Genomic DNA, 86,330 nt, shown 5'->3' with positions numbered 1-86,330 from the left:
GAGCCGGGAGCCTGGGCTGAGCCGGGAGTCTGGGCCGAGCGGGGAGCCTGGGCTGAGCGGGGAGCCTGGGCTGAGCCGGACGCCTGGGCTGAGCCGGGACTCTGGGTCGAGCCGAGAGCCTGGGCTGAGCCGGACACCTGGGCTGAGCCGGGAGTCTGGGTCGAGCCGGGAGTCTGGGTCGAGCGCGGAGCCGGGGTCGAGCGGGGAGCCGGGGTTGAGCCCGGTGCCTGGGTGGAGCCGAACGTCGGCGCCGGGGCGGAAGCGTGCGCCGGGCCGGAGGTCTGGTTCGGCGCGGAGGCGTGGGCCGGGCCGGAGCTGTGGGCCGGGCCGGAAGCGCGGGCCGGTGAGGTCGGCGCGACCGGAGTGGCCGGCGACATCGGCGCGAGGGACGAGGCGCCCGGGAACGCGGGGCTCTGCGGAGTCGTCGGCGAGGCGCTGCCGCGCGGCGCCGGCATCCCGGACACCGGGCCGCTGGCCGGGTCGGGCAGGGCGGGCACATAGGACGACGGCTGGCCGTAGGACGGCGGGTGGAAACCGGGCGAGATCGGCGCCGGCGAGATCGGCGCGCCGGAGGTCGGGGTCACCACCGGGTGGGTCGAGGTGGGCACCGATGCCCAGCCGGTCGCCTGGCGGCGGGCTTCCGGCGCCTGCCCGGCGGGGCCGTCGCTCTCCTCGGCGGGTACGGACTCGCCGGGTGCCGTGAAACCGGGAACGCCGGCCCGTCCGTTCATGTCATCACGCCTGTTCTCATCGGAGGCTTTCGCCGGGACGGTGTCGTCGGCCGGCTCGCCCGGCACCGGGCCATCCACAGTAGACGGCTCGTCGCCCGGCTTGGTGGCCCGTCCGTTCAGTGCCGGGCCACTGTGGCCGTTCAGGCCGGGGCGCGGCTCGTCGCCGGTGGTCCGCCCGCCGAACAGGAACCGGCCGTTGCGTCCGCTCAGGCCGAACCCACCGAACGCTCCGGTGTCCCGGTCCCACGGGTTAGCTCGGCGAGACTCTACGTCCTGAGCTGCGTCTTCGCCGGAGTCCGACGCGCCGGAGTGATCCGTGTCGCCCTCCGGCGCCTCGTGCTGACCACCGGGCACGGCGCCGCGCCGGCCACCGGTCCCGGGGTTCGGCCCGTCTCCGGCGGCGGCGTTCCCGCTCGTACCCCCGCCGGGTTTTCCGCCTGCCGCTCCGGCCGCGCCCGCGGCACCGGGAGTGCCGTTTCCGCCGGCCGCGTTCGACGGGATCGATCCACCGTTCGGCCCGGATCCCTCCGGCGAGGGCGAAGGCGAAGGGCCACCGACCGGCGGCCGGGCCGATCCGAACGGCGACGGGGAAGCGAGCCCGCCCGGCTGACCCGGGGAGAGTGGAATGGGATTGCCGTGCACCGGGCCGGAGCGGGGTCCGCCGGGCGGCGGGCCGAACAGATCGGTGTCGCCGAGGTCGGCCCGGCGTGATCCGAGGGCGACCATCTGAGTTTCACTCGGACGGGTTACCGAGATCTCCGGCTGTTCGGCGGTGTCGGCGGGGTCGCCGGCGTCCCGGTGGACCGGCCAGAAGCGGGACAGCCCGCGTGACGACCGGTTGTTGTCGGGGCTGGACGTCGGCTCCATCGGTGTATGACTCCCGTCGCGAGGCTGCCCCACCCGCGCCCGTGAGCTGCGCAGACCCATGTCAGGCGGGTGAGCGCCCGCGCCCTGGGCCGGGCGCGGCGCAGGACGACGGTACCTTCCTGGGCCGTCCGGCACATCCCCCGTGCCCGGATCGTGGGCCGCGCCGCGGGGTGGATCGGGCCCCGGCCCGGCCGCGGTGGACAATCGGTGACGTGGCAGTCAAGACCGACCTCGATCCCGCCATCGCGGCGCGCCTCAAGCGCAACCCCGACGGCCTGGTGGCCGCGATCGTGCGTGCGCACGACAGCGGCGACGTGCTGATGCTCGCGTGGATGGACGACGAGGCGTTGCATCGCACGCTGACCTCGGGCCGGGCCACCTACTGGTCGCGCAGCCGCCAGGAATACTGGGTGAAGGGCGCGACCTCCGGCCACTTCCAGTACGTGAAGTCGGTCGCCCTCGACTGCGACGGCGACGCCCTGCTGGTGACCGTGGAGCAGGTCGGCGCGGCCTGCCACACCGGCGCGCCCAACTGCTTCTTCGACGAGCTTCCGGTCTCCACGCCGGCGGCGTTCAAGCCGGCGGAGGAACTATGACCAGCGGTGCGGTGCGGCCGGACGAGGCGGAGTTCCTGACCCAGCGGCGCCGGGTGGTCCCGGTGACCCGCCGGCTGCTCGCCGACGGGGAGACCCCGGTCGGTGTCTACACGAAACTGGCCGGCGGCCCCGGCACGTTTCTTCTCGAGTCGGCCGAGCAGGGCGCCGGCCCGTCCGGCGCGGCCTGGTCGCGCTATTCGTTCATCGGTGTGCGCAGCGCCGCCACCCTGGTCGAGCGGGACGGCGAGGCGGCCTGGCTGGGCACGCCCCCGGCCGGCGTGCCCACCGGCGGCGACCCGGTCACGGTGCTGCGCGAGACGGTCGCGGCGCTGGCCGACGGCCCGGTCGAGGACGGCCTGCCCCCGCTGACCGGCGGCATGGTGGGTTACCTGAGCTACGACCTGGTGCGGCGGTTCGAGCGGCTGCCGGCCACCGCCACCGACGACCTGGGCCTGCCCGAGCTGGGCATGATGCTCGCCACCGACCTGGTGGTGCTCGACCATTACGACGGCTCGGCGATCCTGGTGGCGAACGCGGTGATGGCCGGCGACGCCGGCGACGCGGCCCGGTCGGCGGCCTATCACAACGCGGTCGGCCGGCTCGACGCGATGACCACCGCGCTGTCCCGCCCGACCCCGCCGATGATCTCCACGGTGGAGCGCCGCCCGGCCGGCGAGCCGGTCAGCCGCACCGCCCCGGGTGAATATCAGAAGGCGGTCGAGGAGGCCAAGGAGGCGATCCGGGCCGGCGAGTGCTTCCAGATCGTGGTGGCGCAGCGGTTCGAGCGGCCCACCGATGCCAATCCGCTCGACGTCTATCGCGTGCTGCGGGCCACCAATCCCAGCCCGTACATGTATCTGCTCCGGTTCGATGATTTTGACATCGTCGGGTCGTCGCCGGAGGCGCACCTGAAGGTGAACGCCGACGAGGAGGGCGCCCGCCGCGCGCTGCTGCACCCGATCGCCGGCACCCGCTGGCGCGGCGCGACCCCCGAGCAGGACAACGCGCTCGCCGCCGAGCTGCTGGCCGACCCGAAGGAACGCGCCGAGCACGTCATGCTGGTCGACCTGGGCCGCAACGACCTGGGCCGGGTGTGCAAGCCGGGCACGGTCGAGGTGCCGGAGTTCGCCCGGATCGAGCGGTACAGCCACGTCATGCACATCGTCTCGACGGTGATCGGCGAGCTGCGCGACGACCAGACCGCGTTCGACGCGCTCGCCGCCACGTTCCCGGCCGGCACGCTCTCCGGCGCCCCGAAGGTCCGCGCCATGGAGATCATCGAGGCGCTCGAGCCGACCCGGCGCGGCCTGCACGGCGGCACGGTCGGCTACTTCGGCTTCGCCGGCGACATGGACATGGCGATCGCGATCCGCACCGCCCTGCTCAAGGACGGGGTGGCCTATGTGGGCGCCGGGGCCGGCATCGTGGCCGACTCGGACCCGGCCGCCGAGGAGACCGAGACCCGCAACAAGGCAGCCGCGGTGCTGGCCGCGATCGCCTCGGCGGAGACCTTGCGCGCCGCGCGATGAGCGAGAGCGGGGAGGCTACGGACTCGGCCACGACGGCGAACGATCGCCGAGTCGCGGAGCGCGGGGCGGCACAGCGCGAGAGCGGGGAGGCTACGGACTCGGCCGCGACGGCGAACGATCGCCGAGTCGCGGAGCGCGGGCAGGCACAGCGGAATCGTCGTTCGTACGTCTTGACCCTGCTCGCCGCGCTGGCCGGCTCGGGTCTGGCGCTCTACGCGATCACCCGCACCTGGTCGGTGCACCTCACCCCGCGGACCGGCCTCTCCGACCTGCGCGAGGCCCGCACCGGCACCGACACCGAGCCGTGGGTGACCGCCCTGGCCGTGGTCGCCCTGGCCGGCACGGGCGCGCTGCTGGCCACGTCGGGCTGGGTCCGGCGGGCGCTGGGCGTGCTGCTGGTCCTGGCCGGTGCGGGCGTGACGATCGGCGCGATCATCGGCCGGGCCGGTCTGGACCCGGGCGACGCGGGCGCCGCCGGCACGGCCTGGCCGGTCGCCTGCGCGATCGGCGGCGTGATCATTGCGCTGGGCGGACTGACCGCCCTGACCCAGGGCCATCGCTGGCCGGGGATGTCCGCTCGTTACGAGCGGAAGCCGGAGCCGGTCGCGACAACGGCGGCCGCGGACAACCGGGCCACGTGGGACGCGCTCGACCGCGGCGACGACCCGACTGCCGGCTGAGTCACGGCACTGCGGGTCGCTCAGAAGTGGGTTTTGGCGAGCTTGCGAGGAGATGCGGCCAGCAGCGCCGCCACCTCGCGGGTGAGGTCGTCGCGGGCCTGGTTGCGGGCCCGGTCGGCCAGCATGGCGAAATAGGCGTTGTCGCGGGCCGTCGGCACTTTTTCGGGGCCCACCATCGCGCGCTGGACGTTGACCACCAGGGTGGCCGCCACGGAGACGAGCGCCCGGGACGCCTCGGCCAGGGTTGGGGCCGGAGCTTGCGGTGAATCGGACACGGTCACTCCACCTCGATCATTTCCGCTGGTCGTATCGGGGAACCGAGACAAGTCTGCCTCGAAGTCAGCATGAACGATTCGTATTTCTGCGGCATGACGTTGCCGTCAACGTGCCGGGGGATCCACCGATCAGATGAGGTGCCCCAGTACAGGGCGATGTGGCTCTTGGTGAGCGTGTGACTGACATGACAGCATCCGCGGGCAGGCGGCATTATGCCCCAGCCCAACTGGTGAGGCTCGCCATACCCCGGCCGGTCGCGGATGACCACCACCTCCTAGCATCGGGCGGAGGACACCCGGAGAGGGGAGTCATTTCGTGACATCCGATCAGCAGGCGGCAGCGGGCACTGGCGGACCGCAGAACGTGCTGGAGGAGATCCTCGCCGGTGTGCGCGAGGACGTGGCGGCCCGGCAGGACAAGGTGCCGCTGGAGCAGGTTCGGGAGCAGGCCGCGGCAGCGCCGCCGGCCATCGACGCGTACGCGGCTTTACGTAAGGCCGGCGTCGCGGTCATCGCCGAGGTGAAGCGGTCGTCGCCCTCCAAGGGCGCGATCGCCGACATCCCCGACCCGGCCGAGTTGGCCGGGGAGTACGCGGCGGGCGGCGCCCGCTGCATCAGCGTGCTCACCGAGGGACGCTGGTTCGGCGGATCGCTGGCCGATCTGGCGGCTGTCCGGCAGTCGGTCAGCATCCCGGTGCTCCGCAAGGACTTCGTGATCTCCAGCTATCAGGTGCACGAGGCGCGGGCCCACGGCGCCGACCTCGTGCTGCTCATCGTGGCTGCGCTCGAGCAGAACGTTCTGGTCGGCCTGCTCGAGCGGATCGAGTCGCTCGGCATGACCGCCCTCGTCGAAGTGCACAACGAGGAGGAAGCCGACCGGGCGCTGGAGGCGAACGCGAAGGTCATCGGGGTCAACGCCCGCGACCTGCGCACGCTCGAGGTGGACCGGGCGGTGTTCGAGCGGATCGCGCCCGGACTGCCGAACAACGTCGTGAAGATCGCCGAGTCGGGGGTGCGGGGTCCGCACGACCTGATCCGGTACGCATCGGCCGGCGCGGACGCGGTGCTGGTGGGTGAGGGCCTGGTGACCCAGAAGTCGCCGCGTGACGCGGTGGCCGAGCTGGTCAACGCGGGCAACCACCCGGCGACCCCGCGGCCGGTCCGGTGACCGCGCCGGCACTGCCCGACCTGGCCGGGCATTTCGGGCGATACGGCGGGCGTTTCGTTCCGGAGGCGCTCGTCCGGGCGCTCGACGAGCTCGACGCCGCCTATCGCTCGGCCAAGACCGACCCGGAATTCCAGGCCGAGTTCGAGGACCTGCTCCTCAACTACGCCGGTGTGCCGTCCCTGCTCTACCCGGCCAAGCGGCTGTCCGCCAAGGCCGGCGCGGAGATTCTGCTCAAGCGGGAGGACCTCAACCACACCGGCGCCCACAAGGTGCGCAACGTGCTCGGTCAGGCGCTGCTCGCCAAGCGGATGGGCAAGCCGCGGGTGATCGCCGAGACCGGCGCCGGCCAGCACGGCGTGGCCAGCGCGACCGCGGCCGCCCTGCTCGACCTCGAGTGCGTGGTCTACATGGGCGAGACCGACACCGAGCGGCAGGCTCTGAACGTCGCCCGGATGCGCATGCTGGGCGCCACCGTGATCCCGGTGACGAACGGCTCGCGCACCCTCAAGGACGCGCTCAACGAGGCCCTGCGCGACTGGGTGGCCAGCGTGGATACCACACACTACCTGCTCGGCACGGCGGCCGGCCCGCACCCGTTCCCGGAGATCGTCCGCGACTTCGTGGGCGGCATCGGGACCGAGGCGCGCGCCCAGTGCCTCACCCAGATCGGCCGGCTCCCGGACGCGGTGGCCGCGTGCGTCGGCGGCGGCTCGAACGCGATCGGCATCTTCCACGCCTTCGTGGCCGACGAGGACGTCGCGCTCTACGGCTTCGAGGCGGGCGGCGACGGCATCGAGACCGGCCGGCACGCCGCGTCGATCACCGGCGGCTCGTCGGGGGTGCTGCACGGCGCCCGGACGTACGTGTTGCAGGACGACGACGGCCAGACGATCGAGTCGCACTCGATCTCGGCCGGCCTGGACTACCCCGGGGTCGGTCCCGAGCACGCCTGGCTGCACGACACCGGCCGGGCGGAGTACGAGCCGGTGACCGACGCCGAGGCGATGGCGGCGTTCCAGCTGCTCTGCCGCACCGAGGGGATCATCCCGGCGATCGAGAGCGCGCACGCGGTGGCGGGCGCCCTGCGGATCGTCCCGGCGCTGACCGCGGAGCTGGGCCGCACCCCGACCATCGTGATCAACCTGTCTGGCCGCGGTGACAAGGACGTGCACACCGCGGGTGCCTACTTCGGCATCCTCGATCCCGTCGAGACGCTGGTCCCGGGAGAGGTGGCATGATCGCCTGCACCGAGCGGCACTTGCGCGAGTTGCCCACTCAGGCCGCAGGCGAGGGCCAGAAGAGCATGCCCAAGGAGAACCCGGAGTGAGCATTTCCGACACCTTCCACAAGGCGAAGGCGGAGGACCGGGCGGTTCTCGTCGGCTGCATGCCGGCCGGTTTCCCGACCGTCGACGACAGCATCGCCTCGATGATCGCGATGCACGAGGCCGGCTGCGACGTCATCGAGGTCGAGCTGCCCTACTCCGACCCGGTGATGGACGGCCCGGTCATCCAGAAGGCCAGCGACATCGCCCTCGCCGCCGGCGTGCGCACCCGCGACACGCTGCGGATCATCGAGGCCGTCGCGAACGCCGGCGCCACCGTCGTGCTGATGACCTATTGGAACCCCATCGAGAAGTACGGCGTGAACGCGTTCGCCCGGGACCTGGCCGCGGCCGGCGCCACCGGCATGATCACGCCCGACCTGATCCCGGACGAGGCGGAAGAGTGGATCGCCGCGTCCGACGAGCACCGGATCGACCGCACGTTCCTGGTCTCTCCCTCGTCGACCGACGAGCGGATCGCGATGACCGTGGCGAACTGCCGGGGCTTCGTCTACGCCACCGCGCTGATGGGCGTCACCGGCGCCCGCACCTCGGTGTCGAGCCAGGCCCCCGAACTGGTCGACCGGATCCGGCACGCCGACCGCGACATGGCGGTCGGGGTCGGCCTTGGCGTCGGCAACGGCAAGCAGGCCGCCGAGGTGGCGGCCTTCGCCGACGGCGTGATCGTCGGCAGCGCGCTGATCCGCTGCGTCCTCGATGCCCCCGACCGGCCGACCGGGCTGTCCCGGCTGCGTGCGCTCAGCGCGGAGTTGGCCGAGGGAGTGCGTAACCCGCAAAAGTAGAGCCGCCCTGGGCGACCACGGCGAGCGTCGCGACGGTAGCGTGTGCACCCGTGAACTTTGCCGCGATCCCGAGTCCGACAACGTCCGTCTGGCACCTGCTGGGCCTGCCCATCCGGGCATACGCGCTCTGCATCGTTCTGGGCATCGTCGTCGCCGTTCTGCTCATGGAGCAGAGGCTCCGGCACCGCGGAGTGGCGCCCTGGGCGTCGCTCGACATGGCGGTGTGGGCCGTGCCGTTCGGCATCATCGGAGCCCGTGTCTACCACCTGATCACCTCGCCGGGTGACTATTTCGGCGCCGGCGGCGACCCGATCCGGGCCCTCTACATCTGGGAGGGCGGCCTCGGCATCTGGGGCGCGGTGGCCGGCGGCGCGCTGGGCGCCTGGATCGCCGCCCGCCAGCTCGGCCTGCCGTTCGCCATCTTCGCCGACACGCTCGCCCCGGCACTGCCGGTCGCGCAGGCCATCGGCCGGTTCGGCAACTGGTTCAACAACGAGCTGTACGGCAAGGCCACCACCCTGCCGTGGGGTCTGCGCGTGCACGACATGGACACGTCCAACCCCGGTCATGCCACCGTGATCGACGGCGAGGCGGTGACCAAGGCGGGCCTCTACCATCCGACGTTCCTCTACGAGGCGATCTGGGACCTCGGCGCGGCCGGGCTGGTCTGGGCGCTCGACCGGAAGTACAAGTTCGGCCGGGGCCGGGCCTTCGCGCTGTACGTGATGGCCTACACGGCCGGCCGCTTCTGGATCGAGATGCTGCGCATCGACGAGGCCACCAAGGTCTTCGGGGTCCGGCTCAACGTGTTCACCGCGGTCGTGGTGTTCGTGTGCGCGCTGGTCTACTTCCTGGTCGTCCGCGGTCCGCGGGCCTATGTGGTGCCGGACGACGCGCCCGAGACGGCGCTGCCGGCCGAGTCCGGCTCCGATGTGTCGTCGGTCGACGTCACCGAGGCGGGCACCGAGCCGCAGCGGGCGCCGAAGAGCTACCAGGTGGTCAGCGAGAGCCGGTTCGAGGCCTATCGGAGCACCGGGGTGCTTCCGCCGGACAGCGAGGCCGACGTGGCGCTGGAGGTGGCCGCGGGCGCCCATCCGCACGACGCCGCCGATCCGGCCGGGCCGGCCGGCGTGGGCGAGGCGGTGCTGGCGACCGGGGCCGCTGCCGGCTCCGAGCCCAAGAACAGCGGGGACGCCGAGACACCCGCGTCGCGCCCCGCCACCGACGAGAAATAACGCGGCCGGCCGGCGTGCGCACGGCGGTGGTTGTGGGCGCGGGGATGGCCGGGCTGGCTGCCGCCGGAGCCCTGTCGCGGGCCGGCTGGCAGGTGGTGCTGCTGGAACGCCGGGAGCGGGTCGCCGCTTCGCCCACGGCCCTGGTGCTGTGGGCCAACGGCCGGCGCGCCCTGGAATCGCTGGACCCGGACGGCGGGTGGGCCGGGATCGCCTCGCCGCTGCCCGACGGCGGCGTCCGCCGGCCGGACGGCCAGTGGCTGATCGCGCCGCGCGGCCGCGTCGGGGCCGGGCCCGCCCCGGCCGTGGTGCACCTGGAAGATCTTTACGACACGCTGGTCGCGGGTCTGGGTGACCGCGTCGAGATCCGCACCGGGTTCGACGTGACGACGGTCCGGGTCGGCCGCCGGCTGAAACCGGCCGTCGGCGACGGCCGTACCGTCCTCGAGGCCGATCTGGTCGTCGCCGCGGACGGCATCGACAGCCCGATCCGCCGTGCCCTGGCCCCGGAATCGGTGGCCGTCCGCTCCGGGTTCGCGGCCTGGCAGGCGGTGATCCCGGGTTACCGGGTGCCGCGCCTCACGCCGGAGCAGGCGGCCGGCGGCGAGACCCTCGGGGCCGGTTATCGCTTCGTCTCCTTCCCGCTGGGCGAGCGGGCGGCCGGCAAGGGCGGGATCTACTGGGTCGCCACCGCGGCCGGCGCGCCCCGCCCGGAATCCCCGGCGACCCAGCTGGCTCTGCTCCGGCGGTGGTTCGCGTCGTGGCACGCGCCGGTGGGCGACCTGCTGGCTGCCACCCACGCCGAGGACCTCGTGCCGCAGGAGGTCCGGGAGTTGCGCCCGCTGCCCCGGGCCTACGGCTTCGGATCCGGGCCGGGCGGCGTGGTCCTGCTCGGCGACGCGGCCCATGCGATGCCCCATCACCTCGGGCAGGGCGCCTGCCTGGCGTTCGAGGACGCGGCCATGCTGCGGGCGCTGGTCGCCGACGTGGCGCCCGGGCCCGATCTGGTCACCGCCATCGAGGCCTACAGCCGGGACCGGCGGCCCCGGACCACCAGCGTCGTCCGGCAGACCCGGCGGATGTCGGCCGTCGTCCAGGCCCGGGGGCGGCTGGCGCTGCGGGCCCGGGACGCGGCGCTGAACCACATGCGGCCCCGGATAATCGGCAACCACTCGCACATCCAGGCGGACTGGGTCCCGCCCGAATAGCGGCAGCCCTACAGCTGAGCGGTGGCCGGTTCGGCGATGCAGGCCGTGCCGGCCCGGCGAAACCCGACCTTCGTGTAGAGGCGGGCCACGTCGTCGTCACCGGCCGACAGGAACACCAGGTGTACGCCGTCGTTCAGCGCCTGCCGGGCCAGCTTGGCCGTGAGCTGGGAGGCATAACCCCGGCCGCGGGCCGAGGGCAGCGTGCCGACGCCGGCGATCTCGGCCACGTCGCCGTCGCGCATCACCGCGCCGGTGGCCAGGATTCCCTCGGTCGGGGAGGTGACCACCGCGGTGTGGTAGGCGCCGGAGCTCGCGCGCCGGCGGAACCCCTCCACCAGGTCAGGGCTCAGCTGCTCGGTGGCGACGTCGCGTTCGGCCGGCCCGGCCGCGCCGGTGGTCAGCGCCTGGTCGGTGGGGCCGAGGTTCTCGGCGGCCACCGCGGCCACCTCCTCCAGCGGAGTGTGGTGGGGCGGGTTGCCGAAGGCCAACTGGGCCACCGCCCGGGTGGCGGCCAGCTCGGCGGGGTATTCGGCGGATCTCGGGTCCAGGATCCGGATCTCGGCGCCGGGCACCGGCAGATCGGGGACCAGGGCCGCCGGATCCAGCGTGAGCAGGGGCGCCAGCAGCACGTCCAGGCCCGCCGAGCGGGCCGTCGCCAGCAGGTCGGGGGTGGTCTCGTGCACCCACTCGAACGCCTCGGGTGCGCCCAGCTCTCGTTGCCGGCGCCGGGCGGCAGTAATATCGGCAGCGGAAGGCGTCTCCGCCCCTATCCGGGGCCGGGCGTAGTAGGGCCACCCCTCGCCCTCGCGGACGAAGAGCACCAGCCCCCCGAACTCCTCCACACGTGCGTAGGGTCGGGGGAGAGCGTCATAGAAACGCTCGAGCCTGACGAAGACGTCGGTATCCGGAAGCGCCACCGCGCGAGACTACCCAATTCAGCGCAGCGTTGCGCTTTACGACTATTGGGCCGCCTGTTTAATCCGCTTCGTCATGGTGCAAGTGTGATCCATCCGAACTGGCGGAGATCGGTGCCCCTTAACGTAGACTCTAGAGACTTTGCAGGGCCGACGTCGTCCCGACCTTGATACGAAACACCAGTGACGACAGGAGGCCCGGTGGCATTTCCGCACCCCCAGGGGCTTTACGACCCATCCTCCGAGCGCGACGCCTGCGGTGTGGCATTCGTTGCCGACATACACGGACGCCGGTCGCACGATGTGGTCGCCAAGGGCCTGTCGGCGCTGATCCGTCTCGACCACCGGGGCGCGCGCGGCGCTGAGTACAACACCGGCGACGGCGCGGGAATCATGATCCAGGTCCCGGACGCGTTCTACCGTTCGGCCACCGGCATCGAGCTGCCCGAGGCGGGCTTCTACGCCACCGGTCTGGTCTTCCTGCCCAACGACACGGACGCGCAGGCGCGCGCCGTCAAGGTCTTCGAGAAGTACGCGCTCGTCGAGGGCGGCGAGATTCTCGGCTGGCGGGACGTCCCGGTGCGACCGGACGGGCTCGGCGCCACGGCGGAGGACGCCCGGCCGTACATCAAGCAGGTCTTTCTTGCTGCTCATCGGCTGACCGACACCGCCGCCGGGCCCAAGGACGAGCCGCTGCACGGCATCGAGCTGGACCGGGTCGCGTTCACCATCCGCAAGCAGGCCGAGCGGGAGTCCACGCAGCGCGGCGTCGGCGCCTACTTCCCCTCGTTGTCCTCGCGGACCATCACCTACAAGGGCATGCTCACGCCGGACCAGCTGCCCGAGTTCTTCCCGGACCTGACCGACGAGCGGGTCGCCAGCGCGATCGCCCTGGTGCACTCCCGGTTCTCGACGAACACATTCCCGTCCTGGCCGCTCGCCCACCCGTACCGTTTCATCGCGCACAACGGCGAGATCAACACGATTCGCGGCAACAAGAACTGGATGGCCGCCCGCGAGGCGCTGCTTCAGTCCTCCGTGCTGCCGGGCAGCATCAAGCGGCTGTTCCCGATCAACACGCCGGAGGCGTCCGACTCGGCCAGCTTCGACGAGGTGCTGGAGCTGCTGCACCTGGCCGGCCGGTCGCTGCCGCACGCGATGATGATGATGATCCCCGAGGCGTGGGAGAACGACCCGGGGATGGAGCCGAAGCGGCGCGCGTTCTACCGCTTCCACGCCTCGCTGATGGAGCCGTGGGACGGCCCCGCCGCGGTCGCGTTCACCGACGGCTCGTCGATCGGCGCCGTGCTCGACCGCAACGGCCTGCGCCCCGGTCGCTGGTGGCACACCGCCGACGGCCTGGTCGTGCTCGGCTCCGAGGCGGGCGTGCTCGACCTCGACCCGGCCACCGTCGTCGCCAAGGGCCGGCTGCAGCCGGGCAAGATGTTCCTGGTCGACACCGAGGCCGGCCGGATCGTGCACGACGACGAGATCAAGGCCGGGCTGGCCGCCGCCCAGCCGTACGACGAGTGGCTGCACGCCGGGCTGATCAACTTGGCCGACCTGCCGCCGCGCGAGCACGTCATCTACACGCACGACTCGGTGATGCGCCGCCAGCAGGTGTTCGGCTACTCCGAGGAGGAGCTCAAGATCCTGGTGGGGCCGATGGCGCGCACCGGGGCCGAGCCGCTCGGCTCGATGGGCACCGACACCCCGATCTCACCGCTCTCCACCCGGCCGCGGCTGCTGTTCGACTACTTCCACCAGATGTTCGCGCAGGTCACCAACCCGCCGCTGGACGCGATCCGGGAAGAGCTGGTCACCAGCCTGTCAGCCACGATCGGGCCGGAGAGCAACCTGCTCGACCCGGGCCCGGCGTCCTGCCGGCAGATCGTGCTGCCCTACCCGGTGATCGACAACGACGAGCTGGCCAAGCTGCTCTCCATCGACGAGGACGGCGACCTGCCGGGCTTCAAGGCGGTCCGGGTCTCCGGCCTCTACCCGTTGCGCGACGGCGGGAAGGGCATCAAGGCGCGGCTCACCCAGATCTGCCGGCACGTGTCGGAGGCGATCGAGGACGGCGTACGCATCCTGGTGCTCTCCGACCGCGACTCCAACGCCGACCTGGCGCCCATCCCGTCGCTGCTGCTCACCGCGGCCGTGCACCAGCACCTGGTGCGCGAGCAGACCCGCACGCAGGTGGCGCTGGTCGTCGAGGCCGGCGACTGCCGCGAGGTGCACCACGCGGCCACGCTGATCGGTTTCGGCGCCGCCGCGGTCAACCCCTACCTCGCGTTCGAGTCGGTCGACGACCTGATCGCCACCGGCCCGCTCGCCGGGATGGACCCGCGGGCGGCGGTGCGCAACTACGTGAAGGCGCTCGGCAAGGGCGTCCTGAAGATCATGTCGAAGATGGGCATCTCGACCGTCTCGTCGTACTGCGGCGCCCAGGTCTTCGAGGCCGTCGGCCTGGACAACCGGCTGCTCCAGCGCTATTTCGCCGGCACCAGCGGGCGGATCGGCGGCTCCGGGCTGGCCGAGATCCACGCCGAGGTCAAGGCGCGGCACGAGAAGGCGTACCCGGCGAACCCGGCCGAGCGGTCGCACCGCCGACTCGAAGTGGGCGGGGAATACCAGTGGCGCCGCGAAGGCGAGGTGCATCTCTTCAACCCGGAGACGGTGTTCCTGCTCCAGCACGCGACGCGCTCGAAGCAGTACGACGTCTTCCGCAAATACACCTCAAAGGTCGACGCGCTCGCCGCCGAAGCGGGCTCGCTTCGCGGGCTGTTCGAGTTCGCCGACCGCACGCCGATCCCGATCGACGAGGTCGAACCGGCCAGCGAGATCGTCAAGCGGTTCGCGACCGGCGCCATGTCGTACGGGTCGATCTCGGCCGAGTCGCACGAGACCCTCGCGATCGCCATGAACCGGCTCGGCGCCAAGTCGAACACCGGTGAGGGCGGCGAGGACGCCGACCGCCTCTACGACCCGCAGCGCCGCTCCGCGGTCAAGCAGATCGCCTCCGGCCGCTTCGGCGTGACCAGCGAATACCTGGTCAACGCGGACGACCTGCAGATCAAGATGGCGCAGGGCGCGAAGCCCGGCGAGGGTGGTCAGCTGGCCGGCAACAAGGTGTGGCCGTGGATCGCCAAGACCCGGCACTCCACCCCGGGCGTCGGCCTGATCTCGCCGCCGCCGCACCACGACATCTACTCGATCGAGGACCTCGCGCAGCTGGTCCACGACCTGAAAAACGTCAACCCGGCCGCCCGCGTGCACGTCAAGCTGGTCAGCGAGATCGGCGTGGGCACGGTCGCGGCCGGCGTCGCGAAGCTCAAGGCCGACGTCATCCTGATCTCCGGGCACGACGGCGGCACCGGCGCATCCCCGCTCAACTCGCTCAAGCATGCCGGCTCCCCGTGGGAGCTGGGCCTGGCCGAGGCACAGCAGACGCTGCTGCTCAACAAGCTGCGCGACCGGGTCACCGTGCAGGTCGACGGTCAGCTCAAGACCGGCCGGGACGTGGTCGTCGCGGCTCTGCTGGGCGCCGAGGAGTTCGGCTTCGCCACCGCGCCGCTGATCGTCTCCGGCTGCATCATGATGCGGGTCTGCCACCTGGACACCTGTCCGGTCGGCATCGCCACGCAGAACCCGGTGCTGCGCGAGCGCTTCAGCGGCAAGCCGGAGTTCGTCGAGAACTTCTTCATGTTCCTCGCCCAGGAGACCCGGGAGATCCTGGCCTCGCTCGGGTTCCGCAGCATCGACGAGGCCATCGGCCACGCCGAGGTGCTCAACATCCGGCCGGCGATCAACCACTGGAAGGCCAAGGGCCTCGACCTGGCCCCGATCCTGTTCGTGCCGGAACTGCCCGAGGGCGCCGCCCGGCGCGGTGTCGTCGCCCAGGACCACGGTCTCGACAAGGCGCTCGACAACAAGCTGATCGAGCTGGCCCAGCCGGCCCTCAACGGCGGCGCCAAGGTCGCCGAAGAGGTCACGGTCCGCAACGAGAACCGCAGCGTGGGCGCCATGCTGGGCGGCGAGGTGACTCGCCGCTTCGGTGGCGACGGCCTGCCCGACGACACCATCGCGTTCACCCTGCGCGGCACCGGCGGGCAGTCGTTCGGCGCGTTCCTGCCGCGCGGCGTCACCCTGCGGCTGGTCGGCGACACCAACGACTACGTCGCGAAGGGCCTCTCCGGCGGCCGGGTGGTCGTGCGGCCGGCCGAGAGCGCGCCGTTCATCGCCGAGGACAACATCATCGCGGGCAACACGATCCTGTACGGCGCGACCTCCGGCGAGCTGTTCCTGCGTGGCCGGGTCGGCGAGCGGTTCGCGGTGCGCAACTCCGGCGCCTCGACCGTCGTCGAGGGCGTCGGCGACCACGGCTGCGAGTACATGACCGGCGGCACCGTGGTGGTGCTCGGCCCGACCGGGCGCAACTTCGCGGCCGGCATGAGCGGCGGCACCGCGTTCGTGCTCGACCTGTCGCCGGCCCGGGTCAACCCGGAGCAGGTCGACCTCACCCCGCTCACCGAGGACGAGCAGGTCGTGCTGCGCGGCCTGGTGGAGAAGCACCTGACCGAGACCGGTTCGGCGGTGGCCGAGAAGCTGCTGGCCGACTGGCCGGCCGCGGTCGAGCGGTTCACCGCGGTGGTGCCGCGCGACTACAAGCGCGTGATGGAACTGATCAGGACCGCCGAAGCCGCCGGTCGGAACGTCGACGAAGCGGTCATGGGGGTCAAGAGTGCCTGATCCGAACGGTTTCCTCCGCTACGAACGGCAGCTGCCCAAGCGGCGGCCGGTGCCGGTGCGCATCCGCGACTGGCGGGAGGTCTACCCGCCAGCGGGCGAGGAGCTCATCCGCGACCAGGCCACCCGCTGCATGGACTGCGGCATCCCGTTCTGCCACGAGGGCTGCCCGCTGGGCAACCGCATCCCGGACTGGAACGACCTGGTCCGTACCGGGGCGTGGCAGGCGGCGTCCGAGGCGCTGCACGCCACCAACAACTTTCCCGAGTTCACCGGCCGGCTCTGCCCGGCGCCGTGCGAGGCCGCCTGCGTGCTGGGCATCTCCGACGACCCGGTGACGATCAAGCAGGTCGAGGTGGAGATCGCGAACCACGCGTTCGACCTCGGCTACGTCACGCCGCAGCCGGCGCCGGCCGCGTCCGGTTTCAAGGTCGCGGTGGTCGGTTCCGGCCCGGCCGGCCTCGCGGCCGCGCAACAACTGGCGCGAGCCGGGCACGCGGTCACGGTCTTCGAGCGCGACGATCGCATCGGCGGCCTTCTGCGGTACGGCATCCCCGACTTCAAGATCGAGAAGTCGGTGGTGGACGCCCGTCTGGACCAGCTCCGGGCCGAGGGCGTCGAGTTCCAGACCGGCGTGAACGTGGGCGTCGACATCACCGCCGACGACCTGCGCGAGCGGTTCGACGCGGTGCTGCTCGCGGCGGGCGCGCTCGCCGGCCGGGACACCCCGGAGACCCGCGGGCGCCGGCTCAACGGCGTGCACCTGGCGATGGAACACCTGGTGCCGTCCAACCGGGTCGTCGCCGGGCTGCAGGAGACCACGCCGATCGACGCGGCCGGCAAGCACGTCGTGATCATCGGCGGCGGCGACACCGGCGCCGACTGCCTCGGCGTCGCACACCGGCAGGGCGCGGCCGGCGTCATCCAGCTCGACCAGTACCCGTTGCCGCCCGAGGCCCGCGCGGCCGACCTGCACCCGTGGCCGACCTGGCCGGTCATCCTGCGCAACTACCCGGCCCACGAGGAGGGCGGCGACCGGGTCTTCGGCGTAGCGGTCCAGGAGTTCGTGGACGACGGCGCCGGCAACGTCAAGGCGATCCGCGTAGCCGAGGTAATGGTCGAACGAGTAGACGGCGTACGCACGGTGACGATCGTCGAAGGCACGGAGCGCGACCTCCCGGCCGACCTGGTGCTACTGGCAATCGGCTTCGAGGGAACCGAGCAACAGCCCTTGCTAGACCAGTTCGCCATAACCCGAAACCGCCGAGGTGTCCTGGACGCCGACGCCACCTGGCAAACCTCAGCCGAGGGCGTCTTCGTAGCGGGCGACATGCACAAGGGCGCCTCCCTGATCGTCTGGGCAATAGCCGAGGGCCGCTCCGCCGCCGCCGCCATCCACTCCTACCTAGGCGCCAAGGGCGACCTACCAGCCCCAGTGCTGTCAAACGCCCAGCCCCTAACCGCATAGCCACCCGCCGCCCGACGCCGGCCCGTTCCCCGGGCCGGCGTCAGCCGCATCCAGGGCCCCCAAGGTCTTGGGCCGCCCTGGTATCTACGTTGCCGGGCCACCCGATGCAGGGAACCGCCCCCAGATCTTGGGCCGCCCTGGTATCTACGTTGCCGGGGCACCCGATGCAGGGAACTGCCCCCAGATCTTGGGCCGCCCTGGTGTCTACGTTTTCCAGAGGCCCCGACTCACGGAACTACCTGCGATTGCCCCGTTGATGAGGAGGAAGCCGATTTCCCGACGCCGCGGGGTGTGCGGCGTCGGGAAATCGGCTTCCTCCTCATCAACTCCCCAGGGGCAATCGCCCGCTGAGCGCAGCGAAGCCATCAAGCTCAGCAGCCGTGCGCACCCACCCCAGCCCCGCACCCAGTGAGTGACGCACCCACCCCAGCCCCGCACCCAGTGAGTACACCGCCAAGCCCAGCCCCCCACGCCGCATGATCACTAACGCGAGAGACGCGTTCACGGCGTCTCCCCGCCCCGAGGTCGCGCCCGCGTAGCCCGGCACGCCCCCAATCCGGCGGAAACAACCCACCCCCGTACAAGATGAAATTGAATCTCAGCAAATACGGTTCGAAAGACCCGAAATATCGGAACGGAGGGGTTGTCGTCCCGCCTGGCGGGAGGGGAAGGCTAGGCTGTTGCGCGCGGTCGTCGAAGCCCGCCACGACGGCGTTGCGCGCCCTCCAGACACCCAGGAGAGTCTGTCCCGAGGACCCACGCCGCCCACAGAGTTCACCCTGTTGACGGGGGTCGGCCGCCGGGCCGATCCGAAAGAGAGACTAGCCTGATGGCTGTGACACGTCGCGTAAAAATCGTCTGCACCATGGGTCCCGCCACCGCGTCTCCCGAGCGCATGCTCGGGTTGGTCGAGGCGGGCATGGACGTGGCTCGAATGAACTTCAGCCACGGCAGCCACGAAGATCATCAGAAGGTGTACGACCTGGTCCGTGAGGCCGCTCGGCAGACCGGCCGTGCGGTGGCCGTCCTCGCCGACCTGCAGGGGCCGAAGATCCGGCTCGGCAAGTTCGCCAACGGGCCGCACGTGTGGAGCACCGGTGACCTGGTCACCATCACCAGCGACGACGTGCTCGGCACGCCCGACCGGGTCTCCTGCACCTACAAGAAGCTTCCGCAGGAGGTCAAGGTCGGCGACCGCCTCCTGATCGACGACGGCAAGGTGGCCGTCGAGGTCGCCGCCGTCGAGGGCAACGACATCCGCTGCCTGGTCATCGAGGGTGGCCCGGTCAGCAACAACAAGGGCGTCTCGCTGCCCAACGTCGCGGTCAGCGTGCCGGCGATGAGCGACAAGGACGAGGCAGACCTGCGTTTCGCGCTGTCGCTCGGCGTCGACCTGATCGCGCTGTCGTTCGTGCGCTCGCCCGACGACATCAAGCTGGTGCACAACATCATGATCGAAGAGGGCCGGATGCTTCCGGTCATCGCCAAGGTCGAGAAGCCCGAGGCGGTCGACCACCTCGAGCAGATCGTGCTCGCCTTCGACGGTGTCATGGTCGCCCGCGGTGACCTGGGCGTCGAGCTGCCGCTCGACCAGGTGCCGCTGGTGCAGAAGCGCGCCGTGCAGCTGTGCCGGGAGAACGCGAAGCCGGTCATCGTGGCGACCCAGATGCTCGACTCGATGATCGAGAATTCGCGCCCGACCCGCGCCGAGGCCTCCGACGTCGCCAACGCCGTGCTCGACGGCACCGACGCGGTGATGCTGTCCGGCGAGACGTCGGTCGGTAAATACCCGGTGCTCACGGTCAGCACGATGGCGAAGATCGTCACGACCACCGAGGGTGGTTCGATCCCGGTCCCGCGGCTGCAGCACGACCCGCGCACGCACGGTGGCGCTCTCGCCGTGGCCGCGTCGCAGATCGCCCGCAACATCGGCGCCAAGGCGCTGGTCGCGTTCTCGCAGACCGGTGACACCGTGCGCCGGCTGGCCCGGCTGCACTGCGAGCTCCCGCTGTTCGCCTTCACGCCGGTCGCCGAGGTGCGCGACCAGCTGGCGCTGAGCTGGGGCGTCGAGACGTTCCTGACCGACTTCGTGCAGCATACCGACGACATGTTCCGGCAGGTCGACGCGAAGATGCTCGGCCTCGGCCTGGCCAAGCCCGGCGACTACGTGGTCGTCGTGGCCGGCTCCCCGCCGAACGCCCCGGGCTCGACCAACACGCTGCGTGTGCACCAGCTCGGCTCGCTCGTCGACCCGGCCACGGTGGTGTGACCTTGCCGTTGCACGGACAGGCCGCCGTCGACCAGCTTCTGGAGATCCTCGACCTGAAGCAGGTCGAGGCGGCCACGTTCGTGGGCGAGAGCCCGCAGACCGGCGCCCAGCGCGTCTTCGGCGGCCAGGTCGCCGGCCAGGCGCTGGTCGCGGCGGGTCGCACGGTCGCGCCCGACCGGTTCGTGCACTCGCTGCACGGATATTTCGTGCGTCCCGGTGACCCGACCGAGCCGATCGAGTTCCACGTCGAGACGATCCGGGACGGGCGCTCCTTCTCGGTGCGGCGGTCCACCGCCCAGCAGCACGGCCGGACGATCTTCTTCATGTCGGCGTCGTTCCAGGTGCGCGAGGAAGGCCTCGACCACTACCTTCCCGCTCCGGTCGGCGTGCCGAGGCCGGACGAGGTGCCGACCATGGCCGACTGGGTGCGCAAATACCCGTCCCGGGCCGGCATCTTCGCGACCTCGCCGCAGGCCATCGACGTGCGCTATGTGGGTGTGCCCGGCTGGGTGCCGCCCGGCGACCGGGTCGCGAGCGAGGAGCAGCGGGTCTGGATGCGGATCGACGGCACGCTGCCGGACGACCCGCTGATCCACGCGTGCGCGCTGGCCTACGCCTCCGACCTCTCGCTGCTCGACTCGGTGCTGTCGGCGCACGGCGAGGTGTGGGGGCCGGGCGGCGTGATCGGCGCCAGCCTCGACCACGCGCTCTGGCTGCACCGGCCGTTCCGTGCCGACGAGTGGTTCCTGTACGACTGCACCAGCCCGTCCGCCTCGGGCAGCCGGGGCCTGGCCACCGGCCGGATGTTCACCGAGGACGGGCGGCACATCGCCAGCGCGATGCAGGAGGGCCTGCTGCGGCGGGTCGGCGAGCGGAAGTAGCGCCGGCCGGCATCAGCGGCGGTGCTCGTCGCCCACTGCGGCCTCGTGCGCGCTCTCCGCGGTGTCCGGCACCGGCGGGATGTCCGCCTCGTCCACCGGCTGGTGGGTGGCCGCGCCGGTCACCCCGGCCTGGGCGAGGATGGCGTCCAGATCGGCCGTGGTCCGCATCACGTCGTCGTGGAACGCGTCGGCCCGGTGCCGGGCCCGGCTGGGCTGCGGCAACGACTCGAAATCCATCCGCCCGGCGGAATACCCGGCCACTCCGGCTTCGCGTTCCGGCGACAGCTCCAAAACGTCATGGTGTACGGCGGTGACCTCACGCAACCGCAGCGCCGTCACCAGATCGGCGACCGCGCGCAGCAGGCCGAGGCCGCCGAGCAGGACCACCATCGGTTCGGCCGTCCGGGCGAGCGGGCCGGCGGCATAGAAGCCGAGCGAGGCCTGCGCCACCCCGAGCGCCATCATCAGGCCCCAGGTGCGGTCGGTGCCCCGGTTCATGGTCGACACCGAGATGTCCAGCGCGCCCCGCACCATCAGGAACCAGCCCACCAGCGAGGCCGGCGTCGCATAGTCGGACCCGGGAACGACCAGAATGATCAGCCCGGTCACCGCGAACAGCCCGGCCATCCCCGCGTTCAGCCACCACGTGCGCGTGCCGGCCAGTGCCCGGACCCCCTCGCACAGCGCGCCGAACAGCACCACGGGGCCGGCCACGTCGGCCACACTGACCGGTTCCAGCCGCAGCACGCTCCACGCGATCGCCAGCCATGCCACGCCGCCGAACATCAGGAAGCCCCACATGTTCTCGCGCACGACTGTCAACGGCGACGAACCGGACCACAACATCAGGCCTCCAGCGAAGGTGTCCCTGCCATGACAACATCCGCGCCGACCACCGGCCCGGGGTTCAGGCAGATTCGGGCGGGGTAAGGCGGCAGGTAGCCCCACCCCCGGGAGACTGCCCGTGCGCCGCCCCGCCCCCACGCGCCCGCCCGCGGAGACCGACCTGGCCGGCGCGCTGCGTGCCGCCCAGGACGGCGACCCGCACGGCTTCGCCACGCTGTGGCGCGGCCTGCAGCCGGCCGTCCTGCGATATCTGCGGGTCGTCGTCGGCGAGCCGGCCGAGGACGTCGCCAGCGAGACGTGGCTGCACGTGATCCGTGATCTGGACCGGTTCCACGGCGATCTGGGGTCGTTCCGCGGCTGGCTGTTCCGGATCGCCCGGCACCGGGCCCTCGACGAGAAGCGGCGCCGGGCGTCCCGGCCGTCCCCGGCGCCGGCGCTCGACGCGGCGGCTCCGGACGCCGCCGCCGTGGCCGCCGAGCAGGCAGGCACCGCCTGGGCGGTCGAGTTGATCTCGACGCTGCCCGCTGACCAGGCCGAAGCCGTGATGCTGCGGGTGGTGGCCGGGCTCGACGTCGCCACCACGGCCGGGATTCTCGGCAAACGGCCCGGGGCGGTGCGCGTCGCCACGATGCGCGGCCTCCGGCGTCTCGCGGGGAAGGTGTAACGGAATGCGGCTCCCGCGCGCTCTTCTCCATGCGATGCGTACGAGAAGAATCCACCGCGTCGGCCCGACCGAGGCCGAGCGCATGGTTGCCGGCGACCTGCCCGGTCCTGATCTCGCCGCACTGAGAAAGCTCCTGGACGCCGCGGCTGCCCCCGCTGCGGCGCGGGAGCTCGCCGGCGAGAAGGCCGCGGTTGCCGCCTTCCGTGCGCATCGCACCCGTGCTGCCCGGGCCGCCCGTCGGCCGTCGAGGATGCGGGCCGGTGTCGTGAGTGTCGCGGCCGGTCTGGCTCTCCTCATCCTCGGCGGAACCGCCGTGGCGGCCCGGACAGGCAACCTTCCCGCGGATGCCCAGCAGCACGCGCATCGCCTGTTCTCGGCGCTGGGCGTACCAGCGCCGAGAACAGGCCCCACCCCGTCCCCGGCCCGGCCCGCTCCCACCTCGGCCCCGCCCCCGTCCCCTTCCGTGTCCGTTTCTCCCTCGTTGGAGGTCACCCTTCTGGGGTGGTGCGACTCCTGGAGCGGGTCGGCCGGGCCGGCGCCGCTGGACCGGGAGGGCCGCCGCCGGCTGGCGTCGGCGGCCGGGGGCGAGAACGGGATACCGAGTTTCTGCTCACGTCTGGCCGGCCCGCACAGCGGGTCAGCGCCCCCGGTCACTCCGTCCGGCCGGCCATCAAGATCGATGTCACCGAGCGCACCCGAAACGGGCACCCGTTATGCCACTCCGCCGGTGCGGGAACGGGCATCGCCGGGGCCGGCGGGCTCGACGCCTCGATGACCGTTGATTCGTTTACAGAGGCGTAACGCGGATATACGCGATTTTTGCCGATGGGCGCGGCACGATTTCCCGATCGGCCGGTGGAGGAAAGTATCCGCTCGCCGGGGCGGGAAATAGGAATTTCTCCCGTCCGGACGGCTTCGTGGCATAGAGAGTTCGTGACCCGAGTTGGGGGTGTGAGCCGATGTCCGGTCCCGCTTTGGATCTTGCGAAGGTGCCGGTGGCAGCGCGGAATGCCGTTGTTGATCAGCAGAGGCGCGGAACGGGAAGCGCCCGGCGGTGCGACACCGTGATGGCTCCCGCAATCAGCGCGCGGGATTTCGACAGTTTTTGTGCCCCCGGTGGGATTCGAACCCACACTGTATGGTGTTTGAGACCATCTTCTCTGCCGGTTGGAATACAGGGGCCGGCCCGCATCATCGCCGGCTTGAGATGGCCAAGCCAGGATGAGCTTCCGACAGCCTACCCACTACGCTTAGAGGGGCGACACCCACATACCGGGGTGTCGCGACTTCAGGAGTGTTGGGGGTAGGGGTTCCGTGGCCGACACGCAGGCTGGGGCCGATCGCAAACGGGTGCTGATCGCCGAGGACGAGGCTCTCATCCGGCTGGACCTGGCCGAGATGCTGGTCGAAGAGGGCTACGACGTGGTCGGCGAGGCCGGCGACGGCGAGACCGCCGTCCGCCTGGCCGAGGACCTCCGTCCCGATCTGGTCATCCTCGACATCAAGATGCCCATCATGGATGGCCTGGCGGCCGCCGAGCGGATCGCCGGTGGGCGGATCGCCCCGGTCGTCATTCTGACCGCATTCAGCCAGCGCGACCTGGTCGAGCGCGCCCGCGCGGCCGGCGCGATGGCGTACCTCGTGAAGCCGTTCCAGAAATCCGATCTGGTGCCGGCCGTCGAGATCGCCCTCTCTCGGTACTCCGAGATCGCCGCGCTCGAGTCCGAGGTCGCCGGTCTGACCGACCGCCTCGAGACGCGCAAGTCGGTCGAGCGCGCCAAGGGTGAGCTGATGACGAAATATCAGATGACCGAACCGCAGGCGTTCAAGTGGATCCAGCGCACCGCGATGGACCACCGCATGACGATGCGTGAGGTCGCCGACCGGATCCTGGCGGAGGGTCAGGAAACCGACGGCACCCAGGCCGGCGGCACCCAGGCCGGCGGCACCCAGGCCGGCGGCACCCAGGCCGGCGGCACCCAGGCCGGCGGCACCCAGGCCGGCGGCACCCAGGCCGGCGGCGCAGGGGCCGGCGGCGCGGGGGCCACAACCAGCTGATCTTGCCAATTTGATCTTGTCGAAACAAGGATGTTGTAACACCTTCCCCTGCCGGGGCGGCGATGCACGTAACGGTTCGGTGAAAGCGCGAACCAAGCCTTTTGCAGGCTCGCATCGTGGGATAGCGTCCCGGCCCATGACGGGCGCAGCGTGGTCGATCGTGCACGCAAGTGCCAATCGACCAGCGGTGGCTCGGTGGGTTCGTTTGGAGGAGGGGTTCCAATCTTGAGGCAGGTTCTCGCACGCGCCATCGGTGGCGTAGCCATGGTCGGCCTGCTGGTCGGCGCGGCTGCATGTGCCAAGGACGACGACGGCGGCTCCGGCACTACGGCGTCCAGCTGCGACAACAAGATCGCGTTCTTCGGCGCACTCACTGGCGGTAACGCTCAGCTGGGCATCAATATCCGCGACGGCGCGAAGCTCGCGGTCGATGAATACAACAAGGCCAACGCGGACTGCAAGGTCTCGCTGGTGGAGAAGGACTCGGCCGGCGACCCGGCGCAGGCTTCCGGCCTGGCCACCTCGGTGGTCCAGGACGCGAAGATCCTCGGTGTCGTGGGTCCGGCGTTCTCCGGTGAGTCGAAGGTGGCGAACCCGATCCTCAGCGGTGAGGGCGTCGTCATCATCACCCCGTCGGCGACCAACCCGGCGCTGGCGACCCAGGGTGTCAAGACCTTCCACCGTGCGCTGGGTAACGACGCGTCGCAGGGTCCGGGCGCGGCGTTCTACATGAAGGGCGTCATGAAGGTCACCAAGACCTTCGTCATCGACGACGCCTCGGAATACGGCAAGGGCCTGGCCGACCAGGTCAAGTCGACGCTCGGCCCGATCGTGATCGGCTCGGCGGTCGTCAAGGAGCAGCAGACCGACTTCGGCACGCTGGTCCAGGAGATCAACAAGTCGGGTGCGGACTCCATCTTCTGGGGTGGCTACCTCCGCGAGGCGGCGCCGTTCCTGAAGCAGTTCCGCGACGCGGGCGGCAAGGCCAAGTTCGTCGCCGGTGACGGCGTGAAGGACCCGAAGTTCGTGGAGGGCGCCGGTGCGGCGGCCGCCGAGGGCGCAATCCTGACCTGCCCGTGTGTTCCGCCGGAGAAGGCCGGTGGCACGTTCGCCGCCGACTACAAGACGGCGACCGGCCGCGACGCCAGCACCTACAGCGCGGAGGCGTTCGACGCCGCCAACATCCTGCTGCAGGGCATCAAGGCGGGCAACACCACCCGGGACAAGCTCGAGACGTTCGTCGACGGCTACACCGGTGAGGGTGTCACCACCAAGTTCAAGTTCCAGGAGAACGGCGACATCGACCCGTCCGCGGTGGCTGTCTGGGCCTACACCGTCAAGAGTGGCCAGATTGTGGCGCTCGAGCGGACGCCGACCTCCTGAGTCGGATCGCTTCATAGCAGATACGTGCGGCCGGGAGATCTCCCTCCCGGCCGCACGTCCTGTATGACATTTGCGCTGGAGTCGCCTTGAACTTTAAATTCGTGATCGACAACTTTGCGGCGCTCACCGTTACGGGGCTCACGCAAGGCTCGATCTACGCCCTGGTGGCGCTCGGATACACCCTGGTCTACGGCGTGCTGCGACTGATCAATTTCGCGCACTCCGAAGTGTTCATGATCGGCACCTTCGCCACCACCATCATCTGGGCGGCTCTGGGCTTCGGAGTGGGTGCGGCGGCGCCCAGCACGCTCGGCGTGCTCGGACTGATCCTCGTCGCGGTGATCGCGGCCGGCGCTGCGTCCGGCGCGACGGCGCTGGTCCTCGAGCGGGTCGCCTATCGCCCGCTGCGCAAGCGCAACGCGCCGCCCCTGATCTTCCTGATCAGCGCGATCGGCGCGTCGGTGGCGCTGATGGAGGCGGCCGGCGCGATCACCAGCCGGCAGCCGCGGGGCATGCCGAGCCTGGTCTTCCCGAAGGTCCAGTTCTCGCTCTTCGGCGCCGACGTCACCAACCTCCAGATCGGCATCATCTTCAGTGCCCTGTTGATGTGGATCGGGCTCGACACCTTCATCAACCGCTCCCGGCTGGGCCGCGGTGTTCGCGCGGTGGCGCAGAACCCCGAGGTGGCGGCGCTGATGGGGGTCAACAAGGACCGCGTCATCATGCTGATCTTCGTGCTCGGCGGCGCGATGGCCGGCGGGGCGTCGGTGCTCTACGACGTCAAGGTCGGTCTCACGACGTACTCGGTCGGCTTCCTGATCGGTCTCAAGGCCTTCACCGCGGCGGTGCTCGGCGGCATCGGCAACCTGCGTGGCGCTCTGCTGGGCGGCCTGCTCCTCGGCGTGGTGGAGAACTACGGCGCCGGTGTGTTCGGCAACCAGTGGATGGACGTGGTCGCGTTCGTGGTGCTGGTCGTCGTGCTGCTGTTCCGGCCCAACGGTCTGCTTGGCGAATCACTCGGAAGGGCTCGGGCATGAATGCGCTTCTCGAATCCGCGCGGCGGGCCGACGAGAGACGGGCGAAAGCCGCGGTCGGCATCCGCGATCGCTGGTCCAATCTGCCCCGCCCCTGGCGGATCGGTGTCCTGATCGCGTTCCTCGTCCTGCTCTACTCGCTGCCGGGCCTGGACATCCCGCTGATCACCACGCCGGACACGGACTTCACCTCGGTGCTGTTCCTCTGCGCGGTCTACGTCCTGGTCGCGGTCGGCCTGAACGTGGTCATCGGCCTGGCCGGTCTGCTCGACCTCGGTTACATCGGCTTCTACGCGGTCGGCGCCTACACGATGGCGATCCTCGGCTCGCCGAACTCGCCGGTCGTGGTGAAGTACCCGTGGATCGTCTGCGTGCCGATCGCGATCGCGGTGGCGATGCTGTCCGGCCTGATCCTGGGCTGGCCGACCCTGCGACTGCGGGGCGACTACCTGGCGATCGTGACGCTCGGCTTCGGTGAGATCATCCGGGTCTTCGCCCTGAACTCCGACATCACCAACGGCAACCGCGGCATCAACGCCGTGCCGACCCCGTCGACGGCGACCTGGCCATCGTGGATGACCTGGTTCCCGACCATCCACGAGGGCCGGCCGATCTTCAGCGTCTCCAGTGTGATCGGCTTCTACTGGCTCGCGCTGACCGTGGTGATCATCTGCATGCTCGGTGTGCGGCGGCTCGAGCGCAGCCGGGTCGGCCGGTCCTGGCTCGCGATCCGCGAGGACGAGGAGGCCGCCGAGCTGATGGGCGTGCCCACGTTCAAATACAAGCTGTGGGCGTTCGCCATCGGCGCGGCGCTGGGCGGCCTGTCCGGCGCGCTGTTCTTCAGCAAGCAGACGTTCATCAACGCCCAGGGCTTCGACCTGTTCACCTCGATCCTCTGGGTCGCGGCGGTGGTCATCGGCGGCGCCGGCAACCAGCTCGGGGTGGCGCTCGGCGCGATCCTGCTGGCGTACCTCCCGGAGCGGTTCCGCGAGTTCACCGACTACCGTCTGCTGATCTTCGGCGTGGCCCTGATCGTCATGACGATCTTCCGGCCGCAGGGTCTGCTGCCGAGCCGGCGCCGCAGCGTCGAACTCGAGGATCGAGCGAAGGAGGCTCCCGTTGTCTGAGAGTGTCGCCGCGGCGGGCGAGCGCCGCGCCATGCTCGAGGTCGACAACGTCACCATCCGCTTCGGCGGCGTGGTGGCGCTCGACGGGGTCGACTTCGTCGTGCGGGAGGGCGAGATCCTCGGCCTGATCGGCCCCAACGGCGCCGGCAAGACGACGTGCTTCAACGCGATCACCGGCGTGGCCAAGCCGACCAAGGGAGCGATCCGCTTCAACGGTCAGTCGGTGTCCGGCCGAAAGCGGTACAAGATCACGCGGCTCGGCATCGCCCGTACGTTCCAGAACATCCGGTTGTTCCCGGAGATGACCGCCCTCGAGAACGTCCTGGTCGGCGCGGACGCGCGGCACAAGACGAGCGTGGTCGGCGCGCTGTTCCGGACCTACCGGGTGCCGGTCAAGTCCGAAGAGCTGACCGAGATCACCGCGACCGGTGGCCTCGGCCGGCTCGGGCAGCAGCTCCGGCGCTCCGGCCAGCGGTTCTTCGGGCTCTCCCGGCACACGCTCGAGGAGCGGGCCGCGCGGGCCAAGGCGATGGACCTGCTGCGGCTGGTCGGCATCGACTTCCGCGCCGGCGAGCTGGCCCGCAACCTGTCGTACGGCGAGCAGCGCCGGCTGGAGATCGCCCGGGCGCTGGCCACCGAGCCGGGCCTGCTCTGCCTGGACGAGCCGGCCGCCGGCTTCAACCCGGCCGAGAAGGCCGAGCTCCTCGCGCTGATCCGGCAGATCCGGGACACCGGCGTCACGGTGTTGCTGATCGAGCACGACATGCGGCTGGTCATGGGCGTGACCGACCGGATCGTGGTGATGGAGTTCGGAAAGAAGATCGCCGAGGGGACGCCCGCCGAGGTGCGGGACAACCCGAAGGTCATCGCCGCATATCTGGGAGTGCCCGCCGATGCTGCTTGAGCTCAAGGACGTCTCCGTGGCGTACGGCCGGATCGTGGCCCTGCACGGGATCAGCCTGACCGTGGGGGAGGGCGAGATCGTCGCGCTGATCGGCGCCAACGGCGCCGGGAAGTCGACGACGATGCGGGCCGTCTCCGGCCTGCGCCCGGTGATGAAGGGCTCGATCCACTTCGACGGCCAGGACATCACCAAGACCCGGGCCGACCTGCGGGTCATCCGCGGTGTCTCGCAGTCGCCGGAGGGCCGGGGGATCTTCCCCGGCATGTCCGTCCGGGAGAACCTCGAGATGGGCGCCTACACCCGCCGCAACCGGCCCGAGGTCGACAAGGACCTGGAACGGGTGTTCGGCCTGTTCCCGCGTCTGAAGGAGCGGGAGAAGCAGTCCGGCGGCACGATGTCCGGTGGTGAGCAGCAGATGCTCGCGGTCGGGCGGGCGCTGATGAGCCGCCCCAAACTGCTTTTGCTCGACGAGCCCTCGATGGGGCTCGCGCCCATGCTGATCCAGCAGATCTTCGACATCATTGTGGAGATCAATGGGCAGGGAACCACCGTGCTCCTCGTGGAGCAAAACGCCCAACAGGCCCTTTCCCGGGCTCACCGGGCTTATGTTCTCGAGACCGGCCGGATCGTGAAGGAAGGCACCGGCGCCGAACTGCTGCACGACCCTGCGGTCAAGGACGCCTACCTCGGCGTTGCCTGATTGACTTCTTAGGAGACCACCCATGTTCCGCATTTCCCATGGCCGTCGGGCGATCCTCGGGCTGGCCGTCGCGGCGGCGCTGACCACCTCGATCGCCGCCTGCGGGTCCGAGTCCAGCGACGACACCGGAACCAGCGCCGGTTCCGCCCCGTCGGCGAGCACCGGGGTCGACGCGGCCCTGGCCGCCAAGGTCCCGGCCGACATCAAGTCGGCCGGCAAGCTGACCATCGGCACCGACTCGTCCTACGCGCCCAGCGAGTTCCTCGACTCCGACGGCAAGACCGTCATCGGCTTCGACGTCGATCTGTTCAACGCGGTCGCCGCCAAGCTCGGCCTCACCACCGACTGGCAGTCGGCCTCGTTCGACAGCATCATCCCCGGCGTCGCCAGCAAGAAGTACGCGGTCGGCGTCTCCTCCTTCACGGTCAACGCGGACCGGATGAAGGAGGCCACCATGGTCTCCTACTTCTCGGCCGGCACCCAGTGGGCGGCCAAGGCCGGCGCCACGATCAGCGCCGACGACGCCTGCGGCAAGAAGATCGCGGTGCAGACCGCGACCGTGCAGGTCGACGACCTCACCGCCCGGTCGAAGAAGTGCACCGACGCCGGCAAGGCGAAGATCACGATCGACCAGTACCAGGCCCAGTCGGACGCCACCAACGCCGTGGTCACCGGCAAGGACGAGGCCATGCTGGCCGACTCCCCGGTCTGCGCGTACGCGGTGAAGCAGACCAACGGCCAGCTGGCCCTGGTCGGCGACATCTACGACTCGGCCCCGTACGGCTACGTGCTTCCGAAGGACCAGGCCGACACCATGGGCGCCGCGATCCAGGGCGCGCTGGCGTCCCTGATCGCCGACGGCACCTACAAGACGGTGCTGGCCAAGTGGGGCGTCGACGCGGGCGGGATCACCACCCCTGCCGTGAACCCGACCGTCTAGCTTCATGACCGACACAGAGACCGAGCGGGCGCGGCCTGAACCCATCAAGGCCGTGCCCGTCCGGCACCCCGGGCGCTGGGTGACGATCGCGGTGATCGGCCTGATCACCGCGATGTTCCTGCACGTGCTGATCACCAACGATCAGTTCCGCTGGAAATTCATCTTCTTCTCGTACGAGCCGGGCAAGCGCGGTGTGCTGTTCACCGAGCCGGTGCTCGAGGGTCTGCGCGGCACCATCCTGCTCACCGTCACGTCGATGGTGATCGGCGTGGTGCTGGGCGTGCTCATCGCGATCATGCGGTTGTCCGACAACCCGGTCCTGAAGATCGTCGCGTTCGTCTACACCTGGTTCTTCCGGGCGGTGCCGCGGCTCGTGCTCGCCGTGCTGTTCGGCAACCTGAACATCCTGTGGAACCGGATCGGGTTCGGCCTGCCGTTCGATCACCAGATCGGCCGGTTGTTCGGCATCGACGATCTGAACGCGCAGTTCTACAGCGTCAAGGCGAGCGACCTGCTGGCCGGTTTCGTGGCCGGCATGCTCGCGCTGGGGCTGTCCGAGGCGGCCTACATGGCGGAGATCGTCCGGGCCGGCATCCAGTCGGTCGACACCGGCCAGGCCGAGGCGGCGACCGCGCTGGGCCTGTCCCGGTCGCAGGTGCTGCGGCGGGTGGTGCTGCCGCAGGCGATGCGGGTCATCGTGCCGCCGACCGGCAACGAGATCATCGCGATGGTGAAGGACACGTCGCTGGTCGCCTACGTGCCGGTCAGTTTCGAGCTGTACTTCCAGCTCAGTGCGATCAAGGCGCGCACCTTCGTGGTGTTCCCGGTCCTGGTCGCGGCCGTGATCTGGTATTTGATCATCTGCACCATCCTGATGATCGGTCAGTTCTTCCTGGAGCGGCATTTCGGCAAGGGCTACGGCGCGACCGGCCGGGCCCGGCAGCGGCTGCGGGACATCGGCGTCGAACAGGGCGGCCGGATCCCGATGGATGGGGGAGGGGCGACATGACCGCGGAGATGGTGCGGGCCGACAACGTGCACAAGTCGTTCGGCTCGCTCGAGGTGCTCAAGGGCGTCGACCTGGTGGTGAGCTCCGGCGAGGTGTGCTGCGTGCTCGGCCCGTCCGGCTCCGGCAAGTCGACGTTCCTGCGCTGCATCAACCACCTCGAGAAGATCAATGCCGGGAAGATCTTCGTGGACGGCGACCTGGTCGGGTACCACGAGCGCGGCGGCAAGCTGCACGAGATGAAGGGCTCGGACGTCGCCCGGCAGCGCCAGTCGATCGGCATGGTCTTCCAGCGCTTCAACCTCTTCCCGCACATGACGGCCCTCCAGAACGTGATGGAGGCGCCGTGCCGGGTGAAAAGGGAGAACAAGTCGGAGGTACGCGACCGGTCGGCCGCCCTGCTCGAACGGGTCGGGCTGGGCGCCAAGATGGACAGCTACCCCGGCATGCTCTCCGGTGGTCAGCAGCAGCGGGTGGCGATCGCCCGGGCCCTGGCCATGCGACCCAAGCTGATGCTGTTCGACGAGCCGACCAGCGCCCTCGACCCGGAGCTGGTGGGCGAGGTCCTGGACGTGATGAAGGACCTGGCCCGGGACGGCATGACCATGGTCGTGGTCACCCATGAGATCGGTTTCGCCCGCGAGGTCGGCGATCAGGTCGTGTTCATGGACGGCGGCGTCGTGGTCGAGCAGGGCACGCCGGACGCGGTCATCGGCAACCCGCAGCACCGGCGAACCCAAGCATTCCTGAGCAAAGTGCTGTAAACGCGACCGGGGCGGTCAGCGTTTGTGTCGTACCTCAGGTCTAAAGTTCCCTGACGTGAGCGACGACGCCCTGACCCCCCGTTTGCTGCTGCTCGACGGCCACTCGCTGGCCTACCGCGCCTTCCACGCGCTGCCGGTGGACAACTTCAGCACCGCGACCGGCCAGCACACGAATGCGGTGTTCGGCTTCACGTCGATGCTGATCAACATGCTGCGCGACGAGAAGCCGACGCACATCGTGGTCGCGTTCGACCTCTCCCGGAAGACCTTCCGCAGCGCGATCTATCCGGAGTACAAGGCCGGCCGCTCCGAGACCCCCAAGCCGTTCCTGGGTCAGGTCAGCCTGATCAAGGAGGTCCTCGAGGCGCTGCGCATCCCGGTGCTGGAGAAGGACAACTTCGAGGCCGACGACGTGATCGCGACGCTGGCCACCCAGGGCCGTGCGGCCGGCATGGAGGTCATCATCTCCTCCGGCGACCGCGACGTGCTCCAGTTCGCCGACGAGCACACCACGATCCTCTACCCGGTGCGCGGCGTCTCCGAGGTGTGGCGGATGACCCCCGAGGCGGTCGAGGCGAAATACTTCGTGCCCCCGTCTCGCTACCGCGACAAGGCCGCTCTGGTCGGCGAGGCCAGCGACAACCTGACCGGGGTGCCCGGCGTCGGCGACAAGACCGCCGCCAAGTGGATCAAGGAGTTCGGTTCGCTCGACAGCATCGTCGCCAACGTCGACAAGCTCAAGGGCAAGGCCGGCGACAACGTCCGCGCCCACCTCGCCGACGTGCTGCGCAACTACGAGCTGAACAGACTGATCACCGATCTCGAGCTGCCGCTCGGCCCGGCCGACGTGCAGTGGCACGGGTGGGACCGCGAGGCCGTCCATCAGGTGTTCGACGCCCTCGAGTTCCGGGTGCTGCGCGAGCGGCTCTATTCGTACCTCGACGCCGTCGAGCCCGAGGCCGAGGCCGGCTTCGACATCGAGGGCGTGGTGCTCACCTCCGGCCAGGTCGCGGAGTGGCTGGCCGCGCACGCTCTCGAGGCGCCCGTGGGCGTCGCGGTGACCGGCACGTTCGGGCGCGGCACGGGCAGCCTCACCGGCATCGCGGTCGCGACCGGCGACGGTCCGGCCGCCTGGTTCGACCCCGCCGCTCTCGACGAATCGGACGAGAAGGCCGTTGCCGCGTGGCTCGCGTCCGCCGAGCGGCCGAAGGTCCTGCACGACGCCAAGCCGGCCGCGCTGGCCATGCGGGCGCACGGGTGGTCGCTGTCCGGCGTGCGGGTCGACACCGCCCTCGCGGCGTACCTGGCGAAGCCCGACCAGCGGGCCTACGACCTGACCGACCTGGCCCTGCGCTATCTCAAGCGCGAGCTGCGGGTCGAGGAGCCGGAAAGCGGTCAGCTCACCTTCGAAGGGCTGGGCGAGGACCGGGGCGCCGCCGAGGAGAACGTGATGCTGCGCGCCCGGGCCACCCTCGACCTGGCCGACGTGCTGACCGAGGAGCTGTCCCGCGACGGCGGCGAGTCGCAGGTCCTGCTCACCGAGGTGGAGCAGCCGCTGTCGGCGGTGCTCGGCGAGATGGAGCACCTCGGCATCGCGGCCGACACCGATTATCTTTCCGAGCTCGAGTCAAACTTCGCGGCCGAGGTGAAATCCGCTCAGCAGGCCGCGCACGAGGTGGTCGGCCGCGAGTTCAACCTCGGCTCGCCCAAGCAGCTGCAGGAGATCCTGTTCAACGAGCGGGGCCTGCCCAAGACCAAGAAGATCAAGAGCGGCTGGACCACCGACGCCGACGCGCTGCAGAGCCTGTTCGCCCAGACCGGTGACCCGCTGCTGGCTCACCTGCTACGCCACCGTGACGTCGCCAAGCTCAAGTCCACGGTCGACGGCCTGCTCAAGTCCGTCTCCGACGACGGCCGCATCCACACCACGTTCAACCAGACGGTGGCCGCCACCGGCCGGCTGTCGTCGACCGACCCCAACCTGCAAAACATCCCGATCCGCACCGAGGAGGGCCGGCGCATCCGCCGCGCCTTCGTCGTCGGCGAGGGGTTCGAGCAGCTGATGACCGCCGACTACAGCCAGATCGAGATGCGCATCATGGCGCACCTGTCCGGCGACGAGGCGCTGATCGCCGCGTTCAACTCGGCTTTCGACTTCCACGCGGCCACCGCGTCCTCGGTCTTCCACGTGCCGGTGGAGGAGGTCGTCCCCGACCAGCGCCGCAAGATCAAGGCAATGAACTACGGCCTCGCGTACGGGTTGAGCGCGTTCGGCCTCTCCAACCAGCTGAGCGTCGCCGTCGACGAGGCGAAAGCGCTGATGGACGAATACTTCGAGCGGTTCGGCGGCGTGCGCGACTATCTCGACGGGGTGAAGAAGCGCGCGGCCAAGGACGGCTACACCGCGACCATTCTCGGCCGTCGCCGCTACCTGCCCGACCTGAACAGCGACAACCGGCAGCGGCGCGAGATGGCCGAGCGGATGGCCCTCAACGCCCCCATCCAGGGCTCGGCCGCCGACATCATCAAGGTCGCCATGCTGCACGTCGACACGGCGCTGAAGGAGTCGGGCCTGCGCTCGCGCATGCTGCTGCAGGTGCACGACGAGCTCGTGTTCGACGTGGCCCCCGGCGAGCGCGCCGCCCTCGAGGAGCTGGTCCGTCGCGAGATGGGCGGCGCCCACCCGCTGTCGGTCCCGCTCGAGGTCTCGGTCGGCTCGGGCCGCGACTGGAACGGGGCCGATCACTGACACCTGGGTGTGTGCTGAGTGCCAGCACAGAAAGTGCTGGGTGTTGTGGCTCCGGCATTGCTTAAAGGCTCCGACAAGCCGTAGGACAGGCGGTGACGATCGATGCCGCAGAGCGGTAATGTTCCGCGCGGCGGCTGCTTGAGATCGGAGGGGTCGTGGACGGGGACAGAGGGCGGTGCTTGAGATGTCGCTGGTTGGGTCTTGGGGTAAGGCTGGTCGGATGCTGAGCAAAACGACCGAGGAGGCGAGCGTCGAGTCGGCGGCCGACGGTGCGCCGCTGGCGCACGCTCCGCTGGACGCCGCGCAGGCGAGCCGGTTCGCGCCGATGTTCAAGGCGCTGGGCGACCCGGTGCGCCTGCGGTTGTTGTCGATGATCGCCTCGGCCGGTGGCGGGGAGGTCTGCGTCTGCGACCTGACCGGCGCGTTCCACCTCACCGGCCCGACGATCTCGCATCACCTGCGCGTGCTGCGCGAGGCCGGCCTGGTCGACAGCGACCGCCGCGGCACGTGGGTCTATTACCGCCTGATCCCGGCCGGCCTGACCGTGCTGGCCGCGCTCCTCGACGCCGGCACGTTCCTCTGACCCGCGGCCCTCTGACCCGCGGCCCTCTGACCCGCGGCCCTCTGACCCGCGGCCCTCTGACCCGCGGCCCTCTGACCCGCGGCCCTCTGACCCGCGGCCCGGCTCGTCAGTGCCGCGGGGCGTTGACGAGCTGCGGGGCGGGCAGGTCGGCCACGAAGATCGCGGTGCCGGGGAAGAGGCGGCCGCGCAGCGGGCTCCACTGACCCCACACCTGCTCGTGGCCCGCCGGCCACTCGGGCTCGACCAGGTCGCGGAGCACGAAACCGGCGGCCACCAGCTCGCGGATGCGGTCGCCGAGGGTCCGGTGCTGCTCGATGTACGAGGGCTTGCCGTCGTCGTCCCGCTCCACGTAGGGGGTCCGGTCGAAGTACGAGTTCCGGGCGATCAGGCCGCTCTCATCCGGTTCGTCCCAGAAGATCCAGCGCATCGGATGGGTGATCGAGAAGACCCAGGTGCCGCCGGGGCGCAGGACCCGGGCGACCTCGCGCATCGCGGCGCCGGAGTCCGCCACGAACGGGATCGCCCCGAAGGCGGTGCAGACGATGTCGAATACGCTGTCCGCGAACGGCAGGGCCAGCGCGTCGGCTTGCAGCAGCGGCACCCGCACGCCCGAGCGCTCGGCCCCCGCCTGCGCATGCCGCAGCATGCCCGCCGACAGGTCCATCGCGACGACGTCCGCGCCCTGGGCGTCGAGCCACCGCGCGCCGGCGGCCGCGCCCGCGCCCAGCTCCAGCACCCGCCTGCCCTTGATCTCCCCCAAAAGGTGCGCCTCGGACTCCCGTAGCCCTTCCGGGCACCATACGAAGTCCAGATCGCCAAGGAATGTCCCGTGTTCGGACTGGTACTCGTCGGCGTCCAGGTCCCACCAGGAGCGGCTGGCGACCCGGCTCTCGTCGTCGGTGATCTGGCGGCGGAGCGGGGGTGGGGTGTCGATCACGGGCTGAACGGTACGGCAGGGCACGCTCCCTCCCGGCTTGCCCTCACCCGGGCGGATCGAGTCCGGATTCGGCACATTACGGGCATGGTCCGGGGTTTTGCCCGAACATTGTGCCGCCGTCGTCAGGAGGGCTTGCAACCTGTGGTAATGCGCACGGTAAGCTAGTCGATGCGCTCGCGGATCGTGTGCCTCGGCAGGGAGCAGGCTCCGTGGTCGCCGGTCTCGACATGATCGACTGCAAGGATCTGATCTTCCCGGTCCGGTCTTTAACTATCGATCGTGCCGTGCCCGGCGACGGTTCCGCGGCGCGCGAGAGACACCACGAATCCATCCGTTCGGAGCAACTGTCCACATGACGAGCAGCATCGAGGCCACCTCGAGCGCCAACCGGGTCACCGTCGACGATCTCGGGTCCGAGGAAGCATTCCTCGCCGCCATCGACGAGACCATCAAGTACTTCAACGACGGCGACATTGTCGAAGGCACCGTCGTCAAGGTCGATCGGGACGAGGTCCTGCTCGACATCGGCTACAAGACCGAGGGTGTCATCCCCTCGCGCGAGTTGTCGATCAAGCATGACGTGGACCCCGCGGAAGTGGTGTCGGTCGGCGACCACATCGAGGCTCTTGTTCTCACCAAGGAGGACAAAGAAGGCCGCCTGATCCTCTCGAAGAAGCGGGCGCAGTACGAGCGCGCCTGGGGCACCATCGAGAAGATCAAGGAAGATGACGGCGTCGTCCGTGGCTCGGTTATCGAGGTTGTCAAGGGTGGCCTCATCCTCGACATCGGCCTGCGCGGCTTCCTGCCCGCGTCCCTGGTCGAGATGCGTCGCGTGCGCGACCTCCAGCCCTACGTGGGCCGGGAGCTCGAAGCCAAGATCATCGAGCTGGACAAGAACCGCAACAACGTGGTCCTGTCCCGCCGTGCCTGGCTGGAGCAGACGCAGTCCGAGGTTCGCACCGAGTTCCTCAACAAGCTGCAGAAGGGCCAGGTCCGCAAGGGCGTCGTGTCCTCGATCGTCAACTTCGGCGCGTTCGTCGACCTCGGCGGCGTCGACGGTCTGGTGCACGTCTCCGAGCTCTCCTGGAAGCACATCGACCACCCCTCCGAGGTTGTCGAGGTCGGCCAGGAGGTCGAGGTCGAGGTGCTCGACGTCGACCTGGACCGCGAGCGCGTCTCGCTGTCGCTGAAGGCGACCCAGGAAGACCCGTGGCGCCAGTTCGCCCGCACCCACGCGATCAACCAGATCGTGCCGGGCAAGGTCACCAAGCTGGTTCCGTTCGGTGCGTTCGTCCGCGTCGACGACGGCATCGAGGGCCTGGTGCACATCTCCGAGCTGGCCGAGCGCCACGTCGAGCTGCCCGAGCAGGTCGTCCAGGTGGGCTCCGACGTCCTCGTCAAGGTCATTGACATCGACCTCGAGCGCCGCCGGATCTCGCTGTCGCTCAAGCAGGCCAACGAGGGCTTCGTCGAGGGCGAGGAGCACTTCGACCCGACCCTCTACGGCATGGCTGCGACGTACGACGCCGAGGGCAACTACATCTACCCGGAGGGCTTCGACCCCGAGACGGGCGAGTGGCTCGAGGGCTTCGACAAGCAGCGCGAGACCTGGGAGAAGCAGTACGCCGACGCCCGCGAGCGCTGGGAGGCCCACACCAAGCAGGTGCAGGCATCCCGCGACGCCGACGCCGAGGCTGCGCTCAACCCGACTCCGGTCACGGCCGGCGTTGCCACCGCGACGTCGTCCTCCACCTCGTCGAGCTCGCCGGCCCCGGCGCGCGCGTCCGAGGAGCCGTCCGGCACCCTGGCCACCGACGAGGCTCTCGCTGCTCTGCGCGAGAAGCTTGCCGGCGGCAAGTAAGGGTTTGATCCAGTAGTTAAGCGCGAAAGGCCGTCCCGACTCCGGTCGGGGCGGCCTTTCGCCTTTCCACCCCGCGATGCCGGCCTGCGATACTTGGCCCCGTGCTGAAGGTGGGGCTTACCGGCGGGATCGGTGCGGGCAAGAGCGCGGTCGCGAAACGGCTGGTCGCCGCGGGCGCGGTGCTCATCGACTCCGACGTGCTGGCCCGGGAGGTCGTGGCGCCGGGCACGCCGGGCCTCGCCGAGATCGTCGAGACGTTCGGCCCGGAGGTGCTCACTCCGGCGGGCGAGCTGGATCGGCCGGCGTTGGGCGCCCGGGTCTTCGGCGACGACGAGGCGCGCGGCAAGCTGGAGAAGATCACCCATCCGCGGGTACGCTCCCGGGCCGCCGAACTGGCACATGCTGCCCCGCCCGACGCGATCGTGGTCAATGACGTGCCGCTTCTCGTGGAGACCGGGCAGGCCCCGTCGTACCACCTCGTCGTTGTCGTGGAAACCAGCCGTGACCTGCGCCTGCGCCGTCTCGAAGAGACGCGCGGGATGACCGCCGACCAGGCGGCCGCGCGGATCGCCGCGCAGGCCGACGACGAGAGCCGCCGGGCCGCCGCCGACGTCCTGCTGGCCAACAACGGCACCCTCGAGAACCTGCATGCTCAGGTCGACTTGCTGGTGCGGGACCGCCTGCGGCCGTTCGAGGAGAATCTGCGGCGCGGCACCGCCGCCCGCAGCGGTCCTGAGCTGTGCATCGTCGACCCCGACCCGGCCTGGCCGGAGCAGGCCGCCCGGCTGATCGCCCGGATCCGGCACGCGGCCGGCGCCGGGGCCGATGTGACGCACATCGGCTCGACCGCGGTGCCCGGGCTGCCGGCCAAGGACATCATCGACTTGATGCTGGCCGTGCGGACCCTCGACGAGGCGGACGCGCTCGCCGAACGGCTCGCCCGGGCCGGGTTCCCCCGCCGGCCGGGGGAGTGGGTGGACAACGCGCGTGGCCTGCCCGGGCAGACCTGGCCGAAACGGCTGCACGGCACCGCCGACCCGGGCCGTCCGGTCCATCTCCATGTGCGGGTGACCGGGTCGCCGGGGTGGCGGTTCGCGCTGCTCATGCGGGATCACCTGCGGGCGGTGCCGGCGGCGCGGGAGGAGTACGCGGCCGCGAAGGGGCGGTGGGCCGCGGAGCATGCCGACCGCGACACCTACAGCGAGGCCAAGGAGCCGTGGTTCGACGCGGAGGCGCGGGCCGCGGACGACTGGGCCGAGGCGACCGGCTGGCGGCCGGGAGCGGCATAAGGCGTTCGCCTTTCCCGGGGCAGGAACGAAGAAGGGCGCTCGCGGCGGCCGGTCAGCGCTCAGCGCGACCACCGCGGGTGCGCGCGCCGGGTGTGCCGGGGCGCATCGACCGCGGGCCGGTCGGACAGACCGTGTGGTGGCCTGTCAGCGAACCGGTCGGCCGCCACGAGCGGCCTACCCGAACAGGCTAGGCGCTGCGCGCAACCGCGAACAATGGCGTACGCCGGAGCGGAATGTGCACCCTCCGCACGCCGTCGGCGGAAACTTGTCATACCCCCGACGTACCGTGGTCGTCATGGCGTTCGACATCCCATTGCTCGACGGCCGCTTCGAGGTCATCAGTGAGTTTCAGCCTGCCGGTGACCAGCCGGCGGCCATCGACGAGCTGGAGCGCCGGGTGCGCCAGGGCGACCGCCACACGGTGCTGCTCGGCGCGACCGGCACCGGCAAGAGTGCCACCACCGCGTGGCTCATCGAGCGGCTGCAGCGCCCCGCGCTCGTGCTCGCGCCCAACAAGACCCTGTGCGCGCAGCTCGCCAAGGAGTTCCGCGAGCTGCTGCCCAACAACGCGGTCGAATACTTCGTCAGTTACTACGACTATTACCAGCCCGAGGCCTACATCGCTCAGACCGACACCTACATCGAGAAGGACTCGTCGGTCAACGAGGAGGTCGAGCGGCTGCGGCACTCGACCACCATGTCGCTCCTGACCCGCCGCGACGTGATCGTGGTGGCCACGGTGAGCGCGATCTACGGCCTCGGCACCCCGCAGGAATACGTGGAGACGGCGGTCAAGCTCAAGGTCGGTGAGGAGACCGACCGCGACAAGCTGCTGCGCCGCCTGGTCGACATCCAATACTCCCGCAACGACATGGCCTTCCAGCGCGGCACGTTCCGGGTCCGGGGCGACACGCTGGAGATCATCCCGGCGTACGAGGAGCTGGCCATCCGCGTCGAGCTGTTCGGCGACGAGGTGGAGAAGCTGTATTACCTGCACCCGCTCACCGGTGACGTGGTCCGCGAGGTCGACGAGCTGATCATCTTCCCGGCCACGCACTACGTGGCCGGCGCCGAGCGGATGGAGCGGGCGATCCGCGGCATCGAGGCCGAGCTGGAGGAGCGGCTGGCCGAGCTCGACCGGCAGGGCAAGCTGCTCGAGGCCCAGCGGCTGCGGATGCGCACCGCCTACGACCTCGAAATGATGCGGCAGGTCGGCTTCTGCAACGGCATCGAAAACTATTCGATGCACATGGACGGCCGCAGCCCCGGCGAGCCGGCCTACACCCTGCTGGATTACTTCCCCGACGACTTCGTCACGGTCATCGACGAGTCGCACCAGACGATCCCGCAGATCGGCGGGATGTATGAGGGAGACGCCTCCCGCAAGCGCATCCTCATCGAGCACGGCTTCCGGCTGCCCAGCGCGGCCGACAACCGGCCGCTGCGGTTCGACGAGTTCCTCGAGCGGGTCGGCCAGATGGTCTTCCTGTCGGCCACCCCCGGCCCGTGGGAGATGCAGCAGGCCCAGGGCGAGTTCGTCGAGCAGGTCATCCGGCCGACCGGCCTGGTCGACCCGCAGGTGGTGGTCAAGCCGACCAAGGGTCAGATCGACGACCTGATGCACGAGATCCGGCTGCGCACCGAGCGCAACGAGCGGGTCCTGGTCACCACGCTGACCAAGAAGATGTCCGAGGACCTCACCGACTACCTGCTGGAAAACGGCATCCGGGTGCGTTACCTGCACTCCGAGGTGGACACCCTGCGCCGGGTCGAGCTGCTGAAAGAGCTGCGCAAGGGCGACTACGACGTGCTGGTCGGCATCAACCTGCTGCGCGAGGGCCTCGACCTGCCCGAGGTGTCGCTGGTCGCGATCCTCGACGCCGACAAGGAAGGGTTCCTGCGCAGCGGCCGGTCGCTGATCCAGACCATCGGCCGGGCGGCGCGAAACGTCTCCGGCGAGGTCCACATGTATGCGGACAAGATCACCCCGTCGATGCGCAACGCCATCGACGAGACCGACCGGCGGCGCGACAAGCAGATCGCGCACAACGAGGCCAACGGCATCACCCCGACGGCCCTGCGCAAGAAGATCCACGACATCCTCGACGACATCTACCGCGAGGCCGAGGACACCGACGCGGCCGTCGGGTCGATGGTCGGCGGCGGCGGCCGGCAGATGTCCCGCGGCAAGGCGCCGGTCCCCGAGACCAGGTCGAAGGCGCGCGCCTCGAACGGCACCGCCCGCGAGGGCATGGCCCGCGCCGAGCTGGCCCAGCTCATCCAGGACCTCAACGACCAGATGCTGGCGGCGGCCCGCGAGCTGCAGTTCGAGCTGGCGGCCCGCATCCGCGACGAGATGTCCGAGCTGAAGAAGGAACTGCGCGGCATGGACATGGCAGGCGTGAAATAGGGCGTGACGTTCGCGCTGCGCCTGCGAGAGAGACGTGATGTGCGTCAGGCTCGGTGGCTCGCAGTCGGGCGCTCAGTGGCCGGACGGCGTCATCCTGGCCGGCGCCTGGTCGAGGGGTGTGGGGTGCGGTCGCCGGGGGTGGGGCGTGAATGAAAGCCGGCGCGGAGCGCTGGAATGAACGCGAAGGAACTGAGCTAGCCTCCTAGGATGCGGGCGGCTACTGTGCGCGATCACACGCGTGATCAGGAGTAACGGACTTGGCGGTATAGCTGTGCATCGCCGAGGAGGCGTTACTGTTGGGTCAGGTACATGTCCGGTGGGCAGGTCCTGGCGTGAGAGCCGGGGCACGCTTTTCCGGGGTGCCCTGCCGTTCCGTCTCAGCATGAGACAGAATGGCTGCCGTAGGAGGGGAGTATTCCCTCGCACCGGTCTCGTCAGCACGGAAGGCCTGTTCGCTGAGGCCGTCCCGGGGCCGGTGGTCGCCTGCAGGCGGCGGAAGAGACCTCCGACAGAGCACGCCGCTGTGCCCGCCCGCTCTCGGGCGGTCACGGTGCCGAACCGTGTCTGCCGGAGGTCTCGTTGAGCTTGCCCACCTGGGTGTGGATCGTCACACTGGTCGCCCTCGTCGCCGTTCTCGCCGTTGATCTATTGATCATCGGCAGGCGGCCGCACGAGCCTTCCGTGAAGGAATCCGGCGGCTGGGTTGCTCTCTACGTCGGGCTGGCCGTCGTTTTCGGCATCGGCGTCTGGGTCACCGCCGGCGGGCAATATGCCGGCGAGTTCTATACCGGCTGGCTCACCGAGTACTCGCTGAGCGTCGACAACCTTTTCGTCTTCGTCATCATCATGGGCCGGTTCGCCGTGCCCCGGCACCTTCAGCAGAAGGTGCTGCTGATCGGCATCGTGCTGGCGCTGTTGATGCGCGGCCTGTTCATCGCGGCCGGCGCCGCTCTCATCTCGCAGTTCTCCTGGGTGTTCTACATTTTCGGCGCGTTCCTCGTCTACACGGCGATCAACCTGCTGAAAGAGGGCGAGAACGACGAGGAGGACTTCAAGGAGAACCTCCTCATCCGGTGGTCCAAGAAGGTCCTGCCGGTGTCGTCCTCGTTCGGCAGCGGACGCATGATGGTCGTGACCAACGCCGGCCGGCGCGTTTTCACGCCGCTGCTGATCGTCACGATCGCGATCGGCACCACCGACCTGCTGTTCGCGCTGGACTCCATTCCCGCCATCTTCGGCATCACCAAGGAGCCCTACCTGGTCTTCACGGCGAACATTTTCGCCCTGATGGGCCTGCGCCAGCTCTATTTCCTACTCGGTGGCCTGCTGGAACGCCTGGTGTTCCTGAATTACGGCCTGGCCGCCGTGCTCGCTTTCATCGGCGTGAAGCTTTTCCTCGAGGCGCTGCACACCAACAGCCTGCCGTTCATCAACGGCGGTGAGGGCGTGCACTGGGCGCCGGAGATCCCGATCTGGCTGTCTCTGCTGGTCATCATCGGCACGCTCGGCGTCGCCACGGTTGCCAGCCTCGCCAAATCCGCCCGGGACAAGAAGCGCGAGTTACCCAAGGCGGAAAGCGCGCGCCACGCCTGAGAATGCACACAGCCCGATGGTCGCGGCAGAATGCCGGACCACCGGGCTGATTGCGTTTGCGGCAGCCGCCGGAGGCGGGGTTCGCGGTCGTGCGGTTGGGGGCCGGTGAGGCGTACCCCTTATTGGTGCTTGCGCCGTGCCGCCTGCCGGCCCCGGGTCTGCTGGTCGAGGATGACCTTGCGGATCCGGACCGCCGCGGGGGTGACCTCGACGCATTCGTCCTCGCGGCAGAACTCGAGGGCCTGCTCCAGCGACAGCTTGCGCGGCGGGATCACCTTTTCGGTGTTGTCGGCGCTCGCCGCGCGCATGTTGGTGAGCTTCTTCTCCTTGGTGATGTTGACGTCCATGTCGTCCTCGCGAGAGTTCTCGCCGACGATCATGCCCTCGTACACCTCGGTGGTCGGCTCGACGAACAGCGAACCGCGTTCCTGGATGTTGATCATCGCGAACGGGGTGACCGCGCCGGCCCGGTCGGCGACGAGTGAACCGTTGCTGCGGGTGCGCAGCTCGCCGAACCAGGGCTCGTAGTCCTCGAACAGGTGGTGCAGGATGCCGGTGCCGCGGGTCTCGGTGAGGAACTCGGTGCGGAAGCCGATCAGGCCGCGCGCCGGGACCAGCCATTCCATCCGCAGCCATCCGGTGCCGTGGTTGATCAGCTCTTCCATCCGGCCCTTGCGGGTGGACAGCAGCGTGGTGATGGCGCCCATGTACTCGTCGGGGGCGTCGATGGTCAGCCGTTCTACCGGCTCGTGCAGCTTGCCGTCGATGGTCCTGGTGACCACCTGCGGCTTGCCGACCGTCAGCTCGTAGGACTCGCGGCGCATCTGCTCGACCAGGATGGCCAGGGCGAGCTCGCCGCGGCCTTGGACCTCCCAGGCGTCGGGGCGCTCGGTCGGCAGCACGCGCAGCGACACGTTGCCGATCAGCTCGCGATCGAGGCGGTCCTTGACCATCCGGGCGGTCACCTTGGCCCCCTTGACCTTGCCGACCAGCGGCGAGGTGTTGGTGCCCAGGGTCATCGAGATGGCCGGCTCGTCGACCGTGATCAGCGGCAGCGGGATCGGGTTCTCCGCGTCCGCCAGGGTCTCACCGATCATGATCTCGGCGATGCCGGCGACGGCCATGATGTCGCCGGGGCCGGCGCTCTCGGCGGGCTTGCGCTCGAGGCCCTCGGTGATCAGCAGCTCGGAGATGCGGACGTTGCTGATCGTGCCGTCGGTCTTGCACCAGGCGACGGTCTGACCCTTGCGGATCGTGCCCTCGTGCACCCGGCAGAGCGCGAGCCGGCCGAGGAAGTTGGACGCGTCGAGGTTGACCACGTGGGCCTGGAGCGGGGCGCCCTCGGTGTAGGTCGGGGCCGGGATCGTCTCGAGGATCGTCTTGAACAGGACCGACAGGTCGGTCGCGTCCTCCGGGACGGTGCCGTCCTTGGGCTGGGTCAGCGAGGCGATGCCGTCGCGGGCGCACGCGTAGACGATCGGGAACTCGATCTGGTGCTCGTCGGCGTCGAGGTCGAGGAAGAGCTCGTACGTCTCGTCGACGACCTCCTTGATCCGCGCGTCGGGGCGGTCGACCTTGTTGATGATCAGGATGATCGGCAGCCTCGCGTGCAGCGCCTTGCGCAGCACGAAACGGGTCTGCGGGAGCGGGCCCTCGGACGCGTCGACCAGCAGCGCGACGCCGTCGACCATGGTGAGGCCGCGCTCGACCTCACCGCCGAAGTCGGCGTGGCCGGGGGTGTCGATGATGTTGATGGTGACGGCATCACCCTCGGCGGGCTGGTAGCTGATCGCGGTGTTCTTGGCGAGAATGGTGATGCCCTTTTCCCGCTCCAGGTCCATGGAGTCCATGGCGCGGTCGGCCATCTCGCCACGCGCGTGGGACTGGCTCCCCTGGCGCAGCATGGCGTCGACCAGGGTGGTTTTGCCATGGTCGACGTGAGCGATGATGGCGACGTTGCGTAGGTCGGTGCGGGTCTGCATAGACCTATTGTCCCCGGTCTTGGTTGCCGGGGCGGGTCCGGGGTGTAGCCGGGAAACCTCGTGTGTTTTGTCCGGATCCGCGGGCAGCGGATCTTCGGTGGTGACTGTTACCGTTCGCTTCCGACGGCTCACGGGGAGGTTGTTCGTCGATGGCTAACCGCATGAAAGTGCTGGTGGCGTTGATCGCTTTGGTGGTTGCGGCCGGCTGCGGGCTGACCGGCAAGGACGACACGCCGGCGGCCGCGCCGCTCGCGCCGTCCACCGAGCCGACTTTCGATCTGGCCACCGAGTCGCCCTCGCCGGAGCCGACGACCGAGTCACCGTCGCCGAAACCGTCGAGGACAACGCCCAAGACCGCTGAGGCCACCCTGCCGGCGTTCTGGAGCCAGCTGCCGGCCTGCGCGCACTACGACAAGACCAAAGCGGTGTCCAAGAGCAAGGTGAAGGCGGCGCTGAAGTCGGCGGCCGCGCGCACCTACTGGAACTCCGAGGCGCCCCAGCTGAAGCTCAACTATCCGCTGGTCAAGGCGGTGGCCTGGCAGGAGAGCGGCTGGCAGAGCAACATCCACAACTGTGACGGTGGCGCCGGGGTGATGCAGGTCATGCCGGCCACGACCGACTTCATCAACCAGCGGTTCGGCCTGACCTACGACGCGTCGAAGTTCGCCGACAACACCTACCTGGGGGCGAACTATCTCGCCTGGATGACCAAGTGGGTGGGCGACAAATACTTCAAGAGCGCCAACTACAGCCTGAGCGCGAGCAAGTGCAAGACGCACACCTCGTGGTGCCTGCTCAACGTGGTGATCTCCGGCTACAACGCCGGTCAGGGCGGCATCGAGGCGGCGGCGACGAGCAAGACCCTGCCCAACCCGGAGTACGTTGCCGCGGTGCGCTCGCTGATGACCCGGTGCCAGTGCGATAGCTTCTGAGGTCGCGAGTTACACTTTTGGTGTGCTCCCGGGGTCTGTATTAGGATCCTCGGGTTAGTCGTGTGTTGATGATGCTGGCGAGCTGCGTTCTCATAGCTTGCAGCTCACCCTAAGGAGCCTTACGCAATGCCGCCCAAGAAAAAGACCCATGAGGTAACCCTCGCGCTTGAGGCGGGTAACGCCGCGATGGTCGACCTCGGCAAGATGCTTGGTCCGACCGGGGCCAACATGCGTGCCGTGAAGGTGGAGTACGACGAGGCCACCTCGAAGAACCGGGGCGAGATCATCCCGGTCGTCGTCTCCGTCTACGAGGACCGCAGTCACACGCTGGTCTACAAGACGCCGCCGACCAGCTTCCTGATCCGCAAGGCTCTGGGGATCCAGTCCGGTGCGTCGAACCCGCTGACCCAGACGGTCGGCACGCTGAGTGCCACCCAGGTCAAGGAGATCGCCGAGCGCAAGCTCCCCGACCTCAACGCGAACGACGTGGCCGCCGCGGTCCAGATCGTCGCCGGCACCGCCCGCTCGATGGGTGTGAAGGTCGCGCAGTAGCTTTGGTGAAAGCCCCCGGGGAGACATCCCCGGGGGCTTTTTTTATGCCTTGCCGACTATGTCGTCGATCAAGCCGTATTCGACTGCCTCCTGGACGCTGAGGGTGCGGCCCGCGGCCAGGTCGTCCTCGACCCGGCTGCGCGACTGGCCGGTCACCTCGACCAGGCGCAGCACGATCTCCTCGAGCTCGCGCAGGTGCTGGCCGGCGGCCCGGGTCACCTCGTCGGCGGTGCCGGTCACCCCGGCGGCGCGCGGCTCGGTCAGCCGGAACCGGGCGTGCCGGTAGGCCGAGCGCTTGTCGGCGGCGGCGAGCACCGCCACGACGGCGCCGCCGGCCTGGGACGTGACCAGGGCGTGCACCGGGGCGGTCATCGTGTCGATCACGTCGATGACGGTCAGCGCGGCGCCCAGCTCGCCGCCGTCGCTGGCCACGTGCAGCTGGACCGGGGCCGGGCCGGCCGCGTCCAGGGTGAGCAGGGCGGCCGAGATGCCGGTGGCGGCCTCGTGGGTGAGCTGACCGCGGATCATGACGATCCGCTGGTCGAAGAGGCGCTCCTCGAGCCAGCCGGGGACGCCGGCGCCGGGGGCGGGGTTCGGCGGCGGCCAGGCGTCGGGGTTGTGGTGCGGGGGCTGGCCCCAGCGCATCATCGGATCGTGTCGCAGGTTCACCGGGGCCTCCTGGCTTCCGCTTTCGACCAGCGTATCCAGGGCAGACCCGGCCGGGCCGAAAAGGCAGCCGTAGCGGCGCTGTAACCGAAACGGTTTAGGGTCCGGGGCATGTCAGGTCCACGCCGCCGGTCGATCCTGATCTCGCGGCTGGCCGGGCGCCCCCTGGGCAGCCCGCATGCCGCCATCCTCGACGAGCTGCGCGGCATCATCCTCGACGGGGAGGTGCCGCCCGGCTCGGCGATCCCGGTCGACGCGGTGGCGGCCGCGTTCGGGGTGAGCCGCATCCCGGTGCGCGAGGCGCTGATGACGCTGATCGGGGAGGGGCTCGTCGACCACCGGCCGAACGGCGGCTACCGGGTGGCGACCATGACGGCGGCCGAGTTCACCGAGATCTACCTGGTGCGGGAGGCGCTCGAGACGGCCGCGCTGCGGTCCGCCGTCGAGCTGGCCACCGAGGACGACGACCGGCTGGCGCGCGCCGTGCACGGTGCGCTCGACGCGGCCGTCGTCGCGTACGACGGGCGGCTCTACCACCGGGAGAGCCGCCGCTTCCATCTGGCGCTGCTGCGGCCGTGCCGGATGCGGCGGCTGCTGCACATGCTCGACGCCGCCTGGAACATGACCGAGCCGCTGCAGCCGATGACCCACCTGGACAGCGCGGATCGGGTGCTGCTGCACGCCGATCACGCCGGCATGCTGGCGGCGTTCTGCGCCCGCGACGCCGAGGCGCTCACCGGCGTGTTCGCCGAGCACCACCATCGGTTGCAGGCCGCGATCGGCGCGCTCCCGCACGACACCGGGCTGTTCTCGCCCGGCGACGGCGGTGAAGGCTAGGCCGGTTCCGGCACGGTGTCGGGGTCGGGTCCGTCCGGCGCACGGTCGGGGGCGGGCTCGATCGGCGCCGGGGGCAGCGTGTCCGGAGTGTCCGGGGAGAGTTCGCCCGGGTCGTCGGGGATCGGCGCTCCGGGGTCGAGCGGCGGGTAGCGGTCCGGCATCTCTCGTCCTTCCCGTGACGGTTGGGGTCGGACGTGGGATACCCCGCTGCGCGAATCATGAACCCGGACTCGTCACAAAAAGGGCAGAAGGGTCATGTGTCGAACTCGCCGTCCTTCACTCCCGCGACGAACGCCTGCACCTCGGACGGCGTGAAGAACAGGATCGGGCCCTCCGGCTCGCGGGAGTCGCGCACCGCCCAGCCGCCGTCGGGCAGCAGGGCGACCTCGACGCGGCTCCCGTCACCGCCGTTGCCGTCGGCCGTCCGCCACTTCGCCGATCCCCGGTCGAACTGTTCCTGGTATCCCTTGGTGGTCACCGCCCCATTGTCGCCCACATCGTCCGATGCGGACCTCAGGGTCGCCGGAACGAGGCCAGCAACCCGGTGTACGCCTTGGCCGGCGGTGGGGCGTACTCGCCGCGCTTGGACGTGCCCACCCCCAGTGTGACCAGGGATTGGACCAGCAACGTCGCGGCCGCCACCCCGTCGATGACCGGGACACCGAGCTCGGCCGTGGCGGCCGCGCACAGATCGGCCATGCCGGCGCAGCCCAGCACGATCACGTCCGAGCCGTCCCGGTCGAGGGCGAGGCGGGCCAGCGCCACCACCCGCTTGAGCACGGTGGGATCGCTTTCCAGGGCGAGCACCGGGATGTCGCAGGCGTGGACGCCGCGGCAGGCGCCGGGCGGCGCGTACCGGGCGGCCAGGTCCCACGCCCGGCCGCGGGTGCGGTCCAGTGTGGTCACCACGCTGAAACCGCGCCCGACCAGCATCGCCGCGTGCATGGCGGCCTCCGCGATGCCGACCACCGGCCCGCTCGCCAGCTCCCGGGCCGCGTCCAGGCCGGGATCGCCGAAACAGGCCAGCACGTAGCCGTCGACGCCGTCCCGCTCGCCCTCGGCGATCGCCGCGAGCAGCCCGGGCACGGACAGCGCCTCGTCGTAGTGGCTTTCGATCGATGCCGGACCCATCGCCGGCGTGACCGCGTCCAGGGTCACGCCCGGGCCGATCACGGCCCGGGCGCTCGCCTCGATCAGTGCGGTCATCGACTCCGTGGTGTTGGGGTTGATGACCCGGATGCGCATCAGACGACCCGGCTCAGTTCCTTGACCTTCATGGCCGGCACCAGGGCGAGGTAGACGATCAGGCCGAGGCCCATGCCGATGAACCAGCTGTACTGGGCCAGGGTGTGCATGTGCGGGCCACCGGTCCAGAGCACCGGGATCATCGCGACGACCGCGCCGACCGCGGTGGCGATGACGGCCGCCGGGTTGACGCCCTTGGTGTACCAGTAGCGGCCCTCCGGGGCCATCGTGAACATCTCGTCGACCACGACCTTCTGCTTGCGCACGATGTAGTAGTCGGCGATCAGCACCCCGAACAGCGGGCCGATGAAGGCGCCCAGCGTCTCGAGCGTGTAGTGGATGACGTCCGGGTTGTTGTAGAGGTTCCACGGGGTGATCAGCACCGAGCCGACCGCGGCGATCATGCCGCCGGCCCGCCAGCTGATCCGCTGCGGCGACACGTTCGAGAAGTCGAACGCCGGCGAGATGAAATTCGCCACGATGTTGATGCCGATGGTGGCGATCGTGAAGGTCAGCGCGCCGAGGACGATCGCGAAGGTGCTGTCGATCCGCGCCACCGTGGAGACCGGGTCGGTGATCAGCTCGCCGAAGACCGGGACGGTCAGCGAGGCGGTCACCACGACCAGGATCGAGAACATCAGGAAGTTCAGCGGCAGCCCGAGCAGGTTGCCGGTCTTGACCGCCTTGAACGACTTGCCGTAACGGGAGAAGTCGCCGAAATTCAGCATCGGCCCGGAGAAGTACGACACCACCAGCGCGATCGCCCCGAGCATGATCGGGAACGCGTCCCACCCGTGGTACTTCACGTCGCCCAGGTTCAGGTTGATCGCGCCCCAGCCGGCCTTGTAGATCAGGTAACCGGCGAGCACGAACATCACGACGTAGACGGCCGGCCCGCAGAAGTCGATGAACTTGCGGATCGTCTCCATGCCGGTCCAGAACACCGCCGCCTGCAGGACCCAGAGCAGCGCGTACGTGCACCAGCCGAGCGTCGGCAACCCGAGGAACCCGTGCTGGTTCACATCCGCGTAAGGCATCAGTGAGGGCCACAACTTCAACACCACGACATCAAGAGCAGCCGAGGCCAGGTACGTCTGGATGCCGTACCAGGCCACCGCGATCGCACCCCGGATGATCGCCGGCACGTTCGCCCCGAGCACCCCGAACGCCGACCGGTTGATCACCGGGTAGGGCACCCCGGTCTGCTGCGACGGCTTGGCGACCAGATTGCAGAAGAAGTAGACGATCGTGATGCCCACGACCAGCGAGACGAGCACCTGCCAGCTGGACAGGCCCAGAGCGAACAGGCTGCCCGCCGTGACGTAACCGCCGACGCTGTGCACATCGGACATCCAGAACGCGAAGATGTTGTAGGAACCCCAGTGCTGATCCCGCAGGGGGGCCAGGTCCTCGTTGGTGAGCCGGGGGTCATATTCCGGCTTGATGACGCCGCTACCGACCGGCATGCCGGCGGCTTCGACCAGGTCACGTGGCGTGCTCGAGGTGATGTCGGCCATGCAGCACACGCTAGGAATTCATCGTTTCGCAACGATGTGCGGAACTGTATATCTTTCAGCTCTGCCTCACCTGCTGTCGCGTCGTAGTCCTGCGCGCCATGCTTCGCGTATGCGACGGCGCCACGCTCCGGGCGCTCCTGATGGCGCCGGTGGTGATGTCTGCATCCGGACCCCGCCGCAGGCACGGACGGTGAGCCCGACACCGTCGGCTCCGGGCCGTAGATCTTTCCTGGCACATTCGGAGGACGACACCAATCCTACCGAAAATCTACCGGCCCGCTCGAAAGAGTTCGGGGAGGCGGGAAAGTTGCGTGAATAGAATTCACGCATTTTTGATCTTCAATTCGCGAGGTCGAGACGATTACGTCAGCCGAGGTGGTGGGGAAGTAGGTTTTGATAGAGCATGATGTCAGATGGAGACGGATGATATGACGTCACGGAGAAAGGTGGCGCCACCGTGGATCAGTCCCATGCCGACATCGAGACCCAACTAGTCGACATTCAGGACATGCCACTCGGGAAGCTGCGTGAGACTGACCGGGCGCAGCTCGCACCCTATCTGGAGGCGCTCCTGCAGCAGGTGATGCGTCCGCGCTACAACCTGGGCTCAGGCCCGCCCGGCCGGGTCGACTAGCAAGGCCCACCGTTTGCGGCCTGCTCCGTCACCGGCAGCGTGACGGCACCCGGGCGAAGATCCTCGCCCGGCAAACCGGCGCCGCCGCGGCAACCATCCGCAGAAAGAATCCCCGAGGATCGGTCACGTCGGGCCCGCCGTCCACGCCCCTGAGCCCGGGCAGACCGACTCCGGCCCGCCCCGTCGCGTGAGGCGGGCCCGAGTGCTGTCCGGTGCGACAGCGTGAGTCAGATCGGCATCGGGTCGATGTCGCAGTCGGCCCGGATATGCCGGCTCGCATTCACGGTGGCCGGGTGACCGGGCCCCAACTTGCCGCGGTACTTCGCGACGACATCCTGGTGCTGCGCGTCAGCCTCACCGACTCGGCCCAGCGCCCGCAGGTCGAGCGTGAGATTGGCCCGCACTGCCAGGGTCGACGGGTGGTTGTCTCCGAAGACCCGCTGGGCGCGGTCCAGGGTGTCGGAGTCGAGTTCGAACGCGATCTGATATTCACCCATCGCGTAATGGTCGCTGGCCAGATTGGTGGCAGCGGTGATCGACAGCGGGTGATCCGGCCCGACCGCCTCGCGGAGGCCGTCGACCGCCTCGTGGTCGTAGTTCTTGGCCTCGACCGGGTTGCCGAACAGGCGCAGGGTGATGGCTTGGTTGGTGCGCGCGGACAGGGCGAACGGGTGCTTGCGACTGAAGAGGGTCTCGTAGATCTTCAGGGTGCGGTCGCCGAGCTCCTTGGCGCTGGTGAGGTTGCCGTTCTGTCGCAGGTCGACCGCAAGGTTCATCGCGGAGGCGACAGTGTCGGGGTAACGCTCCCCGTAGCGCTCACGGAATCGACTCTCGATCTCTCGGCTCAGGTCGAGCGCGCCGGCGTGGTCACCCGCCTTACGACGGGCCACCGCCAGATTGCGCCCGGCGCGGGTGGTGGCGGGGTTGTAGTCGCCGAACCGGAGCCGGTGGCGTGCGAATACGTTCTCCTGAACGCGGCACGCCTCGGTGTACTCGCCGCACTCGCGCTGATCGATGGTGAGGTCGTTGTGCGTGTGCAGCGTCTCGAAGTCGTCGGCACCGAGGATCTCGGTGCGGAGCTGCAACGTCTCCTTGTCGTTCTCCCAAGCCTCGCGAAATTCTCCCGCGAGGCGCAGGCTCACACCCAATTGGTGGGCCGCGTACAGTGTTTTCGGGTCTTCGGGATTGAGTGAACGCCGAGCCTCGGCCAGCGCCTTGCGAACCATCTGCGTCGCCTCGGCGAACCGGCCCGCCGTGTGCAGGTCGCGTGCCACCTGCAGTTGCGCGTCGATCAGGTCTTCGTCGCCGGACTCAAAATTCTCCTCGTAGACCCGGAGCGTCGTCTCGCCGATCGCCCGAGCCTCTTCGAATTTGCCATTCACCCAGAGGATGTATCCGTAGTACTTCGCAACCTTGAGAGTCTCCGGCGATGTGGGCCCGAGGTTGTTCTGCCAGGCGTGGTAAACCTGATCGGCCAGACGCTCGCAGCCCTCGTGATCGCCCCATCGGTAGAGGTATTTGACGATGTCGAAAACCAGGCCCCGCACCCACGGGTTCCCGCAGGTCACGGCACCTGATGCCAGCACATGGGAGATCAGGTCCCGGTAACGGTCCCAGTGAGCCACGTTGTCCGGCTCACGCGGGTCCGCAGCGGCGAGCAACTGGTGCCCACGGTGGCGTACGTCCCTCTGCCGTTCCGGTTCGACGCCGTCGCGGACGACGGCCTGTACCAGGCGATGCAGTTCGAGGGTGCCACCGGTGCGGTAGTTGATGCGGGCCAGCGAGTACCTCTGGATGTCGCGGAAAGCCTTGTTCAACTTGATCGGGTCACGCAGGGCCTTTTCGAACTCGTCGTCTTCCTCCTCCGGACGGGCGCCGGTCGCTCCGGGGTTCGAGAACAGCGTGCGGATGATCGGTTCCGGCGCGAAGAAGGAGCAGATCTCCAGTAGCCGCATCGCGGCCGGACTGGTCGTCCTCAGCCGCTCCAGCGACATCGTCCAGGCGGCCGCCACCGACGAGTCGTAACCCGGCGAGGCGGTAGCGCCGAGCAACTCGACGCGGCTCTTCAGGATCTGCAGGTATTCGGTGGCGCTCATGCCCGTGGCGATCAGCCAGGCCGAAGCCTGCTCGATCGCGAGCGGAAGATCACCGAGCGCTTCGGCCAGGTGCTCCGCGTCCTCATCGGTGATGGCCGGGTCGCGGCGGCGCAGCAAATGCACGCTCTCGGCGCGGTCGAAGACGTGAACCTCGAGCGTATTGGCGTGATAGGACCAATCTTTGTTCCGGGAGGTGACGAGGACTTTTCCGCGGCCGCCGGTCGGCACGACGCTCTGGACGGCCTCCAGATCTTCGGCATTGTCGAAAATCAGGAGCCAATTGCCGTACGGGCGCCCGACTCGAAGCGCTTCCCGCACGGCCGGAACCGCCGCATTGGCCTCCGGTCCGACGGGAAGATCGAGATGGCGCGCCAAGTCTGTCAGCGAGGCAAGGATCTGCTGTTGCTGCTCTGCTCCGATCCACCAGACCACGTCGTATTCATGCTGATATCGATAGACATATTCGATGGCCAGCTGCGATTTGCCGACGCCGCCCATTCCATATATCGCCTCCGGCAGCACCGCAGTGAAATAGTCCGGTGTGCGCAAACGCGCAGCCAGATCATTGAGCAGCGCTTCGCGGCCGGTGAAGTGGGTGTTCCGGGGAGGCACATTTCCCCACACCGACGGTATGCCGGGTGGCGAGTGGGGGCCGCCCGGGCTCGATGCCTCATCCGCGCGGAGGTCGCGGGGGAGGTCGGCCGTCATTGGGGATGAGGCTTGTGTTTCGCGCACAGTGCCCGAGTTTGCCATATTATCAGCCACCTCTACGCCAGCTCCCGGAGCGTTCGTGTGTACGTCGGTGCTGCCCGCACGGTTGAACGCGGCAGCTTGGCGCCCGCTATATATCGGATTCCAGGAAACGTCTGACTCTTCGACCCCCAGGTGGGTCGCCACCTGATCCCGCCAACGGGTGAGGCCCGCGCGCCACTTGCTGTTACCCACGGACTCGGTCAGCCGGTCGGCCATCGCCAGCAGGGTCCAGAAATTCCGAGGATGCGCGAAAGAAGCCAGGACGTCGTCAAACGCCGCTTGTGGCGACGCCGGCACCGCGCCGGCATACGCTTGGACGTCGGGGTGGGACGCCGCGATCTCGGTCATGCTCACGGGCGGAGCCTCGGTCAGGATACTCACGAGGGCGGACTCGGATTTCGCGGGTAGAAGATCGCGAACTGTCAGTTGTTCCAGTATGCGTACGGCCGGCTCGACGTGTGCCGTTTCGGCCGGCATAGCCTCCAGCGACTCAAGAACGGCCCCGAGGCCTTCCGGCCGGTTGAGCGCCCGTGTGAACGCCGCCTGGAGATGCGCGGCCGGGTCGCTGCTGTCAACGCCGACGAGGTCGACCGCAACCTTGGTGCGCAACACGCTGAGGAAGCTGCGCCGGTTGGACAGGCTGTCCCAGAACGGGCTCCTGATGAGGTTTTGCGCGGCGTCCTGACAGCGGAGGTCGGTGTGTGCGGCCCTCTCGTCCCCGAGCTGCTCCGGGATCGCGGGCCTGTTGCCGTTCCCGCTCGATCCGGCGGACGGGAACGGGTGACAAGCGGCCAGCATCGATCGCGCATAAGCTGCGGCGGCGAGAGATGAATAGGCATGCCAGACGTCATTTTTCCCGGCGTCGTCACAATAGTCGGAAACACCGCGAACCATGAACCAGTGTTTGCCGAAAGTGGCGGCGCTGGCGGCTATTCCGGATGCCTCCATCTCGACCGCAAGAATGCCGTACTGCTCAGCAATCTCGTCGCGCCGGATCTCGTCACGAAGCAGTATGTCACCGCTCCCGATAGATCCATAATGAACCTTCGGAAAATGTGCGTCGTGGCCGCTCAGATTTCGGGCCGGATGGCGCACTCGCTCGCCGTTCCGATGTAGCACATCGTTCTTGGGGCGCGCGAAGTTCGCCATTTCGGGACGTGATTCCACATCGAGCCACCGGCGCCATCGCGGGCGGCCGCGGAACTCGTCGGCGCGGAGTTCCATGACCGCCCGCGTCATTACCTCCGACATGCCCTCGACGTGGCGGCGCAGGCTGATATTTCCGTTGACCTGCCGCACGTGCGTGAGATCGACTACGCCGGCCGTAGCGACGACGATGTCACCGAGACGGACATGCCGGGATGGATCATTCACCGTCGGCACGCCGCCGGCGATCCCGACCAGGACGACACATTGGACGTGCGGGAAGCTGCGCATCAGGTTGGTGCAGATGGCGGCCGCGTTGCGGGTGCTGTCTTTGGGCATGGTCGTCAGCACGACGGTGTGTGCCAGAGCGGGCTCACTGCTGGGCAGCTCGCCGATGTGATAATGGTTCGGGTCGTCTGGAATCGGAGGTAGCGGTTTGACGTGGTCGATCAGCTCCTGCATCGCGAGACCTTCGATCCACAGCGCAGCGACGATGCCGATCGTGACCGCGGAAAATGGCGGCTCCTCGGTGCCGCCGTCGGTCGATCTCGTCCCCTGCGCCATCAATTCTCCATTGACCAAGATCGCTGCATGAGCGGTCCTACTAGCTAGGCCCACAGTAGCGAAGCATTCCGCCGGCGCGCCTCTTGCGGGCACGGCAAATTGGTCGACAATTGAGATCCGCTCGGACGATCGACAAGGACAGGAGCTGCGTATGACCTCGGTCGACAACAGATCCGCACCGGTCGCACACCGGCTTTCCCGCGAGTGCCTGGCTGACCTTGCCGCCGGTGGCGCCGCCCCGGCGACGATCCAGTTCCTCGCCGAGACCCAGGCGAGCCGCCGCATCCTGCTCCTGTTGAAGCTGGCCGACCTGGCGCCCGCACGCCTCGACCCGCTACCGCCGGTCGACGACGCTTGGCAGGCGCTGGAACGCGCACAGAGCGGGGACCCGCAAGCCTTCCGGTCGGTGGTCATGGATCCGCAGATCGGCAATTGGGCCGCGTACGTGGTCCGCATGCATCTTGCGGGGACGAGCCAGGATCCGCCGTGGGTCACCTTCGGCCAGCTGCATGCGGTGGCCCTGGTGGCCGCGAGCCGGGCGGGCCGGACGTGGCGCACCCGGGTGCCTCTGCGCGACGGCCACGCGACTCTGCCCGGCCTCGGACAAGCACGGTTCGACGGCGCGCGGCGATGGGAGTTCGCCGATGCCGAGACCGCTGCCGGGCAGATCCGGATCCGCCGTCGGAATACGACGGTCACGGTGCCCGGCGATCCCCGGAACGACGTGCCGGGCTGGCGGGGCCTGCGCACCTTGACCGCAGGCCACGACCCGGTGCTTCAGGTCTCGATGCAGGATCTGGACCCGTTTCGCAACCTGGCCGACCCGATCGGACCCGAAAGGTTGACGGACGACGAGGTGGCTCATTGGCAAAGCATGCTGGATCAAGCCTGGGACCTGCTGTGCCGCGACGATTCGGCAACTGCCCGGGCACTGGCGATGACCGTCTCCTCCCTCACTCCGCTGGCCCGGGCCGACCACGTGGACGAGTACGAGATCCGCAGCGCCTCCTCAGGCGAGGCGTTCGGTGCCATGGTGCTTTCCAGCCCGCACGATTCCGTCGATCTCGCCGCCACTCTCGTGCACGAATATCAGCACATCAAGCTCGGCTGCCTGATGCATCTGCTGCCCCTGCACCGGGGTGAGGGCAGGTCGAATCTGTACGCGCCCTGGCGCGACGACCCCCGTCCGCTGGGAGGTCTGCTTCAAGGTGTTTACGCGTTTCGCGGCATCGCGGCCTTCTATCGGAACCGTGCCCGGTCGGCCCGAGGCATGGACCGGCGCGCGGCCCTCTACACGTACGCCCTCACCCGCGGCCAGACCGCCGAGGGCCTCGCCGTCGCCCGGGCGTCCGGCGACCTCACAGACCTGGGCGAGGAGTTCCTCGACGGCCTCGCCGCGACCATGCGTCCCTGGTTCGACGACGAGATCCCCGCCGACATCCGTCGTCTCGCTGGCCTTGCTGCCCAGGCGCATCGGGTCACTTGGCTGCTGCGGCACCGCCATCCGGCCCCGGAGTCCGTCGCCGCCGTACGGGACGCATGGACCGCGGGCGCGCCGTTCGATGAGATTGCTACTCGTGCCGCGTCCGTGCAGCCGACGACCGTGACGCCGAAACGGTCACGCATATGGAGCACGCCCCTGCGCCAGGCGGTCAAAGCCCCGCCCCCGGCCAACACGCCCGAGACCGCGCTCATCGCCGGGGACGCGGAAGGCGCCAAAAAGGGCTTCCTGCCCCGTATCGAGTCCGATCCTGCGGACATGGTCGCCTGGGCTGGACTGGCGATGGCCTACAACGAGGCAGGTCCGGCCGGGAGCGGGTACGCCCTCGCAAGCCGACCCGACCTGATCGCCGCCGTATATCGGGAGCTCCGGGCAGGCGGCGCCGCGCCCGGACCCGACGCACTCGCCGAATGGGCGTGCCACCGAGAGTGAATCCGGCGTGGGCGACGCTCTCGGCGGAACTCCTCAATCCGCCCGAAAGTGCCCGCCCGACGGCCCTACTGGTTCACCAGCCGCGTTCGCGCCACTCGGCGAGGTGGGGGCGTTCGGCGCCCAGCGTGGAGTCCTTGCCGTGGCCCGGGTAGAACCAGGTGTCGTCGGGGAGGCGGTCGAAGAGTTTGTGTTCGACGTCGTCGATCAGGGAGCGGAATCGGTGCGCGTCCTTGTTGGTGTTGCCTACGCCGCCGGGGAACAGGGAGTCGCCGGTCCACAGGTGGGCGTGGCCGTTCGGGTCGCGGTAGAGCAGGACGATCGAGCCCGGCGTGTGGCCGACCACGTGGATCACCTCGAGTTCGCACTCGCCGACCGGCACCTTGTCGCCCTCGGTGAGGGTCTCGGTGACCACCGGGATCTCGGCCGCGTCGTCCGCGTGGGCCAGTGACCGGGCGCCGGTCGCCTCGACCACCGCGGACAGCGCCTGCCAGTGGTCGCCGTGGCGGTGGGTGGTGATCACCGCGCTCAGGCCGGCGTCGCCGATCTGTTCGAGCAGGGCCGGCGCGTCGTTGGCGGCGTCGATCAGCACCTGGTCGTCGCCGCAGCGCAGGAGGTAGGCGTTGTTGTCCATCGGGCCGACCGACACCTTGGTGACGGTCAGGTGGTCGAGGGTGCGGGTCGCGGCCGGGCGGCCGCGGCTGACGTCGCCGGTGTAGGCCATGGTCACTTCCACCTTCCGGGAGCAGGGAACTCGCCGTCCGGCGAGACGGTCAGGTCGGTGGCGTCGCCGCGGCCGCACAGCCAGGCGGCGATCGACTTGGTGGGCCCGCCGATCACCGGCGGGTCGGTGCCATCACCGGCGGGCAGGGAGCCGATGGTCAGGGCGTGCTCGATGCCGAACGGCCGCAGGATCATCGGTGGATGCTCCGGGCCGGCGCCGGCCACGATCTCGCGGAGCAGGCGCAGCGCGAACGCGTCGGACCAGTCGGCCGGTGTGTAGGCCAGGCCCAGGTCGACGTGGTGGACCTCGACCTCGCGCAGGCGCGCCCACGGGGCGCCGGCGGCCGGCATCCCGATGAACTCGATCGGGAACGTCCAGGCCTCGGCCGGCATGGCCGCGCCCGCGTCGGCGAACCGCTCGTGCGCCCGGCGGATGTCCTCGATCTGCTCGCGCAGCGGCCGGCCGGCGCCGGCTTCGATGTCGGTGTCCCGCTGACCCGGCGCGTACCCCTCGGCGGGCTTGCCGGTGCGGGCGCCGGTGAGCAGCCGGGTGAAGGCATCGGCGTTGCGTGCGACGTGGGTCAGCACGTGGCCGACCGTCCAGCCGGGCAGCAGCGACGGCTGTGCGATCACGCTCGGGTCGAGGTCCGAAGCCGTCCGGATCAGGGACTCGGTGGCCTGGTCGACGTCGGTCAGGAGAACGAGCGGATCCATCGTCATGACCGACTGCACCGAGCGCAGCGAGGGCCAGAAGGGCATGGCAAAGACGGCACAGTCACGGGGGCAACCCTATCGGCACAGAAATCGCTTTCGCTGCCGTAGCGGTGACCGTACCGTCAGTTCAGACGCGCCGATCGACCCGCGGGGAGGTGAGGAACGTGCTCTTCGACCGTGATGCGTCCCTTCACCAGGAGGCTTGCGCGTAGCGCGCTCCTCCCTTTCCCGTAAAGGGCTCTTATGTCGTACAACCTGTCCCACCTCGGGTGGGACGACACCTTTGCATCCTCATACCGTCCCTACGACCGCCCCGACGCCGCCCCGGCGCGGGTGCTGCGTGCCGACCGCGGTGTCTGCACCGTGCTCGGCGAGACCGGTGTCACCCGCGCGACCCTCGCCGGCAGCGTGCTGCTCGGCGCCGCGCAGGACCCGGTCAATCTGCCCTGTGCCGGCGACTGGGTGGTGACCCGCCGATGGCCCGACCGCCGCGTGACGATCGAGGTGGTGCTGCCGAGACGCACCGCGCTGATCCGCCGCACCTCGGACAAGGACGCCACCGGCCAGCTGCTGGCGGCCAATATGGACACCGTCGCCGTGGTCGAGCCGATCCACCCCGAACCGGACGACGCCCGGATCGAACGGCTGCTCGCCCTGGCCTGGGAGTCGGGTGCGAAACCCCTGCTCATCCTGAGTAAGAGCGACACCTCACGCGACCCGGGCGCGATCGCCCGGCAACTCGCCGAGCTCGCGCCGGGCCTGCCGGTGGTCCCGGTGAGCACGCGGCTTTCGGCCGGGATAGACCAATTGCGGGAGTACGTCGAGGGCGGTCGCACCCTGGCGCTGCTGGGCCGTTCCGGTGCCGGCAAGTCGACGCTGGTCAACGCCCTGGCCGGCACGGCCGTGATGCCGGTGCAGGCGATCCGGGACGCCGACGGCAAGGGCCGGCACACCACCGCCTATCGCAACCTGGTCCCGCTGCCCGGCGGCGGCGCGATCCTCGACACCCCCGGCATCCGCGGCGTCGGCCTGCTCGACACGGCCGAAGGGCTCGACCGGGCGTTCGCGGACATCGCCGAGCTGGCCGCGCACTGCCGCTTCGGCGACTGCCGGCACGGCGCCGAGCCGGCCTGCGCGGTCACCGCCGCGATCGCCAACGGCTCGCTGGCGCCACGCCGGCTGGCCAGCTGGCGCAAGCTGCACCACGAGGTGGAGGTGGAGAGCGCCCGCCGCCAGGCCCGGGTGGCTGCTACCGCAGGTCAACGCCGACGCCGAGGTTGACGGCGCCTTCTGCAAGAATGCTCCGATGCGCGCGGTGGACGAGGTCGTCGAGGAACAGGCGGCCCCCGAGCCCCAGGAGCCGGTCGCCGCGCCCCGGCGGCGCCGCGCCGACCTGTGGGCCCTGCTTAATTACGTGGTCCTGTCGCTGGTGGTGATGTGCCAGCTCTGGCGCGATCCGAACGGTCGCGTGCTGGCCAGCAACGACGACGATCACGGCATTTTCCTGTTCATGATCGCGCACAGCGAGCGGGTCGTGTTCCACGGCGACAACCCGTTCTTCACCGACCGGCTGAACGCGCCGGACGGCGTCAACATGATGGCCAACACGGCGCTGCTGGCGCTGGGCCTGCCGATGGCGCCGGTCACGCACTTCCTCGGCGCCGGGGTCACGGTCGCGTTCCTGATCACGATCGGTCTCGCCGGCACCGCCTGGGCCTGGTACTGGGTGTTGTCCCGGCACCTGGTGAAGAGCCGGGTGGCGGCCTGGATCGGCGGCCTGTGGTGCGGCTTCTGCCCGGCCATGGTGTCGCACGCGAACGGCCACGTGAACTTCGTCGACCAGTTCGTGATCCCGTTCATCGTGCTGCAGGTCCTGCGGTTGCGTGAGCCCGGCCGGGCGGTTCGCGGCGGGCTGATCCTGGCGGCGCTGATCGTGCTGCAGGTCTTCATCAACGAGGAGTCGCTGCTCTTCACCGCGCTGGCACTGGGCGTCTTCGTCATCGCGTACGCGGCCATGTCCTGGAAGACCGCCATGCGTGACGCGCCCCGCATGCTGGCCGGCCTCGGCGTCGCGGGCCTGGGGGCGGTCGTCCTGCTCGCCTACCCGCTGTATTTCCAGTTCTTCCACCGCGGCCACTACCACGGCCAGCCGTTCGAGCCGGACAAGTACGTGACCGACCTGGCGTCGGTGGTCGGGTTCGCCCGGCAGTCGCTGGCCGGCAACGCGGAGCTGACCCGGCGGATGAGCGTCAGCGCGACCGAGGACAACACGTTCTTCGGCCCGATCGGCCTGCTCATGATCCTGGTGTCGGTGCTCGTGCTGTGGCGGTCGGTGGCGGCCCGCGCCGCGGCGATCTCCGCCCTGGTCGTGCTGCTCGCCTCGTTCGGCCCGCGGCTGCGGGTCTACGGCCACGACACCTCGCTCAAGCTGCCGTTCGGGCTGGTCAGCCATATTCCGGTGATCGACCTGGTGAGCGTGACCCGGTTCGCCCTGGTGCCGTCGACGATCGCCGGGGTGCTGCTGGCGCTGGCCGCCGACCGGATGCCGACGATGTCGGTCAAGGGCCGCCGCTGGTTCATCGCCGGGCTGGTCTGCGCGCTGGTGCCGCTGATCCCGAAGCCGCTGCCGATCGTGGCCGGCGACCCGCTGCCGCCGTTCATCACCCAGGGCACCTACAAGCAGTACGTGCCCGACGACCGCACTCTGGTCACGGTGCCGCTGCCGGACGTCACCACCGGGCGCACCGGGCAGCGGTGGGCCACCCTGAACCTGCTCGACTACCGCACGCCGCGCGGCTATTTCATGGGCCCGGCCGACGCGCCCGCGAACGACACCGGCTCGTGGAGCGCGCCGCCGCGGTGGACCTCCCGCCTGCTGGCGCAGGTCCGCCTGACCGGCAAGGTGCCGACGATGACCGAGGGCATGAAGCTCGCGCTCAAGAAGGACCTGACCTACTGGCGCGCGGCCGTGGTCGTGCTCGTGCCGAACAGCCGCAACGGCGGCGCCCTCCAGACGGTGCTGACCGAGGCGCTGGGTCCGCCGCAGCTGGTGGGCGGGGTGCAGATCTGGGACGTACGCTATCTGCCGGTTCCCTCGCAAGGGTGAGTTAGTCGGGCCTGAACTGCGGGAATGTGCGTCATGTGACAGGCGCTGCACCTGGGCCGGGCCGTTTCGGCGAAAACTTGTCGTACCCCCTGGCTAGAGTTGCCGCGGCTCGTTTCAAACACCTGTACGGAGAGGCTGGCTGGTGGCCGACCGTTTGATCATTCGAGGCGCGCGCGAGCACAACCTGCGCGACGTCAACCTCGACCTGCCCCGCGACGCGATGATCGTCTTCACCGGGCTCTCCGGCTCGGGCAAGTCCAGCCTCGCGTTCGACACGATCTTCGCCGAGGGTCAGCGGAGATACGTCGAGTCCCTGTCGTCGTACGCGCGGCAGTTCCTCGGGCAGATGGACAAGCCCGACGTCGACTTCATCGAGGGCCTGTCGCCGGCCGTCTCGATCGACCAGAAGTCGACCTCGCGCAACCCCCGCTCGACGGTGGGCACCATCACCGAGGTCTACGACTACCTTCGCCTGCTCTTCGCCCGCACCGGCATCCCGCACTGCCCGGTCTGCGGCGAGCGGATCAGCAAGCAGACCCCGCAGCAGATCGTCGACCGGGTCCTCGCCATGGAGGAGGGCACCCGCTTCATGGTGCTCGCCCCGGTGATCCGCGGCCGCAAGGGTGAATATGTCGACCTGTTCGCCGAGCTGCAGGCCAAGGGTTATGCCCGGGCCCGGGTCGACGGCGTGGTGCACCCGCTCACCGAGCCGCCGAAGCTGAAGAAGCAGGAGAAGCACACCATCGAGGTGGTGATCGACCGGCTCAGCGTCAAGGCGTCCAGCAAGCAACGCCTGACCGACTCGGTCGAGGCCGCGCTCGGGCTGGCCGGCGGCATCGTGCTGCTCGACTTCGTCGACCAGCCGGAGGACGACCCGGCCCGCGAGCGCCGCTTCTCCGAGCACCTGGCCTGCCCCAACGACCACCCGCTGGCGATCGAGGACCTCGAGCCCCGGGTCTTCTCCTTCAACGCGCCCTACGGCGCCTGCCCCGAGTGCACCGGCCTCGGCACCAAGAAGGAGGTCGACCCCGAGCTGATCATCCCGGACGTGGAGCGCAGTCTCCGCGGCGGCGCGATCCAGCCGTGGGCCGGCGGCCAGACCCAGGAATACTTCCTGCGGCTGATCGAGGCCCTGGCCCAGGCCGAGAAGTTCTCGGTCGACACCCCGTGGCGGTCGCTGCCGGCCCGCGCGCAGAAGACGATCCTCTACGGCTCGGAAGACCAGGTCCACGTCCGCTACCGCAACAAGTACGGTCGCGAGCGCTCCTATTACACCGGGTTCGAGGGCGTGATCCAGTGGATCGAGCGCCGGCACAACGACACCGAGAGCGACTGGTCCCGGGACAAGTACGAGGGCTACATGCGCGACGTGCCGTGCCCGGTCTGCGGCGGCACCCGGCTCAAGCCCGAGGTTCTCGCCGTGACGATCGCCGGCAAGAGCATCGCCGAGGTCTGCAACCTGTCGATCGGTGACTGCGCCGAGCTGCTGGCCACCATCGAGCTCGACGACCGGCAGAAGATGATCGCCGAGCGGGTGCTCAAGGAGATCAACGCCCGGCTGCGCTTCCTGGTCGACGTCGGCCTCGAATACCTTTCGCTCGACCGCGGCGCCGGCACCCTGTCCGGCGGCGAGGCGCAGCGCATCCGGCTCGCCACCCAGATCGGCTCCGGCCTGGTCGGCGTGCTCTACGTGCTCGACGAGCCGTCGATCGGCCTGCACCAGCGCGACAACCATCGGCTGATCGAGACCCTGGTGCGGCTCAAGAAGCTGGGCAACACGCTGATCGTGGTCGAGCACGACGAGGACACGATCCGCACCGCCGACTGGATCGTCGACATCGGGCCGGGCGCGGGCGAGCACGGCGGCCACATCGTGCACAGCGGTTCAGTCGAGGGCCTGCTGGCCAACGAGGAATCGCCGACCGGGGCCTATCTGTCCGGCCGCAAGTCGATCCCGACGCCGCGCACCCGCCGCCCGCACACGGCCGATCGCGAGCTGGTCGTGCAGGGCGCCCGCGAGCACAACCTGCGCAACCTGACCGTCGGCTTCCCGCTGGGCCAGTTCATCGCGGTCACCGGGGTCAGCGGCTCCGGCAAGTCCACACTGGTCAACGACATCCTCTACACGGTGCTGGCCAACCAGGTGAACGGCGCCCGGATGGTGCCCGGCCGGCACACCCGGCTGACCGGCCTCGAGCACGTCGACAAGGTGGTGGGCGTCGACCAGTCGCCGATCGGCCGCACCCCGCGGTCGAACCCGGCGACCTACACCGGCGTCTTCGACAACATCCGCAAGCTGTTCGCGGAGACCGTCGAGGCGAAGGTGCGCGGCTACGGCCCGGGCCGGTTCTCGTTCAACGTCAAGGGCGGCCGCTGCGAGAACTGCGCCGGCGACGGCACCATCAAGATCGAGATGAACTTCCTGCCCGACGTCTACGTCCCGTGCGAGGTGTGCAAGGGGGCGCGGTACAACCGGGAGACCCTCGAGGTGCACTACAAGGGCAAGACGATCTCCGAGGTGCTGGAGATGCCGATCGAGGAGGGCGCGGCCTTCTTCGAGCCGATCACGTCGATCCACCGGCACCTGAAGACGCTGGTCGACGTCGGTCTGGGCTACGTCCGGCTGGGCCAGCCCGCGCCGACCCTGTCCGGCGGCGAGGCGCAGCGCGTCAAGCTCGCCTCCGAGCTGCAGAAGCGGTCGACCGGCCGCACCGTCTACGTGCTCGACGAGCCCACCACCGGCCTGCACTTCGAAGACATCCGCAAGCTGCTGCTGGTGCTCAACGGCCTGGTCGACAAGGGCAACACGGTGATCACCATCGAGCACAACCTCGACGTGATCAAGACGGCCGACTGGCTGATCGACATGGGCCCCGAGGGCGGCAGCAAGGGTGGTCTGGTGCTGGCCACCGGCACCCCCGAGGAGCTGGCCGAGGTGCCGGAGAGTCACACCGGGCAATACCTGCGGCACGTGCTCGGCCTGGACGGCGAACCGGCCGGCTCGGCCGCGGCGGTCGCCCGCGCGGCCAAGGCCAACGGCGCCCCGGCCGCAGCGAAGGCGCCGGCCAAGCCGCGGGCCAGCCGGGCGAAAGCCAAGGCCACGGTGTAGAACGGCCCCTGGAAGCTGGTTGAAGCGTAAAGTTCCAGCAAGGTCACAGGTGACACATAGCAACGGGCGCCGGACGAGGCCATAAGGTCGACCCCGGCGCCCGCTTGTGTGTAAACAGCATGCAAAGGTGCCGGGCAAAGACGCCTAAAGCCGGGGAAAGGGCCGCCCCGGGGGCGGACAATTTCGCGGAATCCATGAACCGGCTCGGCCAACATCGCGTACACAACTGCGACGCCGCGTGACCACTATCGCGGACATGCACTGGAGGGCTAACCGATGACAGACGTGCAGACGAGGACCGACAACGTGCTCCCCACCGAGGAGCCGCCGCCGGGGCGTTCGGGCACGGCCTCCACGCGCCGAGGTGTCCTGCTCGGCGCCGGCGCGCTCGGCACCACCGCGGTCCTGGCCGCCTGCGGCACCAGCAGCACCAACACCAACGGCACCGGCTTCAGCAACGACCCGGCCCCGGCCGGCAGCACCGCGGCCGGTGGCGGCACCAGCACGGGTGGCGGCACGACCGGCGGCAGCGCGCTCGCCAGCACGGCCGACGTGCCCGAGGGCGGTGGCGTGATCAAGGGCGACCTGGTCATCACCCAGCCGGTCGCCGGCACCTACAAGGCGTTCAGCAAGGTCTGCACGCACGTCGGCTGCGACGTGAACAAGGTGGACGGTGGCGTGATCATCTGCCCGTGCCACGGCAGCAAATTTTCCATCGAGACCGGTGAGCCCACCACCGGGCCGGCCACCAAGGCCCTGCCCGAGACGAAGGTCAAGGTGGACGGCGACAACATCGTCAAGGCTTGATGCAAGGCCGGAGGTCCGACGCCGTGGCGGCGGCAACGGACCTCCGGTCGGGTAATCATGTCAGACCCCCGCATTACTGTTGACCCGTGCCAGACCCGTCCACGTACCGCCCCGCGCCGGGCTCAATTCCCGACTCACCGGGCGTCTATCGCTTCCGCGACCCGGCCGGCCGCGTCATCTATGTCGGCAAGGCCAAAAACCTGCGGAACAGGCTGAACTCCTATTTTGCCGACACGTGGTCGCTGCACGCCCGCACCCAGCAGATGGTGACCACCGCGGCGAGCGTCGACTGGGTGACGGTCGGCACCGAGGTCGAGGCCCTGCAGCTGGAATTCAGCTGGATCAAGGAGTTCGACCCGCGGTTCAACGTCAAATACCGCGACGACAAGTCCTATCCGTTCCTCGCGGTCACCCTCAACGAGGAGTTCCCGCGCCTGCAGGTGATGCGCGGCGCCAAGCGCAAGGGCGTGCGCTATTTCGGCCCCTATTCGCACGCCTGGGCCATCCGCGAGACGCTCGACCTGCTGCTGCGGGTCTTCCCGGCGCGCACCTGCTCGGCCGGCGTCTTCAAGCGCTCCGGTCAGATCGGCCGCCCCTGCCTGCTGGGTTACATCGGCAAGTGCTCCGCACCCTGCACCGGCCAGGTCTCCGCCGCCGAGCACCGGGCCATCGTCGACGACTTCTGCGACTTCATGGCCGGGCGCACCGACACGTTCGTCAAGCGGCTTGAGCACGACATGATGGCCGCCTCCGAGCAGCTCGAGTTCGAGCGCGCGGCCCGGCTGCGCGACGACATCGCCGCCCTGCGCCGGGCCATGGAGAAGCAGACCGTGGTGCTCGGCGACGGCACCGACGCCGACGTGGTCGCCTTCGCCGAGGACCCGCTCGAGGCCGCCGTGCAGGTGTTCCACGTGCGTGACGGCCGGGTGCGCGGCCAGCGCGGCTGGGTGGTGGAAAAGGTGGAGGACCTCTCCACCGGCGACCTGGTGCACCATTTTTGCTCCCAGGTCTACGGCGACACCGAGGGCGAGGGCGACGTCCCGCGCGAGCTGCTCGTGCCCGCCCTGCCGGAGGACGCGCCGGCGCTGGCCGACTGGCTCTCCGACCGCCGTGGCAGCCGGGTCAGCCTGCGCGTGCCGCAGCGCGGCGACAAGAAATCCCTGATGGAGACGGTGTCCCGCAACGCCGGCGAGTCGCTGCAGCGGCACAAGCTGCGCCGGGCCGGCGACCTGACCACCCGCAGCAAGGCCCTCGACGAGATCGCCGAGGCGCTCGGCATGGACACCTCGCCGCTGCGCATCGAGTGTTTCGACGTGTCCCAGATCCAGGGCACCGACGTGGTCGCGTCCATGGTGGTCTTCGAGGACGGCCTGCCCCGCAAGAGCGAATACCGTCGTTTCGCGGTGCGCGGCAACCCGGACGGCAGCGGCACCGACGACCTGTCCGCGATGACCGAGGTGATGCGCCGGCGGTTCGCCCGCTTCCGGGCCCAGCCGGGCGCCGACGCGCCGCGCGACCAGCCGGAGTCCGACGTGGCCGACGACCAGGCCGACGAGCTCCTGCACGGCGACGACGGCGACGGCCACGCCGGCGAGGGCGACGAGGGCGACGAGGGCGGGATCGCGACCAAGGAGCTGCCCGGCATCGATCCGCTCACCGGCAAGCCGCGCCGCTTCGCCTACCCTCCGCAGCTGGTCGTGGTCGACGGCGGCCAGCCGCAGGTCAACGCGGTCGCCGAGGTCTTCGCCGACCTCGGCATCACCGACGTCGCCCTGTGCGGGCTGGCCAAGCGGCTGGAAGAGGTCTGGCTGCCCGGCGACGACTTCCCGGTGATCTTCCCGCGCACCTCCGAGGCGCTCTATCTGTTGCAGCGGGCGCGCGACGAGGCGCACCGGTTCGCCATCACCTTCCACCGGCAGCGCCGGTCGAAGCGGATGACCGGCTCGGCGCTCGACAGCATCCCGGGGCTGGGGGAGACCCGGCGCAAGGCGCTGCTGCGGCACTTCGGCTCGCTCAAGCGGCTCTCCGCCGCGACGGTGGAGGAGATCACCGAGGTGCCGGGCATCGGCAAGCGCACCGCCGAGACCCTGCTGGCCACGCTGAAACCGCCGGCCCCGGCCGCCGAGGGGGAGAACGAGGCCGGCGATGTCCCGCCCGGTGGCGCGGGCCGCACCCGCACCCGCACCGGCACCCGGGCGGGCAGCAGCCTGCCGGCGCCCGCACCGGTCAAGACCTCGGTGGTCAAGGCGGCGATGGCCGAGGAGAAGTCGGAGTAGCCGGTCCGGCCACGGTGTTGACACGAATAGCGGACGGGCCGGACTCGCTGAGCCGATTCGGCCTAGGATGTTGTGTCCGTCCGAGGGGGCTCCATGGGGGCACGGATTGATCGACGCTGGAGGCGTGCGTGACGGAGTCGTTGCCGGAGTTCGCGGCTGACGCGGTGGACCCGGACGAGGTGGCTACCGATCTGGTGGTCGTGACCGGCGTGTCCGGTGGCGGTCGCAGCACGGTGGCCCGGGCCCTGGAAAACGTGGGCTTCTACGTGGTGGACAACCTGCCGCAGGCGCTGATGCTGGATATGGCCCAGCTCGCGTTCCAGGCCGGTGGCGCCGCCCGCCGCACGGCCATGGTGCTCGACGTGCGCAGCCGGGCCTTCTCCACCGACCTGGCCGGCGCCGTGCGCGCGCTCAAGGAGCGCGGCTTCTCGCCGCGGGTGGTGTTCGTCGACGCCGACGACGAGGTGTTGATCCGCCGGTTCGAGTCGGTGCGCCGCTCGCACCCGCTGCAGGGCGACGGCCGGCTCGCCGACGGCATCGCGGCCGAGCGTCAGTTGCTCGCCGAGGCCCGCGAGCAGTCCGACGTGATCATCGACACCAGCCACCTCAACGTGAACCAGCTGCGCCGCCGGGTGGAGGAGCTGTTCGGCGGCGAGGACGTGCGCCGGCTGCGCATCACGGTGCTGTCGTTCGGCTTCAAGTACGGCCTGCCGCCCGACGCCGACTACGTGCTGGACGCCCGCTTCCTGCCGAACCCGTTCTGGGTTCCCGAGCTGCGCGACCACACCGGCCTGGAGGACGCGGTCAGCAAATACGTGCTCGACCAGGAGGGCGCCGGCACGTTCGTGAGCACCTACGCGGGCCTGATCGCCTCCACCGCGTCCGGCTTCGAGCGGGAGGGCAAGCGTTACCTCACGGTCGCGGTCGGCTGCACCGGCGGCAAGCATCGCAGTGTCGCGATCACCGAGGAGCTCACCGCCCAGCTTCGCGACATGCGGCTCGCGGCCCACGCCTCGCACCGCGACCTGGGGCGGGAGTGACGGCCGTTCGTGTCGTCGCGTTCGGGGGAGGCCACGGGCTCGGCGCCTCCCTCCGTGCCCTGCGGCACGCGAACCGGGAGATCGAGCTGGACATCACCGCGGTCGTCACGGTCGGCGACGACGGCGGCTCCAGCGGCCGGCTGCGTGCCGAGCGCGACGCGCTGCTGCCGCCGGGCGATCTCCGGCAGGCGCTGGCCGCGCTGGCCGCCGACGACCCGGCCCGCCAGCTGACCGCGGAGTTGTTGCAGTACCGCTTCGCCGGCCGCGACTCGCTGGCCGGGCACGCCGTCGGCAACCTGCTGCTGCTCGGCCTGATGGAGATGCTCGGCGACCCGGTGGCCGCCCTCGACCACGCGGCCACCCTGGTCGGCGCGCGCGGCCGGGTGCTGCCGATGGCCCGGCACGCGGTCGGCATCGAGGCCGACGTGCTCGGCGCCGACCCGGACCGGCCCGGCGACGTGGTCACGGTGCGGGGGCAGCACGCGGTCGCGGTGGCGCTCGGGCACGTCGAGGCGGTCCGGATAAAGCCGGCCGACCCGCCGGTCTGCGAGCAGGCGACCGAGGCGATCCGCACCGCCGACTGGCTGATCTTCGGTCCGGGCAGTTGGTACACCAGCGTGCTGCCGCACCTGCTCACGCCCGGGCTGGCCGGGGCGATCGTGGCCAGCCCGGCCCGCAAGCTGGTGACGCTCAACCTGTCCACCGACAACGAGACCCTCGGCCTGTCGGCGGCGGATCACCTGGCTGCCCTGAGCTGGTACCTTCCGGCGTTCCGGGCCGACACGGTGCTCGCCGACACGAAGTGGGTGGGTGAACCGGAACCCGTGCGCCGCGCGGCCGAAACCCTGGGCGCCCATTTGGTGTTGGCACCCTTGGCCGTTGCGGACGGCAGCCCAAGGCATGATCCTGAGTCGTTGGGCGTTGCACTGGTGCCAGTATTGGGCGCCGCTCGTTAAGCACAGGCGTACTGCAGGCACTTATTGTTCAAGATCCGGCGCATGAGGTGACATACACACGATGGCTATGACGGCAGCGGTGAAGGATGAGCTGAGCCGGGTCGACGTGCCCAAGCCCTGCTGTCGCCGGGCGGAGATGGCGGCGCTGCTGCGTTTCGCCGGCGGGCTGCACATCGTGTCCGGCCGGGTGGTGGTCGAGGCGGAGCTGGACACCGGCGCCGTGGCCCGCCGCCTGCGCCGGGAGATCGCCGACGTCTACGGCTATCCGAGCGAGGTGCACGTTCTCGCCTCCGGCGGCCTGCGCAAGGGCAGCCACTACATCGTCCGCATCGTCAAGGACGGCGAGGCCCTGGCCCGCCAGACCGGCCTGCTCGACGTGCGTGGCCGCCCGGTCCGCGGCCTCCCGCCGCACGTGGTCTCGGCCAACGTCTGCTGCGCCGTCGCGGCCTGGCGGGGCGCGTTCATGGCGCACGGCTCGCTCACCGAGCCCGGCCGCTCCAGCGCCCTCGAGATCACCTGCCCCGGCCCGGAGGCGGCGCTCGCCCTGCGCGGCGCGGCCCGGCGGATCGGCATCACCGCCAAGGAGCGCGAGGTCCGCGGCGTCGACCGGGTGGTGATCAAGGACGGCGACGCGATCGCCGCGCTGCTCACCCGCATCGGCGCGCACTCCAGCGTGCTGGCCTGGGAGGAGCGCCGGGTCCGCCGCGAGGTCCGGGCGACCGCGAACCGGCTGGCCAACTTCGACGACGCCAACCTGCGCCGCTCGGCCCGCGCCGCGGTGGCGGCGGCCGCACGGGTCACCCGCGCCCTGGAGATCCTCGCCGACGAGGCCCCCAACCACCTGACCAGCGCGGGCCGCCTGCGTCTGGAGCACCGCCAGGCCTCGCTGGAGGAACTGGGCGCGCTCGCCGACCCGCCACTGACCAAGGACGCGATCGCCGGCCGCATCCGCCGCCTGCTCGCCCTGGCTGACAAGAGGGCCCGCGACCTGGGCATCCCCGACACCGAAGCGGCCGTCACCCCCGAAATGATGGCGTGTTGATCATCACTGGCGATCAGATCAAGACCACCGGCGAGCGCTTGGTCGTCCTGCTCACGCTTTCTTAGCAGTACGCGTCAGCACTTGTACCCGGCTGCACAGCGCGGCCTGACCGCGAGGCCAGGCCGCAGCGCGACTCTCGCGTGAGGCGATCGGTCACCGGAGCGCGAAGCGCCCCTCCGCGCTTCGCGTGGACGCCGCACCGCGGCAGGCCGCTGAAGGCCCGCGGTGATCGCGTTACGTGACGCCACACGCGAAAGGCGCGTTGCGGCCGTGAGGGGCCGCGTAGGTCGCGTGGATAACCGGGGACCTGCCGTTATCCGTACTGTAAAAGGGTTTTGAACGAAGTTCGGAAAGAGGACCTTGGTCACTCCCCGGTAACCCACCCGGCCTCTCGGCTGGCGGGTGGCTCGGATAGGGTCGTAACGACGGCGACGGTGCCGGCAGTGCGGCCGGCCGCGCTGTGACGCCGCCAGTTCGGTGCGGCGCATTCCCTCCCTGGGTCGCTCTGTGGGGAGCGCGGCGGCCGGACGCCCCTACGCCGATTGCTCAAGCACTTCGGCGTGCAGAGACCCTCCGCCGGTCGACGAAACCCGGCGGACCGAAACGAGGAGATCCACCTGTGACCATCCGGGTTGGCATCAACGGCTTCGGCCGAATCGGACGTAACTTCTTCCGCGCGGTTCTCGCCTCCGGCGCGGACATCCAGATCGTCGGCGTGAACGACCTGACCGACAACGCCACGCTGGCGCACCTGCTCAAGTACGACTCGATCCTCGGCCGCCTCGGCCACGAGGTGAAAGCCACCGCCGACGAGATCACCGTCGGTGGCAACACCTTCAAGGCGTTCGCCGAGCGCGACCCGGCCAACCTGCACTGGGGCGATGTCGGCGCGGACGTCGTCATCGAGTCGACCGGCTTCTTCACCGACGCCGCCAAGGCCAAGGCGCACGTCGACAACGGCGCGAAGAAGGTCATCATCTCGGCGCCGGCCAAGAACGAAGACATCACCATCGTGATGGGCGTCAACGACAACCTGTACGACGGTGCGAAGCACACGATCATCTCGAACGCTTCCTGCACCACGAACTGCCTCGCGCCGATGGCGAAGGTGCTCAACGACACGATCGGCATCGAGCGTGGCCTGATGACCACGATCCACGCCTACACCCAGGACCAGAACCTGCAGGACGGCCCGCACAAGGACCTGCGCCGCGCCCGCGCCGCCGCCCTGAACATCGTGCCGACCTCGACCGGCGCCGCGAAGGCCGTCAGCCTGGTGCTGCCGGAGCTCAAGGGCAAGCTGGACGGCTTCGCGCTGCGGGTGCCGATCCCCACCGGCTCGGCCACCGACCTGACCTTCACCGCCTCCAAGGAGACCTCGGTCGACGAGGTCAACCAGGCGATCAAGGCGGCCGCGGACGGCCCGCTCAAGGGCATCCTGGTCTACACCGAGGACCCGATCGTGTCGTCGGACATCGTCACCGACCCGGCCTCGTGCATCTTCGACGCCGGCCTCACCAAGGTGATCGGCAACCAGGTCAAGGTCGTCGGCTGGTACGACAACGAGTGGGGCTACTCGAACCGCCTCGTCGACCTGGTCAAGCTGGTCGGCTGACCTTCGATGAAGACTCTCGACGACCTGCTCGGCGAGGGTGTCTCGGGTCGGCGCGTGCTCGTGCGCGCCGACCTGAACGTCCCGTTCGACAAGGCCAGCCCTGGCGTCATCAGCGACGACGGCCGCGCCCGTGCGGTGCTGCCGACGCTGGTGGCCCTGCGTGACGCGGGTGCCCGCGTCATCGTGATGTCGCACCTCGGCCGCCCGAAGGGCGCGCCGGACCCGAAGTACACCCTCGCTCCCGTGGCCACGCGCCTGGGTGAGCTCCTTGCGTCCCCGGTGATCTTCGCTTCCGACACCGTCGGTTCCGATGCGTCGGAGAAGGTCGCGGCGTTGACGGACGGCCAGGTGCTCCTGCTGGAGAACCTCCGTTTCAACGAGGGCGAGACCGCGAAGGACGACGCCGCGCGTGCGGCCTTCGCGGCGCAGCTGGCCTCTTTTGCCGATTTCTACGTCGATGACGCTTTTGGTGCGGTGCACCGCAAGCACGCTTCGGTGTACGACGTACCTTCGCTGCTCCCGCACTACGCCGGTGGTCTCGTCCTGAAAGAGGTCGAGGTCCTTCGTCGCGTCTCCGAGAGCCCCGAGCAGCCGTACGTGGTCGTGCTCGGTGGCTCGAAGGTCTCCGACAAGCTCGCCGTGATCAAGGCGCTGCTGCCGAAGGTCGACAAGCTGCTCGTCGGCGGCGGCATGTGCTTCACGTTCCTGAAGGCTCAGGGGCACGAGGTCGGCAAGTCGCTGCTCGAGGCCGAGATGATCTCCACCTGCGCCGCCCTGCTGGAAGAGGCCGCGGGCCGGATCGTGCTGCCGGTGGACATCGTGGCTGCCTCGGAGTTCTCGGCCGACGCGGCTTTTGACACCGTGGCTGTTTCCGACATTCCGGCTGATCGGCTCGGACTGGACATCGGCCCCGAATCGGTCGCCCTGTTCGCCGAGACGATCTCGTCCGCGAAGACTGTCTTCTGGAACGGCCCGATGGGCGTTTTCGAGCTGGCGCCGTTCGCGGCCGGCACCCGGGGCGTCGCCGAGGCCATCACCAAGATCGACGGATTCTCCGTGGTCGGCGGTGGCGACTCGGCCGCGGCCGTGCGTACCCTCGGCCTCGACGAATCCGCGTTCGGGCACATCTCCACCGGTGGAGGCGCCTCCCTGGAATACCTCGAGGGCAAGAAGCTGCCCGGCGTCGAAGCCCTGGAGAAGTGAGATCATGACCGACCCGACCCCCCGCCGCCCGATCGTGGCCGGCAACTGGAAGATGAACCTCAACCATTTCGAGGCCATCCTCCTGGTGCAGAAGCTGGCCGCGAGCCTCAACGAGAAGCAGCTGGCCGACGTGGAAGTCGTCGTGCTGCCGCCGTTCACCGATCTGCGCAGCGTGCAGACCGCGATCGAGGGCGACAAGCTGCACATCGAGTTCGGCGCGCAGGACATCTCCCAGCACTCCAGCGGCGCGTACACCGGGGAGATCTCCGGTTCGATGCTCGCGAAGCTGGGCGTCTCCTACGTGCTGGCCGGTCACTCCGAGCGCCGTGAGTACCACGACGAGGACGACGCGCTGGTCAACGCGAAGGTGAAGGCGGCCTTCGCGAACGAGATCACGCCGATCCTGTGCGTGGGCGAGGGCCTGGTGACCCGCGAGGAGGGCACGCACGTCGCGCACTGCACCAACCAGGTGCTGGCCGGCTTGACCGGGCTGAAGCCCGAGCAGGTCAAGTCGGTCGTCGTCGCGTACGAGCCGGTCTGGGCGATCGGCACCGGCAAGACCGCGACCCCGGACGACGCCCAGGAGGTCTGCAAGGCCCTCCGCGCGGCGATCGCCGAGAAGTACGGCGCCGAGGTCGGCGAGGCCGTGCGCATCCAGTACGGCGGCTCGGTCAAGGCGGCCAACATCGCCTCGATCATGGCACAGCCGGACGTGGACGGCGTGCTGGTCGGTGGCGCCTCGCTGGCGGCGGACGAGTTCGTCTCCATCGCGCGCTACCAGGAGCACGTGGCTCGCTGAAACAGCCTGTGTGCCCGGTCGCCGAGTGCGGCCGGGCACCGGCTATTCTGGGGGCGCTGTCTGTCCTTCGAGAGGAATGACCCCGATCATGCCGATGTGGTTCGCGTACACGATGATCGTGTTGCTCGTGCTCACCAGCCTTGTGCTGACCCTGCTGATCCTGCTGCACCGCGGCAAGGGCGGCGGCATGTCGAGCATGTTCGGCGGTGGCGTCACCTCCAGCCTGGCCGGTTCCTCGGTGGCGGAGAAGAACCTCGACCGCTACACCGTGCTCGTGGGCATCGTCTGGTTCGCTTGCATCGTCGGTCTGGGACTCTGGCTGCGCCTGGCCCTGCCTGCTTCCTGACCGTCATATTTGGTCGTAGAATCTGCCGCGCGTCCGGTTCAGCCGGGCGCGTGGTGTTTTTAGAGGCTTCATTACGGCCATGTTTCTGGCCCATTGACATACAGCCCTCGAGACAGGAGTGACGTCCGTGTCCAGTGGCAGTGCGATCCGCGGCAGCCGTGTCGGGTCCAGCCCGATGCGACCCGACGAGCGCAGCGAGCCCGCCCCGCGACGGGAAGTGACCTACTTCTGCGCCGCCGGCCACGCGAGTGAGATCAAGTTCTCGGCCGAGGCGCCCGCGCCCGACACGTGGGACTGCCCGCGTTGCGGACAGCCGGCGGGCCTCGACGGGGAGAACCCGCCCGGCCGCCTGCGCGCAGAGCCGTACAAGTCGCATCTGGCGTACGTCAAGGAGCGCCGCAGCGACGAGGACGGCGCCAAGATCCTCGCCGAGGCGCTGGCCAAGGTTCGCCAGCGCCGCGGCGAATAGCAAGCGGCGAACAGCAGGCGGCGAACAGCCGGCTAGGGCCGGGCCGCCACGTCCGCGGCGGCGGCCCGGTCGAGCAGCCAGTAGGTCCGGCCGACGCCGGTCGCGTGCGCGGCCGGCTTGGCCTTGTCGCCGTTGAGGGCGGCGCCGACCGAGGTGGTCTTGTCCGCCCCGGCCGCGATCAGCCACACCTCGTCGGCGGTCTGGATCGTCGGCATGGTCAGCGTGACCCGGTTGGGCGGCGGCTTCGGGCTGTTGTGCACGGCTGCCGTCGTCGTGCTGGTCTCGTTCAGGACCGGGTGGTCGGGGAAGAGCGACGCCACGTGCCCGTCCTCGCCGACGCCCAGCATCAGCACGTCGAAGACCGGCACCGGGTCACCCAGCTCCGCGGCGTAGGCCGCGGCCGCCGCCTCCACGCCCTGCCCGTCGTCGGCCGGCATCGCGTGCACCTTCGCCGGGTCCAGCGGCAGGCTGTCGAGCAACGCGGCGCGGGCCTGCGTCTCGTTGCGCTCGCCGTCCCCGGGCGGCAGGAACCGCTCGTCGCCCCACCACAGATCCACGTGTGACCAGTCGATCGCGGCCGCGGCCGGCAGGTCCTTGACGGTCTCCAGGACCTTCTTGGCGATCCGGCCGCCGGTCAGCACGACGCTCGCCGTGCCGCGGTCCGCCTGCGCGTCCACGATCTTCGCGACCAGGCGGGACGCCACGGTGGCGGCCAGGACGTCGGCGTCCGGTACCACCACGACCAGGGTCTTGCTCACGTGCTCCTCCTAAGGGGAAGGGCCGCCCACCATGATGGCGGGCGGCCCTGCTTCGTTTCCGTGGTCAGGCGGCGGTTCCGCCCGGTCCGGCCATCGCGCCGGCCTCCTCGGGCTCGCCCGCGCGGGCGGCGAGAGCCGGGTCCTTCCAGACGTGCACCCGCATCGGGGGCCGGTGGTCGAGCCCGGTGGCGCCGCCCATGGCGCCCAGAGCCTCCGAGTAGATCTGGTCGGCGTCGAGCCGGCGCAGCTCCTCGGCCAGTTCGTCACCGACCGGCCGCTTCGGCAGCGGCATGTAACGGTCTTCCTGGCCGGTGCGGCTGAACAGCGCGGTGTTCTCCTCGCGGGTCACCCGCACGCAGTCGCCGTTGGCGCATTCCAGCTCGACCGAGTGCATCCGCGGGGAGCGGTCGGAGGCCTCCAGCTTCGGCACGATGCCGAGGCGCGACTGCAGCCAGCCCTTCATCAGCCAGGCGGTCGGGTCTTTCTCCGGCGCGACGATGGTGGCGCCGGTGACCCGCTCGTCGGTGGTGTCGAACGCGCCGGCCACCAGGGTGCGCCACAGCGTGATCCGGGTCCAGGTGAGGTCGGTGTCGCCGGGGGCGTAGTCGACGGCCCGCTGGCGCAGCGCGGCCACCGGGTCGGGCGACTGTGCGCAGTCGGTGATGCGGCGGTCCGCAACGACGCCGAGGAAGTCGTTGGCGATCGTGTCCGGCGGCTCCTGGTGCCACCAGGTGACCACCGGGACGTCCGGGGCGAGCAGCGGCATGACGACCGACTCGGCGTGCAGCGCAAGACGACCGTACATCCGCATGACGACCGCCTCGGCCGGGCCGAGGCGGCCACCGACGACGATCTCGGCGTCGAGGCGGCTGCGGCCCTCCAGGTCGGAGCGGACCACGATCAGCAGGCGGCAGGGGTGCGCGGCGGCCGCGATGGTCGCGGCGGCCTCGGCCTCGCGCACCTTCTTCTCCTCGACGACCGCGACCAGGGTCAGGGCGAGGCCGGAGGCGACGCCACCGGCGCTGCGCCGCTCGGCGGCGAGGGCCTTGATGACCTCGTTGCCGTTGGTGTCCCACAAGCCGATCACTTCGTTCCCCTAACCATTAGGCACGCCGCCAGGCGCGACCCTCGCGGGCCAGCATCTCGTCGGACGCGCGCGGGCCCCACTCGCCGGAACGGTAGGGCTCCGGCTTGGTGCCCGCCCAGGCCTCCTCCAGCGGGTCGATGACCTGCCAGCTCTGCTCGATCTCGGCGGCGTCCGGGAACAGGGTCCGGTCGCCGACCAGCACGTCCAGCACCAGCCGCTCGTACGCCTCGGGGCTGGACTCGGTGAACGCCTCGCCGTACTGGAAGTCCATCGCGATGTCGCGGACCTCCATCGTGGTCCCCGGCACCTTGGAACCGAACTTGAGCACCACGCCCTCGTCCGGCTGGACCCGCAGGACCAGCTGGTTGTTGCCCAGCATCTCCACGTCGGCCGGGTCGAACGGCAGGTGCGGCGCGCGCTTGAAGAGGATCGCGATCTCGGTGACCCGGCGTGGCATGCGCTTGCCGACGCGTACGTAGAACGGGACCTCGGCCCAGCGGCGGTTCTGAATTCCCAGGCGGACCGCCGCATACGTCTCGGTCGTGGAGTCGGCCGGGATGTTCTTCTCCTCGAGGTAGCCCACGGCGCGCTCGCCGGCCACCCAGCCCGGCAGGTATTGCCCGCGGACGGAACCCGTGGCGACGTCCTTCGGGATCGCGATCGCCTTCAGGACCTTGAGCTTCTCCGCGCGTACGTCATTGGGGTCGAAGCTCGTCGGTTCTTCCATGGCCACCAGCGCGAGCAGTTGGAGCAGGTGGTTCTGCAGGACGTCGCGGGCGGCGCCGGACGCGTCGTAGAACGCGGCGCGGCTGCCGATGCCGACGTCCTCGGCCATGGTGATCTGCACGCTGTCGACGTATTTCGAGTTCCACACCGGCTCGAACAGGCTGTTTGCGAAGCGCAGCGCCAGGATGTTCTGGACCGTCTCCTTGCCCAGGTAATGGTCGATCCGGTAGACGTCCTGCGGGGTGAAGACCTCGTCGACGAGCTGGTTCAGCGAGATCGCGCTGGCCAGGTCGTTGCCGAACGGCTTCTCCACGACGACGCGGCGCCAGCCACCGGACTTGGCGTTGTCGGCCATCCCGGTGCGGGCCAGCTGGTTGAGCACCAGCGGGAAGGCAGCCGGCGGGATGGAGAAGTAGAAGGCGGCGTTGCCCGGGATGCCGTTGCGCTGACGCAGATCGTCGAGCGTCTCGGCCAGGTGGTCGAAGGCGGCGTCGTCGTCGAACGAGCCGGGCACGAACTGGAACTGGCTGGCGAGTCGCTGCCAGACGTCCTCACGCCACGGGGTCCGGGCGCCCTTCTTCGCCGCCTCCATCGCCAGGGACTCGAAGTCGCCGTCACCCCAGTCGCGGCGGGCGAAGCCCAGCACCACGAAACCGGGCGGCAGGAGACCGCGGTTGGCCAGGTCGTAGACGGCCGGGATGAGCTTCTTTCGAGACAGGTCACCGGTGACTCCGAAGATCACCAGAGCGCAGGGCTCCGGGATGCGCGGGAGCCTGCGGTCCTGTGCGGTACGCAGCGGATTGCCCACGTGGTCCATCCTGCCAGTTATCGGTGTCCTACGCCGGAAGTACGCCGGGGCCCGTAGGCCCCGGCGCATGAAAACTAAGCCGCGTCGCTGGGGCTGTCGGAGCCCTTGGCCGCCGCCTTCAGCGACTTGGTGACGCCGTCGAGCAGTTCCTTCCAGCTGACCTCGAACTTGTCGACGCCCTCGTCCTCGAGGACCTTCACGACGTCGTTGAAGTCGATGCCCACGCCGGCCAGGTCGGTCATGACCTTCTTGGCGTCGTCGAACGCGCCGGAGACGGTGTCGCCGCGGGTGTCGCCGTGGTCCTCGTACGCGAAGATCACCGACTCGGGCATGGTGTTGACCGTCCCGGGGGCGATCAGCTCCTCGACGTAGATCGTGTCCTTGAACTCGGGGCTCTTGGTCGAGGTCGAGGCCCACAGCGGACGCTGCGGGTGCGCGCCGGCGCCCGCGAGGGTCTTCCACCGGTCGGTGCCGAACACCTCGGTGTACGCCTCGTACGCCAGCTGGGCGTTGGCGATGGCAGCCTTGCCCTTGAGCGACTTGGCCTCGTCGCTGCCGATCTTGTCGAGCCGCTTGTCCACCTCGGTGTCCACGCGGGAGACGAAGAACGACGCCACCGAACCGATCTTGGACAGGTCGTGGCCGTTGAGTTTGGCCTGCTCGAGGCCGGCCAGGAACGCCTCCATGACCGCGCGGTAGCGGTCCAGCGAGAAGATCAGCGTCACGTTCACGCTGATCCCGGCGGCCAGGGTCGCCGTGATCGCCGGCAGGCCCGCGAGGGTCGCCGGGATCTTGATGTACAGGTTCTCCCGGTCGACGAGCCACCAGAGCGTCTTGGCCTCGGCCACGGTGCTCTCGGTCTCGTGCGCCTTGCGCGGGTCGACCTCGATCGACACGCGGCCGTCGACGCCCTTGGACGCGTCGTACGCCGGGCGCATGACGTCACACGCGGCCCGCACGTCCTTGGCGGTCATCAGGCGCACGGCCTCTTCGACCGTGACCCCCTGCGCGGCGAGGTCCTTGAGCTGGTCGTCGTAGGCGTCCGCGTCGGACAGCGCCTTCTGGAAGATGCTCGGGTTCGTGGTCACGCCGACCACATGCTGGTCGACGCGCAGCTTCTCCAGCGAACCAGTGGTCAGGCGGACGCGGGAGAGATCGTCGAGCCAGACCGCCACACCTTGGGCGGAGAGCTCGGCAAGCCGGTCGGTCATCGCTTACTCCCTCAGTTTCCGGTCTTGTGACCGGTGATCTCGCCGACCTTGGCCAGGGCGGCGTTGGCCTTTGCCACCACGTTGTCCGCGGTGAAACCGAACTGCTCGAAAAGGATCTTGGCGGGCGCGCTGGCGCCGTAGTGCTCGATGCTGACCGGCTCGCCCGCATCTCCAAGGATGCGGTCCCAGCTCATCCGGATGCCAGCCTCGACGGTGACGCGCGCCTTGACGCCACGTGGCAGGACTTCTTCCTGGTATGCCCGGTCCTGCTCGTAGAACCACTCCTGGCAGGGCATCGACACGACCCGGGTCGGGGTGCCCTCGGCCTCCAGGCGCTCCTGCGCGGTGAGGCAGAGCTGCACCTCGGAGCCGGTGCCGATGAGGATCACGCTGGGCTGGCCGCCGGTCGCCTCGGAGAGGATGTAACCGCCCTTGAGGGTGCCCTCGGCCGACGCGTACTTGCTGCGGTCGACGGTCGGCAGGTTCTGCCGGGACAGCGCGAGCGCGGTCGGCCGGTCGATGTGCTCGAGCGCGCCGCGCCAGGCCCAGGCGGTCTCATTGGCGTCGGCCGGGCGGACCACGTCGAGGCCGACGATGGCGCGCAGCGCGGAGACCGTCTCGATCGGCTGGTGCGTCGGGCCGTCCTCGCCGAGGCCGATCGAGTCGTGCGTCCACACGTAGACGACCGGCAGCTTCATCAGCGCCGACAGCCGCACGGCGCCGCGCATGTAGTCGCTGAACACCAGGAACGTGCCGCCGTACGGGCGGGTGCCGCCGTGCACGGTGATGCCGTTGAGGATCGAGCCCATGCCGTGCTCGCGGATGCCGAAGTGCAGCGTGCGGCCGAACTCGTTGCCGGGGAACGCCTTGGTGGCGTACTCCGCCGGGATGAACGAAGGCTCGCCCTTCATCGTGGTGTTGTTGCTCTCGGCCAGGTCGGCCGAGCCGCCCCACAGCTCGGGCAGCACCGGGGCGAGCGCGTCGAGCACCTTGCCGGACGCGGCCCGGGTGGCGATGCCCTTCTCGTCAGCCGGGAAGACCGGGACGGCGTCGAACCAGCCGTCCGGCAGCTCACGGGCCTCGACCCGGTCGAACAGCTTCTTGCCCTCGGCGTTGCCCTTGGCCCAGGCGTCGAACGAGGTCTGCCACTCGGCGTGCGCCGCCCGGCCGCGCTCGGCGGCGCCGCGGGCGTGCTCGAGGACCTTGTCGTCGACCGCGAACGACTCGTTCGGGTCCCAGCCGAGGGCCGTCTTGGTCGCGGCGACCTCGTCGGCGCCCAGCGCGGAGCCGTGGATCTTACCGGTGTTCTGCTTGTTCGGGGCGGGCCAGCCGATGATCGTCTTGAGGACGATGAAGGTCGGCTTGTCGGCCACCTTCTGGCCGTCGAGGATCGCCTTGTACAGGGCCTCGACGTCCTCGTGGTAGTCGCCCTTGTCCGGGTCGCCCTTGCGCCAGTCGACGTGCCGCACGTCCCAGCCGTAGGCGGCGTAGCGCGCGCCGACGTCCTCGTTCTTGGCGATGCGGGTGTCGTCCTCGATGGAGATCTCGTTGTCGTCGTAGATCAACGTGAGGTTGCCGAGCTTCTGCACGCCGGCGATGGCGCTCGACTCGTGGCTGACGCCCTCTTCGATGTCGCCGTCCGAGCACATTGCGTACACGTTGTGATCGAACACTGAGTTACCGGCGTCGGTGGCCGGGTCGAACAGGCCGCGCTCGCGGCGGGCGGCCATCGCCATGCCCACCGCGTTGCCGATGCCCTGCCCGAGCGGGCCGGTGGTGATCTCGACGCCCGGCGTGTGGCCGAACTCCGGGTGGCCCGGGGTCAGCGAGTCCCACTGGCGCAGGTGCTTCAGATCATCCAGCGACAGGCTGTAGCCGGAGAGGTAGAGCTGAATGTAGAGGGTGAGGCTGGAGTGCCCACAGGAGAGCACGAAGCGGTCGCGGCCGGCCCAGTGCGGATCGGTGGGGTCGTGCCGCATGACGCGGTTGAACAGCAGGTACGCGGCCGGCGCGAGGCTCATAGCGGTACCGGGATGACCGTTGCCGGATTTCTCGACGGCGTCCATGGCCAGCACCCGGACGGTGTCCACCGCTTTGCGGTCGAGGTCGGACCAATTGAGAGCAGGATCTTTGGCAGCCACGTCGGTTGTGCTCCTCGGGGCATGGATTAGGAACCCTTTTGAGGTTGACCCTATCCACTTGCCGTAAACCCGCGCCCGGGGAACGCCTGAGGCCCATACGCTGAGAGCGGACAGGTCATGTGTGACCACTTGCACCGCCGCCGGGTCGCCGGAGCAGCGCATTCGGCTGCGCGTAGTCTGTCCCAGCGTGCCGCCGGGCTGCCCCGGCAACGGTCGTGAGTTGGCTAGTGCCGATGCCGGAAGGTGGCAGTCCGTGAGCATGATCACCGAGCGTCCCATCACCGGACGGGCGCCCGGCGTCAAGGAACGCCAGCCGGTTTCGGAAAAAAGGCCGATCGCTGTCCTGCGCGCCTACCTGGCTCTGACCAAGCCGCAGATCGTCGAGCTGCTTCTGGTCACCGCGGTGCCCACCCTGATGCTCGCCTCCGGCGGCTGGCCCGACCTGCGCACGCTGGCCGTCGTGCTGGTCGGCGGGGCTCTGGCCGGTGGTGCGGCCAGCGCGCTGAACTGCTACATCGACCGCGACATCGACGAGCTGATGCGGCGCACCAAGCGGCGCCCGCTGCCCGCACACAGCGTGACTCCGCGGGCCGTGCTGATCTTCGGCCTGACGCTCGCGGTGATCTCCGTGGCCCTGATGGCGGTGTTCAGCAACTGGCTCGCGACCGCGCTGACCGCGGGCGCCATCTTCTACTACGACGTCATCTACACGCTGTGGCTCAAGCGCCGCACGCCCGCCAACACGTTCTGGGGCGGCATCTGCGGAGCGGCCCCGGTGATCATCGGATGGGCCGCGGTGACCGGCACGGTGGCGCCGATGGGATGGGCGCTTTTCGCGATTGTCTTCTTTTGGCAGATGCCGCACTTCTATGCGCTCGCCATCAAGTACAAGGACGATTACGCCCGCGCCGGCATCCCGATGCTGCCGGTGGTGCGCTCGATGGGCCGGGTGAACTTCGAGATCGCGCTCTACACAGTCCTCACTGTGGTCGCTTCGCTGGCCGCCTGGCCGCTCGGCCTGGGCCCGGTCTACGGCGTTACCGCGATCATCACCGGCGCCTGCTTCCTGGGCGAGGCGTTCCTGCTCGTTCAGCGCACCCGCAAGGGCCGGCCGGCGAAGCCGATGCGCCTGTTCCACTGGTCCATCACGTACCTGACAATTCTCTTCATCGCCGTCGCGGTGGATGCGCTCGTCTGACCGTTTTGCCGGTTTTTGAGGTAACGGTTTGTCATCCCATCGATGGAAACCTGTTGATGCGGACAATTCGGGCGCAATTGGTCCATACCAATGAGTCCAGCAGGTAAACGTCCTGGTTATTGTCGTCACAAAATGCCACAGGCAGTGCTTGCTCTCCCAGCAAACGTGCTTAGGCTGCCCGTCATGGCTCAAGGTTCCGATACGACACTGACCGCTGGGATCAAGTCCTTCGCCGCCGGTCACGGCGGCGCGAAGGCGGTCATCGAGTACGTCGGCAAGCGTGGTGCCCGCATCGTCCTCGTCGGCCAGGACGGCGAGTGGTCCGACCAGTTCGCCGATGGCACCGACATTGCCCGCCAGGCGTGTGAGAACGCCGGCGTCGAGATCGAGAACGAGTGGGAGCGCGAACTCATGGATCAGATGCGCCCCAGCAACGACCTGTGGCGCTCGATGTCGCGCCGGAGCATGGCCCGCTGATCTTGTCCTCGCTCACTTCTACCCAGGCGACCCGGGAGCACTCCCGGGTCGCTCTCGTTACCTGCAGTCTCCTTCCGTCCCTCTGGGACGACGACATCCCGCTGCGCGACGCCCTCACCGCCCGCGGCGCCCAGGTCGACATCGTCCGCTGGGACGATTCCACGGCCGACTGGCCGGCCTACGCCGCGACCGTCCTGCGTTCCCCCTGGGACTACGTGGCCCGCCACGACGAGTTCGTCGCCTGGGCCCGATCGGTGCCCCGCCTGCACAATCCGGCCGCGGTAGTCGAGTGGAACACCGACAAGCGCTACCTGCACGAGCTCGCAGCCGCGGGCGCGCCGGTGACCCCCACGGCCTATGTGGGCCCGGGGGAGCTCTGGAGTCCACCGTCCAGCGGCGAGTGGGTGGTGAAGCCGACGATCAGCGCCGGAAGCCAGGACACCGGCCGCTACGCGCTGCCGTCCCAACTGGCGCTGGCCGAGGCCCATGTGGCCAGACTGACGACGGCCGGCCGCACCGCGATGATCCAGCCGTACCTGTCCGCCGTGGACACCGCCGGCGAGACCGCCCTGATGTTCTTCCCCGACGCCACCGGCAGCCTCACCTTCAGCCACGCGGCACGCAAGGGCCCCATGCTCACCGGCCCCGACGAAGGCAAGATCGACCCCGGCAGCGAGGACATCACCACCCGCACCCCGTCCCCCGCCGAGCTGCAGGCGGCCGAGCGCGTCCTGTCGGCCATCCCCGAACGCCTCCGCGACCTGCTCTACGCCCGCGTAGACCTGATCCCCGGCCCCGACGGAACCCCGCTGCTGGTGGAACTGGAGCTGACCGAGCCCTCGCTCTTCCTGCGCCAGTCCCCCGAAGCGGCCCCCCGCCTGGCCGAGGCGATCCTCTCCCGCCTCTAAATTCCACCCCCGCAGCAGTACGAGGCGAGCACCGCCCCACCCCCATCCAGGCCGCCCCCGCCACCCAGCGCGACCATGTGCCACCCCAGGCCGCAGCGCGCCCCTCGCGCGCCTGCCCACCCGCCCCGCGCTCGCCCGCAGCGGCACCCGCCCAGGTCTTCAGGATCGCGGGTTGGCCGCACAGCGGAGGGCCGGCTCTCCCGATCTTGGGCAGTTAGCGCGCCGCTGGAGCACGAGGTCTCCAAGATCGCGGGTTGGCCGCATAGCGGAGGGCCGGCTCTCCCGATCTTGGGCAGTTAGCGCGCCGCCCGAGCATCAAGTCTCCAAGATCGCGGGTTGGCCGCACAGCGGAGGGCCGGCTCTCCCGATCTTGGGCAGTTAGCGCGCCGCCCGAGCATCAAGTCTCCAAGATCGC

Annotated in this window: 66 protein-coding genes, 1 tRNA gene and 2 pseudogenes; 49 read left to right on the top strand and 20 right to left on the bottom strand. The window is 69.6% G+C overall.

Annotated elements, in window-relative coordinates:
- Nucleotides 1–1,598 (bottom strand): annotated as a pseudogene (locus AB0E90_RS04405) (hypothetical protein); the annotation flags it as partial.
- Between the two features lie 212 nt (nt 1,599–1,810).
- On the opposite strand from AB0E90_RS04405, the gene hisI reads away from it, so the two are divergent.
- From hisI to AB0E90_RS04390, 3 genes are all read left to right on the top strand, one after another.
- Nucleotides 1,811–2,194: a phosphoribosyl-AMP cyclohydrolase gene (gene hisI / locus AB0E90_RS04400; RefSeq protein ID WP_360398936.1), complete on the top strand. Its 384-nt coding sequence runs from the start codon at nt 1,811–1,813 to the stop codon at nt 2,192–2,194.
- A complete protein-coding gene (locus tag AB0E90_RS04395; RefSeq protein WP_360398933.1) occupies nt 2,191–3,723 on the top strand; it encodes an anthranilate synthase component I in 1,533 nt (510 codons plus the stop codon). Before hisI ends, AB0E90_RS04395 begins: the two co-directional genes overlap by 4 nt.
- A gap of 170 nt (nt 3,724–3,893) precedes the next feature.
- Nucleotides 3,894–4,403: a Trp biosynthesis-associated membrane protein gene (locus tag AB0E90_RS04390; protein WP_360398930.1), complete on the top strand. Its 510-nt coding sequence runs from the start codon at nt 3,894–3,896 to the stop codon at nt 4,401–4,403.
- A 20-nt stretch (nt 4,404–4,423) separates the two neighbouring features.
- On the opposite strand, the gene AB0E90_RS04385 is transcribed toward AB0E90_RS04390, so the two are convergent.
- Nucleotides 4,424–4,678 carry a hypothetical protein gene (locus tag AB0E90_RS04385; RefSeq protein WP_360398927.1) on the bottom strand — a complete coding sequence of 85 codons (255 nt, stop codon included), beginning with the start codon at nt 4,676–4,678 and terminating at the stop codon, nt 4,424–4,426.
- A 364-nt stretch (nt 4,679–5,042) separates the two neighbouring features.
- Between AB0E90_RS04385 and trpC the strand changes: the two genes are divergently transcribed.
- From trpC to AB0E90_RS04360, 5 genes are all read left to right on the top strand, one after another.
- Complete coding sequence (trpC, locus tag AB0E90_RS04380) at nt 5,043–5,846, top strand: indole-3-glycerol phosphate synthase TrpC (protein ID WP_360399477.1); 804 nt, start codon at nt 5,043–5,045, stop codon at nt 5,844–5,846.
- Nucleotides 5,843–7,084: a tryptophan synthase subunit beta gene (gene trpB / locus AB0E90_RS04375; protein WP_360398924.1), complete on the top strand. Its 1,242-nt coding sequence runs from the start codon at nt 5,843–5,845 to the stop codon at nt 7,082–7,084. The genes trpC and trpB overlap by 4 nt, the downstream gene beginning before the upstream one ends.
- Before the next feature lie 85 nt (nt 7,085–7,169).
- Nucleotides 7,170–7,973: a tryptophan synthase subunit alpha gene (gene trpA, locus AB0E90_RS04370; RefSeq protein ID WP_360398921.1), complete on the top strand. Its 804-nt coding sequence runs from the start codon at nt 7,170–7,172 to the stop codon at nt 7,971–7,973.
- A gap of 50 nt (nt 7,974–8,023) precedes the next feature.
- Nucleotides 8,024–9,208 carry a prolipoprotein diacylglyceryl transferase gene (gene lgt, locus AB0E90_RS04365; protein WP_360398918.1) on the top strand — a complete coding sequence of 395 codons (1,185 nt, stop codon included), beginning with the start codon at nt 8,024–8,026 and terminating at the stop codon, nt 9,206–9,208.
- 14 nt (nt 9,209–9,222) lie between these two features.
- Complete coding sequence (locus AB0E90_RS04360; protein ID WP_360398915.1) at nt 9,223–10,413, top strand: NAD(P)/FAD-dependent oxidoreductase; 1,191 nt, start codon at nt 9,223–9,225, stop codon at nt 10,411–10,413.
- 8 nt (nt 10,414–10,421) lie between these two features.
- Here the strand turns inward: AB0E90_RS04360 and AB0E90_RS04355 are convergent, their stop codons facing one another.
- Nucleotides 10,422–11,330: a GNAT family N-acetyltransferase gene (locus tag AB0E90_RS04355; RefSeq protein WP_360398912.1), complete on the bottom strand. Its 909-nt coding sequence runs from the start codon at nt 11,328–11,330 to the stop codon at nt 10,422–10,424.
- A gap of 198 nt (nt 11,331–11,528) precedes the next feature.
- On the opposite strand from AB0E90_RS04355, the gene gltB reads away from it, so the two are divergent.
- The 4 genes from gltB to AB0E90_RS04335 all read left to right on the top strand — a co-directional run bounded on the left by gltB (nt 11,529) and on the right by AB0E90_RS04335 (nt 20,694).
- Entirely contained in the window at nt 11,529–16,079 is a 4,551-nt protein-coding gene (gene gltB, locus AB0E90_RS04350; protein WP_360398909.1) for a glutamate synthase large subunit, read from the top strand.
- Nucleotides 16,072–17,544 carry a glutamate synthase subunit beta gene (locus AB0E90_RS04345; RefSeq protein WP_360398906.1) on the top strand — a complete coding sequence of 491 codons (1,473 nt, stop codon included), beginning with the start codon at nt 16,072–16,074 and terminating at the stop codon, nt 17,542–17,544. The genes gltB and AB0E90_RS04345 overlap by 8 nt, the downstream gene beginning before the upstream one ends.
- Nucleotides 17,545–18,373: 829 nt before the next feature.
- Nucleotides 18,374–19,813: a pyruvate kinase gene (pyk, locus tag AB0E90_RS04340; RefSeq protein ID WP_360398903.1), complete on the top strand. Its 1,440-nt coding sequence runs from the start codon at nt 18,374–18,376 to the stop codon at nt 19,811–19,813.
- Nucleotides 19,810–20,694 (top strand): acyl-CoA thioesterase II, encoded by an 885-nt coding sequence (locus tag AB0E90_RS04335; protein WP_360398900.1) that lies wholly within the window; start codon nt 19,810–19,812, stop codon nt 20,692–20,694. Before pyk ends, AB0E90_RS04335 begins: the two co-directional genes overlap by 4 nt.
- 12 nt (nt 20,695–20,706) lie before the next feature.
- Here AB0E90_RS04335 and AB0E90_RS04330 read toward each other — a convergent pair whose 3' ends face one another.
- Nucleotides 20,707–21,540 (bottom strand): hypothetical protein, encoded by an 834-nt coding sequence (locus tag AB0E90_RS04330; RefSeq protein WP_360398897.1) that lies wholly within the window; start codon nt 21,538–21,540, stop codon nt 20,707–20,709.
- Nucleotides 21,541–21,658: 118 nt separating this feature from the next.
- Here AB0E90_RS04330 and AB0E90_RS04325 point away from each other — a divergent pair, with 118 nt between their 5' ends.
- Nucleotides 21,659–22,204 (top strand): RNA polymerase sigma factor, encoded by a 546-nt coding sequence (locus AB0E90_RS04325; protein ID WP_360398894.1) that lies wholly within the window; start codon nt 21,659–21,661, stop codon nt 22,202–22,204.
- 1,108 nt (nt 22,205–23,312) lie between these two features.
- On the opposite strand, the gene AB0E90_RS04320 is transcribed toward AB0E90_RS04325, so the two are convergent.
- Nucleotides 23,313–23,386 (bottom strand) — tRNA-Leu (locus AB0E90_RS04320).
- 132 nt (nt 23,387–23,518) lie between these two features.
- Here AB0E90_RS04320 and AB0E90_RS04315 point away from each other — a divergent pair.
- From AB0E90_RS04315 to AB0E90_RS04265, 11 genes and pseudogenes are all read left to right on the top strand, one after another.
- Nucleotides 23,519–24,127, top strand: a pseudogene (locus AB0E90_RS04315) (response regulator); the annotation flags it as partial.
- A 360-nt stretch (nt 24,128–24,487) separates the two neighbouring features.
- Complete coding sequence (locus tag AB0E90_RS04310) at nt 24,488–25,645, top strand: branched-chain amino acid ABC transporter substrate-binding protein (protein ID WP_360398891.1); 1,158 nt, start codon at nt 24,488–24,490, stop codon at nt 25,643–25,645.
- An 86-nt stretch (nt 25,646–25,731) separates the two neighbouring features.
- Entirely contained in the window at nt 25,732–26,682 is a 951-nt protein-coding gene (locus AB0E90_RS04305; RefSeq protein WP_360398888.1) for a branched-chain amino acid ABC transporter permease, read from the top strand.
- 59 nt (nt 26,683–26,741) lie between these two features.
- Nucleotides 26,742–27,806: a branched-chain amino acid ABC transporter permease gene (locus AB0E90_RS04300; protein ID WP_360399474.1), complete on the top strand. Its 1,065-nt coding sequence runs from the start codon at nt 26,742–26,744 to the stop codon at nt 27,804–27,806.
- A 31-nt stretch (nt 27,807–27,837) separates the two neighbouring features.
- Nucleotides 27,838–28,710 (top strand): ABC transporter ATP-binding protein, encoded by an 873-nt coding sequence (locus tag AB0E90_RS04295; RefSeq protein WP_360399471.1) that lies wholly within the window; start codon nt 27,838–27,840, stop codon nt 28,708–28,710.
- Nucleotides 28,700–29,410 carry an ABC transporter ATP-binding protein gene (locus AB0E90_RS04290; RefSeq protein WP_360398885.1) on the top strand — a complete coding sequence of 237 codons (711 nt, stop codon included), beginning with the start codon at nt 28,700–28,702 and terminating at the stop codon, nt 29,408–29,410. The genes AB0E90_RS04295 and AB0E90_RS04290 overlap by 11 nt, the downstream gene beginning before the upstream one ends.
- A 22-nt stretch (nt 29,411–29,432) precedes the next feature.
- Nucleotides 29,433–30,350, top strand: a complete 918-nt coding sequence (locus tag AB0E90_RS04285; protein WP_360398882.1) for an ABC transporter substrate-binding protein — start codon at nt 29,433–29,435, stop codon at nt 30,348–30,350.
- A gap of 4 nt (nt 30,351–30,354) precedes the next feature.
- Nucleotides 30,355–31,359, top strand: coding sequence for an amino acid ABC transporter permease (locus tag AB0E90_RS04280; RefSeq protein WP_360398879.1), 1,005 nt, complete (start codon nt 30,355–30,357; stop codon nt 31,357–31,359).
- Nucleotides 31,356–32,120, top strand: coding sequence for an amino acid ABC transporter ATP-binding protein (locus tag AB0E90_RS04275; RefSeq protein WP_360398877.1), 765 nt, complete (start codon nt 31,356–31,358; stop codon nt 32,118–32,120). Before AB0E90_RS04280 ends, AB0E90_RS04275 begins: the two co-directional genes overlap by 4 nt.
- A 55-nt stretch (nt 32,121–32,175) precedes the next feature.
- On the top strand, nt 32,176–34,869 hold the full coding sequence (gene polA / locus AB0E90_RS04270; RefSeq protein WP_360398874.1) for a DNA polymerase I: 2,694 nt from the start codon (nt 32,176–32,178) through the stop codon (nt 34,867–34,869).
- 220 nt (nt 34,870–35,089) lie between these two features.
- Nucleotides 35,090–35,452 (top strand): metalloregulator ArsR/SmtB family transcription factor, encoded by a 363-nt coding sequence (locus AB0E90_RS04265; RefSeq protein ID WP_360398871.1) that lies wholly within the window; start codon nt 35,090–35,092, stop codon nt 35,450–35,452.
- A 106-nt stretch (nt 35,453–35,558) separates the two neighbouring features.
- On the opposite strand, the gene AB0E90_RS04260 is transcribed toward AB0E90_RS04265, so the two are convergent.
- Nucleotides 35,559–36,389, bottom strand: a complete 831-nt coding sequence (locus tag AB0E90_RS04260) for a class I SAM-dependent methyltransferase (protein WP_360398868.1) — start codon at nt 36,387–36,389, stop codon at nt 35,559–35,561.
- 352 nt (nt 36,390–36,741) lie between these two features.
- On the opposite strand from AB0E90_RS04260, the gene rpsA reads away from it, so the two are divergent.
- From rpsA to AB0E90_RS04240, 4 genes are all read left to right on the top strand, one after another.
- A complete protein-coding gene (rpsA, locus tag AB0E90_RS04255; protein WP_360398865.1) occupies nt 36,742–38,250 on the top strand; it encodes a 30S ribosomal protein S1 in 1,509 nt (502 codons plus the stop codon).
- A 101-nt stretch (nt 38,251–38,351) separates the two neighbouring features.
- Complete coding sequence (gene coaE / locus AB0E90_RS04250) at nt 38,352–39,539, top strand: dephospho-CoA kinase (protein WP_360398862.1); 1,188 nt, start codon at nt 38,352–38,354, stop codon at nt 39,537–39,539.
- 295 nt (nt 39,540–39,834) lie between these two features.
- Complete coding sequence (gene uvrB, locus AB0E90_RS04245; RefSeq protein WP_360398859.1) at nt 39,835–41,949, top strand: excinuclease ABC subunit UvrB; 2,115 nt, start codon at nt 39,835–39,837, stop codon at nt 41,947–41,949.
- Nucleotides 41,950–42,534: 585 nt separating this feature from the next.
- Nucleotides 42,535–43,542, top strand: coding sequence for a TerC family protein (locus AB0E90_RS04240; protein ID WP_360399468.1), 1,008 nt, complete (start codon nt 42,535–42,537; stop codon nt 43,540–43,542).
- A 119-nt stretch (nt 43,543–43,661) separates the two neighbouring features.
- On the opposite strand, the gene typA is transcribed toward AB0E90_RS04240, so the two are convergent.
- A complete protein-coding gene (gene typA / locus AB0E90_RS04235; RefSeq protein WP_360398856.1) occupies nt 43,662–45,524 on the bottom strand; it encodes a translational GTPase TypA in 1,863 nt (620 codons plus the stop codon).
- 149 nt (nt 45,525–45,673) lie between these two features.
- Between typA and AB0E90_RS04230 the strand changes: the two genes are divergently transcribed.
- Together AB0E90_RS04230 and AB0E90_RS04225 are read left to right on the top strand one after the other, a co-directional pair.
- Nucleotides 45,674–46,456: a transglycosylase SLT domain-containing protein gene (locus AB0E90_RS04230; protein ID WP_360398853.1), complete on the top strand. Its 783-nt coding sequence runs from the start codon at nt 45,674–45,676 to the stop codon at nt 46,454–46,456.
- A gap of 126 nt (nt 46,457–46,582) precedes the next feature.
- Nucleotides 46,583–47,008 carry a 50S ribosomal protein L11 gene (locus tag AB0E90_RS04225; protein ID WP_360398850.1) on the top strand — a complete coding sequence of 142 codons (426 nt, stop codon included), beginning with the start codon at nt 46,583–46,585 and terminating at the stop codon, nt 47,006–47,008.
- A gap of 42 nt (nt 47,009–47,050) precedes the next feature.
- Here the strand turns inward: AB0E90_RS04225 and AB0E90_RS04220 are convergent, their stop codons facing one another.
- Nucleotides 47,051–47,677, bottom strand: a complete 627-nt coding sequence (locus AB0E90_RS04220; protein WP_360398847.1) for an ATP-dependent Clp protease proteolytic subunit — start codon at nt 47,675–47,677, stop codon at nt 47,051–47,053.
- A gap of 108 nt (nt 47,678–47,785) precedes the next feature.
- On the opposite strand from AB0E90_RS04220, the gene AB0E90_RS04215 reads away from it, so the two are divergent.
- Nucleotides 47,786–48,511, top strand: coding sequence for a GntR family transcriptional regulator (locus AB0E90_RS04215; RefSeq protein WP_360398844.1), 726 nt, complete (start codon nt 47,786–47,788; stop codon nt 48,509–48,511).
- On the opposite strand, the gene AB0E90_RS04210 is transcribed toward AB0E90_RS04215, so the two are convergent.
- The 4 genes from AB0E90_RS04210 to AB0E90_RS04195 all read right to left on the bottom strand — a co-directional run bounded on the left by AB0E90_RS04210 (nt 48,508) and on the right by AB0E90_RS04195 (nt 51,273).
- Nucleotides 48,508–48,672 (bottom strand): hypothetical protein, encoded by a 165-nt coding sequence (locus tag AB0E90_RS04210; protein ID WP_360398841.1) that lies wholly within the window; start codon nt 48,670–48,672, stop codon nt 48,508–48,510. The genes AB0E90_RS04215 and AB0E90_RS04210 overlap by 4 nt on opposite strands.
- Before the next feature lie 92 nt (nt 48,673–48,764).
- The gene (locus AB0E90_RS04205; RefSeq protein ID WP_360398838.1) at nt 48,765–48,989 is read right to left on the bottom strand and encodes a DUF397 domain-containing protein; all 225 of its coding nucleotides are present in this window, start codon (nt 48,987–48,989) and stop codon (nt 48,765–48,767) included.
- A 35-nt stretch (nt 48,990–49,024) separates the two neighbouring features.
- Nucleotides 49,025–49,756 carry an aspartate/glutamate racemase family protein gene (locus AB0E90_RS04200; RefSeq protein ID WP_360398835.1) on the bottom strand — a complete coding sequence of 244 codons (732 nt, stop codon included), beginning with the start codon at nt 49,754–49,756 and terminating at the stop codon, nt 49,025–49,027.
- Entirely contained in the window at nt 49,756–51,273 is a 1,518-nt protein-coding gene (locus AB0E90_RS04195; RefSeq protein ID WP_360398832.1) for an NCS1 family nucleobase:cation symporter-1, read from the bottom strand. The genes AB0E90_RS04200 and AB0E90_RS04195 overlap by 1 nt, the downstream gene beginning before the upstream one ends.
- 457 nt (nt 51,274–51,730) lie before the next feature.
- Here AB0E90_RS04195 and AB0E90_RS04190 point away from each other — a divergent pair, with 457 nt between their 5' ends.
- The gene (locus AB0E90_RS04190) at nt 51,731–51,907 is read left to right on the top strand and encodes a hypothetical protein (RefSeq protein WP_360398829.1); all 177 of its coding nucleotides are present in this window, start codon (nt 51,731–51,733) and stop codon (nt 51,905–51,907) included.
- Between the two features lie 227 nt (nt 51,908–52,134).
- On the opposite strand, the gene fxsT is transcribed toward AB0E90_RS04190, so the two are convergent.
- The gene (fxsT, locus tag AB0E90_RS04185) at nt 52,135–56,466 is read right to left on the bottom strand and encodes an FxSxx-COOH system tetratricopeptide repeat protein (RefSeq protein ID WP_360398826.1); all 4,332 of its coding nucleotides are present in this window, start codon (nt 56,464–56,466) and stop codon (nt 52,135–52,137) included.
- A gap of 295 nt (nt 56,467–56,761) precedes the next feature.
- On the opposite strand from fxsT, the gene AB0E90_RS04180 reads away from it, so the two are divergent.
- Nucleotides 56,762–58,399: an HEXXH motif domain-containing protein gene (locus tag AB0E90_RS04180; RefSeq protein WP_360398823.1), complete on the top strand. Its 1,638-nt coding sequence runs from the start codon at nt 56,762–56,764 to the stop codon at nt 58,397–58,399.
- 73 nt (nt 58,400–58,472) lie between these two features.
- On the opposite strand, the gene AB0E90_RS04175 is transcribed toward AB0E90_RS04180, so the two are convergent.
- Together AB0E90_RS04175 and AB0E90_RS04170 are read right to left on the bottom strand one after the other, a co-directional pair.
- Nucleotides 58,473–59,120 (bottom strand): MBL fold metallo-hydrolase, encoded by a 648-nt coding sequence (locus AB0E90_RS04175; protein WP_360398820.1) that lies wholly within the window; start codon nt 59,118–59,120, stop codon nt 58,473–58,475.
- A 2-nt stretch (nt 59,121–59,122) separates the two neighbouring features.
- Nucleotides 59,123–59,839 (bottom strand): maleylpyruvate isomerase family mycothiol-dependent enzyme, encoded by a 717-nt coding sequence (locus AB0E90_RS04170; RefSeq protein ID WP_360399465.1) that lies wholly within the window; start codon nt 59,837–59,839, stop codon nt 59,123–59,125.
- 237 nt (nt 59,840–60,076) lie between these two features.
- On the opposite strand from AB0E90_RS04170, the gene rsgA reads away from it, so the two are divergent.
- The 13 genes from rsgA to AB0E90_RS04105 all read left to right on the top strand — a co-directional run bounded on the left by rsgA (nt 60,077) and on the right by AB0E90_RS04105 (nt 76,601).
- The gene (gene rsgA, locus AB0E90_RS04165; RefSeq protein ID WP_360398817.1) at nt 60,077–61,114 is read left to right on the top strand and encodes a ribosome small subunit-dependent GTPase A; all 1,038 of its coding nucleotides are present in this window, start codon (nt 60,077–60,079) and stop codon (nt 61,112–61,114) included.
- A 25-nt stretch (nt 61,115–61,139) separates the two neighbouring features.
- Complete coding sequence (locus AB0E90_RS04160; RefSeq protein WP_360398814.1) at nt 61,140–62,939, top strand: hypothetical protein; 1,800 nt, start codon at nt 61,140–61,142, stop codon at nt 62,937–62,939.
- Between the two features lie 142 nt (nt 62,940–63,081).
- On the top strand, nt 63,082–66,048 hold the full coding sequence (gene uvrA / locus AB0E90_RS04155; RefSeq protein ID WP_360398811.1) for an excinuclease ABC subunit UvrA: 2,967 nt from the start codon (nt 63,082–63,084) through the stop codon (nt 66,046–66,048).
- A 276-nt stretch (nt 66,049–66,324) separates the two neighbouring features.
- Nucleotides 66,325–66,855: a Rieske (2Fe-2S) protein gene (locus AB0E90_RS04150; protein WP_360398808.1), complete on the top strand. Its 531-nt coding sequence runs from the start codon at nt 66,325–66,327 to the stop codon at nt 66,853–66,855.
- An 86-nt stretch (nt 66,856–66,941) separates the two neighbouring features.
- Entirely contained in the window at nt 66,942–69,131 is a 2,190-nt protein-coding gene (gene uvrC, locus AB0E90_RS04145) for an excinuclease ABC subunit UvrC (protein ID WP_360398805.1), read from the top strand.
- Between the two features lie 140 nt (nt 69,132–69,271).
- On the top strand, nt 69,272–70,171 hold the full coding sequence (gene rapZ, locus AB0E90_RS04140) for an RNase adapter RapZ (protein WP_360399462.1): 900 nt from the start codon (nt 69,272–69,274) through the stop codon (nt 70,169–70,171).
- Complete coding sequence (gene yvcK, locus AB0E90_RS04135) at nt 70,168–71,127, top strand: uridine diphosphate-N-acetylglucosamine-binding protein YvcK (protein ID WP_360398802.1); 960 nt, start codon at nt 70,168–70,170, stop codon at nt 71,125–71,127. Before rapZ ends, yvcK begins: the two co-directional genes overlap by 4 nt.
- Nucleotides 71,128–71,188: 61 nt before the next feature.
- Nucleotides 71,189–72,169, top strand: a complete 981-nt coding sequence (whiA, locus tag AB0E90_RS04130; protein WP_203821919.1) for a DNA-binding protein WhiA — start codon at nt 71,189–71,191, stop codon at nt 72,167–72,169.
- A gap of 619 nt (nt 72,170–72,788) precedes the next feature.
- A complete protein-coding gene (gene gap / locus AB0E90_RS04125; protein WP_360398798.1) occupies nt 72,789–73,784 on the top strand; it encodes a type I glyceraldehyde-3-phosphate dehydrogenase in 996 nt (331 codons plus the stop codon).
- Nucleotides 73,785–73,790: 6 nt separating this feature from the next.
- Nucleotides 73,791–74,987, top strand: a complete 1,197-nt coding sequence (locus AB0E90_RS04120; protein WP_360398795.1) for a phosphoglycerate kinase — start codon at nt 73,791–73,793, stop codon at nt 74,985–74,987.
- A gap of 4 nt (nt 74,988–74,991) precedes the next feature.
- Nucleotides 74,992–75,786, top strand: coding sequence for a triose-phosphate isomerase (gene tpiA / locus AB0E90_RS04115; RefSeq protein ID WP_360398792.1), 795 nt, complete (start codon nt 74,992–74,994; stop codon nt 75,784–75,786).
- Nucleotides 75,787–75,874: 88 nt separating this feature from the next.
- Nucleotides 75,875–76,132, top strand: coding sequence for a preprotein translocase subunit SecG (gene secG, locus AB0E90_RS04110; protein WP_360398789.1), 258 nt, complete (start codon nt 75,875–75,877; stop codon nt 76,130–76,132).
- Nucleotides 76,133–76,259: 127 nt separating this feature from the next.
- Nucleotides 76,260–76,601, top strand: a complete 342-nt coding sequence (locus tag AB0E90_RS04105) for an RNA polymerase-binding protein RbpA (RefSeq protein ID WP_360398786.1) — start codon at nt 76,260–76,262, stop codon at nt 76,599–76,601.
- A gap of 32 nt (nt 76,602–76,633) precedes the next feature.
- Here AB0E90_RS04105 and pgl read toward each other — a convergent pair whose 3' ends face one another.
- From pgl to tkt, 5 genes are all read right to left on the bottom strand, one after another.
- Nucleotides 76,634–77,359 carry a 6-phosphogluconolactonase gene (gene pgl, locus AB0E90_RS04100; protein WP_360398783.1) on the bottom strand — a complete coding sequence of 242 codons (726 nt, stop codon included), beginning with the start codon at nt 77,357–77,359 and terminating at the stop codon, nt 76,634–76,636.
- A gap of 64 nt (nt 77,360–77,423) precedes the next feature.
- Nucleotides 77,424–78,446 (bottom strand): glucose-6-phosphate dehydrogenase assembly protein OpcA, encoded by a 1,023-nt coding sequence (locus AB0E90_RS04095; protein ID WP_360398780.1) that lies wholly within the window; start codon nt 78,444–78,446, stop codon nt 77,424–77,426.
- Between the two features lie 16 nt (nt 78,447–78,462).
- Complete coding sequence (gene zwf / locus AB0E90_RS04090) at nt 78,463–79,980, bottom strand: glucose-6-phosphate dehydrogenase (RefSeq protein ID WP_360398777.1); 1,518 nt, start codon at nt 79,978–79,980, stop codon at nt 78,463–78,465.
- A 74-nt stretch (nt 79,981–80,054) separates the two neighbouring features.
- Complete coding sequence (gene tal, locus AB0E90_RS04085; RefSeq protein WP_360398774.1) at nt 80,055–81,191, bottom strand: transaldolase; 1,137 nt, start codon at nt 81,189–81,191, stop codon at nt 80,055–80,057.
- A gap of 11 nt (nt 81,192–81,202) precedes the next feature.
- The gene (tkt, locus tag AB0E90_RS04080; protein ID WP_360399459.1) at nt 81,203–83,257 is read right to left on the bottom strand and encodes a transketolase; all 2,055 of its coding nucleotides are present in this window, start codon (nt 83,255–83,257) and stop codon (nt 81,203–81,205) included.
- Nucleotides 83,258–83,585: 328 nt separating this feature from the next.
- On the opposite strand from tkt, the gene AB0E90_RS04075 reads away from it, so the two are divergent.
- From AB0E90_RS04075 to AB0E90_RS04065, 3 genes are all read left to right on the top strand, one after another.
- Nucleotides 83,586–84,530: a heme o synthase gene (locus tag AB0E90_RS04075; protein ID WP_360398771.1), complete on the top strand. Its 945-nt coding sequence runs from the start codon at nt 83,586–83,588 to the stop codon at nt 84,528–84,530.
- A gap of 183 nt (nt 84,531–84,713) precedes the next feature.
- Nucleotides 84,714–85,007, top strand: a complete 294-nt coding sequence (locus AB0E90_RS04070) for a hypothetical protein (protein ID WP_360398768.1) — start codon at nt 84,714–84,716, stop codon at nt 85,005–85,007.
- On the top strand, nt 84,971–85,915 hold the full coding sequence (locus AB0E90_RS04065; protein WP_360398765.1) for a hypothetical protein: 945 nt from the start codon (nt 84,971–84,973) through the stop codon (nt 85,913–85,915). Before AB0E90_RS04070 ends, AB0E90_RS04065 begins: the two co-directional genes overlap by 37 nt.
- Nucleotides 85,916–86,330 lie beyond the last annotated feature (415 nt).

The organism is Actinoplanes sp. NPDC026619 (assembly GCF_040638295.1).
Classification (GTDB): Bacteria; Actinomycetota; Actinomycetes; order Mycobacteriales; family Micromonosporaceae; genus Actinoplanes.
Note: the sequence above shows the minus strand (reverse complement) of the source record. Positions and strands in the feature narration are given on the sequence as shown.

Excerpts from the sequence above, each read along its gene's own strand:
- AB0E90_RS04395 (WP_360398933.1), top strand. The coding sequence starts at position 2,191 with ATGACCAGCGGTGCGGTGCGGCCGGACGAGGCGGAGTTCCTGACCCAG.
- pyk (WP_360398903.1), top strand. The coding sequence starts at position 18,374 with ATGGCTGTGACACGTCGCGTAAAAATCGTCTGCACCATGGGTCCCGCC.
- AB0E90_RS04330 (WP_360398897.1), bottom strand. The coding sequence starts at position 21,540 with ATGTTGTGGTCCGGTTCGTCGCCGTTGACAGTCGTGCGCGAGAACATG.
- AB0E90_RS04295 (WP_360399471.1), top strand. The coding sequence starts at position 27,838 with ATGCTCGAGGTCGACAACGTCACCATCCGCTTCGGCGGCGTGGTGGCG.
- AB0E90_RS04290 (WP_360398885.1), top strand. The coding sequence starts at position 28,700 with ATGCTGCTTGAGCTCAAGGACGTCTCCGTGGCGTACGGCCGGATCGTG.
- AB0E90_RS04285 (WP_360398882.1), top strand. The coding sequence starts at position 29,433 with ATGTTCCGCATTTCCCATGGCCGTCGGGCGATCCTCGGGCTGGCCGTC.
- AB0E90_RS04280 (WP_360398879.1), top strand. The coding sequence starts at position 30,355 with ATGACCGACACAGAGACCGAGCGGGCGCGGCCTGAACCCATCAAGGCC.
- AB0E90_RS04275 (WP_360398877.1), top strand. The coding sequence starts at position 31,356 with ATGACCGCGGAGATGGTGCGGGCCGACAACGTGCACAAGTCGTTCGGC.
- AB0E90_RS04265 (WP_360398871.1), top strand. The coding sequence starts at position 35,090 with ATGCTGAGCAAAACGACCGAGGAGGCGAGCGTCGAGTCGGCGGCCGAC.
- rpsA (WP_360398865.1), top strand. The coding sequence starts at position 36,742 with ATGACGAGCAGCATCGAGGCCACCTCGAGCGCCAACCGGGTCACCGTC.
- uvrB (WP_360398859.1), top strand. The coding sequence starts at position 39,835 with ATGGCGTTCGACATCCCATTGCTCGACGGCCGCTTCGAGGTCATCAGT.
- typA (WP_360398856.1), bottom strand. The coding sequence starts at position 45,524 with ATGCAGACCCGCACCGACCTACGCAACGTCGCCATCATCGCTCACGTC.
- AB0E90_RS04230 (WP_360398853.1), top strand. The coding sequence starts at position 45,674 with ATGGCTAACCGCATGAAAGTGCTGGTGGCGTTGATCGCTTTGGTGGTT.
- AB0E90_RS04225 (WP_360398850.1), top strand. The coding sequence starts at position 46,583 with ATGCCGCCCAAGAAAAAGACCCATGAGGTAACCCTCGCGCTTGAGGCG.
- AB0E90_RS04215 (WP_360398844.1), top strand. The coding sequence starts at position 47,786 with ATGTCAGGTCCACGCCGCCGGTCGATCCTGATCTCGCGGCTGGCCGGG.
- AB0E90_RS04210 (WP_360398841.1), bottom strand. The coding sequence starts at position 48,672 with ATGCCGGACCGCTACCCGCCGCTCGACCCCGGAGCGCCGATCCCCGAC.
- AB0E90_RS04200 (WP_360398835.1), bottom strand. The coding sequence starts at position 49,756 with ATGCGCATCCGGGTCATCAACCCCAACACCACGGAGTCGATGACCGCA.
- AB0E90_RS04195 (WP_360398832.1), bottom strand. The coding sequence starts at position 51,273 with ATGGCCGACATCACCTCGAGCACGCCACGTGACCTGGTCGAAGCCGCC.
- fxsT (WP_360398826.1), bottom strand. The coding sequence starts at position 56,466 with ATGGCGCAGGGGACGAGATCGACCGACGGCGGCACCGAGGAGCCGCCA.
- AB0E90_RS04175 (WP_360398820.1), bottom strand. The coding sequence starts at position 59,120 with ATGGCCTACACCGGCGACGTCAGCCGCGGCCGCCCGGCCGCGACCCGC.
- AB0E90_RS04170 (WP_360399465.1), bottom strand. The coding sequence starts at position 59,839 with ATGACGATGGATCCGCTCGTTCTCCTGACCGACGTCGACCAGGCCACC.
- rsgA (WP_360398817.1), top strand. The coding sequence starts at position 60,077 with ATGTCGTACAACCTGTCCCACCTCGGGTGGGACGACACCTTTGCATCC.
- AB0E90_RS04160 (WP_360398814.1), top strand. The coding sequence starts at position 61,140 with ATGCGCGCGGTGGACGAGGTCGTCGAGGAACAGGCGGCCCCCGAGCCC.
- AB0E90_RS04150 (WP_360398808.1), top strand. The coding sequence starts at position 66,325 with ATGACAGACGTGCAGACGAGGACCGACAACGTGCTCCCCACCGAGGAG.
- whiA (WP_203821919.1), top strand. The coding sequence starts at position 71,189 with ATGGCTATGACGGCAGCGGTGAAGGATGAGCTGAGCCGGGTCGACGTG.
- AB0E90_RS04120 (WP_360398795.1), top strand. The coding sequence starts at position 73,791 with ATGAAGACTCTCGACGACCTGCTCGGCGAGGGTGTCTCGGGTCGGCGC.
- tpiA (WP_360398792.1), top strand. The coding sequence starts at position 74,992 with ATGACCGACCCGACCCCCCGCCGCCCGATCGTGGCCGGCAACTGGAAG.
- secG (WP_360398789.1), top strand. The coding sequence starts at position 75,875 with ATGCCGATGTGGTTCGCGTACACGATGATCGTGTTGCTCGTGCTCACC.
- tal (WP_360398774.1), bottom strand. The coding sequence starts at position 81,191 with ATGACCGACCGGCTTGCCGAGCTCTCCGCCCAAGGTGTGGCGGTCTGG.
- tkt (WP_360399459.1), bottom strand. The coding sequence starts at position 83,257 with ATGGACGCCGTCGAGAAATCCGGCAACGGTCATCCCGGTACCGCTATG.
- AB0E90_RS04070 (WP_360398768.1), top strand. The coding sequence starts at position 84,714 with ATGGCTCAAGGTTCCGATACGACACTGACCGCTGGGATCAAGTCCTTC.